This window comes from Sunxiuqinia rutila (genome assembly GCF_050589705.1).
GTDB lineage: Bacteria > Bacteroidota > Bacteroidia > Bacteroidales > Prolixibacteraceae > Sunxiuqinia > Sunxiuqinia rutila.
The window spans coordinates 1-115,343 of record NZ_JBNGOT010000014.1 but is presented as its reverse complement, the minus strand read 5'-3'; the positions used below and the strand labels follow the sequence as shown (position 1 = coordinate 115,343).

Sequence of the window (115,343 nt, the reverse complement as noted above, 5' to 3'; positions counted from 1 at the left end):
TATCCACTGCAATGACGGTAGCTCCCCGAAGATTGGCCCGAACAATGGCTCCGGTTCCAATCATGCCGCAACCAAACACCAGCACGGTATCAATATCGCTTACCCGGGCATTGTCAATGGCATGAAACCCGACCGTTAAGGGCTCAACCAGGGCAAGTTGAATGGAAGACAAGGATACATCCATCAATACTTTTTGCCAGTGTACAACCAGGTATTCGGCCATGGCACCATCGCGCTGCACGCCCAACGTTTGGTTGTATCGACAGGCATTGAAACGTTTCTTTTTACACGCCGAACACTGCCCGCAATTGGTATAAGGAACAACGGTCACGCTTTGGCCGGGTTGAAAGTTTTCCGGCACCCGGCTTCCGGCCTGCTCAATCACAGCGGCTATTTCGTGTCCGGGAATGCGGGGATAGCTAACCATCGGGTTTTTACCCAGATAGGTGCTTAAGTCGGATCCGCAAAAACCGACATAGTTCAGTTTTAATAAAACTTCATCTTCTCCAGGAACCGGCATCGGTCTCTCCACCACGTTCATTGCTCCCGGTTCTGTTATTTCAATTGCTTTCATTTCCTTTTAAATCATTAAAGTTGATATGCCTTCAAGGCATTGTGATAAAAAATCAGATTTTGCTCTTCGCTGCTTAATGTCGACACCTGCCTTTTTACCAGCTGAAGCCACTCGGAATAGTTGGTTGCCACCTGACACACCGGCCAGTCGGAACCAAACATCAAGCGAGCCGGTCCAAAGGCTTCAAGTACGGCATCGAAATAAGGCTGAAGCTGCACTTCGGTCCAATGCTCATAGTCTGCTTCGGTTACCATTCCACTAATTTTGCAGCTTACATTTTCGCGCCTGGCCAATTCTTTCAGTAAGTTTTGCCAAGGCTGTATTTCGTTTGTTTTAATCTTTGGTTTAGCAATATGGTCCACCACAAACTGCTGATCCGGATGCCGGTCAACAAAGCGAATGGTATTGGCTAATTGGTGCTCCAAAATCAGAATATCATACACCAAGCCATATTCTTTTAGTTGTGAAACGCCTTGGTTAAAAGCTTCTCCTAAAATAAACTCAGGATCGGGCTCCCCCTGCACAACATGGCGGACACCTTTCAGCCACCTGTTTCCGCGGTATTGGTCCAGAATGGTCTGAATGTTTTTATTGGCCAAAGGAAGCCAGCCAACCACTCCTTTTATAAATTCATTTTCCGAAGCCAGTTGCAGTAACCAATCCGTTTCTTCCAGACATTGCCTGGCCTGAACGGTTACCACGCCATCAACGCCGGAGTTATGAATGGTGCTTGCCAAGTCTTCCGGCAGAAAGTTTTTTCGTATGGCAGCCATTTCATCATCAATCCAATCGAATTCAACCGGATTGTAATTCCAAAAATGATGGTGAGTATCAATAATCATAGCTTAAATCATTTACAGATAGGCATAGTCCGGATCAATAATTCCTGTCTCTTTTAGTTCCTGCCAAAAAGCCTCGGGTAGCGGCGTGTTTATCACAAGCTTGTTATTCGCCATGCGTTTGGGCTTGCTGGGGTTGAGTGCCACCGCGTTGATTTCAGGAACCGACAAGGCAAATTTCAAGCAGGCATCACCGGGTTGAACCGCGTATTTCTCGCACACCGCAAAAAACTGCTTGCGCCAGGCAAACAAAGGCTGATCGGCTGGGTCATTCGGGTGCAGAATTCGATAGTCAAAATAATCGCCTCCGGTCAAAAATCCGGCATTAAAAATGGCGGAGTTAATGATTGCCACTCCATTAGCATGCAGCTGTTGCATAAAGCCGATAATCTCTTTCGGATGGTGGTAAATGGTGAACTTATTGGCCAACATCACCCAGTCAAATTTCACGTGTTCGTATAGTTCTCTGATAATCAACCAATCTTTTGCCCCCACACCAACCGCTTTCACCAGCCCTTTTTCCTTCAGCTCAAACAGCGCCCGGTAGGCTTCCAAAATATCTTTCAGCCGTTGTTCACGATCGGCACTGTCAGCAGCCGCCATCAGGTATTCATCCGGATCGTGAACCGACACGAACTCCTGCTTATAATGAGGGCCCAGCAATTCGGCTCCTTGCTGCCAGCACGCCAAAATTCCGTCGTAGCTGATTTTTTGCACCGCATCATACTTTAGGTTAGCCCAGGCTCCCGGCTCAAAAGTCGGTTCAGCCGTTTCCAGCGGCACCCGGTACCATCCCAGCTTATTGCTAATCGTGATTTGTTCCGGTTCAATCTTAAGCTTTTCCAACCCCTGCCGAATCACTTCCAGGGCCAATCCGGCCCCATACTTCCCCGCACTGTCAATCATCACTTTTCCATCGCTAACCTTAAACCATTCCTGCATCAGGTTCAGCTTTTCGGTTTCCGACAATTCGCGGTACAGGTTGCCCAGGTAACTGGTTCCATAAATAATAGTCGGGAAGTTGAGCCCGCTTTTATTCTGTTTATTTAGCATGTTAATCTATTTGCTTTGGTTGTCCGTCTATTGCCAAACACGTTTGCTGCGGATTCAACTCATAAATTCGATCCATGAGCACCCATTTTTCATCAGCTGTTGCTTCGGAAGTCGTCAGTTGAAACCGCGACACATAAGCTTCCCATTCGGCTTGACGGGGCTTTTGAGCAAGTTCTTTCATGGCTTGGTCATGGTCAAAATCAGGCACCGTATCCATAATCATAAATAAGCGGTTTTGGAAGATGTAAATTTCCATATCCAAAATGCCGACTTCTTTCATTCCCTGTGTAATTTCGGGCCACGTATTTTCCGGTTTATGAACCTCCCGGTAGGCTTCAATCAGGCTGGGATCATTTTCCAGCAGCAAAGTCTTGCAATAGCGTTTAAACTTCATCGTTTTTTCTTTTTGAATATTTAAAGTTCCGTGATTTTCAGTTCTTAATCAAAACAACCTATGTAAATATCTCTATGCAAAGCTTTGCGACAAGCTTTGCGATTCGTAAAAGATGTTTTGAAACACAAGAAGTCCTTGGGGCGATAGTACCAGAATAGGATAAAAGACTATTTTTGTGTGAGAAGGAAAAACTATGGGCAACAGGCATATTTCATTAAAAGATTTGGCCAGGGAACTAAACGTTTCTATTTCGACTGTTTCGCGTGCGCTGAAAGATCATCCCGATATCAGCACAGCAATGAAGGAGAAAGTGAAAAAGATCGCGCAGGAGCGCCGTTACAGCCCCAACCCCCTTGCCATGGGCCTTCTTAAGCAGGAAACCCGCATGATTGGCGTGATTGTCCCCGATCTGGTTACCCATTTCTATGCCTCCATTATTGCCGGAATTGAAAGTTATGCCAAAGAAAAAGGCTACTTCATTTTATTAGCCAGCTCCAATGAATCGTATGCCAAGGAAAAAGAGTCCATTGAAAATTTACTGCGTGCACGGGTGGAAGGATTCATCGTTTGCCTGAGCCAGGAAACAACAGAAACGGCTCACTTCGAGGATTTGCTTAGGCTGAATATTCCGCTGGTGTTTTTTGATCGTGTTTGCCTTAACGGACAGGTGCCTTCTGTAACTGCCGACAACACGGAAGCTGCCCAAACAATCACCCAGCATTTCTACCAGCAAAGTTGCCGAAGAATTGCTTTTATATCCGGGCCGCAACACCTTAACATTTCCAAAGAACGAATGACCGGTTACCTGGCAGGCTTGGAAGCTTCAAAATTGCCTGTCGTCCCGGAGTTGATTGAAGCATGTGACCTCAGCTCCGACTCGGCCACACAGGCCATGAAACGCTTGCTTGAGCTAAAAAACCCGCCGGACGCAGTTTTCGGAATCAATGACACCGTTGCTTTTGCCGCCATGAAAGAAATTAAGCGCCATGGCCTGCGTATTCCTGACGATATTGCACTAATTGGTTTTACCGATGAGTTTCATTCAACAGTGGTTGATCCTCCCATGACCTCCGTTACGCATCCTACTTTTGAAATGGGCAGAGCTGCGGCGAACTTATTCTTTAGTGCCAAACAAGCTAAAAAAGCACCACAGACGCTTGTTCTAAAAACCCAGTTGGTTGAGCGCGAATCCTCTCAAAAAAACAAGCTAAACTGAGCCTAACATCAGCAAACAGATTCTTCGGAACGTTACCTTTTAGTGCTTCCCTGTAGTCACAGGCATAACGAACCACCCGGAATCAAACGGTTTTTCTATTTTTGCAGTCTCATTTTGACACCCATAATTTTGACAATTCAATTTCAACATATTAATCTGCCGGTAGTAACGATCCTCGATGAAATTCAGGATAAGCTACAAACGAACAATACACTGATTGTAAACGCCCCTCCCGGAGCCGGGAAAAGTACCTTGGTGCCCCTGGCTTTGCTGCAGCAGGCAAAAGCCAGCAATCAGAAAATCATTCTGCTGGAACCTCGTCGTTTGGCCGCAAGAGGCATTGCCGAACGAATGGCTTCTTTACTCAACGAAGAAGTTGGCGAAACCATCGGATATCGCATTCGATTTGAAAACCGGATTAGTTCCAGAACCAGGATTGAGGTTGTCACCGAAGGCATTCTAACAAGAATGCTGCAATCCGACAATTCGTTGGAAGGTGTCGGCACAGTAATCTTCGATGAATTTCACGAGCGAAGTATTCATGCCGACTTGGCCCTCGCCCTTTGCCGGGAAGCACAGCAGGTTTTAAGGCCCGATTTACGAATCGTGATCATGTCGGCCACCTTGAACCTGCCTCAATTATCAAGCTTATTAAAAGCCCCGGTTGTGCAGTGTTCCGGGAAGCTATTTCCGGTTGACACGATTTACACCGGAGAAAACGACATCCGGCTCATTGCGGAGCTAACGGCTCAAACAGTGCTTCGCGCCATCAAAGAAAAAGCAGGTGACGTGCTGGTATTTTTGCCTGGCGAAGGCGAAATCAAAAAATGTGAGCGTTTGCTTCGAAGCGAACGACTAAACATAGAAGTTCACCCGCTTTATGGAGCACTTCCAAAGCAAAAGCAACTGGCCGCAATCTTTCCAAGTCCGCAAGGCAAACGCAAAGTGATTTTGGCCACTTCAATTGCTGAAACCAGCCTCACGATTGAAGGCGTGCAGGTGGTTGTTGATTCGGGCTATGCGCGTATGTCCCGCTTCAACCCCCGAACCGGGTTATCACATCTTGAAACCGTTCAGGTCCCCAAAGATTCGGCCGATCAGCGAGCCGGACGAGCCGGCAGGCTAGGCCCTGGCAGCTGCTACCGCATGTGGACCAAAGCCACCCACGAACAACTTGCAGAACAACGTACACCGGAGATCCTGGAAGCGGATTTAGCCAGTCTGGTTCTGGATTTGGCCCAATGGGGAGTTACCAAACCGGAGCAACTCTGCTGGCTCAATGAACCGCCTCGTGGAACCTTTAAACAAGCCTCGGAATTATTGCATGAGCTGGAAGCTCTCGAGGATGGAAAGATCACTGCTCTGGGCAAGCAATTGCACCGTCTCCCCTGTCATCCTCGTATTGCTCATATGCTAATTATGGCACAGGATGACGGCCATGTTTCGCTGGCGACGGACCTGGCTGCTATTCTGGAAGAACGGGATCCGCTAGGCCGGGAAGCAGGTATTGACATTAACCTTCGCATTGAAGCTCTGCGCAAGCAACGCTCCTCTCAACGCATCAGTAAAAAGATGAAACGGATTGAGAAAGTTGCGGAGTCGTACCGAAACATTATCGGTTGCGAACCAAGTAACGAAATGGTCAATCCCTACGAAACAGGGCTGTTGCTAGTTTATGCCTACCCCGAACGTATTGCATTTGCTCGTCCCGGAAACAATGCGCAGTTTCAGTTATCCAACGGCAACATTGCCATGGCTGGCCATAAAGATGAGCTTGCCCACGAAGCCTGGTTAGCTGTTGCCCATTTGAACGCGCGGGAAGGCATGGGGTCGATCTTTCTGGCATCTCCCCTCAATCCAACAGATTTAGCCCCTTTGGTGAAAGAGCGGGAAGTGATTGCCTGGGACAGCAAGAAAGGAGGATTGATTGCAACAAAAGAACTCCGAATTGGGGGCATTGTTTTACAATCAAAACCACTCCCAAATCCAGATAGCGATCAAGTCTTAACGGTCCTTACAGAAGCCATTTCCAAAGAAGGTAAACACCTGTTAAAATTTAATGAACGCGTTACCCAATGGCAAAACCGGGTGATGAGTTTGCGACACTGGAATCCGGAAGCGCAATGGCCGGATTTTTCAACTGAAAATTTGCTACAAACCAATCCGAATTGGTTAACGCCTTACCTTCAAAATATACGCAAGACAGAAGATCTAAAAAAGATTGATCTCGAAAGTGCCTTGCATTATCATTTAAGCCAAGAGCAACAACAAATGCTTGATAAATTAGCTCCACAAAAACTGCAAGTTCCCAGTGGCTCAACAATCAAGCTGTCTTACCAGTCTAATGGCGAAGCCCCCGTGCTGGCGGTGCGCTTACAGGAAGTATTTGGCATGGAGGATACTCCCAAAGTCAACAACGGGCAAGTCAATGTTTTAATGCACCTGCTTTCCCCGGGATTTAAACCGGTGCAGATTACTTCAGACCTAAGAAGCTTCTGGAACAATGCCTATTTCGAAGTAAAGAAAGAACTTAAACGGCGTTATCCAAAACATGCCTGGCCTGATGATCCCTGGACCGCCGAGGCGCTGCGAGGCGTAAAACGGAGGCAATCGTGACAGGTACAGGAACAGGCAAAGGCGAAGGCACAGGAAAAGGAAAAGAGCGAAGAGGAAAACTACAGCCCCAAAATCTAACGATCGATCATCATGACTAACAATATAAAAATAGTTGCCCCCGGGAAAAACGGACAATTAATTGGAGAAAAGGGAGAATTGGTCACTCCTCCTGCTGGCTGGAGCTTCCTACCAGCGGGCGATGCAGGAGTTACCCGAAAGGTAACAGCACAAGGAAATTATTGGCGTGTTCAGTATAAAAAAGGACGAAAGACCATCTCCAAAGGAGTTTGGGCTCCAGCTGACACGATTGCAATAGCCAAACAGCAGGTTGCCGCCGTAAGAAGCACGGAAGGTTACCAAAAGAAAAGAGCTGCAGATATCCAGCGACGGGTAAAAAAGCAACAGTTGTATGAAGGTGAGTTTTTACAGGCGGTTGTGAACTACTTGAACTTTCATGCGTCTTATGCAACACTTGCCCGGCAAATGGCTCAGGCAATTACCCAACATGCCATCCCGGTGGGAAGTGGCACCGTTGCGCGCACGCAGCTTATTCCTTTGGAAGAAAGAGCGGCCAAAGCAGTTATCGCCTGGATGCGCCACCAAACCACCGCCTACGACAACCTAAAAATAGCGCGTATCAAAGGCGAACGAAGAGCTGTCCGTCGGCAATTAGCCCAGCAATCCGTCCAGCTGCTAAGTCAATACCGAAAGGGCGAAGCAATTCTCCCCAATTGTCCGCTCATGAAAGCCATTCAGAAACAAACAAAATTGAATCATCATGAATAAATTATGCCCATGTGGCTCACAGCAAATGGCAGCTGACTGCTGCTTAGCTATCATTTCAGGAAAACGTCAGGCAGCCACCGCTCAGGAACTGATGCGATCCCGCTACGTTGCATTTACCCAAGCAGACGGAGCCTATCTCATGCGAAGCCACCACCCCAAAACCAGGCCGGTAAAAGAACAAAAAGCCATTGATAACTGGGCCAAATCCGTTCAATGGATGGGCTTACAAATTCTAAACACCCAAGGAGGCCAAGCCGCCGATTCATGCGGCTATGTGGAATTTAAAGCACTCTACCTCGAAAACGGGCAACTGCAACAGATCCACGAGAACTCCTTTTTCAAAAAAGAACAAGGCCAGTGGCTTTATTATTCCGGAGTACATAAGGGGTAAGTGCTACTTCCTTCAACTAGTGGGAATAGCCTACAATTCATAAAACTCGCAAAACCAGCAGAATTAAAGCAACACAGAGTAAAAAGAATCAACTAATTCCTCTTGATTAAAAAAATGATTTTATTTCCCTATGTTTCAGTAAAAGAAGTCAGTTAAATCACGATCAGAACAATTCAAGACGTAAGCAATCCTTCTCTGGCATGCCGGCTGTCTTTCAGTTCGTTTAATCATCAATCTTAACTTCCTGAATCGTTGTGGAATGAAAAAAAGAGGGAAGCAATGCCTCCCTCCCTTAAATACTGTATATAAAATCTATGAAAATTAATAGTTCGGGTTTTGTGTTATTGCAGGAGTAGCATCGATAACACTTTGAGGAATAGGCCATAGATAGTGCTTATTCGCCTGAAAAACTCTTGTTTCAACCTCAATACGGTCATCGGTGAGTGTCAAAGCTCCATTGGCCGGATCTACTGTTCCCAAACGGGCGCCATACACTGTTGCATCCATTACCTCCTCGCCAATTTTCCAGCGGCAGATATCAAACCAACGTAATCCTTCCATGGCTAATTCAACACGACGTTCACGACGAATCAATTCACGCAATGTTGTCTGATTATTGTATACTGCACGGTCTACAGAAGGCATTCCGGCACGGTTCCGAATTTCATCGATCGCATCATAAACGGAATCGTCAATACTGTTGGTTTCAATTTTTGATTCCGCATACATCAACAAAATCTCGGCATAGCGAATAACGATTGCATTCATTCCTGAATCCCAAATATCCGGAAAATCACTTAAATCGTCAACATATTTCCGCGGATTGTACCCAGTTTTTGAGCGCCCATAAGGCGCATAATAATCCCCATTAGGGTCATTTACATCAATCGGGTTAAAATAGGCTCCTTCGTACAATCCACCGGGATAAACGATGCTGGCTTCCAATCGTGGATCGCGATTTTTATACGGCTCATCGGCATTATAAACCGAAGACTCTGCAATTGTTTTTCCATCAACACATTCATAACTATCAACCAACGATTGTGTTGGATTAACCGAGCACCAACCACCTGAAGAGTTCGGGGGCAAAACACCCAAGACCCATGTTGTTCCAATACCTTCATTGTATTGCACATCAAGAATCACTTCACTATTATCCTGGTTCGACAGTTTAAAAATGTTCTTGTATTCAGGCACTAATGAATAGCCCAGATCCATGATCTGCTGACAAGTAGCAGCACATTCGACATATTTTCCTTCAAAAATTTCCATTCTTGCTTTTACCGATAAGGCGGCTCCTTTCGTAATGCGACCAACATCAGGCCCGGAATAAGAAGCAGGAAGATCAGCCGCCGCCGCAGTCAATTCATCTAAAACAAATTTAACAACATCGGCTTTAGGGTTGCGAGGAACGTTGGCCTCTGATGGATTAAGCACTTGAGTTACCAAAGGCACATCACCATAAATTGTTACTTTAACAAAATAATCCCAGGCACGTAAAAAACGCACCTCTGCTGTTAAGCGTTTCCGCAGGCTTTCATCCATCTCTGGACGAGAAATATTTTCAAGGAAACTATTGCAGCGGGTAATCGTGCTGAACCCCATGAAGCTCTGTCCGGCATCGCTAGGAGTTGCATTTCCGCTTGCTTGTACCTGGAATCCCTCCCAGGGGAATGGATTATAGCAATTGTCTGATGCACAATCCATGTAAATTACGTAATACATATCCCACCAGTCGGAATAGCACCCATTGGCCGCAGCAATGGCATCTTTTTCATTATTCCAGAACGATTCATTGGAAATCTGGTCTAATGGATTTTTGTCCATAAAGTCCTGCTCACATGAAAAAAGGAACAGCAGGGCAATTAATAATAAACTATATCTTTTCATAATCCTGAATTTTTAAAATGTTACACTTAAGCCAATCGTATTGGTTTTCACCTGTGGGTAATAAGCCCTGGCACCAGCAGGAGCTTCTGGATCTACGCCTTTACGAAGACCGGTAAAAGTCAGTAAGTTTTGGCCACTGTAGTAAATTCTCACTCTCGACAATCCGGCAGAATTCGTCATCATTTTAGGCAAAGTATAGCCAAACTGCAGGTTCTTCAATCGTAAATAAGAACCATCAACAACCCAAAAAGATGAAGGATAGCTACTGGATGAATTAACATTCCATGAAGAAAGAGGTCGGGGGAAATTCCCGTCTGGATTGGTATCCTTGTCGTAAGAATCACGGAAAACAACAGTAGGTTTATCCGTAAAGCCAGTCAATTTACCTACAAACTCATTCTGGACATAACTCTTCACTTGGGCTGCCCCCTGGAACAGAAGTTGAAGATCCAAGCCTTTCCAAGAGGCAGACAAGGTGGTTCCAAAGGTCCAAGCAGGCATCCAGCTACCTAAAAATTCACGGTCTTCAGCATTAATTTTACCATCGTTGTTTACGTCTTTATATTTAATATCGCCCAAAGCAGCCTGTCCGCGATTGATGACAGCACTATTGTCCAAATCTTCCTGTGTTCTGAATAAGCCTTCAGCAATATAGCCACCAAAGGAGTTAATCGGATAGCCCTCTTGCAAGAAACTATAACCATCCCATATCCGAGCACCATCATTACGAAGGTCAGTAATTTCATTCTTATTATAAGCTGCATTAGCCAGAATATGGAAGTCCCAGTCTCCTTTTTTCAGTTTGTAGCCTAACTGAAACTCAACCCCTTTGTTAGTCACCTCACCCGCATTTTGATAAGGATCAGTTAATCCTGTAGGTGAGGGAACGGGTAATTTCAATAATACATCAGAAGTAATTCGGTTGTAAACGTCGGTAGAAAAAGTTAATTTATTAGAGAAAAGGCCTAAGTCAACACCAATATTGGTGGTGGTTGATTCTTCCCATTTAATGTCCGTATTCACACCATCTTTTAGGGCAACTCCGGAGACAACAGCACCTCCTAATCGGTAATCAGCAGCTGACAATACCGATTGGTAAGGATAATTCCCAATGGATTGATTTCCAAGAATACCCCAACCAGCTCTAATTTTTAAGTCCGACACCACATCTTTTACGTTTTCCATAAATGGCTCGTTAATCGCACGCCATGCTCCGGAAAATGAAGGAAAAGTACCCCAACGATTATCTTTCGAGATGCGGGAACTACCATCTTGACGTACATTCGCCTCTAATAAATATTTATCATTGAAGTTGTATGAAATACGTCCAAAATATGATCTTAAAGAATACTCGTAAGCCGAACCTTCGGCTACCTGACCATCAGCAGACCCAGCGTTAACCTCCCACAGTTCATTATTCAAAAAAGACTTCCGGTAGGAACTGTTCCAATCGGTACGTGAGCTTTCCTGCGAAAAACCTCCCAAAGCCTGAATTGTATGTTTTCCAAACGTCTTTTCATAAGTCACCAAAGTTTGCAAACTAACAGTTTGGTAGTCTGCCCGAATGTCTTTTTGACTGTTTGGCCCCTGGTAAAGCGTTGGCTCACCCGTTTTCCAATTATAGAACTGAATGTCTTTAATGAATTTTTCATCCGAAGTACCAGTGTATTCATAACCCAGGATTTCCTTAATTTTTAATCCTTTGATGGGCTCATAACTTATATTTCCGATACCGCGTGTCTTCCGGTATTTCTCTTCCCGTATAGCACCCAGATCCATCCATGCCAAGGGGTTACCATCGGCAATATAACCATAATCTCCGGTTGAGTATTTGTAAGGGACGAAAGGCGCAATTCGGTTAATTTGCCGAAATATCTGGTACATATCGCCCGTGTATGGGTTTGTTGGTTCAGTCGTATTTCCCTGAGTAAACGACATGTTAAAGTTAACCTCAAATTTATTGATTGTTGTGGTTATGTTTGCCCGTCCGTTGTAACGCTTAAATCCCGCATTATCGATAATTCCTCCTTGATCCAGGTAACCTAATGAAATCAAATAAGTGGTGTTGTCGCTACCTCCACTGATTTGCGCACGGTGACTTTGCTGAAAACCACTTTTCTTATAAAATAAGCCAGCCCAATCGGTGTTCGGATAATTGTCGGGATCACTACCATTCTTGAATTTTTCAATTTCAGCCTCGGTATAAGCAGGCGATTTATTTTCATTAACCAAAGCTTTGTTATACAGCTCGGCATATTCCCAGGAAGGAAGATGTTCAAGAAGTTGTGTTGGTTGTTGCCAGCCAATGTAACCTTCGTATTTCAAGGTTGTTTCTTTGCTATTCCCTTTTTTAGTTGTCACCAAAATCACCCCATTCGAGGCACGTGACCCATAGATTGCTGCTGATGCCGCATCTTTCAAAATAGAAATGGATGCAATATCGCTGGGATCGATGTCATTGATATTTCCAACAACCATTCCATCCACAACATACATGGGGTTCGAATTATTAAGAGTTCCGATACCACGAATTCGGATACCACCAGCATCTTTACCCGGCTGACCGCTGGTTTGAGTAACCGTAGCACCTGGCATTAGTCCTTGTAAGGCTGAGGAAACATTGGTAACAGGTCGGTTCTCCAAGGCATCGGCATTAACTGCAGAAACCGATCCGGTCAGGTTTACTTTCTTCTGGGTACCGTAACCAATCGCCACAACTTCCTCAATGCCAATCGCATCCTCAGCCAGGGCAATATCGATCTGGTTTTTCCCGGCCACTTCTACTTCCTGTGACTTCATTCCAACAAACGAGAAAACCAAGGTAGCTCCGGCAGGCACTTCAGTAAGAGTGTAAAGACCATCAAAGTCAGTAACAATACCAATGGTTGTTCCTTTTACCAAAACTGTAACACCGGGTAAGGGCTGCCCCAAGGCGTCGGTTACTTTTCCAGAGATTGTTTTCTGCTGCTGGAGGTTCGAGCTTGTACTTCCCGGAGTTAAAACAATATGCCGGTCGTTTACAATTACTTGAACATTTTTATCTTCGAATAGCTTATTCAGAATGACATCCAGTTTCTCATTGGTGAAAGAAGCATCCACTTTTTCCTGAACATCAATCAACTCACTATTATACAGAAAATACATTCCGCTCTGATTTTCTATTTCCATCAGAACGTCTTTTATAGTCACATTACTTTTATTCAGCGACAATCTGGTTGACTGCGAATAACTCATGCCTGCAACAACCTGCAAGCTGGTAAAGAGAATTAAAAAAGCTGCATTTCGCATAATTGTAAGAATTTTCCGGTGTGCATTAAAAAATACACCCAAGGGTTTCGTCATTTTTTTCATAAATTTATCCTGTTAATTATTATTAAATAATTTACCCCTGTCGGGTAAATTTTGAAGGGAAGTGTTCGCTGCACTTCCTTTCTTTGTTTTGGGTTTTGTCATAGGCAACGCCTTTATCTTTTGGTTATAATTATTTTAGATTTAGTGACGGTTTTTGCTTCTGGTTTGTATTCAGCCTGTTTATATTCAATGTTAATTGGAGAGGATAATTCCAGGAGGTCGATTACATGCTGCAGTGATTCGTTTTCGAAGGTGGTGGAGAAACGATATGCCTGCAAGTTCTTATCCTGAATAATCACTTCCACACCATACCAACGTTCCAGTTTTGCAGCAAGTTCATCAATCGAACTTTCATCAAAAACCAGCTTATTTTTATGCCATGCAATGTATTTATCAACATGTACATCGGTAATCTTTAACTCGCCAGAACGTTTATTCACCACCACCCGGTTGTTCGGCTTCATCAAGTATTCGCTAGCGATGTTATTGTACTCACTTTCGAGCCGAACGGCTCCTTCTTTCAGCACCACTTCCACAACCTTGTCTTCTTCATAAGACCGAAAGTTAAAGCTGGTTCCCAGAACAGTTACCTTTGCTTCATCCGAAGTAATAACAAACGGTTTTTCCTTGTTTGGGGTAACCTCAAAATAAGCCTCGCCCATCAGTTCTACTTCCCTTTTTTGACCGATGAAAGGAACCGGAAACTTAATGGTACTTTCGGCATTTAACCAAGCATAGGTACCATCAGGCAACTCTACTTTTGTGCGGCAGCCAATGGGGCTGGTCACTTCCTGATGAGCAATTAGCGTACTTTTTATCTCAGGGATTTTTACAAACAAGCTCCACATGGAAACCAACAGGACGGGGAAAAATAATACAGCAGCGATCCGCTGAAGTTGACGAAAAATTAAACGAGAAGTTTTAGGTTGATTTATTCTACCAGAAACATTTCTCCAGGCAGTTGTTACATCAACTTCGTTAATTTGATTGATGATTTTTCCAGCTTCGACAAGCTGCTGCTCTTCGGTTAATGATTCTCTGCTTCTTATGAAATCAGCTATTCTGGCATTGTCGGTATCTTTTATATGCATCTGGCACCAATAGATTAGAAATTAGTTCTGTAAGAATGCAACGCTTTTGTTCTTTCTTACACTAACAATACAATTGCCACAGCAACTACACGTATGCAGATTTCAAAAAAAATTAAGAAAAGGATAAAAAAGATTAAAGATTAATGAATCCCCAAAGAGCCAGGAGTCCAATATATTCTTTCAGTTCAACCTTAAGGATCTTTAAGGCCTTGCTAATTTGAGTTTCAACGGTTCGCTTTGAAATGTTTAACTGCAATGCAATTTCATCATTCTTCAAGCCATTAATCCGGCTCAAAATAAAAACCTCGCGACATCGATCAGGCAACTTATCGATAGCCTTTTGTATTTTATCCTGCAATTCGGAGGCTATATATAAATCCGGGTCGTACAGCAAATGATCATCGGATAACAGCTGAATATTGCGCAGATATCGCTCTTCTACTTTTAAACGCTTCAATACATTGAGGCTACTGTTTTTTACAGAAGAGAACAAATAGGATTTTAAAGAATCAGAAGGTTGCAGGGAGGTGTGTTTCTCCCAAAAGCGAACAAAAAAGTCTTGTACAATTTCTTCAGCCTTTTCGGCATCAGTAACAAACTGACGAGCATAAACCGCTAATCCGGGATAATAAAACCGAAAAAGCTTTTCAAAAGCGAGCTGATCACCCTGAATGAGTTTATCAATCAATACGCCTTCTTCTACTCCATCAATAATTTGCATTGGCACAAAAATAAAAGAAATGAGCTTATCTATACTATTGACATGTTATCTATTTATTGTTTTTATTACCTATCCTACTTCTACCCCAACCTGCAATGCCATTCAAACAGAGAATAAACTTACTCCCGCCGCAACGAATCAACATAAACCTGGTTGTATCTGTCCAATGTATGTTGTTTCCAACGGGGTGTGTTTGTCAAAGAGGTTCTGCTAACTCGTTTTCCCATGCGTGAAACTCGGTTTTGAAGGCATTTCTTTACCCGGTGAAACACCGGACTTACATCCTGAAACCAGAATTGAAAAAGAAGCTAAGGCCAAAACCACTTTATCTGAAAGCATAAGCGCTATTTTTTTAAATCCTTTATTGAAATAACCTGTTATACAAGGTTGTTTAATGCAATAATAAGAACGGAACCAATCAACAAAACAATTCCAAAATTGAGCGTTTTACGGGCTTTATGAGGAGCTCCTATCCATTCTCCCCGGAATATTCCCCAGAGGTTGCCAATGACAATGGATAATGATACCAAAAGCGGCCATCCAACAACCAAGCCTAAATCGCCCAAAACAACAGCGCCATAGCCATAAGCATAGAAACTTCCAATCCACATAGCTGACATGCCCAGGATCAGTCCCCAATTCATCGTTTTATGCTCATTAATAAATGCTTTCAATTCTTTTCCTTTTATAAGAACAAACAAGCAATATCCCATATTCACCAGAGATCCTGCTGTAAAAAACAAAGACCAAATTACATTTCCAGCCATCGCCTGTCCTACGCCATGTTCGACAGCAATTCGGGTAATATCCTGACTAAAAGCAGCTCCCAAATTGGGTAAACACGAAGTAAAACCAGAGATAACAGCCAGAATCAAGCCCGTGGTTGTATAATTCGAGAGTTTCGAACTTTTATCTTTTTGAGAGGAAGCCCTCGCACAATAGTAGATTCCAACAACCGAAACCAAAGCCCCAAAAAGAATTAACAGTCCTTTGAGCTCCAAAAAAATTGAGGATGAAAAAAATAAGGCCGGAACTAAAGTCCCTGTAATGGCATTAATGCCCATAATAATGGGATAGCCAAGTGCCATTCCCAACATATCCATTGCCTTGCCAAAAAGGATAGCTCCAATACCCCATAATAAACCAAATACGGCCACCAGCAACAGTAGTTGAACCGGAACAGCCGCAATAATAGAAGTAATACCATTGATAGTTAGCAGGGCAATTCCCCAATTAACCAACAACATAGCCAATAACGAAAAAGCAAACCAGCTATGTGCCCATTGCCATTTTTTGGTATAAGTCATTGGTAAGAAAAATGATCCTTGCAACACGCCTGCAAGAACAACAATGAGTAATCCGGAAAAGAAATTCATTTTATTTAGTTAGGTTATGTTCTATTAATATACTAAAGATAGAGAGTTGATTCTCTGTTTAAATGGACTATTTTTTCATTTTATGAACTAAATTATCAAAAAAGAATATGTATTCTATTCCTTAACAATATTGTTTCGATTCCCATTCATGAGATGCTGACTACTGAATCAGAAAGATTGCTGCACTCCTTTCGCAATGACGTAAAGTGATAACGGTAAGTAGAAACTACCGATAGACTCCTGCGGGTAGTCCTTGCACATCAAGGGCAATTTGAAAAAGCGAGCCGCTTAAAGGGTATGCTTGCAATTGCTTTTCAGACAAGCCTTCTTTAGCTGTTGAGATAAACAAGGTGTTAAGATCAGCTCCACCAAAAGCGCAGGAAGTTACATGAGGGGCGGGAACATCGATTACCCGCAGTTGTTCCCCCGTATTTGGATTCCACTGAATAACGGCATGACCGCCCCAATGGGCAACCCACAACATTCCCTCCGAATCAATGGTCATACCATCCGGAGCTCCAAGCTCAGCCGGTACATTTATGGCAATCCTACGATTAGACAATTCTCCGGTCGCCTGCGTGAAGTCGTAGGCAAAAATGCACTGTTCAGCGGTGTCAATGAAATACATCGTTTGTCCATCAGAAGCCCAAACAATTCCATTGGAAATCGTTACTTCTGCTTGTTTCACAGTCAAAACCTGCCCATCAAAAACATAGAGATTTCCAGCTCCTTTCACAACTTTCTTGTTCATTGTTCCCACCCAAAAACGACCGGCCGGATCGCATTTCCCATCGTTAAACCGATTCCCTTGCAATTCGTTCGGATAGTTGATCAATTGATGCAAAACACCGTTCGCTGCCATTCCATAAATACCCGTTTCCAATGCCAGCAAAACAGTATACTCGCCAGCGGCAGGAACGACAGTACCAATCATACTTCCCGTTGGGTACGTTTTATTTTCCTTCTTTACCGGATCGTAGCGATGAAGTTTTTCTCCGGTAATATCCACCCAATACAATACCTTTTCAAAGGGGTGCCACACCGTGCCTTCTCCTAAAATTGCCACTGGCGTATTTTCAACAAGCTCGACTTTTTGTCCCATAAGTAAATTCGTAATCAACAATGTTGAGAGTAATAACGAAAGTTTCATAAATGCCGGATGTTACACTTTCAGATGTTCGGATATCCAAACAACCTGATACTTGGAACCTGAAACTCATAAGCTGGATTCCCAAGGTCTATCTCCATCCGCAATTCAGAAATAATAAGTCATCAATTCTAACTATCCTGCATTAACGCCGACCGGCCTCCATCCAAAAGATAGGTTGTACCCGTTGCGAAAGCAGCAAAGTCACTTGCCAGAAAAGCACACCATGCTCCAACTTCTTCTGGGGTACCAAGTTTTCCCGCCGGATGCAAATCAATTGTTCGTTGACGTTCAGCGGCTGCGTCCGGGAACGAGTTAAACCATTTATCGTTTCCGGGAGTATCGATAAATCCAGGAGCTATTCCCACAACCCGAACAGAGGGTCCCCATTCAATTGCCATGGCACGAACCAAACCAGTAAGTGCCGTTTTGGTCACATTGTATGGAAAACAACCAGGAATTGACGAGTAAGCATGATTGGAAGTCATAACGACAAAAACTCCTGAAGAACTTGCTTCTAAATGTTTCCGGCTTGCTTTTGCCAAGCGCCAATGCGAAGCCAGGTTTAGTTCATGATTATAAGTCCAATCTTCTTCGGAGCACTGCGAAGCTCCTTTAAATACGTTTACCCCGGCATTGGAAACCACTAGATCGATCTGCTTAAATTCACGGGCAACACTTTCAACAAAAGAGGCAATCTGCTCTTTTGAGGTGACATCAACCGCTTGGTAAAAAGCTTTCCTCCCAAAAGCTTCAACACTCTTGATAAAATCTTTGACACTATCCTGATCTTCAGATGTCCTTGCACAACCAGCCACATGACAGCCAGCTTCAGCCAGCACTTTTGCGACTCCTGCACCAATACCACTGGAAACACCTGTTACAATAGCTCCTTTATCGGTTAGATTAATCCCTAACATTTTTATTGGTTTTATCTGTTTATATTTTTAAAAGACACTTTTGTTAGAGCCAAGACAATAGATTCTTGGACAACTTCGAACTAACTTAAGGCTTAAAAACTCTGTCAATATACTTTAGTCACTTCGTACTTTCCTATTCCTAAATATAAAAACCTTTTTTAGCGATACGGATACCCGGATGCTTCTCCATTTCTTGCTCAACCAAATCGACACCTAAACCCGGCCGGTCAGATAATACCAGATAACCTTGATCGACCTCAATGGCATGATCAATTACTTCATCTCGCCAAGGGACATCGCAATAAATATACTCCTGCCGGAAGAAATTGGGAACAGCCGCACAAACATGAGCACTTGCCAATGTTGACAGGGGCCCATTGGGGTTATGCGGTGCCAACAACACATTGTAGGTTTCGGCCATGGTAGCCATACGCTTCATTTCCGAAGGGCCACCACAACGGGTAATATCCGGCATAATAACATCCACCACCTGCTTCTCCAGCAGATCCCGAATTCCGTGACGTGTATAATGACGCTCTCCAACACAAATCGACACTTTAGGGTCGATGCGTTCACGTAAAGCTTTTAAGGTATTTGCATTTTCAGGTCCCGCAGGTTCTTCGTACCAGGTAATGTTCAACTGAGCCAATCGTTCAGCCATCGTTACTGCTGTTTTGAAATTAAGCATTGCATGCGTTTCGATCATCAGGTCAGCATCGGGTCCAATCGCTTCGCGAACAGCTTTGCTCACCTCAAAAGCTCGATTTTGTTGCTCTTGACTCAAGCCCAAGTCCGTATTTAGGTCTTCACCATACAAATAGTTGACATGCGCAAAAGGATCAAATTTAACGCCCTTAAAGCCAGAGTCCATAACCTTTCGAGCCTGCATCGCATAGTCCTCAGCATTGTGTCCGCCACCTGTAAACCAGTAGTTGGCGTACAGCCTGATTTTTGTACGAAACGCCCCTCCCAGCAACTCATACATCGGGACTCCCAGTTTCTTTGCTTTCAAATCGAGCAAGGCCATGTCAATACCCGAAATAGCACACATACTTGCACCAAAAGGACCAACCCAATTCAAATCGCGATATAATTTGGTCCAGATAAAGTCAGTCCGCATCGGATCCAAGCCGATAATACGTTTTCCTGCTTCAACTGCAGCAGCTTCGATCATTTGACTTCCGGGCCAGTTTGTCGCTTCGCCAACCCCAGTAATTCCTTCGTCGGTATAAATTTTCAATAAAGTCCAGTTGTACTTTACACCTTCAACCAACCATACTTTAACATCTGTAATCTTCATTCATTCTATCGTTAGCGCCATGATCTTAAAATCCGTCAATCATGGCTATTTCTTATTTATACATTGCCTTACATGATTCCGTATTTGTCCCAAGCTTCAACAGCACTCATCCCTTCCTGAATGGCTTTTAATACCGTTTTCTCCCCTCGAGCCTTTTCCAAAGAGCGCGCAAATACTTCCTTCTCAACCGACTGAGGGACTACACAAACGCCATCAATATCACCAACAATAATATCACCTGGATTGATACGAACCCCGTTCATTTCGATAGACACCCGAAAGTCAATCACTTTACCACGAGGAGCCTGATCCTGAGAATAGGGTCCATAAGAAAACACCGGTAAATCAACATCATAAATCCCCTTGGTATCGCGCGAATAGCCATTGACAACAGCTCCAGTGCCACCACACATTTTGATGCGGGTAAGCATCAGTTCGCCAACTAAAGCATAGGCAGGTGAAGAACCAGAGCAGATATAAACCTCGCCCGGCTTGATATCATCCAAGGCTTCCAACATCAAGCCAAATGGTTTATCCATTAAGGGGTTTTGTGATCCGGGGCTCAATTCTTCAAAACAGTCAGCTTCCAAAACAGTCATCGCCCGTCCAACCAGCAACATCTCCTCTTTCAGCGGTCTGATTTGAGGAGGTAAAAACTGATGCTGAAGTCCCATTTTATCCATAATATCGCCAACTACAGCGGTATAGAGTTCCTTACGGATAAAACCGAAAAGCTCTTTGTCGTCTTTCCAATCGTTTGCAGTCATCTTATTTATTCGTTAGTAATTAATAGTTTTATTTGTCCTCTTAGCTTCTGGCCTCTGGTTAACGGAATATCGTACAAAGCTGCATGAGAACTAAATCCCCGCAGAAACCGTTCTGACCCCGGATTATCGTACCCCGCCACCAGCCAATGAATGTTGCCATTCTCAAGCCAACTACGTACATGCTGGCTACCGTCCGATTTTAGCTGAATGGTACTTGCACCTTTAGCAGCTAAGGCAGCTTGAAATACATTGCGCTTGGTTGAGCGGAAATCGTTACTTCCATAGCGTGTTTGATCCTGATGATAAGCCCAGGAAGGCTTTTTCGAAGGGCCTGCTAATCCACAGCGCTCATCGTTGTAAAAAAGTTTCGCTTCACCTTTCAGCCGTCCAATATGATCTTCGGGGTAAACGGTCCACAGTCCTTTTTTCTCCCAACTCAGGGTATTGAATGTTTCAGGCAATGAAAATGCCACACCCCATTGACGGAAATTCTCATTTTTCAGCATGCTGTAATCGTACGAAACAGCTATGGAGCCATTAGCCTGAACAGAGATCTCCATCGTTCCTGTTGCCTCATCGTATCCTTCAGTCAGAACAATTTTAAGCTGCTTCTCTCCTTCTTCTACGTCCACAGAATGAATGCTACGATTTGATGCAGCGGGTGAATACAGCGTATAATCCGGTGTTTCCTTGGTCATCTGTGTATCGCCTTTATTATTGGCAGAAACCAGCATTAATATTGGCCAATCATTTAACACATCGTGTCCTTTTGAGTCTGAAATACGGAATCCTTCAGGGCCAAACTCAACCTTTAACTTTTTACTTTCAGCAATTTTTTGTTTTCCCTTTCGGCTCCACTGAAAACGATCCTCATTTGTTTTAGCAATCTCCATTTCAGGCATCGAAAAATCAAAAGCATATTCATCAACGGCCACTTTACTGTCTTTGTAAACAGTCAACCTCAATTTCCCTAGTTCCTTGTATGTGAAAGGAAGCGTTGCTTCGACTGATCCGCCAGGCTTTGCCTCAACTCGTAGTTGTCCTTTGGCTTGATTATTACTCCAAGTAATCCGGCATTCATCCAAATTTGAAAAGAAATAGCGATTCTCCAATGTAAGCTTCACGGGCTCATCATTCAGTCCACTTTCAAGTTTGATTTTTACCGGTGAATAGATTTTCTTCATATGCCAATATTCCGGTTTTGGCCTTCTCCAGCCATCGACAGGCCCCCAGGTTCCGTAGCCAACAGCATGTCCTGATGGTAAAAAGAAGGTATCATCAATACCAGCCCATAGTGCGCCACCCAGCACGCCTTTTGCAGCATACATTTTCTCCCACATGTGATACAAAATATCTCCCCAGAAATCGCGAATTCCAGGGTCGGTCATCAGCTCAAATCGGTTGTAGGCATTCAAGTGTACGTATTCATCAAAAGTAATTGGACGCTTGTGGTTGCGATATTTATCGGGACCTCCAGGCCCTGGATAGTGATGATTGGCAAGCTCCAGATATCCGCCATCTCCATCAGGTCCGTATTGACTAAAAATACGAGGTCGTGAAGGATCAGCAGCCTTTACTAAGTCAGCGGCTTCTTTAAAAAGTTCATCAAAATCATACGACTCATTCGCAATTGACCAATGCAAAACCGATGGATGCGACTTATTCAATTCAACCATTTCGAGGATGGGCTGCACGATGGCTTCAAAGTAATTTGAATTATTTACCGGCTTTTTGCCAGCCCAGCAAAATGGGCCTTCCACCTCAACAAACATTCCCAGCTCATCGCATGCATCCAACAATTTTTGATTTGGAGGGTAGTGCGAAGTACGGATGTAATTGACATTTCCTTCTCTAAACAGTTTAACATCCTCAAACCACTGGTTTCCATTCAACGAACGTCCCCGCAAAGGATCAACTTCGTGCCGACAGACACCGCGTAATTTTATCGGATGGTTGTTTACAAAAACCTGGTTCTCGCGAACTTCAATTTGTCGAAAACCAAATCGTCGTGACACTTTTGTTTGTTCTACGCCATCCACAAACAGTGAACAATGCAGCACATAAAGGTTGGGATGTTCCGGATCCCATTTCTGCGGTTTTCGAACATTCACGCTTGTTTCAATCTTTTTTGTTCCTGCTTCCAGCGAAACAGACAGTTGCTTGTCGCCTTCAAAAGCAACGTGGTTTCCAGACAGATCGGTAAGTTCAAACTTTAGAACGGCATCTTTACTTCTGTTGCTTTCATTAGACAACAAAAGCTGGGTTTGAAGAAGAGCATCTTCGTATGTCTCATCAAATGTTGTCCGGACATGCAAGGATGCTACATTCACTTCGGGAAGGGCCATCAAATAAATTGGACGGGAAATACCTCCCAAGGGATGAACCGCATACTTTGAACCAGAGGACAGGCTATCGGCCACACTTTCGCTACGAACAGCCAACGCAATTGTATTATTTCCTTTTTTTACCGCATCGGTAACATCCAACTCAAAAGGGGTAAATCCGCCTAAGTGTCCTCCAACTTTTTTTCCATTCATCCAAATGGTACATTCACTGTAAACAGCTTCACATTTCAGCTTAATACGAGCTTTCTTCCACGATTCAGGAAGCTGAAACTCCCGATAGTAACCGGCATACTTTCCGGCATCTACTTCAAAGCCTTGCATCACCCATTCGCCCGGAACCTCAATATTTTCCCAGTTTGTGCTACCTATATTTTTCCAAAACGAGTCTGCTGGACTTGGATTAAAGTTCCAGGTTCCATTCAGGTCAAGTTGTACCCCATCAATCCCCTTAACTTTTTCGGGAATGGGGCTCCAACGGATCGTTTCCAACTTTTGAGGATCAAAAGTAAGCTGAGCCTGGATGCTTACTGCAAACACCAGGAATATCATTAATAAACTAAGTTTCTTCATTCGTTTTAAGGTTTAAGATTTATTCTTCAAAATTTCCAATCCTTACAAAACAGAGCCTTTGCCTTTGTCTGCGCCTTTCTTACTTTTTCACCAATTGCAGTTTTACGAAGGATTTGATCACACTTCCTTCTTCCAAAGGTTTACGCTCATCATTATAATGCCCGCTAAAAAACATGTCGCCTCCGCCGGTTGAATAACCAGCCACCAAGAAGCTGATGTTTTCATTAGCATCGACAAAAGCTCTGAAAGCCTGTTGGCCATCGCCAACAACCGTTACCCCATAACCATCGGCATTGGATAAAGCAGCCCAGTAAATATTCTCACGCGTTGCTCTAAAATCATTTGTTCCCAACGAAATGGCATCAAAACGCCAATCATTGACAGGCTTTTGCCCAAACGATTCAATTCGGAAAGCTTTGTCGCCAAAAGGCACCGCTTCACCATTCGTACGTCCAATATGATTCTCAGGATACCAACTCCAAAGTCCTTTCCGATACCACTGCAAATTCTTCGAACTTTCAGGAACTGAGAAAACCAATCCCCATTGACGTGGATTCATTTTGATCGTTGCCTTCATCTGGTAATCGACCACCACATCCCCCCCGGCTGTAAACGCGTAGTTAATCTGCCCTTCGGCCATCGTGTAGTTAAGCAAAACTTTAACTTTTACGGTATCGTTTACTTGCTCCCAGCTAACATCCTGTACCTTTTTCCCGGTACAAAGCGAATTATGAAGAGGAATTTCGAGGCTGTGTTCCGTATTGCAAGGGCCTGTTCTTAACTCGAGCATCATCAGTTCGGCTCCGCCATTGAGAACTTTTTCATGATTGATTTGAGCACCATTAATCACTCCTTCTTTCAAGCCAAACTCCCACTCAAATCCGTCTCCGACTATTTGCAGACGATCATCCTCCTGAGACACTGCTAACCGGCGAGCTGACACTTTTTGGAAGGGAAAATCATCGCGTTTTACCTGGCCTATTTCGATAGCACAGGCTTCTACTTCAATATTCTGAGGAGAGACCACACGAACTGTCATAATTTCCCCATCCAACTGCGTGTTTGTGGGCCAAATATCCAAGATGCCTGTTTTTTGTGGAGGTAAATCCATACTTACCGTACCCAACTTATTTCCAACTTGCCAGGAAATACGGCACTCACTCAAGTTTGTAAAATCAAAGCGATTCTCTATTTGAAGACGAATAGGCTGTCCTTTTTCAGGAACTTCAACATGCTGATTATGTATTTTTACCGGAGAATAGCTCTTTTTCATATGATAGTATTCAGGCTTTTCGCGTCGCCAGCCATCAATTGGCCCCCACTCGCCATAACCAACAGCACGTCCGTCAGGCAAATAAAAGACATCGTCAATTCCTGACCAGATAGCACCACCGAGGCATCCCCGGCTTTTATACATACCTTCCCACATTTTTCGGAATCCGCGTCCCCAGGCATCACGCACGCCAGGGTCAGTAACGATTTCTTCCCGGTTATAGGTATTCAGGTGAGCATATTCGCCAAACAATATCGGACGCTTAAAGTCCTCCACCACCTGAGGTCCATTAGGCCCCGGGTAATGCATGTTGGCCACTGGCATTTTCGTACTACCGTAGTTGTTAAATCCGCCGTAAGCCTGATCATGAAAGGTAGCAGGTCGGGTCGGGTCTTGCTGCGCATAAAAGTCGGCTAAGCGCGACCAATTCTCAGTCCACATGGATTCATTAGCCATCGACCAAATCAGAATACTTGGATGATTCCGAAAGAAAGCCAGATCAGCACGAGCAATTTGCTCAAAATAGCGGTACATGGTTGGATCCTTAGGGTCATTTGTTTTCCAATGCTCATTAGCTCCATGGCCCACCCAGCAAATTGGGTTCTCCAGTTCCACATACAAGCCAAGACTATCACACAAAGCGATAAACTCTTCAGCTGGCGGATAATGGGAAGTCCTGATGTAGTTGACATTTCCCTGCTTAAACAATTCAGCATCCTGCTTCCAAAGCTCAGGAGTTAAACTCCTTCCTCGCAATGGATGAACTTCGTGGCGATTCACCCCCTTCATTTTAATCGGAGTTCCGTTCACGAAAAGCTGATTGCCAACGACCTCAATCTGTCGAAAGCCAATTTTCTTCTCGATGGTTTCATTTCCAGCATCAGTTAAAACATCGAGCTCAAGGCGATATAAGTTTGGATGTTCAGCATCCCATTTTTTAGGCTTAGCTACCGAAAATGAAAGGCTGATTGGCAACTCCTTTTCACCATTCGACTTGAATGTTTTACGAGAGTTTGCTAGATCTATTGGCTGCCCATTTGGAGCAAACAGACGAACACTTACCTCAGCACGTTCAGCAGCAACAGCATTTTTTAATGTTGCATTAATTGCTAAATCAGCATGCTCATAATTTTGATCCAAAGGAGTGGTTACAACCAAGTCGGCAAGGTATACTTCAGGAACGACATACAAGTAAATCTTTCGTAGAATTCCTCCCAGTTGATGGGCAGCATATTGCGTTCCCGACATCAAGGTATCAGCCATTGTTTCTGCTGTAACAGCAATTGTCAGGCGATTTTCCTTTCCACGCTTGAGCAAAGAACTAACCTCTTTTTCAAACGCAACCATCGGGCCGGTATGGGAACCTGCACTTTGCCCATTAACAAATAAATCAGCCTTGCTAAAAACGGCATCGCAACGTAAAAAGATCTTGCAGTTTGTCCATGTCTTTGGAACAGCAAAAGATCGGGAATAAACTCCCGCCTTTCCAGGTTCTACCTCAAATCCCTGCATGGTCCATTCTCCAGGGACTTCAATCTGAGGCCATCTTTTTGCTCGATTGCCCACCTCAGCAAGCTTGCCGGAAAAGGAATCATTAAAATTCCATCGCCCGTTCAAGTCAACTTTCACAGGACTTACCGAGGAGTTTCGAGGAACAACAGCTAATTGTCCGTAACCCGACGGAGCAATTAGTAAGAACATGAATAAACAAATTAAAAAGTGTAGATTCTTCATCTCATTCTATATTATTAGTTGTAGTAGTAATCATTTCAATATACTTTTCAAATAGAGATTCGAAGAGAAAGTCTCATAGCCCTTTTTAATGAATGGAAATAAGCCTTTCCTGCACAGTTCAAAATTACACTGTTCAGCTTTAAAGTAGTTGAATCATTTTACCTGTAACTTGAACTATATTTTCAACAGATCAATAAATCCAGTAAATTTGCTTCAATTTGTGATTCGGTATTATCACTAAATGACATTTTATGCAGGCACAATATTTTAAACTGACCAAACAGGTTCATCAATCCATTTCAATTCGGAAAGATACCCGTACTGCCTTTTACGACCATTGGCACTATCACTCTGAATTGGAGCTCGTGTATATTATTCAAGGGGAAGGAACCCGTTTTATTGGTGATGACATATCGCGCTTTGGTAGTGGAGATTTGGTGCTTTTGGGAGTTGGATTACCCCATGTTTGGAAGAGTGATGACAGCTACTTCGACCACAACTCAAAAAAGAAAGTGAGTGCGATTGTACTGCATTTTGGACAAGACTTTTTAGGGCCAGATCTTTGGGAATTGCCTGAGATGGCTCCTATAAAAAAGCTTTTGGAGCTTTCTCCTCGCGGAATCAGTTACCATTTACCCGAGGGACATCCGGTAAAACGGAAGCTCCGAAAAATGATCGACCTGCAGCCTTTTGACCGACTTACACACTTGCTCACAATGCTACACAAACTAGCTCAAGTGGAAAACCATAACATTCTATCAGGTATTCCATTTGCCGATCATTACCAGAAACACCATTCCAAGCGAATTGACAAAATCTATGATTATATCCTCACCAATTTTGAAAAAGAAATTAAACTGGAAGAGCTCGCTCTGCTTGCCAATATGACTCCGGCATCCTTGTGTCGTTTCTTTCGTCAAAAGACACGAAAATCGGTCAGTGAATTTATCAATGAAGTGCGGGTAGGTTTTGCCTGCAAGCTTTTAATTGAAGGGAATCTTTCGATTTCTGAAATTTGTTTCCGATGTGGGTACAATAACCTGTCCTATTTTAATCGGCAATTCAAAAAAATAATCGGGCTAACTCCCGGCAATTATCAAAAAAAGAAAAGTCTGTTTGAGGAAGAAAAACAAGCGTAAGTTTTCCATTCTTAAACAGACTCATGTCCCGTTAGAATTCATCCTAATTCATAACGGAAATCCCTTTGCCGAATAAGCTCAAGGACTATTTCTTCTTTAGTTTCTTTCCTACTTCTTTTAGGATTTGAACACTTTCTTCAGGGACATTACCTTCCCCATCGGGCCCAATGTTTAGCAAGAGATTTCCTCCTCTTTCATTAATTTCCTTGAGCTGGTTATAAACTTTATCAGCGCTTTTCCAGTTATGATCCTCTTTTTTAAATCCCCATGAATCATTCATGGTATAGCATGCCTCCCAGTAGTGATCCAGTACATCTCCAGGATGTTCCTGCTCCGGTGTTCCAAAGTCTCGTTTAAACTGAGCTCGTTTGGCCACTCGGTTATTGATAATGATCGATGGTTTCAACGCACGAATGTATTGGTACAAGTCCTCGCCAGTTTCCATATCCCACCAATTCACCCAATCGCCATCAAACCACAAAATCTCGGTATCATACTTTTCAACCAATTCACGGATTTGATTTTTCATATAAGCGATGTATTCTTGCTTTTTTTCAGGAATCATAGCCACCTGGCCCCAACGATTCCATCCATCTTTTCCTGAATCATTGCGATGTTGCGAAGGGTGATGCCAATCAATAATACTGTAGTACGTTCCGAACTTGATTCCTTGCTTTTTACAGGCATCAGATAGTTCCTGAATCAAATCACGTCCTTTCATGGGAGAACTGGCAATATCAAAATCGGTATACTCAGAATCCCACAAGCAAAAACCTTCATGGTGTTTTGTGGTAATCACCAAGTATTTCATGCCGGCCTTTTTAGCTAAACGTGCTATTTTATCCGCGTCAAAATGCTGTGGATTCCAGGTATCAATTAACCGGGCATACTCTTCCCGTGAAATATCAGCCGATGATTGAATCCATTCGGCATAGCCCTTAACTGTTTTTCCATCATAAATTCCCCCAAGCTGACTGTACAAGCCAAAATGTATGAACATGCCATATTTGGCATTGGTAAACCATTCCATTCGTTTTTGAAAATCAGCATCAGATTCTTCCAGGTAATTCACTTGAGCCCAAAGTTTACCCGATAAAGAACCGAGCACAAGCGCTACAAGGAGTAGTCGTTTTTTCATTTTTGTAGTATTTAAGTTGGTTTAGAAAATCAATCTTTAATTCGTCAACAAAATAGTGAATTGTTATTTCTGGTCACAAAAACACGATAATAAATACGGAAAAACAAGAATTCTTCCTTTACAAATACCGACGACCTCGTCCAATTCCCTCATGCTTAAAACTATTCATTGACTTGCTGTATAAAATCGCTTGGTAATACTCCATATTCCGTTTTAAAACACTTCGTGAAGTAGGACGGATTATTAAATCCTGTCTGAAAAACGACCTCACTAACTGTATACTGTCCTGAAGCCAACATTTGCGCTGCTCGTTTCAATCGCAAAAGACGAATAAAGTGATTAATCGACAAACCTGTCAAAGCCTTGATTTTTCGATACAACTGATCTTGGCTTACCTTCATCTCATCGACTAAACTTTGAACCGTAAAATCAGAATCATTGATATGTGCCTCGATAAGCTCAACAACCTGCTTCATAAATTTTTCATCGACAGATGAAGGAGCAACTTCTGTATTTTTCAGGTCAGAGAGCAAGAAACGCCTCTTGATCAGTTCCCGATGTTCAATTAAAGTACGTACCCGGGTTAACAGTAACTTGCTATTAAAAGGCTTTTCAATATATTCATCAGCCCCACTATCAAATCCCTCAATCCGATCTTCCAATGCATTTTTTGCCGTTAAAAGAATAATCGGGATATGAGAACTATTCAAATTGGATTTTATCTTTTTACACACCATCAAGCCATCCATATCCTCCATCATAATATCACTTATAACCAGATCAGGGTGTTTACGAGCGACCAAGCTCAGACCTTCTTTCCCATTTATTGCCGTATAAACGCGATAGTTCTTCTCCAAAATATCTTTCAGGTAATCAAGAATATCCTGATGATCATCAATAACAACCAAGACCGGCTCTTTTTTAAAGCCATCCTGCTCTATGCTCTCTTGATGTTCAACATTTAAAGAAGATATGGATGTTTGAAAACTATATTCCTCATATTGCCCCTGGACCTTGCCCCGCGGAAATATAAGTGTAAACTGGCTCCCTTTTCCCAAGCTACTTTGTACCTCAACACTCCCTTCATGAAGATCCATATAGCGTTTCACCAGATTTAATCCAATCCCCGTGCCTAGAGACTTTCCCGAAGGTTTCAGTTGATAAAAGCGATTGAAAATATTAGGAATTTCATGCTGAGCCATTCCTTTTCCTGTATCACAGATCCGAATAATCACATTTGTATCATCAGTGCGGCATTCAACAAGAATACTTCCATAGGAAGGTGTAAACTTAATTGCATTCGATAATAGGTTAAACAATATCGATTCCAATTTTTGAGGATCTGCGACCAATATTATAGAGTCTTCCGGACAAACCAAATCAAAATCAATTTTCTTTTGTTTCGCTAACTCATTAAACTGACTATAGACATGGTGCAAAAATACACTCAGATCAGTCTGTTTTAACTCCAGTTTCAAATTATTTGTCTCAGCTTTTCGGAAATCTAGAATTTGATTAATTAATCCCAAAAGCATTCGGGCATTTTTCAACATACGTTGAAGTGTTTGTTCCACCTTATCATTAAACTGTTTGCTTTCCAACATTTCCTCCAAAGGTCCAATAATTAAGGTCAGAGGAGTGCGTAAATCATGTGAAATATTGGTGAAGAAAACAGCCTTTTGTTGATACAACTCATGTTCGCGTTCCTGCTTAATTCGTTCAATTCTCAACTCTTGCCGAATTTTCACACGAATATTGAGCTCACGTATGATCCAATAAATAATACCTACCACAATAATCACATAGATACTCCAAGCCAAATTGGTCCCCCACCATGGTTTTTCTTTAATCAGTACCAAACTTCTCTCGTCTGACCAAAGGTTATACTCATTGGCTGCTTTAACCTTAAACAAATAACGCCCTGGTGGAACATTGGTATATACTGCTTTTGCTGATTTGCCTGGCAAAACATTCCAGATTTCTTCAAACCCCTCAAGCATGTAACTGATTTTCTCTTTCTGTGTTTTCGAAAAAGACAGGATATTCATACGAATTGAAAACGTATGGCTAAAATGAGGAATGATCAAAGTATCGCAATAATTCAGCCGCTTGTCTAAAATCATTTTGTCAGCAAGCTTAATTCCCGGCTTCACCTCTTGATCGAGTATTTTCAAGTCTGATAAAATTATTTTGGGCTCACTCCCCATATTTATTTCATGATCAGGATCAACTTTTAAAACTCCTTCATCGCTGGTTGCTAGCAGCACATTTTCTTTTTTATTGTATACGATGGAATGAAATGCATGATCGGTTAGCATTTCTTCAGAATATCCATTCTCAGGATTCACCTTATAAATTCCATTATAGCTACTCACCCAAAAAGCACCTTGTTGATCAGTTGTCATTCCCGTTGTAATGCATCCACTTAAAATAGTCAGCTTTTTAGCTTTTTGTGCTGCTTCATCATAATACCCCATGCCATTGCGTGATAAAATCCATAACCGTCTGTCGGCGTCCAAAAACAAGGATTCAGGCTTCAGACGTTCTGTTTGGCCGTCAAACCTATCGAAATGAAGTATGGATACTGGCTCCCAAGTCTCAGAGCATTCAACTCGAAATAATCCATTTTGCAAAGAAGCGACCCATATCATATTTTTAATGGAGTCTATTAATATAAAACGAATATCGATCTGTTTTTTGGCTAGAACAATTGGTTCCAGTTGCTGTTTCTCTTTACAAAAACGTTGCAAGCCATTCTTAAAACACCCAATCCATAAGTTCCCATTTGGATCTGGAAGTATTGAATAAATACGATCATCGGCCAACCTAGCCAAAGCTTTTTCCATATGTGGCAAGGCTTCCAGGGTTTGGGCATTGTAGACCTTAACTCCACGCCCCCAGGTTCCAACATACAAATAGTTATTGTCTGACGTCTGATACATGGAAGATATCGACTGGAGTTCCGGACTATATTTTTCCTGCACAAAGCTATTTTCATCCAATCGGTAGCTACATAGTCCATTTCCATGCGTTCCGACCCAATATTCATCATCCGATTTGTTTTGTAAACACCAGATTATGTTCGAGTAAATATCATTCTCATTTTCCTGATCATAAATGAAAGCATAATTCTGCTTTTTCAAATCTAAATGATTAATTCCTCCGAACCAGGTTCCTATCCATAGGTTTTCATCTGAATCAATTAAAGATGAAAGAATATAATCTGAATTAATCCCATTGCGTTTGTTGTTGGAATAATTTATCTGCTGAATTGTTGATTTTTTTTGGGGATTAATCGGTACTTTAAATAAACCATTTCCTTCGGTCCCCACCCACAAATTCAATCCATGTGCTGAGATCGTTCGAACAATACATCGTTCCAGACAAAAAGGCTCATCCAGCGTCATTTCACTATTATAAGACAAGTCCATATAATTGCTCAGACGATAAATTCCCTTTTCTGTTCCCACATACAATACTTTATTTTTCTCAAATAAAGCATAAACACAGGCTATTGACCTTAAGCTTAAAGGCTTATCTACAATAAAATCATTCCCAATCTTGCGAACGCGGTATATTTCGCCTTCATCTGTTCCAAGTAAAATTTCTTTATTCAAAGCTAACAAGGAATTAATCCTGGCTTTTGGTAAATTATCAACCTGTACCAAATTCAGAGGATTTCCTTGTTGAATCGCACAAATGAGTTCTTTCCCGTCAAGACAAAACAATCTTCCATCATCACTTCCAATCCATACCCGGTGTTGCTCATCCATGGTTGCTACCACTGCTGAAAAAAAAGGAAATCCGAAAAACTCTTTCAATGAGATAATCTGTTCTTCAAACTTATTATAGACAAACAATCCTTTCTCAGCTGTACCAATCAATATATATCCGGGAGCAATGGGAGTAACCAAATTAACTTTATTCGTAAACCCATCCGTATTGTATTGGTTGAAAACAGTAAACTTAGTTCCATCAAAAATATTCAAACCAAGATTTGTACAGGCATAAATCAAGCCTTCATCATCCTCGGCCAGATAATCAACATTGTTAAATGACAACCCATCGATCGTTCGATATTGAATAAAACTCAGTTCTTCAGCATATCCAACCGATGGCACCAATACAATAAACCAAAACAATAAAAAAGTTAAGCTCTTTTTATCCATCATGTATTTCGGGGTTTATCTGCTAAAAGTAATACTTTCTACATAGGCAAAATGACTTACACCGAATCTATATTAGAATATTCCGAATTTGTATTAGTCCTCCGAAAAACTACAAAAGTAAGCCCGATTCCTTTGTAACAAGGAGATTGCTCTTCTGATAGCTTTGTGAACGATTATTTTATCTAAAATGAAAAAGCTTATGAAAAATTTTTTACTAACAGTAAGCTGTCTGCTGTTGTTTATTTTATCAGCTAGTGCCCAAAATTTAAAAATACAGGGTACTGTAACCGAGGAGGGCGGCAGTCCTATTCCGGGAGCAAATGTTGTACAAAAAGGAACCACTAACGGAACGATAACCGATTTGGATGGTAATTTCACACTTGAGGTTAATTCTCCTGAAGCAATTCTTCAGCTTTCATTTATTGGGATGAAAACTGAAGAAGTTAAAGCGAGTAGTATTCAAGAGGCTCCTGTTGTTTTAAAAAGTGATGTATTTGGCCTTGAAGAGGTTGTTGCCATTGGATATGGTACAACAAAAAAGAAGGACCTTACAGGCTCCGTTTCCAGTGTAAGGCTCGAAGATTCCCCAATTGCCATTGTCCCTAACATCAATCCCATGCAAGCTCTCCAAGGAACAACTCCTGGACTTAACATTGGGCAGGTCACAAGCGCTGGAGCATCTCCGAGTCTGCTAATTCGCGGACAAAATTCGTTAAATGCCAGCAACAATCCATTGGTTGTCGTTGACGGTGTTATTTTCCATGGAAGTATCAATGAGCTCAGCACAAATGATATTGCTTCTATTGATATTTTAAAAGATGCCAGTGCTGCTGCCATTTATGGTTCTCGTTCCGCAAACGGAGTAATCATTATTACCACAAAAAAAGGAAAGTCGTCCAAACCAACGATTAACCTAAACGTTTATACCGGAATTCAAAACTGGACCACAAAACCAGACATGCGCACTGGTGATGATTTCATTCAATGGAGGCGCGATAACAAGAAAATCAGAGGGGCTGAAGATCTTGATTTGGAAGATATTCTATGGCCTTTGGAGTTGAAAGCTTACCAGGAAGGACATCAGATCAACTGGATGGATGAAATTTCGCAAACCGGTGTCCTGCAAAACTACGAAGCCAGTATTTCAGGAAAAACTGAAAAAACTAATTACTATGTTTCCGGAACATATGTTGACCAGCAGGGAGTTGTTGCCAACGATATTTATGAGAAATATGCAATCACTTCTAAAATAGAGAATACAATCACTGACTGGCTGTCTTTCGGCTTAAATTTCTACTATGCAGCGCGCGATTATTCAGGTAAATCTCCTGGCTTGTACGAAGCAACTTATATGAGTCCCTTTAGCTACAAATATGTTGATGGTTACGAAAATCAATTGCAGCGCTTCCCTTCAGGCAGCACGTCCTTACTTAACCCTTACTGGGGAAACCCCGGTTCTGGAGATATTCGTCTTGCTGATGATATGAATAAGAACTATAGCTTAAGAACAACAGGGTTTGTAGACATTAAGGTTCCCTACATTAAAGGACTAAACTATCGTGTCAATGTCTCAGAAAACAGACTGACGACAAAAACAGCAAATTTTGCACACGAAAACGCCTACATCAATACACTCATTGAAGACGACATTTTAAATCCTTCAAAATTCTTAAATAAAGCAAACGGGTGGAAGAAAATTGAGACAACCAGAAACTGGCTGATCGACAATATTCTCACCTACAATTTCCATGTCAAGGATCACAAGGTTGATATGCTTTTAGGCTATACCCGCGAGCAATACATCCGAGAAAATGTTCGGTATGCAGCCAGCGATTTTGAGGCAACCGGAACAACTGTTTTAGGCTGGAATGGGTTATCATTAGGGAACAGTGAGAAACGAAGCGGTAGTACCGACTACAGGCAGGAAAGCAATGTTGGGTACATCGGGCGGCTAAACTATTCCTTCCGCAACAAGTATCTCCTAACCCTTAATTTCAGACGAGATGGCTTTTCTGGCTTTGCCCCCGGACATAAATTTGGAAATTTTCCGGGAGCCTCAATTGCATGGACAGTTAGCGAAGAAAATTTCATAAAAGATAACTTCCCAATGCTTGACTATGTAAAGCTTCGTGCATCATACGGAAAAAATGGAAATCAAGGTATCGCTCCTTATGCAACTATGGCAAGTGTTAGCACAGGAACAACAATTTTTGGAGACAGCCCTTTCATTTATTCCTATCCATCTGCACTAGCCAACAAAGCACTAACCTGGGAAACAACCTCAGCCTTTAACTTTGGATTAAACTTTTCCATTTTTGATGGTAAATTATCCGGGAGCCTGGACGCCTATAAAAGTCAAACAACCGACCAACTGCTTACCCGATACCTTCCAATCATGACTGGTTACGGCAGCATAACAACCAATCTGGCCCAAGTTGATAATACAGGAATCGAATTTTCGCTAAAATCAACTAACATTGATCAGGATCATTTCAAATGGGAAACCGGATACTCATTCTGGAGAAACAGAAGTGAACTAGTCAGCCTATATGGATTGGATAGTGATGGAGACGGCGTAGAAGACGACGATATTGGTAACGGGTGGTTCATTGGAGAAGAGCTTGGAGCTATCTATGACTATACAGTGGAGGGCATTGTACAGACTGAGGACACAGAATACATCAATCAATTTGGGTTTGCACCTGGCGACTTAAAAATAAGGGATATTAATGGACGTGACGATGAAGGCAACCTGACGGGGCAACCTGACGGAGTTATCAACTCTGCTGATCGTTCAATTATTGGTTATCGTACTCCCGCATTCAACATGAACCTATCCAACACCCTAACTTTCCGAAACTTCCAACTCTATTTCGACATCAACTTTATTGCCGGAGGGAAAAATCGCTACCTGGGAAACAACAAATATGGACTTAACCCAGGACAGATTATGCCGGAAGTTGGAAACTGGCTAAACGATGAATACTGGATGCCGGATAACCAAAGCACTAAAAATCCAAGACCCAATTATGGAAATCCTTTTGGATATGGCTTTTACCAATCAAGAGAGTTCGTTCGCTTACAAAACCTCACGCTAAGCTACACCTGCCCTGAAGAAATAACGAATCTATTAAATGTCAGTACTCTGAAGATATTTGCTAGCGGAAAAAACTTGTTTACACTGACCGATTGGACCGGGCTTGATCCAGAGACCGGTGGAACTATCGGAACTTCAAACCCGGCATTACGCATAATCACCCTAGGAGCAAATCTAAGTTTCTAACCTCAATAAAAGAACAGAATTATGAAGATGAATCAATATACACTAACACTATTGACAGCCATCCTGTTGCTATTTGCCGGCTGTAGTTCAGATGAAGATTTTCTGAACGAAGAAGCCAAGTCATTTCTGACAACAGAGAATGCTTATTTAAATAAGTCTCAGTTTGAAATGGCCATAGGAACGCTGCACCGCAACGTACAAACATTCTACAACGCTGGAGACGGCGAGGGAGACATTTTTCCTTTAGGACTCGGTACTGATGTATGTTTTTCCCCTAGAGATGATCAAAAAGTTTTTAACGACTGGTCTCAAGTTAACGAGTTTGAATCACTATCCAGCCGTTGGTATTCCTGGCAATATGGCATTATTAAAGTAGCCAACACCATTATTGAAGGGGTAGAACGAGAAGAAGTTAAATGGAACGGTGATGAAGAAAAGAATGCGATTGCCGCCGAAGCACGCTTCTTCAGAGCATTTGCCTACCGCAACCTAGCCCACTTGTATGGAGGTGTTCCCCTTGTTGATGCTCCGGTTAATGAACCTAAAGTTGATTTTACAAGGACTCCGCGCGAAACAATATGGCAGTTTGCGAAAACAGATCTGGAATTTGCAAGCACACACCTTCCAATAAAAACGGCAATTCCAGGGCGAATTGTTAGAGCTGCTGCCGATCACTTATTAGCCGAAATCAACATTTGTCTCAAAGATTATGACGGTGCCATTACAGCGGCTTCAAGAGTCATTGATGGTGAAGATGGTGATTATCAGCTTATGACATCGCGCTTCGGAGCCCGTGCTTCTGAAGTAGGGAAAAACGTTTACTGGGATCTATTTCGCATAGGAAACCAGCAATACCAGGAAGGCAACAAGGAAGCCATTTGGGTAGCACAAATGGAATATAACACTCCCGGAGGAACGGTCAACTACGGGCGTCCTTTAATTGAGCGGATCATGCATCCATCGTGGTGGCGTCTTACAAAAGCCGGATACTCGGGTGTTGCTCAGGATAGTACTGGCCGTGGGGTGGCCTTTGTGAGACCAACAAACTACACCAACTATAAAATCTGGAAAAACGCCGCTCAAGATATCCGTAATTCTGAAACTTGTATCAAACGTAAGTTCTATTTTGCTGGAGATGCTGGCGAAGGAGCTAAGCTGGGGTATCAAGCTGGAGACTTAATCCCTGAATCATTTTTAACGAGCCTTGAAGATACCATGCAACTAATCTATCCTGTTTGGTGGAAATTTGGCACTGATAAACACCTTGATGCCAAACCAGACAATGGTTATGTGCGAGATTTCTACGTCATTCGTTTAGCCGAGACTTACTTACTCCGCGCCGAAGCCTACTTTGGAAAAGGAGACAAAGACAAGGCAGCGGCTGATATTAATACAGTAAGAGCGCGTTCTTCGGCAACACTTATAGAAAGTGCAGATGTTACCCTGGACTACATCTTAGATGAGCGAGCTCGTGAACTATTTGGCGAAGAATACCGTACCTTAACACTTTGTCGGTTGAACTTACTTTATGAACGCACCAAAAGTTATGGACATCTGGCTGCACAAAAAACGGTTAGCCCACATAACAACCTATTTCCAATCCCACAATCGGTGATTGATAGAAATACAGGAGCTGTACTTGAACAAAATCCTGGATATTAATCCAGACTACTTTATCATTCTCTAAAAATAAGGAGTCAGCACATCAAAATGCTGGCTCCTTCAATAAACTTCAGACACATAAAAACGACCTGAATCATGGTTAAATTAGCTCGATTCTTTGCTCAAGCAACTACAAGTATCATTATCCTGTGTAGCACGAATGTTCTGCCAAGTATTGCCCAAAATCAATCGTCCGATTTTTTCGCAGAGATTGGAAATAAAATCCAAAATGAACGCTACAAGCTGCTTGAAGAAAAAACACCTCCGGTTTTACCCGATATTTTCCTTCCTTTCGACAGGAACAACAAGAATAAATTTGTTGTCACAACTCCTCAGCGCACTCCGGCACAAGTAAAAGAACAACTTCAGCAAGCTCGCAATACCTACCTCCCATTCATGAAAGAGTTAGCACCCAAAATTACGAGCCATCGAAAAAGAATACCATTGAAGAATTTTCAATGGAGACAGGAAACAGCAGAAGATCAAAAAAATTTTATTGCCACTTTACAGGGGAAAGGAACTTGGGAGCAAGTAACCGTCCCTCATTTTGACGCTCCATATGGAAGAGCCGTCACCTACTACTTTAAAGAACTTAACATTCCTGAAGAAACTCTAAACGGTCAAGAACTTTTCCTATGTTTTAAAGGAGTGGATTACAAAGCCAGTGTTTTTCTGAATGGTGCTTATGTCGGATCACACGAAGGCTTTTTCGCACCATTTGAATTTAATGTTTCCAAATTTGCTCAAGCTGGCAACAATACCTTATTGGTGAAAGTTGAGAATGACTACACAACAACCGGCTTTGTTGCAGCAGGAAAAGAACGCATATTTGGTGATAAAATATACGGAGTTACCGGATTAGGCTATGATAATTTCTACGATGGCGGACACCAGTGTGCTGCCGGTATGGGGATTTATCAGGATTGTTACCTGGAAACACGCAACGCCATCCACATTGATGATGTTTTTGTCCGCCCGCTATATAACGAAAGCATGGCCGAATTAAGGCTTCAAGTCAATAATTATAATGAAAAACGCCTTCCTGTTACGTTTCAAATTTCAGTTTTTGGCCAAAACTTTGAAGCTACCGTACTAAAAGACTCCCTCATTATTCCTTCTGCCCTGCATATCCCAGGTATTGGAGATTTGGAAAAACCAACCGATTGGGAACAAAGCACTATAAAACTAGGTTATGGCGTTAATTATTTCTTTTACAAAATTCCAATGAAAAATTTTCGTTCGTGGAGTAACGAAACTCCTTGGCTTTATCAGGTACAAGTAAAAGTTCTGAACGAAAATCAGCAGGAGACAGACACTTACACACAATCTTTTGGTATGCGTTCATTTAAAATGGATACTGTTTCACGCCCCAAAGGACGACTCTACTTCAACAATGAAAAGATTCGCTTGAGAGGAGCAAATTCCATGGGGTTCCTGCAGCAAGATGTCTACAAAAAAGATTGGGACCAGCTAATTGATGATCTGTTACTTGCCAAGGTTTGCAATATGAACTTTATCCGCTTAACACAACGCCCTGTACAACCCGAAATCTATGAATACGCTGACAAACTAGGAATAATGCTCCAAACAGATTTCCCTACTTTTGGTGGCATTCGTTACAACCAATGGGAAGAATGTGTTCGGCAAAGTGCTGAAATGGAACGCCTGATCCGAAACCATCCCAGCAACATCATGGTTACATACATTAACGAACGCTTCCCCAACGGAGAAGGACATCCTCATCGCAATATGGCTCAACCCGAAGAATACTTTGCCCTTTTTAGAGCAATGGATGAAGCCATTCATAAAGAAAACCCCGATCGTGTTATCAAAAAAAGTGATGGCGACTATGATCCCCCCACTCCAGGATTGCCTGACAACCACTGCTATAATACTTGGTACAACGGGCAAGGTCTGGGAATTGGTAAGCTGGTACGCGGCTACTGGCAGTGGGTAAAGCCCGGCTGGTACTATGGCTGTGGTGAGTTTGGAGCAGAAGCACTTGATCCTGTGAAAACCATGTATAAGTATTATCCGAGAGAATGGTTGCCCAAAAACAAAGCAGACGAGAAAAACTGGACAGCCAACCGCATTTATGCGGCCCAAACCCATAAGTTTCATTACATGTGGTACAATACCCAATATTCCCTGAAAGATTGGGTCGAAGCCAGCCATGACCATCAAGCCTGGGCGCTTGAAACCGTTACCGAAGCCTTCCGTCGCGATACCAACATGGTCACTTTTGCCATGCACCTATTTATCGATGCCTGGCCTGCCGGTTGGATGAAAACTATTATGGATGTTGATCGCAATCCCAAAAAGGGTTTTTTTGCTTACCAGGAAGCATTGAAACCAACCATAGTATCATTACGCGCCGATCGACATCACTTTTGGAGTGGCGAACAAACCAAGTTTGAGACTTGGATATGTCACGATCCGAACACCGTACCTCAGGATTATGTGCTGAAGTATCAACTGGAACACAATGGGCGAGTAATATATTCCGGACAATCCGCCACCGATATCCCGGCAAATAGTTCACGTTTTCAGGGCTATATTTCGTTTAAAACTCCTGTGGTGAACAAACGAACAACATATCAGTTGCGAGCAGCACTTTTTGATAAAAACGGCGAGCTGATTGATGCAGTCGTGAATAATATTGATGTTTTCCCAACCCAAAGCTCATCGGAAAACAAGAAAATTACCGCAATGGGAAACACAACCACACAAGCTCAATACATCTTAGAAACATTGAAAATTGAGAATAACAAAAACTTTTCTTCCTCCGATATTATTCTGATAAATGACTTTCAGTTATTTAGCAATAATAAAGAAGAATTTGAACGGCTTGCCCAATCAGGCAAACGAATTATTCTTTTTGATATTCCTGTTGGGACCCACCAGATTGGAGGAACTGAAGTCATTGTGCAAAACACCTCAATGGGAAGCTACTATTTTGCTTCGCCACAAACTGGTCATCGTTTTACAAAAGATGCCGAGCCCTTCGATTTCAGAATGTGGTATGATGAAGAGGCCGAATACATCATGCCATTCTTAAATAAAATTGTTATTGCTGATAGATGGAATCCCATACTCTCAAGCGGGAATACCAATTGGGTGGAAGACCAAGGAAAAGCAGCGGCAGTAGCAGAACTGAAATTAGGCAAGGGTGAAATTATAATTTGCGAATTGAATTTAAAAAGTAAATTACAAACTAATCCTATTGCGAATAATTTTGCAAAAAAACTATTGTTTCAAAAATAGACCTACTACTATAAAAATAAATGAATCACCGTATAGCTTTGAATTCTTATTCAAGGGTATACGGTTTTAAACAATTCACATTGAACTTATTTCATCGTACGAGATGATTATTAAAACTCTAAATTTACAAAAACAACTAAATACCACTATCATGCGTTTCCCTCACTTACATCTCAAACGAGTAAGCCTCCTAATAACTATCCTTCTAGCGTATTACAGCACAGGGCTTTCTCAATCAACCGAACAACTATTTGTCTCCTCCACTGGTAGCGATCAGTACTCGGGAACCCGAACGAAACCATTTGCATCACTTGAAAAAGCATTAAATATCGTCCAAGCCAATAGAGCAAACGGCGATGAGTCGTTCGTAACCATTCATCTGGAAGGAGGAACCTATCCCATCAATAAAACACTTTCACTTGATGAAAGTTTATCTAATATTGCGATACAAGGACACCCTAATGATCCGGTTTTTTTCACCGGTGGGGCATCTATCCCCATAAAATTCATACAAAAGAATACCGACGATGACGCTCCTGCAAATTACTACACCGTCAAGCTTAAGAAGGCTGGAATCACTAACTATGGGAACTTGCGAAACGTTGGGTTTGCTCGTCCCTATGGAAACGCCTGGGGCGAAATATTTGTCAATAAAAAACCAATGCATTTATCGCGTTGGCCTAACCAAAAAATGATTCCCATGGGGAAAGTACTGGATCAAGGCTCCATTCCTAGAGAAGATGATTTTTCGAATCGTGGAGGGGTAATCAAATACGAAGATTCACGCATAGACAAATGGACTAATGAAAAGGATGCCTGGATGGCCGGATATTTTATGTGGGGTTATGCCGATGATATGGTAAAAATCGCCAACATCAATTCCAAGGGAAATACAATTACTACGGCTTCAGCAACACTTTACGGTTTTGGCTACGATAAGCCTTGGAGACAATGGTACGGCGTGAATCTACTATGCGAGTTGGACGCTCCGGGAGAATACTACATTGATCGGAAAAAAGGAACTCTACATTTTATTTCAGGTGAACAAGCAATAGAATCTCTGGAGTTCTCCATTCTGGAACAACCTTTTTTAATGCTAGAAGCGGCTCAAAATGTAAGTATCTCAGGTATCACTTTTGAGTGCGCGCGTGGTATGGGGATAGCCCTAAGCAATACCAAAAACGTCACTATCGAAAACTGCACCTTCCGTAACTTAGGAAGCCTTGGTATTACCGTAGGAAAAGGCATCAAACCATTTGCTGAGTATCGGCATGAAGGTACAGGAGAAGCACAAGCGGGTATTGTAGGAAGCTTACAGCAACATTTATATGCAAATTCAACTTTCAATCGCGAAGGAGGTAAGAACAACAAAATTATTGGATGCCAGTTTTATAATCTTGGAGCAGGAGGTGTAATTCTCGGAGGTGGCAACCTGCTAACATTAGAAACAGGGAATAACCTCGTCGAAAATTGTTTGTTCCATGATTTAAACCGTATCGAAAAATCCTATCGTCCGGCTGTGTATTTGACAGGAGTGGGTAATGCAGTCCGTCATTGTGAGATATACAATACCCCCAGCATGGCCATCTACCTCATGTTTGGCAATAACAACCTCATTGAATACAACTATCTGCATGATGTATGTCTTGAGGTTGAAGACCAGGGAGCAATTTATTATGGTCGTAATCCTGCAGAACAAGGCAACATTGTTCGATACAATTATTTTGAAAATATCCCGGATCATTTTAATACTTGCGCCGTTTATCACGACGATGGGGCCTGCGGCATGACCGTGTTTGGCAACGTATTCTACCAAGCCGGAAAATGGAATGTTCTTTTAGGAGGCGGTTCTGATAACATCTACCAAAACAATATTTTCATAGGAAATAAAATCGGAATTCATATCGATAACCGATTGCAAAACTGGTCAAAAGGCTTGCTGGATGAAAACGGTTTATTTGAAAAACGGCTGAAGGCTGTGAATTACAAAAATCCGCCTTACAGCACCCAATATCCTCATTTGGTAAACTATTTTGATAATCCTTCTTTGCCGCAACGCAACCTGTTTGAAAACAATGTGTTTGTTAATGTAGAACAATTACTGGATGGCAAAAAAGAATGGCTGGATTATAAGGAAAGCAACTGGGAAACAAATGAGGACCCGGGATTTATTGACATGGGGCAAAAGAATTTTGGGTTAAAAGAAGATGCGCCACTTTTCCTCAAAATAAAGGAATTCAAAAACATTCCTTTCAATAAAATTGGCATCCAATAAAATAACCAATATAATTTTTTTCTTAACATCTTTCATATGTATAAACTAACGGCCTGCCTTTTTTTCTGTATGCTCCTAATACAAACAACAGGTAGAGAGCTGGAAAAACAGCTGAAAAGGTACAATATCAACTGGACTTCCCAGAGTAAAAACAGCAGCGAGTCCATGCCTTTAGGTGGTGGCGATATTGGATGTAATGTATGGGTTGAAAATGGAGACATTCTCTTCTACATTTCCCGATCTGGCGCATTTGATGAAAATAACCAACTGCTAAAATTAGGACGGGGACGCTTACGTTTAGAACCCAATATTTTTACTGATTCCGAGTCCGTTTTTTCTCAAGAACTAAAACTGCATGACGGATACATCCAGATCATTGGTCAAAATGGAAAAGAAAAAGTGACCGTCAATCTGTGGGTTGATGTTTTTAAACCGCACATCAACGTTTCGCTCACAAGTACATCGGAGGTGAAGCTAACAGCTTTTTACGAAAACTGGCGTACCGCAGACCGTCAACTTCCCATGCAAGAGCGAAGTGCCTGCTTTAGCTATTCAGCTTATGAGGGAGATGTGGTTACTTATCGGGATAGCATTCGCTACCATAAGCATGCCGTTCTTTGGCATCACCGGAATTGCTCGGACAAATTACTGATTGACTTTTGCATCAACCAGCAAGGACTTACAGCGGTCAAAGACGAACTGACTAACCCCCAAAAGAATTTAACTTTTGGAGGATTAATGCTTGGAAAAGGTATGATTCCTGCCGGAACCGGATCGGGGAAATACGTAGATACGCCTTTCACGTATTGGTCTCTCACATCAGAAAAGCCAGCTAAAAAACATCAGGTTAAATTTGCACTACATACCGATCAAGCAAACACGATAGCGCAATGGGAAAAAGACCTTCTTTCATCCGACTTGTCATTTAACAATCGATCGGAATGGCAAAAGACAAAATCGTGGTGGCATAACTACTGGGAAAAAAGCTACATCTTTATTAATGCTGATAAAAACGATCCGACCGATCCGGCTTGGCAAGTAGGACGTAACTACCAGTTGTTCCGTTACCAGTTGGGCTGCAATGCCTATGGTGCCTACCCTACCAAATTTAACGGAGGTTTGTTCACCTTTGATCCGGTTTTTGTAACGCTAAACAACCATGGCACCCCCGATTATCGAGCATGGGGAGGAGGTTCGCATACAGCACAAAACCAACGACTAGTTTACTGGCCCATGCTCAAAAGCGGCGATTCTGATATGATGATCCCCCAATTTAATTTTTATAAAAATGGTCTGAAAAATGTAGAAATAGCCACTAATTTATACTGGGGGCACAAAGGATGCGGTTTTTCCGAACACCCTGAAACATTTGGATTGCCTGCCGCATCAACCTGGGGATTCGATTCAGGTGCGCGCAAACGTCCACTCGATACAGAGTCAGGAGTCCTTGCCAACCGGTATGTTTGCCATCATCATGCCAATCAATTGGAGTTTTCATTTATGATACTTGAATATTATCGTTTTACGGGGAAAGATATTTCCGATTATCTTCCTTTTATAAAAAGCTCGCTACGTTTTTTTGACGAACACTACCAGCTTCGCCAGCAACAACGGACGGGTAAAGCCTTGGATGAAAACGGCAAGTTAGTTTTTTATCCCTCTACTGCAACAGAAATGTATAAAATTGCGAAAAACCCTGTTGATGTGATTGCCGGATTAAAAACCACACTTCCCCGTATGCTGGCTATGCCTGACAAATACATCGATGAAGATGAAAAGAAGTATTATCAGGAATACCTAGAACGTTTACCCGAAATTTCATTCGATACAAAAAATAATTACAGGGTAATAAAACCAGCCGAATCATGGGAATATGTGGCCAACATGGAAATTCCTGAATTGTATCCAGTTTTCCCTTATGGTTTATTCAGCATTGAGAACGGGAACACTCAAGTTGCTATAAATACCTATTTTCACGGTGAGTCAAACAAAAAACGAAGCTTTACAGCATGTTGGAGCCAGGTTGGTATTTTCGCATCGCGGATTGGATTGACTGATGAAGCTGCCCATTTAGTGGTCGATAAACTGGCTGACTCCCCAAAGCGTTTTCCTACATTTTGGGGACCAGGACCCGATTGGATTCCCGACACCGACCATGGAGGTGCTGGAATGATCAACTTGCAGGAGATGCTTATTCAAACTATTAACGACAAGATATACCTACTCCCTAGCTGGCCTAAAGATTGGGAAGTAGAATTCAGGCTACATGCGCCCAATAAGGCGATCATAGATTGTCAGGCCAGCAATGGCAAAATTACTGAACTCAAGGTTAGTCCTCAAAAACGCATAAAGGACATCGTTCAACCAAACAACAAATAAAAAAGACCTGCTTAACTTGAAATTGGGCTACCTACAAAATGTAAATATCACAAATTCAGACCATTACTTGAAAAGAAAGCTTTGAGGGCGACAGGTAACAATTGTATTCAAAAGTTTCCTATCGTCTTCAAAGCGCTTCATCGGCATCTTAAAAATTTGCTCCAATAAAGCACCTAACCCTCCTTTTTATCAAAACAAACTTGTACTTCAATAACCACAAAAAGCCAGAGGTCGTATTTTTCCAACTAAACTTATTTTCCTCCGAAATAACTATACGCCAAACTATTGGTTAAAAACCAATTTTGTCCTTAACTTATGGTTTAAATAGCTATAACCTTTGTTTGCTTGGGACTGGACAAATACATATCTCTCCCCGAAAAGGAGTTAATGGAAAAGTTAAATTGCGGGGACGTAAAAACCTTCAATTTACTCTTTCGTTCCTACTACAAGCCTTTGTTCTTTTATGCTTTACGAATCACCCGGGAACACGAAGCCTGCAAAGATATTATTCAGGAAACATTTTCACAGTTTTGGGAAGAGCGCAAAAAAATACCTGTTCGGTACTCCATTAATGCTTACCTGTACCGCATGGTGCGGAACAAAAGTTTAAACTACATTCAGAAACAAAAAAGACAGGCCGAAGGAAACCAGCACTATGCTTACCTGCTCCCCCACCATACTGCTATTACGACCAATCTGGACCATCAAAAATTGCTTCATCTGATTGACCAACAGGTAGAACTTTTTCCCCCACGTCAAAAGCAGGTTTTTCTTCTTAGTCGAAAACAAGGACTGAGCCATAAGGAAATAGCCAGGCAACTGGGGCTCTCTGTCAAAACTGTTGAAACCTTCATTTTCCGGAGTTTAAAGCAACTTAAAGTTCATCTGAAAAAGTTTTCGTAAAAAAAGATGGTTGGCTTGTAAGTGATCTTTCAATTTGAATTGCCTTAGAAGCAGATTACCAAATCAGACTAATTACGATGAAAGCTGAAAATCACTCTGTCCCGTTTTTTCGAACTTCGGTTTCAGCCTTAAGTAAGCCAACATTCCAGCAGTCAGGCGGCTCCGGAGTACTCTCGGTCGTTCGGCCACTGGAAGATTCGGCGCAGGAAACTGACAAAGAATGTGTGGATCGACTTGTGTGCGAAGACCGGGGTGCATTCCGGAAACTATTCGAAAAGTACTACAAAGAGCTCTACGTTTTTGCCCGTCAATATGTGCACTCAAGCGAAACCTGCAAAGATATCCTGCAGGATGTTTTTTCCTACCTCTGGGAAAAGCGCGAGCAACTGGAAATCAATCAGTCGGTTAAAGCTTATCTCTACCGGGCGGTTCATCATCAATGTCTTAATTGCCTGAAGAAGACAAACATGACGCATCGCCATTTAACCAGCTTTCACCTGCAACAACAACAAAGTTTTTTATACCAGCAAAATGCGCATGACCAGCTGCAGGAAAAGGAACTGCAGGAAACAATTCATCAAGCCATGGCGTCCTTGCCCGAGCAATGCCGAAAGATTTTTTTACTGAGCCGCGAGCAAGGCCTGAAGCACAAAGAAATCGCCCGACAGCTTTCCATTTCTCCCAAAACGGTTGAAGTGCAGATTTACCGGGCATTGAAATACCTGAAACAACAATTACCGGTTTCAGCCACGAGAACCAAAAAATAAGAAATACTCAAAAATGAAAACACCTCATAACATCGATCAATTAATTCTGAAGTACCTGGAAGGGTACATCGCTGCCAACGAATGGACAGAACTGGAGAACTGGCTTCAGGAAAGCACTGAAAACCAAGCCTGCCTGGAAGAAATGCAGTCGGTTTGGCTGGCTGCCGAAACCGAATTGCAAATTACCCCAGACGTGCTGGATCAGGAGTGGAAAAAACTGGAAAGGCGAAACTTCTCTTCTCAATCGCCAACGATCAATTGGCTACGGTGGACCAAAATCGCTGCGGTTTTCATTTTGGGAGCCACCCTCTCGTGGGGAATTAGTAACTACCAGATCAACCATTACTTTGCCCAGCTGGAAGAAAGCGTAATCTCAGCCCCGATGGGCGCCAAATCAACCATCTCACTACCTGATGGTTCCACAGTAATTCTGAATGCCGGAAGTGTTTTGAAATATTCGGGGGATTTTGGCAAGGATGACCGGGAAGTATCGCTCGAAGGAGAAGCTTTTTTTGAAGTCGCTCAGGACAAATCCAAACGTTTCCAGGTTCGCACTTCCGACATTACCGTAAAGGCCTATGGCACCAAGTTTAACGTAAAAAGCTATGCCGATGAGCGGACCATTGAAACAACCTTGGTGGAAGGCTCCGTCAGTATTGTTAAAAATAGAACGCAAAAAACCAAGCCCGAAGAACTGTTCTTAAAACCCCACGAGCAACTGGTATTCTATAAAGCAACCAGTCAAACTCAAACCATTGAAACACAAAATCAACCAGCCAGTCAACCGGATACTGTCCGAGAGAAAAAACCAGAGAAAATCCTGATTTCCAAAGGTATTGACCCGAAGCTTTTCACCTCATGGACCGAAGATCGGCTCATTATGAAAAGTGAGCCCATGCAAAAAATGATTGTGAAGATTGAACGGAAATACAATGTCAAGATCCATTTTGAAGATGCTGACCTGAAAGATTTCCGGTTTTCCGGAATAATTGAAAATGAAACCCTTGAGAATGTATTGGCCGCCATCAGCATCGCTTCACCGATCGACTATACCCTGAAGGACAGAGATGTCTGGCTACGCAAAAAAGAAGACCAAAAAAACAACGACTAAACAACACAGAACTGTATGAAAATCAAACCTGACCTTACGACAAAATCCTTGATGTTCGTGTTTCTGACATGGCTGCTGTTGCTGTGCACTCATTCCGTATCTGCTCAAACGAATGACTTGTCAGTCAACCTCACGAACTCAACCATTCAGAATGTCTTTAATGCCATTCAGGAACAAAGTGATTATCGCTTTTTTTACAGCGATGATGTCATTGATCTGGATGCCGTTTATTCCATTTCATTCAGCAAAAAGACCATTCTGGAAGCCCTTGAAATCCTGAAAGCAGAAACCCGGCTTTCGTTTAAAATTGTTGAGAAAAAATTGATTGTCGTCTCCAACGACCAGCTTCCTAACGACTCATTCCTAGTGCAAGGGCGCATTGTGTCGGCCTCGGACAATGAGCCACTTCCCAATGTGAATATTGTTATTCAAGGCACAACCACCGGGCAAATTTGCGATGTGAACGGCAACTATGCCATCGAAGTCCCTTCGAAAGATGCCGTGCTTGAATATTCATTCATTGGATTTAAAAAGCAGCAAGTGCCGGTTAATGGAAGATCAATCATCAATATAAGTCTGGAAGAAGATATTGGTGCCATTGAAGAGGTGGTCGTCACCGCTTTAAATATTGCACGCGACAAGAATTCACTGGGCTACTCGGTGGCCCAAATTCAGGCTTCCGATTTCAACCAGGCCAAAGAGAACAACCCCATCAATTCCTTAGCGGGTAAGGTAGCAGGCTTGCAAATTACCAAATCGCCAACCGGCGTTGATGGTTCGTCACGCATTGTATTGCGAGGAATTACCTCGATGCAGGGAAACAATCGCCCCTTGTTTGTAATTGACGGAATTCCGATGGATGCCGGTTACGGCGGAGCTGGCCGCTGGGGTGGAAAAGATGGCGGTGACGCATTGTCCGACTTAAACCCGGAAAACATTGCTTCCATAAGCGTATTGAAGGGAGCCGGAGCAGCAGCAGCTTATGGTTCGCGCGGGGCCAACGGTGTTATTCTGATTATGACAAAGAAAGGCTTGGAGCGTGATGGCATTGGCATATCCCTTTCCTCCGGTTTCACCTTCGAAAATCCGATGGTTGTTCCTGACCTTCAAAATGAATATGGACAAGGTGCTTTTGGCGTTTACCCCAACATCATTGCCGGCAATCCCTCCTACCCCCTGAAAGATTATCCGTGGATTTGGAGTTATGGCCCCCGAATGGATGGTGAATTGCGTATTGGATGGAATGGTGAAGAAGTTCCGTTCAGCAGTCAGGGTAACTCGTACCGCGATTTTTTCCGGACTGGCACAAGTTTTACCAACACCCTAGCCTTTGATGGAGGCAACGATAAAACCACTTTCCGGGCATCCATTACCAATCAGGACTCCAAAGGAATCATGCCCAACAACGATTTAAGCAGGCAAACCATCAACTTGCGCGGAGCTTCCAAATTTGGTAAAAACATTGATTTAGATAGTAAAATCACCTACATCCGTTCGGTGGTAAACAACCGGCCTTACCTGGCCGAAGACGGAGCCAACATTATTCAAACGCTGGGAATTATGCCACGCAATATCTCCTTGGAATCACTGAAAAATAACATTACGGATGCTGCCGGAAACGAGATGAAGTGGAATACGGATAACACCTTCAGCAATCCCTACTGGATTTTGGATAAGATCAGCAACGAAGATGAAAAACACCGCCTGCAGTCCATGTTCTCTGTCGATTGGAGATTCTCTGAAAAGCTGAAGTTAACGGCGCGTTCCGGTTTCGATTTTTACTCCAAAACAACCAAAGATCAAGAGGCTCCGGGGCGCCCGAACCTGGAAGTTGGCCGAGGTTCCATGAGCCAAAGTATGAGTCAGGGCATGGAGTGGAACACCGATGTAATGGCTACTTACAACCAGGCAGTCGGCGCTTTTAACCTTACGTTGAGTGCCGGAGGAAACTACCGCTACAACCAAGGGAAAAGCCTGTCGCAATGGGGAAGCGTCATGCGTGTACCCGATTTTTACAACATCAAGAATTTCAAGAACTACGGAACCAGCGAGTGGTTTTCTGAAAAAGAAGTGTTTTCGCTTTATGGTCTCGGACAGTTCTCGTTTCAAAACTACCTCTACCTTGATGTGACTTTGCGCAACGACTGGTCGTCTACCCTGCCCCTGCAAAACAATTCCTACCGATACCATTCCGAAAACCTAAGCTTTTTGTTTACCGAAGCCTTTGGCTTGAAATCATCGGTTTTATCTTCGGGCAAAGTGCGAACGTCTTATGCCAAAGTTGGAAATGACACCAGCCCTTACCAGATTAGTCAGTACTACAGTGTTTATCAAACACAAACCGACTTTCCTTTAGGAGGAATTGGTGGCCAGCTTCCCCATTACGACCTGGAGCCGGAAGATACCTACTCGTGGGAAGTTGGAACCAACCTGGGCTTTTTCAACGATCGGCTCAACCTCGATGTCACCTATTACAACAGCCTATCGGTCAACCAGATTATGCCGGTTACCCTTACGCCATCCACCGGATATGCCAGCAAATTTATGAATGCGGGAAAGATCGAAAACACAGGATTTGAAGCCCAGCTGAATGCCAGCCCGGTCGTTTCGGATGGATTGAACTGGGACGTTGTTCTCACCTGGTCAAAAAACAATAGTAAGGTAAAAGAGCTTTACGAAGACATGCAAACACTCCCCCTGGCTGACGAATTTCACATGACCATTGAGGCGCGTCCGGGGCAACCCTACGGTATCATTTACACCACCGACTACAAGCGCGATTCTTTTGGCAATGTGTTGATTGACAAAGATGGCTACACCCAGGCTGGTGAGAAAAAAGCAATGGGAGATATTAACCCCGACTGGATGGGAAGTATTTCGAACAACCTGAGCTATAAGAATCTGAAGTTTAGCTTTTTGATTGATGTACAGATGGGAGGCGATGTGTATTCGTGGGGGAAAGCTTATTATTGCCTATTTGGAACCGGAGCCGAAACGGTGGAAGGACGCGAAGGCTGGTACTCCACTCATGATCCGGCCACTTATTACACCACCCCTCTCCCTGGCGTTGAGCCGCAAGGTTTTATTGAAGAGGGAATTATGGAGTCGACTGGCAAACCCAACACAACGCCCATCGATCCGCAAACTCATTGGTACAATTTGTACAATCAGCAAATTGGTACCGAATGGATTCAGGATGCCACCAACGTACGCTTACGAGAGGTTGTTTTAGGGTATTCCTTGCCGAAAAGGTGGCTGGAACGAACTCCAGTCAGCAATTTAAATTTGTCGCTGGTGGGTCGTAACCTGCTCTTTCTTTACCGGGCTATGGACCATGTTGATCCGGAATCGGGCTACAGCAGCGGAAATACCGGAAACGGAATTGAACACATGTCTCTTCCTTCAACCTCCAGCTATGGATTTAACCTGACCGTCAACTTCTAATAAAAAAACGATGTACACCATGAGAAATAAGAACAGACAAAATCAATGGGTTATAGTGATTGCTTTCCTACTGCTGCTGGCTTCCTGCGACGATCGCTTTGCCGAGATTAATACCAGCCCCAATGACATAACAGATATTCCGAGTGAATACCTTTTTGCCAATGCAGTACGTCAAACATTTTTAAGCAACACCTACCTTCACTTTACCTTCGGTGGTCAATATTCGCACATGTATGTGGGAATTAATGACTCGCGCTACATCGATAGCTATTTCGATCATTTTACAGGAGCCGAATACCGTTATGTTTTCGAAAATATCTACCACGGACCAATACGAAACATCAACCAGGTTATTCTTCTTACTGAAAGTGGAGGCATGCAGGAAAATGCCGTTCAGCATGCCATGGCCCAAATTGTGGCTTCAGTTAGCTTTTTGCGTTTGACCGATGGTTACGGAAGTATACCCTACGAAGAAGGTGGTTACGGACAAAAAGACATCCTCTACCCGGAATACAACAGTGTTGAAGCCATTTACACCAGCCTGATGGATCAGCTGAAAATAAACATGGAACTCCTGAAAACGGCGCAGGCTGAAAACGCCTATCCCGGAGCAGATCCCCTATTTTCCAACGACCTGAGTAAATGGGTTCGTTTTGCCAACTCATTGCGTTTACGAATGGCCATGCGCATCCGTTTTGTCGCGCCACAAGCAGCAGCTCCCATCATTCAGGAATGTTTGAGCCAACCACTGATTGAAGAGAACAGTCAAAATGCCGGCTTAGAAACTCAGGACAGTGATATTGGGGAATTTCAAAACCCACTGTATAGTTCATACAATTACTGGAAATGGAAAATGAGCCAACTGTTGGTTGATCAGCTAAAAGCAACCAACGATCCGCGCCTGGAAGTTTTTGTTGCTCCAAACTCCAATGGCGAATTTGTGGGAATTCCCAACGGCCTTTCCGACAGCTATTTTTCTGAATGGGATTGGGCCGGCACCTCAAATCCGTCGGACATGCTGGTTGGGCGCGGCGCTCCGATCTATTACATGTCGGCTGCCGAAATCTGGTTGTTACGTGCGGAAGCAGCTTTAGCGGGTTTTGTCTCCGGAAATGCGAATGACTACTACCAAACTGGCCTCCGGAAAGCACTGGAGCAATGGCAGGTGTCACCTAGCCAGGCCGATGAATTCCTGACATCAGTTAATGCTACTCTGGCAGGAACCGAAGAACAGCAACTCGAACAGATTTGCACCCAACAATGGCTTGCTTGTTTGCCGGAAACCTACGAGGCCTGGTGCAACCTGCGACGCACCGGCTATCCTAAAATTGCCAAACGGCTTGCCCCGATTTATGAACCCGGCGCAAGCGAGGGGAAACTTCCCAAGCGCTTCCGGTATCCGGCAATAGAAACCAACATCAATCAAGCCAATTACCTAAAAGCAATTGAAGAGCAAGGCCCTGATGAAATCACAACGCCCTTGTGGTGGGATGTCCGTGACTAACTGAGGCCTTCAGACAGAAATAGAAAAGTAACGCATTATCAATAACCTTTAAATGAAATAAAATGAAAAAGCAAATTAGTTTATTATTGGGCCTTTCTGCATTCGTTTGTCTATTGGCGGTTACCTCATGCAAAGACGATCCGGAGCCTCCAAGAGCAGAAATATTTTTTGAGGTGGATGAAAATAATCCCTATTCGATCCAGTTTACTGCAATGACCGAAAATGCAACCAGCTACTCCTGGGATTTTGGCGATCAAGAAGGAGTAAGTGCCCTAAAAGAACCTCAATACACCTATGCCATGTCGGGCGATTACACCGTAAGCCTTAAAGCCATGGGCGAAGGAGGCGAAATTGAAGTAACCAAGCAAATCAGTATTGCGGCCTCCTTATTGGAAATGCTTACCGGCGGACCAGAAGCCAGCAATGGCAAAACCTGGGTACTGAGTAAAACAGCTTCCAACAGCGATGGCGCATTTTCCTTCTCCGGAACAGTTTACCAGGCTGCCCCCAACGATGTACTGACCATGTTTGGAATTGGCGGCGAATATGACAATGAATACACGTTTCACTACGACGGCAAATACTCGGTAGCACCTAAAAACGGTCAGGTTTTAGCCAGCGTCATTCATGCGTATGTGAACAATACAATTGTTGGCGAACCAATTTGGGATTTAGGCCTGGCTGTTGAAACCTTTACAGCACCAACCAACTCAACCTTTACCCTTCACCAGGAAGATCTTTCATTTACTGCCCGCCAGGAAAACCCACAAACACAAACCGTTTCTGACGTTGAAACCATCACTATAAACGATGCCGATTATGTTTCCTTTTCTGAAGATGCCTATTTTGGAATCCTGACCTATGAAACTAAAATTGTTATCCGCGACATTACCTCCGATCGAATGACGGTTTCTATGTTGGTTTCTACTTTAAGTCCAGAAGCTTACCCTGAAGACTTTATGAAACCATCTATCATGTACACCCTTAGTTTCGATGCCAAATAGAGTTGATCGTTCATTGAAGCAGTTGCGAATTACCAGAAAATTGCTAAAATGAGAAATTGTTAAATATTTAAAATCTTTAATAGATGTTACTACGGTATGTCATTGTTTGTTTTATTGCTCTATCCTTTGCTGCCTGCAGTTCCGGAATAAAGCCGGAAAAAAAAGACGGGTTCTTAAAAGTTGACGGACAACATTTTGTTGACTCAAAAGGACGGCAGGTAATTCTTAGCGGAATAAACTTCATCAGTAAAGATCCGAATGAGAATTATATGCCCCCGCAGGGAAAGAAAACCTTTGAGCAATTCAAAAAATGGGGATTCAATTGCATCCGCCTGGGGATTATATGGGATGGACTGGAACCCCGGCCGGGAGAGTACAACGAAGCCTATTTGAAGGAGATTGATAAAAGAATTGATTGGGCGCGCGAGCAGGGACTTTATGTCTTTCTGGACATGCACCAGGATTTATATGGCGCCAAATTTTCAGACGGAGCACCCGATTGGGCCACGCTAGATGAAGGACAGCCTCATCACCAAGGAGCAGTTTGGAGCGATTCTTACCTGATTAGCCCGGCTGTTCAGACAGCTTTTGACAATTTCTGGAACAACTCGCCGGCACCAGATGGCATAGGCGTACAGGATCATTATGCCAACCTGTGGCAATACATTGCCAGGCGCTATGCCGATAATACCACGGTCATTGGTTACGACATCATGAACGAGCCTTTCATGGGATCATCAGCTCAAAAAGTGATGCCCCTGATGCTAGGCGCTTATGCGCAGGTGTTAGCTGAAGAAACCGGACAAATGCCTCCTTCGGCGGAAGAGCTGGAAGCCATGTGGGCAAGTGAAGAATCGAGACTGAAAGCCTTGGAATTCATTGCCTCAAAGGAGAAGTATTCAAAAGTGGTTGATGCGGTTTACGATCTGAGTGCTGATTTTGAAAGGACTCACTTGCAGGCTATGTATCAAAAAGTGGCCGACGCCATTCGTGAGGTTGACACCAATCATATTCTGTTTTTCAACCATAACTATTTTGTGAACACCGGCGTATTAACTGCTTTGGAAGCAACAACACTCCCCGACGGAACCCGCGATCCGCAGGTAGCTTACGCAGCGCATGGCTACGATTTGGTTGTTGATACAAAAGAAGTGGAAAACCCAAGCTATGAACGTGTCGAGTTTATTTTTGAGCGAATCGCTGAAAGTGGCCAACGGATGAACATGCCCGTACTTCTCGGTGAGTGGGGCGCTTTGCATGGCAAATCATCAAAAATGGTTGAAACAGCCCAGCACTTGGTGAGCCTGATCGAAAAGCACAATTTCAGCAATACCTACTGGGCACACTACAGTGACATTGCAGATTATCCTTATTTTCAGAATGCCCTTATCAGACCGTTCCCTCAAGTTATTTCCGGCAATTTAATCGGATATGATTATGACTTTGAAACCGGGAAATTTACCATGCAGTGGGAAGAAGAGGCAGGAGTTCAGGCCCCGACAATCATCTACTTGCCATGGCTCTCATCGCTTAGTGAGGAAATCAGCATCATCCCCGAGTCGGAGAAACTTGAAACAGAGCAGCTCAAAGATTCGGATGCCGGTTGGTTATTGATTCCTCCCTCTGAAAAAGGAGGTCAACGCAGCTTAAGCCTTCAGTTTCTGCTTCAGGATAAAGAAGAATATTTGATTATAGAACAATAAGCTTCATTGAGCTTCTTACAAACAAAAACAGACCGTTTCAATAAGGTATTTGAAACGGTCTGTTTTTGTAATATTCTGTTAAGATTGAACGGCCAGTTTCTTTTTCGAACCAGCCCAGTTCGCTTGCATCTATCGCAGGTCAATCACTTCTACTCCGGGATGATCCTCTGCTTTGAATTCAAAGTCTGAATCTTTTACCGGCACATTGGTTTTCAGGTCTTCCACCAAAACCAGGTAGCTGTTGCCTTCCTTTCCGACCATCTCAGCCTGACGAATTAGCATACGCTGCTTGTCAACCTGGATACGAATCTTGCTGTATTCGATTTCTTCATTTTCCGGAAACAGATCAATAATATACACGGAAACGCCCGCTACAGTTTTCTCTTCAACAAACTGATAGTTAAACCCTTTTTCGTAAATGGTAAATAAAGTAGAAGGATCCATCATCTCATTCATTTCATCATCAGCCTCAGCAACGGTAACCTCTCCGGCATCTTTCATGTAAGTCCAAACTGTTTTACCGTTGTTGAATATCTCCATTCCCAGCTGCAACAACTTTAGGTGAAACTGCTGTCCTTTTAATAAAATCTGTCCTTTATTTTCTTCATGAATTCCTTCGGCTTCATTGTTCATCACATAATTAAATGAGGCACTTATGGATGAATAACTTTGTGTGGTACTGGTTACTTTCTCCAAAATATCTTTGGCTTTCTTATCCTGCTGCGCGAAACCAACACTCCAAAACACCATTACGGTCATTAATACAACTAATCTTTTCATCTTATTATTTAAAAAATTTTTACAAGCTACTCAATAACTGTTCCAAACTATATTCATCCTGAAGGAGTACCTGTCTTGCTTTACTTCCTTCGCTTGGTCCTACAATGCCGGCTGCTTCCAGTTGATCCATGATTCTGCCTGCCCGGTTGTAGCCAATGGAGAACTTACGCTGAATCATGGACGTTGACCCCATTTGATTCATGACAACAACTTTAGCGGCATCATTAAACAATTCATCACGGTTGCTCAGGTCAGTCTCCAAACCTCCACCTTCTTCTTCACCCACATATTCAGGCAGCATAAAGGCAGTCGGGTACCCTTGTTGACTGGCAATATGTTCACACACCCGTTCAACCTCCGGCGTATCAACAAAAGCACACTGCAATCGCGTGATGTTGCTTCCCGTGGCTATCAGCATGTCTCCTTTACCAATCAGCTGGTTGGCACCAGGAGTGTCCAAAATCGTTCTGGAATCGATCATTGAAGCGACCTTAAAGGCAATACGCGTTGGGAAGTTCGCTTTAATTACACCGGTAATAATGTTTGTAGACGGACGCTGTGTCGCAATAATCATGTGAATACCAACAGCACGCGCCAACTGGGCAATCCGGGCAATCGGAAGTTCCACTTCTTTACCGGCGGTCATAATCAAATCGGCAAACTCGTCAACCACCACAACAATGTAAGGCAAGTAGCGATGACCTTTCTCCGGATTTAAACGACGTGCAATAAATTTGGCATTGTATTCCTTGATGTTCCGGGCATGGGCTTTCTTCAGCAAGTCATACCGGTTGTCCATTTCAATATTCACCGAATTCAGCGTGTATTTTACCTTCTGAATGTCTGTAATAATAGCTTCTTCATCATCCGGTAACTTGGCTAAAAAGTGCTTTTCGATGGTTGAGTACAAGCTCATCTCCACTTTCTTCGGGTCAATCAAAACAAACTTGAGTTGAGCCGGGTGTTTTTTGTATAGCAATGAGGTTATGATGGCATTCAAACCGACTGATTTCCCTTGCCCGGTAGCACCAGCCACCAAAATGTGTGGCATCTTGGTCAGGTCAATCAGGAATGTTTCATTTGAAATGGTTTTCCCCATCACAATGGGCAAGTCGGCATTGCTTTCCTGAAACTTTTTGGAGGCAATAATTGAGCGCATCGAAACCACTTCCGGTTGCTGATTAGGCACCTCGATTCCGATGGTTCCACGACCGGGAATAGGCGCAATAATCCGGATTCCGAGGGCTGCCAAACTCAAGGCAATATCGTCTTCCAGGTTTTTAATCTTGGCAATACGAATACCCGGCGCCGGCACAATCTCATATAGGGTAATGGTTGGCCCAATGGTTGCGCGGATTTTTGTAATTTCAATTTTATAATGACGTAGGGTTTCTACAATCTTGTTTTTATTCGTAACCAGTTCATCGTTACTCACCTCGGCATTGCCTGATGAATGATCATCCAGCAAATCGATAGCCGGAAACTGATAGTTGGATAAGTCAAGCGTAGGATCATAATCAGAGGTCGCTTCCTGCTCATAATTTTCATTCGTTTCCTCCTCTACTTTCTCAACCGTCATTTCCAGGTCTTCCTCATCCTCCGCTTCTTGCTTAGGTGCTGCAAGTTGCTCCTTTACATTAGCCTGAATTTTTTGTTTATCAATCGACTCATCCATCACCAGATCCTCACTATCGGGATCGAAAATAGTTTCGATTGTATCGTTTTCATCAATAACTTTTGAAATGCTCTCTTCGGGAATCACTTCCGAAACCGCATCAAAAGACTGTGGCTGTTCCTCATCCTCCAGAATTTCCTTCACTCTTCGCCCGAAGAAATCTTTTACCCAAGGAACAAAGTTTTCAAAAGCAAACAGCATGATCAGGAATAAACTGAAAACTAACAAAAAGAAGGTTCCGACATACCCCACTAACGAACTTAGCCAAACAGCCAAGTAATAGCCATTCAAACCTCCCAAGTACAAAAAGCCTTCAGAATTTACATTCATCAGAATCAGGCCCATAAACAAGGACAACCAGATCATACTGACAAAGGCTAAAAGCATGGTGCGCCAATAGCGGAACAAAGGACGTTTGAAAAACTGGAAAGCCGTTACAACCAGCATAAAGATCAATGCAAAGGAGGCCAATCCAAAGCCTTGATTGATGAGAACATGGCTTAAATAAGCTCCGGTTTTACCGGCCTTGTTTTCCACTTTAATATCGGTATTGGCAAGTAGCTCCCGCCAGGATAAATCCAGTTTGCTGTGATCTGCATGACCTGAGAATAGGAAAGAAATAAAAGCGATTAACAAATACAGTCCGAAAACAAAAAGAAATAAGCCAACAGTATAGTTGAATTTATCACTTTTCAGTAAGGATTTGATTCGCATAAACACACTGTCTTTCTTCTGCACTTGCTTTCTTTTGGTCTTTTTAGCCATAGGTATTTTTCAAAATTCGAACTGCAAAGTTAACGAAATTTAAACAGCTTATCGTGCCCTGAACCGAGCTTAAGTTATCAAAAAAATCAGCTTGAGGATTGATCGTTCTGATAGCCTTTGGTTCCGGCACGAAAAAAGAAACCTCCCCTGCCTGGTTCCGACTAGCGAATTATAATGTAAAAACGTACCCGCATTGACAAATCATCACCAGATCCAGCCCCTTTTCTTCAATCTAACACAATTCAACAATCACCTGCTTTACAACAGATTAAAACCACAAAAAACGAATCATTCCACCATACTAATTTCACCCATATTTTTCTATGTTTGTTTATCTGGCAGGTTTAACTCAAACAAACAACCATGCAAAAATTAGCCGTTATTGCGATGGGAGGCAACGCCTTACTGCGCGACAATGAAGTTGGAACAATTGAAGAACAGGAGCGAAATACCACCGATACACTGGAAAACCTGATTCATTTAATCAACGATGGTTATAACCTGGTCATTACCCATGGCAATGGCCCTCAGGTTGGAAACATCTTAATGCGCAATGCTGCCGGAGAAAGCCTGTACAACATTGCCCCCATGCCCTTGGACGTGTGTGTGGCCGATTCGCAAGGAGGCATTGGCTACATGATTGAACGAATGATGCGCAATGTTTTAAACAAGTTTGGCATCAACAAAAACATCATTTCGGTTATGAGCATGGTAACGGTTGATCCGGCTGATCCGGCTTTTCAAAATCCAACCAAGCGCATTGGCAAAAATTACAACGAAGCCGATGCCAACCGGCTTAGTCAGGAAAAAGGCTGGCAGTTTAAGCCAAGTGCCAAACACCCCGGAGGCTGGCGCCGCGTGGTGCCCTCTCCCACTCCAATTGACATTCTTAACAAAGAAATTATAGCCCGCATGGTTAACGAGGGGAACATTGTAATAACCGCCGGCGGTGGAGGCATTCCCGTTTACCTCGACGAAAAGAAAAATGTGAGAACCGTTGATGCTGTTATCGACAAGGACATGACTTCAGCTTTGCTGGCCTCCAGCATTCATGCTGATGAATTTTACATTTTAACCGATGTTCCTTTTGTGTACAAAGACTTTGGGCTGGACAGCCAAGAAAAACTCGAATTTTTGAACTACACAGATACGCTAAATTATTTAAACAACGGTACCTTTGGCGAAGGAAGCATGGCACCAAAAATAAGGGCCTGCCTGAAATTTATAGAAGAGGGCGGTCAGAAAAGCGTGATTACGGAAGCCACCAAGCTGGCCGATAAATCTTACGGATCAAAAATTACGATGAATTACGATAACCAAACACTTGCAGAATGATACCAAATCTTAAAAACCGCAATTTTTTAAAACTTCTGGACTTTACTCCGGAAGAAATTCACGAGTTGCTGGAACTTGCCGAAAAATTGAAACTGGCCAAATACAATAAAGATGAAGAACAATTGCTGAAAGGAAAAAACATTGCACTCATCTTTGAAAAAACTTCAACGCGCACCCGCTGTGCCTTTGAGGTAGCTGCCTACGATCAGGGAGCACATGTCACCTATATGGGGCCTAGCGGATCGCAAATTGGCTATAAGGAATCGATGAAAGATACCGCCCGTGTATTGGGCCGAATGTACGATGGTATTGAATACCGGGGATTTGGACAGGAAATCGTGGAAGAACTGGGAAAATATGCAGGAGTGCCTGTTTGGAACGGCTTAACCAACGAATTCCACCCCACCCAAATTCTGGCCGATTTTCTGACGATGAAAGAGCATGCCAACAAGCCCCTCAATCAAATTGCATTCTGCTACCTGGGCGATGCCCGAAACAATATGGGAAATTCGCTGATGATTGGTGCGGCCAAAATGGGAATGGATTTCCGGGCTGCTGCCCCTAAAAATTGTCAGCCCACAGCCGAACTGATTGAAACTGCTCAGCAAATAGCCGCTAAAACAGGAGCCAAAATCACCATCACCGACAAGCTGGAAGAAGCCGTGGAAGGATGTGACTTTTTATACACCGATGTTTGGGTTTCGATGGGTGAGCCGCAAGAAGTTTGGGAGGAACGCATCAAACTGCTGTTACCCTACCAGGTCAATGCCCGGGTCATGCAAATGACCAAAAACCCGGAAGTTAAGTTTATGCATTGTCTCCCTGCATTTCACAACTGTGAAACCAAAGTTGGCAAAGAAATTTACGATCAATTTGGAATTGAATCAATGGAAGTGAAGGAGGAAGTTTTCGAAAGTCAAGCCTCTATCGTTTTTGATCAGGCAGAAAACCGAATGCACACGATCAAAGCGGTTATGGTAGCAACTTTAGCTTAAACTAAAAATGAAAAGGGCACTTTTGCGAGTGCCCTTTTTTATTCCGATTACTTATCTGATTTGTCTTTTTCTAATTTAATTCAATCTGATATTTTACGCCAAAAGTAAGCCATCTTCCAGGTTGACGAATATTCCCCAAATCCACATACTTTTGGTCAAATAAATTGGTTGCCGAGGCTGAAACCTGCAACTTGCGGGTTTTCCAGTACACTTTCAGATCCGTTAGCCAGAAGGATTCATAGTCGGCTTCTCCAACATAAATAGCATCTTCAAATTGAGCATAGCTACCATTCCGGTCCTGAAATCGGAAGTTCCATGCCCCCATCAGGTTTTTCCATAATTTATGGTCCACCGAAAATACAAACTTGTGCTTCAGGTTGTCCAAAGCATAATTCGACAAATACTCACTTTGACTTTTATCCAGTTGATTATAGGCATAGTTGGTATTGATCCGCTGAATAAAGAACGGTTGTCCCAGCAATTCCGGAACATTCAAAGCGGCAATGAATTCCAATCCATTACTTTTAATTTCTGTCAGGTTGCGGGTTTCCCATAGAAACTCTTCACTTTCGCGTACCCAATCAATCAAATCTTTTCCAACACGATGATAATAACCAGCCTGTAAATGCAAGTAGCGGTTATTCAACTTCAGTCCACCTTCAATCGTTGTGGATCGCTCGGGTTTTAAATCAGGATTGCCCTTGTTCGTAGGGCCTGCGTAATACAAATCGGTAAAAGTGGGCATGCGCAAGGACTTATTGAATGATCCATACGCTTTCAGCCCATCAGTTAACTGGTAGCTCAAATCCACCCCGGGATAAATGTTCCATTCATAATTCAAGTCCGAAATCCAGTTTGCCATAGCACCACCCGAGGCAGTCAGGTTCCCCAGATAAAAAGTATGTTCTGCAAAGTATGAAACGCTTGTACGTGAATGGGACTTGGTAAATTGCTGCCCCTTTTCTCCCGGAACATCAATCGGTTCTTCCATCGTTTCACCCAACACATTGCTCCAAATATTTTCAGATCGAAACTCAGCGCCAAAAGCAGTTTTGCCCCACTGGCTGGTAAACCAGCTATTGATAGATGCCCCCAGCACATCGGTCATATGATAGTTATGTCCGCTGTACCACGACGCCGGGTTGTCGCGAAACAGTTCGAACCGATCCTGATGCCGTCGCCAGTATAAAGCCGGGGTAAAATGCAATTTCTCTCCGGTTTCAAATTTCAAAGATGCAAAGGTGGTTTTGGTCTGCTCAAACTGATTAGGATAGGCCGGGGTGTAAAAACTGTTGGCTCCAAAAGACTTATTGGAGTGGCCTGCCTGTACATCCAATTTTCCGGCTTCAGCCTGCAAAAGGCCATGGTAAAACACATTATAGCTATCAAAGTCCGTATTGTCAATATAGCCGTCCGAAGCCATATTATTAATAGCAATAAAGTTGCTTAGCTTCCCAACTTGGGCATTGGCCGAAACATTGAGATCGCGAAGCTGGTGCTCGCCATAAGTCAAATCAATAGCAACCTGATCGGCCAGCAATGGTTCGGTAACAATATTGATAGCACCCGAAAAGGCATTGGGACCATAAACCCGGGCAGCGGGTCCTTCCAAAATTTCAATACGTTTGATGCTTTTAAAACTAACCGGTAGGTTAAGGTTGTGATGACCGGTTTGCGGATCGGAAAGATTAATTCCATTGAGAAGAATAAGTGTTTGATCGAAAGAGCCTCCCCTGACGGAAACATCGGCTTGCACGCCATGCGTACCCCGCTGTCGAATGTCAACACTCAAAGCATACTCCAGCAGGTCTTGAATACTGTTGACCGGAGCCGCATCAATCTGATCTTTCTCAATCACGGAAACAATCCGTGCCACCTGTGAATAAGTTACAGGTGCTCTTTGGGCACTGACCTCAATCTCATCAAGGTCATATTCCATGCTCACTTCCAATCGATCAGTTTGGGCAATCGTTTCGTTAATTCCAGCCACCATAAAATAGGTCACAGCCAACACGGCAATGTGCACCTGCTTATTCAGCGCCTGAAACAAGGAATACCTTTGACCTCCCCAACGTTTGAAAACAAGCTTTTCAGCCCATTTGTACTTAAAATTTAAATTTTTCATTGATCTGTATTACTTCTATAAGTAATCGGTAACGGCAAATGTAAAAATATCTTTCCAAAGGCAAAAGCCAGCCAAAAAGGCAATTATCAAAGATCAAATCTAGTCCTGTTGAACCAGATCAAAATTGCCCATCATCTTCCTTTCAATTCTAATCCAGATTTATCATTTACTTGTAGAAAGTCAACCTCAACATGTGGAGCATTCCATACACCACAGCCTCTCCTGTGCATAGACAACAAAAATTCATATTGAACAAAATCATCACATCCGCTGTACGCTTCAGCAGTTCATAGCCAAATCCTGCATCATTTATACTATTTAAGCATGGAACTTGTGGTGTGCAGTCCATAAATAAAAAAGCAGTGAATTGACAACAAAAGAATTAGACAACAGGTGAGTTTTTGTATTGGCAAACAGCAAGGCAATGGAGACAAAAACCATTAATATTTCTTTTTAAAATACAAAAACCAATTTCCTTTTCATAGCCAATCTAAATAAAAATAACTTGTTTAACGACATGCAAAACAACTTAGACAAAACTATGTAAACTTTGTAATTTTACGTTAAGCTTTAATTATCAATGCGTATCGATTTCCTTTATCATGAATAAATAAAATCGAAGAATAAAAGACGTGAGAATCCTTTTCAATACGACAACAGTTATTTATATTTGTTCTAAACAATAATCAATAAAAACACGCTGCCATGACACAAGTTCAATTTAACAACGCATTGCTGGGATTGCAAGACAAGTTGCTTTACTATGCACTTAGCCTGACAGCTGATCAGGAGAAAGCCCAAGATCTTTTACAAGAAACGTTTTTAAAGGCGTTAACCTACCGTGATAAATTTACGCAAAACACCAATTTTAAAGCGTGGATTTACACCATCATGAAGAACACCTTCATTAATAACTATCGGAGAAATGTAAAAGCCAAGAGCACATTTGATGGTGCGAATAACGATTTTCACCTGAAATTTTCAAAAGATAAGATTTATCCTTCACCGGATTCATTTTATAGCTCAAAGGAAATCCTGAAGAACATTAACGCACTTGAGAATGAGTACAAAGTGCCTTTCAAAATGTTTCTTGATGGTTATAAATACAAGGAAATAGCCGACAAATTAAGCCTTCCGTTAGGAACAGTTAAAAGTCGCATTTTCTTTACTCGCAAAAAATTAGAAAAAGCATTGAAGGAATACGCTAACTAGTCGTTAGTTTTCTTTAAGTGATCATACCGGATAAAAAATGGTTCGCAATTGTGGACCATTTTTTTTATTTTAGGGAAAATCCAAACAATGATTTTCAATACAGAAACCGACATGAAACAATTAGCAGTTCATTTAGCCAACGGCTTTGAAGAAACAGAAGCCATTACCATTATTGATGTTTTAAGACGCGCCGGACTTAACGTTCAAACCGTTTCGGTAACGGATAGCAAAACCGTGACAGGGGCTCATCAGGTTCCGATTGTAGCCGATAGCCTTTTTGATGAAGTAGACTACCATGGTATTGATGCCATTCTGTTGCCGGGCGGCATGCCGGGTGCCAAGAACCTGAGTGAACATCAAGGCCTTCGGGAACAAATCCTCCAATTTAATCAAGCAAATAAGGTACTGGGAGCCATTTGTGCTGCTCCGCTTGTATTTGGGGACTTGGGTATTCTGGAAGGCAAAGAAGCAGTTTGCTATCCCGGCTTTGAAAAGGAGTTGCATGGTGCCAGGGTTTTGAAGGAGTCGGTGTGCGTATCCGGACACATTATCACGAGCAGAGGTGTTGGAACAGCACTGCAATTTGCCTTAAAACTGGTTGAAGAATTAGTCGGTAAAGAAAAAGCCGATCAACTGGCACAAGCAATGCTGGTGGAATAATTAAAGTAGAAATGCCTCCCCCTTTAGCTGAATTTGTTTTTAGCCTAATTCAGCTAAAGGACTTTGTTTTTCCCCAGGAATTGAAAAATAGAAACGGGTACCTTCTCCCGGCTTGCTGTCAACCCAGATTGTTCCACCATTTTTTTGAACAAATTCATTACATACAAGTAAACCCAATCCTGAACCATCTTCCTTATTGGTACCTTTTCGCTTGAGTTTCGAATCAATTTGAAATATACTGTTGAGCTCTTCAGCAGACATGCCTACACCATTGTCTTCCACACAAATAATAACACCATGTTCGCTGTTCTTTACATGCGTTTTTACCCATCCATTTTCGTGGGTAAACTTAATGGCGTTGTTCAGCAGGTTACGAAGGATTGCTTCGAGCATCATCGGATCAGCATAAATGGAAACATCTTCCGGAATGTCTGATAATAATCGAATTTTTTTCAGCTCGGCATGGGGCTTAAGCAGGTTCTCAATCTCCCTATAAAGCTCATGGCAATTAAGTTGCTTCGGGCTATACTCCAACACTCCGGCTTGGGAACGAGCCCAATTAAGTAAATTATGCAATAAGCGGAAAATGGAAGTTGTTGATTTGTAGATATCGCCGCTAAATTTAATTCGCTCTTCATCGGAAAACTGGGGATAGTTCCTGTTAAGTACATACGCATATCCCATTACCGTATGAAAAGGATTCTTCAAATCATGCGCAATAATGGAGAAAAGCTTATTCTTGGCTGCATTTAACTTCTCCAGTTCTAGCCGCTGCTCTTCAATTCGATCGTTTTTCCGGCTAAGCAATTCATTCACCCGCTGCTTGCTCAGATAAGCTACTGACAGGAAGAATATTAATCCGACCAATACCAATATCGCTACAATACCGGTAGCACGTAATTCTTTATCTCGCTTTATCTGCAACTGATCAAGCTTTCGAAAAGCATTCAAGCGTTCAATCTCAGCCAGATTTTGTTGAGCCTGGTACTTTTGCTCCAATTCAGCAACCTGGTTTGTCCGCTCTTCACTCAGCAAGCTATCTTTATAGGAACTGTACAACTTAAATGCGTCCAAGGCATCCTGAGGTCGCCCCATATGCTCATATGTCAGCGCCAAGTCATAGTAATTAAGCTGGCGCAAATAATAGCCATGGGAACTAATCAGGTTCAAACTCTCATGAAAAGCCTTAATCGCTTTATCGTAGGCTCCCAATTCGCGATAAACACTCCCTAATCCTTCCAAGGCGAAGGCTTTGTTCCTGGTATCCCCTAATTCTTCAAATACTTCGATGGCTTGTTGGTAGTATTCGAGTGCCCTATGCAGGCTATCGCCTGTATTCACATAGATGTTAGCGATATTATTCAATGCAATGGCTTCCCGCTGCTGACTTCCGTGCTGCTTAAAAAGGTGTAGTGCACGCGCATAATAAACCTTGGCTGAATCATATTGTTCCTGATTGTAATACGAAACACCAAGCCCATTATAGTTTACACCCAAGCTGTATAAATCATCAATTAGCGTATTCACTCTGGCCGCTTGCCGATAGTTCTGAATGGCCTTATCATATTCTCCAATGCGGGAAAAAACCATTCCCAGATTGGAATACACGTGAGCTAAAGTCTCATTTTCTACTGGATCACCATACCGAAAGAAGTTTAACGACTTATAAAAATAATCAACTGCTGAGTTGTATTCTCCGGTAAAATAATGAACCAACCCAATAGAATTGTAGGTTTCAACCAAGTTAACTGAATCCCCTTGCTGACTAAAAATATGCTCTGAAATCTCATAATTAGCCAAGGCCGCATGGTAACGATCAAAATAGTAGTAGCACTCAGCTTTATTAAAATGCGCCAAACCCAACAGCAATGAATCATGCATAGAGCCAGCCAGCCCAATAGCTTCGTCTGCCATGGCTATACTCCGGGCACTATCGTTTGAAGCATACGCAGCTGCCAGTTCAACCAAAACCTTCGCACGATCCACTCCTTCCAAGTCCTGGAGCTTTATTAATAGGCTACCGGTACTATCTTGCCCCTGCGCGACCCCATAGAGCAGGATTACAAAAATATTCAGAATAAATGTTTTCATCTCTCAAAAGCAAGCCATACAAATATGTTGAAATTAAATGAACTTTTACTCAAATAACTTACATAATCCCTCTAAAACCGACACAATTGAAATTTTTCAGCCTGAAGTGATACCCTAAAAAAAGAAAAACACCTTCAGTCAGCTTTGCCTTCCGAAGGTGTTTTTCCAACAGTCTTTTATATTTCTTTTTAAGTTCTCAAGAATATTCTACTTACAACTCGCGAATCTTAATGTTTCGAAACCAGATGGGGTAACCATGATCCTGAAGACCGATGTAGCCTTCGCGGGCAATTCCTTCTGTAAATCCGGGGAAGTTTTTGAACTTACTGTTCTGAACCAATTCATCCCACTCCGGTGTCCACAAGCTGTATGCAACCACCTCCGTTCCATTCATGGTATGCGTTACCTTGCCATCTTTCACTTTAATGACAACCGTATTCCAGCTACCTGCCGGATTTACTGTTTTCGGATCAGCAGGAATCATGTCGTACAATGAACCGGCTAAGTGGCTGGCAATTTTATTATCCGAGGCATTGTCGTTGTCAAGAATTTGCACTTCAGGAGCCGCAAAATAAATAGGTTTTCCCGGCACTTCACGCACATAGTAGAAAATGCCTGAATTTCCCTGGTCACTGGCTTTCCAGTCAATCGACAGCTCGAAGTTCTTAAACTTCTTTTCTCCAAAAAGGATATCGCCGCCGGCACCATGCCCGGGTTGCTTGCCTTCACCAATAAGGACCTTCATCGCGTCGTCCTCCAGGGTCCAGTTAGCCGGCATGGCCTGACCATTGCATTGACGCCAACCGTCAAAGTTTTTCCCATTAAACAACAACACCCAGCCTTCCTTTTTCTCTTTTTTTGTAAGCTTGTTTGCCTTTTGAGCTGAAACAGAAGCTACGCCCAGCGTAAACACAGCCATCATCAGGATGGTCATCCAATTTTGTCTTCTCATGATTTAAATGAATAATGCACAGAATTGTGCCATTAATAATTAGTTATTTAGGTTAATACGGTACCAAATGTAATAAAATGGCCCTGCTAAACCTATTAACTCATCAGAAAAAGAAGTTTTGGTGGAAAATAAAAAGGCCCTCCAGTGGAGAGCCTCTTTGTGTTTATTGTTTATTGTTTGTTCTTTTTAATCCATTCTCTTGCATTAACAAATGCTTCGATCCAGGGAGCAACTTCATCCTTCTTCCGGTCGGCCGGATAGTACGGCCAGTGCCAAGGCTTAAATGCCCGCTCCATATGCGGCATCATCGCCAAATGACGTCCGTCTTTCGAGCAAAGCGATGCCGTGTTATAATCCGAACCATTCGGGTTAGCCGGATAAAAATCATAGCTGTATTTGTAAGGAATGTGGTATTGATCTTCTGTGTAAGGAAGGTTGAACTTACCTTCGCCATGAGCAATCCAAACACCCAGTTTCATTCCTGCCATTGTTTTCAGCATCACTGAATCATTTTCAGCAATTTCAACATTGACAAAAGCCGACTCGAACTTGTCCGACTCGTTGTGCAACATTTTTGGCCTTTGCTCATGCTCAGGGTAAAGTAGTCCCAACTCAACCATCAGCTGGCAACCATTGCAAACTCCCAAGCTCAAAGTATCCTTCCGTTTGTAGAAGTTTTCCAACGCAATTCGGGCTTTTTCGTTGTATTTAAAAGCTCCGGCCCAACCTTTAGCTGATCCTAAAACATCGGAGTTTGAGAAACCACCCACGAATACGATCAGATTCACATCCTCCAGCGTTTCGCGTCCCGCAATCAGGTCAGTCATATGAACATCTTTCACATCCAGACCAGCCAGGTACATCATGTAAGCCATTTCACGATCGCCATTCACCCCTTTTTCACGAATGATAGCTGCCTTCAAGCCGCTTGGCGTACGACGATTCAGGTCGATGCCATAATCCGCTGCTTTTCCGGTGAAGTTTTTGAAATCGTATTTCAGCTCATTCTTCTTGTAGTTTCTGAAACGCTCCAAAGCCAGTTCCTCACCGCTTTGTTTGCGATCCATCAGGTATGAAGTTTTAAACCACAGTTCGCGTAATGAATCAATATCCAGGTCGAACTGAGCCTCGAAGTTTTTCACTGAGAAAGTGCGTTTTCCGGCAGGCTGCCCAATCTTAACAAACTTCACGCCTGCCTCAGCCAATTTCGCTTCAAGGCTTTCTGCATTTGCGGCCTGAATAACAATTCCTGGATTTTCATTAAAGAATACTTTCGCCGTATCCTGCTCTCCCAGACCGGTTAAGTCCAATTGCAAACCAGTTTCGTTATCGCTAAAGCACATTTCCAGCAAGCTGGTAATTAAACCTCCGGAAGCAACATCATGCCCCGCCAAAATCAATTCTTCTTCAATCAAATCCTGAACGGCATTAAATGCTTTCAGGAAGTAAGCCGGATCAGCAACTGTTGGTGCATCCTGCCCCAGTTTGTTGATGATTTGTCCAAAAGCACTTCCTCCTAACACCAACGGAGTAGATGACAGGTCGATGTAATAAAGAGGTTTGCTGGCATCATTCACCGCAACCGGCTCCACCACCTTCTTAACATCAGAAACTTCACCCGAAGCTGAAATAATCACAGTTCCCGGAGAGTAAACGACATCATCCTTGTATTTTTGAGTCATTGACATGGAGTCTTTTCCTGTCGGAATATTGATTCCCATGGCACAGGCAAAATCACTGGCAGCTTTTACAGCTTTGTAGATTCTGGCATTTTCTCCCTGATTTTTGGCAGGCCACATCCAGTTGGCACTCAACGACACGCTTTTCATTTTATCCGGCATAGGCGCCCAGATAATATTCGTCAATGATTCAGCAATAGAAAGGATAGAACCACTTTCAGCATTGATCATTCCGGCTACAGGTGCATGTCCAATGGTCGTCGCAAATCCGCTTTTACCTTGATAATCGAGTGTAATAACACCAACATTATTTAGAGGCAAATGCAATTTCCCCGCTCCCTGTTGCTTGGCAATACGGCCGGTTACTGAACGGTCCACTTTATTGGTCAACCAGTCTTTACAGGCTACGGCTTCCAATTGCAGTACATCTTCAAGGTAAGTTTCAATTTTATCCTGATCGTAAGCCAAATCAGCAAAATTGGCTTTCTCTGTTGTATCGGTCAAAACTGTTTTTGGAGGATTTCCAAACATATAGGCCAACTGCCAGTCAATTGGTTTTTCTCCAGTTTTCGAATTCTCGAAAGTAAACTGCATATCGCCTGTCGTCTCTCCAATTACATACATCGGAGCACGCTCACGGTCGGCAATATTTTTCAACAAGTCTACATGTTTCTCGCTCATCACCAAACCCATGCGTTCTTGCGATTCGTTTCCAATAATTTCCTTCTGCGATAGGGTTGGATCGCCCACCGGCAATTTGCTTGTATCAATTTTACCTCCGGTTTCTTCAACCAACTCCGACAAGCAGTTTAAGTGCCCACCGGCACCGTGGTCATGAATCGAAATAATTGGATTATCGTCAGACTCAGCTAACGCACGGATGGCGTTGTAAGCCCGTTTTTGCATTTCGGGGTTAGCCCGTTGTACGGCATTCAACTCAATGGCATTTTCAAACTCACCAGTAGCTACCGACGAAACGGCACCTCCGCCCATTCCGATGCGGTAGTTGTCACCACCAAGCAATACCACTTTATCTCCAATACCGGGTTTATCTTTCAAGCTGTCTTTCTTGGCACCAAAACCGATACCACCAGCCAGCATGATCACTTTATCGTACCCGTACTTCTTGTAATTTTCAAAGTGCTCGAAAGTTAAGACTGAACCAGTAATCAGCGGTTGTCCGAATTTGTTTCCAAAGTCGCTGGCACCATTCGATGCTTTAATCAAAATTTCTTCTGGTGTTTGGTACAACCAAGGACGCTCTTCCGTTGCTTGTTCCCAATTACGGGCACCTTCGCTACGTGGGTAAGAAGTCATGTAAACGGCAGTACCTGCAATTGGCAAACTTCCTTTTCCTCCGGCAATCCGGTCACGAATTTCACCTCCTGTACCCGTAGCAGCCCCGTTAAAAGGCTCAACCGTGGTTGGGAAGTTATGTGTTTCAGCTTTCAATGAAAGCACTGTTTCAATATCTTTTACTTCGAAAAAATCTGGCTTATCTTGTGTTTTCGGAGCAAATTGCTCAACAACCGGTCCCTGCACAAAGGAGCAGTTATCCTTATAAGCCGAAACAATTTTATTAGGATTTTCTTTGGACGTTTTCTTAATCAGCTGGAAAAGGGACATTTCCTGCTCTTTACCATCAATCACGAAAGTTCCGTTGAAAATCTTATGCCGACAGTGTTCCGAGTTTACTTGCGAAAAGCCAAACACCTCACCATCGGTTAACTTACGTCCCATTTTTACAGCAACCGAATTCAGGTAGTCAATTTCTTCATCACTTAAAGCCAGTCCTTCCTGTTCATTATAAGCGGCTATATCATCAATTTCCAGAATTGGCTCCGGTTTTTTATTGATCGTGAAAATTTCCTGATCCAGATTTTCATAAAGTCGTTTCAGCATGGGGTCATAACCAGCTGATTGGTCAGGAACTTCAACAAACTCTTCCATGCGCACAATACCGTTCAGCCCCATATTCTGAGTTATTTCAACCGCGTTGGTACTCCAGGGGGTTATCATTTCTTTGCGGGGGCCAACAAAAAAACCGGTTAATTTGTCTTGCTCAATCAAGGTCGCCTCGCCAAACAACCAGCTTAGCTTTTGCACGTCTCCATCCGAAAAAGAAACAGTAGTTTGAACAGCAATAATGCTGCTTTGAAAGGTTTTAAAGAATAAAATCATGTTGAATCGGTTAATGATTAAGAGATATGTTATATAACACACCACAAAGATAAAAATTCCTAAAGAAGAAACATTCGAAAGAATCTGAAAACCGATTAATGTGAATAATAAAGTCAATTTATTAACAGTACCGCCACTTTAGAACCTCCAAAATAGTCGCTCAGCAGCCGGTCTGCATCGTTCAGCACCGCTTTGTCAAAGATTCAGTCAATAAGTCAGCTTCAAGTTTAAAGAACGAAAGCGCCGGCTGAGTTTCTCATTTGGAATCTCGCCCTCCGAATACCGAACATTGAATTAAAAGTAAAGGTCTGAATTGTATATACTAAACCGGCCCCGTATTTCAGAAAAATACGGGGCCGGTTTGTTTCTGTAGGAATTTCAACCTACTTCTGGAAAATCCATTGAGGAAGGGGCAATTTTCAAGAATCTGCTTCTTGTAGGAAACTCAAGATAAACCAGATTGAAATGCTCTAAATCCAGGAGTAAAGCCAACTACTCCTTGATCAGTTCCGGGTTGTTGGCAAATTCCCACATATCAAGATAAGAGAGTTTGATGATATCTTCCAGCTTTTGCCAATTAATCAGCTCCACATGATCCGACGCCTGATGATAATCCGTGTGTCCTCCGGTATGGAACCAGAAAATTGGAATATCCCGCTTGGCAAACCCACTGTTATCGCTGCCTCCAACGGGTTTCTCAACCGCGCTAAAATTCACATCCAAGTTTAGCCCGAAGTCTTCAATGTGTTCTTTTGATGTTTCCTTTAAACTCGTGGCTGCTTCGGTATAAATCATAGCCACTTTATTCCCTGGAGCATCGGGAGAACCATTCCTCCCCACCATGTCAAAATTGAGGTAAAGCATCACTTGGTCCATTTCGTCAAAAGCCTCAATAAAATGACGCGATCCGAGCAAACCACGTTCTTCGCCGTCCCACAATGCAAAAATGATCGTGCATTTGGGTTTTACGCCTGATTCGATAAAAGCTTTGGCGATGGTAGTCACCGCAACAACACCTGAACCATTATCGTCGGCACCGTTCCAAATATGACCATTGTGTTTTCCCAGATGATCGTAGTGTGCTCCCACAACCATGATTTTGTTGGGATCTTCACCTTCGATGCGAGCTAAAACATTGCGAAGTCCCAACACCTTGGTTTGCGCATTCACATCGATTTCCAGTTCTCCTTCTACTGCTTGCGAGTTTGTTTTGAGCTTGGCCGCCTTGGCTACTGTCTCTTCCAAAATCGGGCCTTTCTCTCCCAAAATTTCTTCCAACATTTGTTTGGAAATAGAAATTACAGGCAAAGTGTGTTTATCACTCGGAAGCCTCAACTTTTTGTCATAAAAACTATCGGGTTTCATATCGCTTTCCAGCATGGCCTCATTATAACGAAAAGCCGGATTGGCTTTCCAATCGTGCTGCTCATCTTTCTGCGGATCGTACTCCAATATGGCTACAGCACCTTTATCAAATGCGGTTGTGTTTTTTTCCTTACTTCCTATCTTTAGCTTTTTATCGGCAATCAAGCGGGCTGCTTTTGAGTCAGGAGCCCCATCGCCCGGAAGCCCTGCAAGACGAACCACAATTTTGCCCTTCACATCAACACCGCTAAAGTCATTCCGGCCCAATTCTTTGTTGTCAATGCCGTAGCCTATGAAAACAAGCGGTGCTTTTACAACTCGGCTCTGACTGACAAAGGACACCTCAAAATCGGTTTTATAGTGGAAGCCTACTGTTTCATTTTCCCGCACAAGACTTATCGCCTGTGCTTCTGAAGGTTGAACCTCAATTGCGGAAAACTCCTGAAAATATGAAGTTAATTTTTCATCTTTCAGTCCAAGCAGTTTTTGGTAGCGATTGGGAGTCAATGTTTGCTCATCGCCATTGGGTTTTAAAGTATACAGCTTAAATAAACTGGCCAAATAATCACCGGCCAGGTAATTACCAGCTGTTCCAGCTTCGCGCCCTTCCATCCAATCGGATGCTAAAAATTCGAGCTGCGCTTGAATGACATCCCGATTAATGGTTTCCAATCCCTTCTCTTTCCCCGATTCTTGTGCCAACAACGACAAATAGAAAGTGGATGCTAATATTACAGTCAATAAATGTTTCATAGTTCCTCGCTCACTGAAGTTTTAAAAATATTTTCATAACTCACGAATAGATGCGCAAGATAATTAAAAATTATTTTTTCATCTTCCAGCAGAGAAATCCACTTTTCTGCATTCCGATTTATCTCCCCAAACAAACCTTTTACTCTCACATAATCAGCCTCACTAGCTGCATTTACAACAAAATTTCTCCAATCACCACTAAGCAGTATGCCCTCACTTCCACAGCGCAAAAGAAGCAGGCGTTGGGTACTTGGAGAACTTCCTCTCGTTGACCATCTGCCATCCTTTTCCTACTTTTGTCGAAAATTAAGACCATGACTTCCAAATTTGAAAAGTACCACCAACTGCGTAACCAAGTCGACCAACTTTCAGAGCAGCTTTCAAGCTTGCACAAAAGCCACATGGCCTGCAAAAAGGGCTGCGACCTTTGCTGCATGGACTATGATGTGTTTCCCATCGAGTTTGAAGCCATGAAAGAAGCCTTGCAAAACAAGCAGGTTGATGTCCAAAAATCCGTTGATGGAAGCTGTATTTTCTTGAAAGATCATACCTGTCAAATTTATGAGCACCGACCTATTATTTGCCGCACACACGGGCTTCCACTTCTTTTTATGAATGACGACCAATGGGAATTATCAGCCTGCGAGCTAAATTTTACTGAATTTGATGATGAAGAGTTCAATACTGAGAACACCTTTCCACAAGACAAATTCAACAGCAAACTCTTTCTCTTAAATCAGGCTTTCCTGAAAGAAAACGACTTGCCTTACTCCGACTTTGATTTAATCCCAATTCAGAAATTAAAAGGGTAAGCAATCCACCACTACCTGATTTTATCCGGATCCACCACCAAATGCTTGATGGATTTGCCATGGTCGCCGGTGCGCGACGAGTATGAAATGTGCAGTCGGCCGTCCGGTGTCTGAATCAAGGATGGATAGGAATAGCTGCCACTCGACTTGCTGTGTGGCTCATCCTTTTCCAGGTAGGTTTTCCATTTCCAGCTTTGGCCTTCATCGTCCGACAACATCAGCACCACCTGGTAGCGCCCGTCTGAAACATCATTGCCCACAAAGGCCCAACGCCCATCCTGCAGGTTAAGCAGTTCCACGCTGGCCGTATTGGGGATATCCAGCTTTTGGGTGTACGACCAGCTATAGCCATTGTCTTTCGAGACACTTCGGTTTACGCGGGCCGGAGCATCGCCGCTATCGCGCATGTAGGCCACCAAATCGCCATTAGTGCAAAGCGCCAGGGCCGGCTGAATGGGTCCCCGCCCAACAATGGGTTTGGAGGGCTGCCAGGTTTTGCCATCATCATCGGAGAGCGCACAAATCGACAGGTTAAACCCATCCGAATACAAGGGTAGCACCATTCGCCCACTGGGCAAAATCAAGGGTTTGATGCGGCTCATCCAACCAATGCTACGCAAAACGGGGTCGTGGCTTGCTTTTTTGATCTGCTCGTCGTATAAGGGTGCATAACCGGCCCAGCCATGATGCAGTTCCGGCATTTGCTCAAATTGCGCTGCGATTTCTTCAACAAACTCCTCACTCGGCTTCAGCAAAATATTATCCTGCCACTCCCACACCGGAGCTCCCAGCTTATCGTAGTTGGTGCTTGTGCGTGTCCGCAAAATCGATCCTTCCCAGCGGTTACCATTCACCGCAATCCAAACCAAAAACAACTTGTCCTGGCCATTCAAAAACAGCACCGGGTTGCAATCGGGGATGTCCGGCGTGTCTGCCATCAGAAAAGGCTTGCTCCACTGCTTCTTCCCTTGCTCTAGCCGCGCTCCCATGATTCGCACATCGTCGGATTTGCGCTCGCCACTGCCCTGAAACCAACAGATCAGAAGATCGCCATTGGGCAAAGCCACCAAGCTGCTGCTGTGCACGTGTTCTGACTGTTCCGGGAAAATAAGCTCCTCGCTAATTACCGCTTGATACGAATCCTGTGCCTGCAGGCTTGCCACTCCTGCCGTCAGCAGCAAGAAAAATATGATCGCTTGTTTTATCATCCTTGTCAATTTTTAGTTAAAGATAAGATTTAGCTGCTTTTAACGGGCGGCCTGTTCTTTTTCCTGAAACGAACCGGGAAACGAGCATTCCAAAACCTTGTTGCCACTCCACTCCCGAATCCACGTTTTAAACTGGCGCTGGTTTTCCTGCAGCACAATCACCCGACCACCCGCTTTCGGGTCTTCCTCATTGCGCATCACTTTGGTTACTCGCCCATAAGCCAAGGCAATGCCATGGAAAACACCAATGTAATCGTTGATATGATCATGTCCGGTGAAAGTCCCCATCACATCTCCCCCATGAAGCATAGCAGCAAACATGCCCGTATTGATATCGGGGCTGCATTCATCTTCGTTTTTCACCCCAATAGGAGGCGCCAGTTGGTTGTTCCACGCTTGAGTGTATTTTGGCAAGGGAATATGAAAGAAAGCCAGGGCCGGCAAGGGTTGCCCTGCATTAGCCGCCGTATAGTCGCGACTCTTTTGCAAGTACCAGTTGACCTGTGAAAAGTCGAACCAGCCGTAGCCATCCACCTTTGGTTTCAGGGTACTGTAGGCATTCGAGTCCATGCAATAAAGCAAGGCAGCCGTCTTTTGGGTTTGTCCCTTCACGGTTAACACAAAATTGGTGCTTCCCGTCAGCGTGCCTATATCGTGGTTCAGGCAGCCCGGAAACTGCTCCACAAAGTTGGCCAGTTCCTTTCGTGCCATGGCATCCCGGGCATCATGGTTTCCAAACACCACCACCCAGGGAACATCTTCTGCCTCAAAAATGGCAGCCAGCTTTCGATAAATTTCCCGAGGTGCATGCTGACTGGCAATGTCGCCGGTGAGTACCGCCAGCTGCGGCTTCTCTGCCGCCAACACCGAACTGATGACATCAAACACCTGCAAGTTTTTCCCTTCTTCCAAGTTGATGTGCGTATCGGTAAACTGCACCACTTTAAAATCTCCATCTGAAGTAAAATCAAGCGATCTTTTCTGTTGAGCAGTCCCACTCAAAGTCCAGAATACAAGCAACAAAAGGGAATAAACCAATTGTTTCATCTCTTATTTTTTTAGTTTGAATTCATCGGCCAACTGCCCTTCCGAATCAATCGCCTGGTACGAAAGCTCATCGCCATCAATCTTCAGATACTGGTAAAACTGCCCACGCGATTTCTGTACTGCCGCATACGGTTCTTCTCCAATATCGCGGGTTCGCGAGGGAATACCAATGGAAATAATATAGGCCGTACCATCCTTGTAGGAAGACACCACTTCGCCCTGCTTCATTGGCTTGGAGCGCATGTAATAGTGAATATGTCCACCAAACACCAGGTCAACATGGTATTGATCAAACACAGGAACCCAAGCTTCCTGGATGTCGTAATAAGGTTCTTCCCAATTGTAAGGCGGAAAGTGAAACATGGCAATTTTCCAGCTTGCCGTTGTATTTTTTAGCTGCTGCTCAATCCATTCGGTCTGCAACTCGACCGGCGATGTGGCATCCAACATTAAAAACAAGGTGTTTTTGTATTGAAAGGCGTAAGTATGCTCCGGAATAATTCCGGAAGGACCTTTCTCGGGGTAGCTAAACATTTCGCGATACATCCATGCCCCCAAACCGCTCCGATTATCGTGATTGCCAAGAGTGGACATCATGGGCCGCTGACTCATTATACCATCGGTATAGCTCCACAAAGCATCCCATTGGTCGCGGTGCAGGCCATCGCTCACCAAATCGCCAACGATAGAGTAAAACGCAGCATCCGGATGTTTCTCAAAAGCCATGTTCAGCAGCTTGCCCCACTCCTTGGAAAAGTGTGTATCTCCAAACCAAATGAAGGAGAAAGAATCATCCTTCGCCTGGGTGCTAAATGAGTTTTCCTGTTTCCAATCGGCATCATTCGCAAGGCGGTATTCGTAGGTTGTTCCGGGCTTCAGGTTTCGTAGTTGTGCCGTAAAGCGATGACAGTAGCGATCGTTCATCAGCATTAAATCTTCCATCAAAAAAGGAGTAGCATCAACAGTTTTCACCTCGTCGCTTCCCTTTTCCCGATACTCCACCTGACCTGTTTGTACCGAATTGGCTGTTCGCCATTGAATATCCATGGTCGTTGCCGGATCATCGCTCCAGCTGAGCAACAGTTGATCCGGGTTAGCCGAAGACGGATGCTCGGTTGCCCGAAAAGCACCAACAAAGTGCGACTCGGTTCCCCGCCCGCGGATGGTGGTCAGCAGTTTTTGTCCTTGCAAAGCTTCCGGCACCTCTTCTAAAACCAGCTCAGTCCAATCGTGATAGGTAAATGCCCCATCAGCCATCGTTCCCACATACTGATGCTTTGGGAAAAAGTTACTCAGCTCCAATTCGTCGGCAGGATTTTGTGGTCCCACGCTCACCAAGTAGTGCATCCCAAAGTTCTCAAAGCCATTAATCCCCAGGCCAACGTGTCCGGCATCAAAATTCTTTTGCCACACCTCATAACCCGTAATTTCATTTTTTAGCTTCATCGCTGTCTTCTGAAATCCCTGCTCTTCCAACCAAAACGGGACCACCTTCTGCTTGACACTTCGCAGCACCGAAACAACTACCGGCACATTCACATCAAACATCCAATACTTGCTACTTAAAACCTGCAACTCTTGCTCGTTGAATAACTGAAAGGCCTGCTCGTAGGTAATCGCCGCCAACTCTTCCTGGCTCTTCGTTTGATAGAGCTCGGTTACCTTGGCATCAATCACTTCTGCAACAGATGGTATCTCCGGCTTCGGCCCGGCACAACCGGCCCAAATCAACAGCCCAGCCAGCATCACCAAACAACTATTCATCTTTAATTTTTTCATTATTTCCATAAGTCAATCTCTTGGGTATTAGCTCTAATTTTGTTTGAATAATTTCAATTAATATACTTTCGGACGTGACGGCCCCGGGTAGGGTGCAGCACCCTCGGGGTCTCCAACTTCCACATCTAACAGCTTCGGATCGTTGGTTTCCGGCGCTTCAATAAAGCCATGGTAACGCCCCATCCAGTAGTCCCGAACAAAGCCGGTGGGCTCCATAATCCGATGCCCATGGCGTCCTCCGTCCAAAACAACAGCATTGCGGCTTCCCCGAACCACATTCTTTTCGCGGGGAGAAATCGCTTTCAGCCCGCCTTCGTACGACGTGTAGCCTGCTTCAACATGCAAATCATCGCGATGTGAATTCCGAAAGGTATGCTCCGTTGGATCAAGCGTCCATGCCCTCAGGTGCTCCACTGATGCCTGCACATCGCAGTCGTTGCCGGTAATCACACCATAAGCAAAGTTGAACCAGGGAATGTGCTCCATGCGTTTCACCTCCCAGGTACGTTCCAGGCTGCGCAAGTACACCGATCGCAAAACCGGATCTTTCTCATAACGCAACAAGGTGTAGTAGCTGTAAAAAGCCAGTTCATCGTCCCAAGGCGCAAGGTTCTCGGGTGGAAACACATTCTTTTGCCGAATGGTATTGGCCGGATAGCCCCAATCAATCAATTGCTGGTAACCATCAGCAAACTTCTGATTTCCGGTGAGCGCCAAGGCCGTTTGCATAAAAGTCAGCGCCTCCAATCCGTTTACGCCACGATCAACGTATCCATAAGGCCTTAACAAGTATTCCGGATTCCACCGGCCCCAGCGGGTTGGCTTACCATCCATATCGTGCAAGGTCCATCCACAGTCGATGATGTAGTTGGAGATTTTTGCCAGGTGCTCCCGCGCCATTTCTTTTTCTTTTCCATCGGCTACTAAATCGTGAAACAAGGACACCGAATAAAAATGGGCAATGGCCTCATCGCTGGAGGTATCCCCTTTCCAATACCACTTGCCATCGGGAGTTGGATACCACTTGGCAGGCAAGCCACCTGATCCATGTTTTCCCATCTCCCCCTTATCGCCTGTTATTGACCAAATGGAACGCGCAAAAAATCCATCAATGGGTGTTACTTGCTCCAACCAAAGCATGGCTTTAAATGACTCCACCGCTTCCTCCCGGGCCTGTTTATCTCCCGTAACCGCATATTTGTAGCACATAGCAGCCAGGTAAGAAGCCGTATGCGAACCGTCGTTATCGCTGATCTCACGCACCCACTCCCCATTTTCCAAATCAAGTGTATGGATGAAGCCCATTCGTTTATGCCCCCACGCTTCCAGGTGATGCTCATAATAGGCCGCTTTCTTCTGCAAAGTATATGGCTCATAAGAAAGAATTGACAGCCCTCCATTTGTTGCAATAAACACTTGCTGGTTGTCAACAGCCAGGGCATTCACCCGGTTATCCGGAAGCCAGATATCCGCTCCGAAATAATGCCACTCGTCATTCAACATACGCACGGCTCCACGCTCGGTGCCAATCCAAATATCCTGATCAAAGCCTCGCTCCAGGCAGGTTGTATTTTCAACCGGCAAGCCATCTTCTCCCCGAATGGTTTTCAGCGCTGCCCCTTGCAACACCCCCAAACCACGGTCGGTCGCAATAAACAAACGACTACCATAACTCAGAAAGTCACGCGTATTTCGTGAAGGAAGAACACCCCAATCGACAAAGTCATCATTCACTGTTTTGCCATCAAATAAAACGATCCGACCCGGGCGCAAAATATATAAGGTTCCGCTGTACGATTCGATATGATCAATGGGGCCTAAACGCACCGGATCAGCATGAAGCTGCGTGCCATCTTCCATTAACATGGTCATGTTGCTGGTGTAATAACCTCCTTCGGGTTTGGTACTTACAAAGCGATCATTTTCCAATCGGAAAATCTCTTCAGAAGTCGCTGCATGCAAAGCGCCGGCATGCATACACACATCAACAAAAATTTGCTTGTCAATTAATTTCCAGGCTTTCCCCTGGTTGCGATAAATTCCGTGGGAAGTCAGCGCCCAAACGGCCCCACCAGCAGCCTTCAGCCGAACAACCTGCTCGGGAGCCTGAGAGGCAGAAAGAAGTTTTCCATCTTCCACCTGGAAGAGCTGCTTGCCAACTAAGGCATAGCAAGTTCCCTGCGTAGCAGCCACAGCCGTTACCGGCTCATCGGTTGGAATTTTCTGAACCGATTCTTGCAGGAAAACTTCATCTTTTTGAGGCTTCCAAAGTTGCTGATCCACTTGGTAGAGCGGTTGCGCAAGCACGCTTCCAAGCACTCCAACTACCAGTATGCAACCAATAACCCAATTTCGAAAAACAGCTTGTAAATCCATCGTTTGTTCCTTTCAAAAGTTTGTAATTCGTGGTTGTTTGGAAAGAAAGTAAGTGGCGTACCCAAATCGCTGAGCAGTTTAAGTACGCCATCTTATCAAACTAAACCAAAACAACCTTATTCTTTATTGAACCGGCTTCAGCGCCGATCTCGTTAGTGTCTTTATTTCGTTTGAAAATCAAACTTACTTTTGAGGCTCACTGATAACTCCCAGGTAACGGCCAATCCAGTATGGAAGCAGCCAAATATCGCCCGCACTGTATTCGGCATGTCCGCGGCCATTGCTGTCCAGGTCAAACCGGTTAGCATTGTGACGGGACACCCGTAACTCTCCTGCCGGCAACACTTCCCGGATGGTCTGCTTTCTAAAGTTGGGCTCCACAAACTCAATATCCTTGCGATGGCTATTTTGAATGCCCCAATCAATCAGGTCCAGAGGGTATTCTCTCAGGTACCAAATCGCCTCTTCAAAATCGTAGTTATCTTTTCCAACCAAGGCCGTCATGATATTCCAAAGCCCTTCTTTCTCCGGACGCTCATGTTCCCAATGGTCCACAATGGCCTTTTTATAATTCGCCTTCAGCGTGTCGTTGAAAGCGTAACGATAAAGTCCCCAATAACCGCAGTAGTACATTTCATCGTCCGAATGGTTCCAGCCGCTGGATAGCATTTTACTCCAATCGTCGGCATCCTCCGGTGCAGGGCCAATTTCTTTCATCGGCCGCATCAGATTCTCGTAATAACCATGCTCCTCCATCAGTTGAAAGGCGGCTTTCTTGTACTTTTCTTTTTGGGTGAAATGATAGGCGGTTTGCAACATCCCAATGTAGTTACTGGAGTTAATCTTCCGGTCGCCAACCATGATTGGGCGGGCATTCACATATTCTGGATTCCAGCGTCCCCACACCGTCGGCTCACCATTCCAGTCCACCAAATAATGGTCGTGCTTCAAAGCATGCGACATCAAGGTGTCGATCAAAGTAATGGCTTTATTTTTCAAGTCCGGTTCAGCAATCAACTCTGCAATGGCCCCAAAGGCAAAGATGTGTCCAATAGCTTCATCGCTGCTGGTTGTCGATTTCCAGTCCCATTCCGGATCCTCAGCCCTACGCCAAGGTTTATCGTGGTATTTATAGCCCCGGCGCTCGAAAGACCGCGACGGAAAACCGGGAACAGGATTAATGGAGTAAAGCCGCTCCATGGCATCCAACGATTCGCGTACATTTTGCAAAGCTTCGGAAGAACCGGTTACCGCATAGCGAAACACTTCGCCTGCTAAGTACATGGTCGTCCATAAACCATCATTGTCAGAAGTTTGGAGGCTACCACTTGTAACATCTCCATCTGTCATGTTGCTCACCGTTCCGTTAAAGCCATGGCGAATGTGACGTTCCCGAACCTGCTTGTCGTAATACATCGCTTTATCATGCAAGGTCATTTCCTTGCGACAGATTTTCCCCAAGCCTTTGTTGGTCAAAATCAAGATTGAATTCTCCGGCCCATCAGCCAAGTCAATCACTTCATCAGATGGTAGCCAGCGTTTGGACGAGTAGTATCGATAACTGCCATCGTCGTTACGCTTAAATGCACCGCGCGTTGATCCAAACCACAAGGCATCCTTCAGCTTGGCAATGGTCGTAATTTCATTCCAGGGAAGTTTTCGTTTAATGGCACCAGGCTTTCCTGTTTTGGTATCCACTTCGTAATAACCATCATTGGTTCCAACGAGCAATTGATCTCCAGCCACTTCAATACAGGTTATCGAAGCATCATCCAGAATGGTCGTCAACCTTTTTTGAGCTGGATTAAAAGTTGACACCGTATGCTGTCCTAAAATCCAATACAGCTTATTCAATGCATCGTAGCGAATGGCGCGCACTTCATCTTCAGCAACGCCCGACCATCGCAGCTGGTCCCAGTCCAGCAACTGCAAGTTCTTCCCATCTGAGATCAGGAAAGTAAAATCATCATCAACTGCAAAGTAACGCACTTCAGGGATCTGATGGCGACGGTATAATTTCCCAGCCCAAGCGTTACTCAACACAGCCTTGTCATCCAAATAGACCAGCTGCTTTTGATGACTCATCAAATCCTTCAGTCCTTTATCCGATGTTGGCAAATACTGCACATCCTTCACCAGTTCGCCGGGAAAAAGAAATTGGCCGGCTTTTGGTCGCAACAAACCATGCGAAGAAAGCACCTGCACATAGCCATTGCGATCAGCAGCCACCCGCTGAAGCTCAACCCGGTCGTTGTTAAAATTGTATTTGATACTGTATTCTTGAATAAAAGGGGTATCCTGAATTTGAACTTGGTTGCTCTTTCGCTGTCCTATGGAAGACAAGGAAAGCATTAGCCCCAAGATAAAGATACCCGATTGGAGAAGTCGTTTACTGTTCATTTCTATTGGTTTAAGTTCTGTTTAAGTTACACTATATTTATTACTGATTTTCTATCGGTTTTAATTTTCACTCAACGCTGCATCAAGCTTTTCCAGGTCTAACTGTAGCGTAAATATTTGTAAAAAACTGGTTGAGGTATCCGATTCACTATTGTCTACTTCCATATTATAAGCGGCTAGCTGGCCATTGTTGGACACCACCAACTGGCTGCGTTGTTTGGAATCGTCCGTAAGCCAGAAGGCTTTCCCAAAATGTGGCCCTTGTTGGACATAAGAGGCAAGTAGATTCCCATCAACCAGACAAAAAATCCAATTGCCGGAAGGATGCCAGCGTAAATCCGACGCATCCGACCGAAAGCTGCTAACCTGCAGAGGTAGCAATTCTTTCTGCGTGGCTTGATCACTCCCCTCAGCCGCGATAATCCACAATTGATTAATTCCCGATTTATCTTTTGCCAAGTATGCAATGTAGCGGCCATCTGCCGATCCGCGCACAATACCGGAGCCCCCACCGGCATGTGTCAACCGACGAATGGAAACCCCTTCAGGCGGTTCCGGGAAATGGATTGCATCACCGGAATAGGCCGTTGTAATCACAACATTTTCGGGGACATCAGCCACAAATAAATCCTGCTGATAATCACGACCATTTTCGGCTCTTACCTTCCCCACAAAAGCCCGCATGGTACCTTTTCGACCAAGCCAGGAATCCCCAAAAGCCCGTTCAATTTCACCAGCCTTTGATTTCCCTTTTTGTGCAGGTTTTAGCAACACCGCAAAGTAATGCGAAGCTCCTTTGGGAGCCTTCAAGTTTGGCTCCATGTAACCAATGGTCCGATCATACTCCGGGCACAAAAAATCATCGTAGGTAAATCCAATTCGCAAGCCATCCTTCGAATATTCATGCCGATGCGTTCCTCCCCGATGGGCCCCGGAGATTGTTGGCCGATCGGTAGCAACTGCTCGCTTATCGAGCCATTGAAAGTGGCCCGCTCCATCAGCACTGACCTCGGCTCCATTCCGATTACGAATGCCGTAATAGCCACGCTCCTCAACCTCATTCAACATCGGTCCATGAATGAAAGCCACCTTATTTTCACTGGGGTGCCATGATACTGCCGCAACCCCCGGAGCAGCCTGCACTCCGGTAACGGATTCCGGCATCCAAAGCACCGTTTCCTTACCAGTTGCCAGCTCTATTTTTTCGATGGATTGACAATTAGCCAAGTCGCTATTAAAGACGGTTCCGCGCGTATCGTAGCATAAGAAACGATCATCCGGAGAGAAATTATCGTTGTTATCCAAGGCATGATTTTTTTCGGAGAAGGAAAGTTGCTGTTCGCTCATGAGTCGTCGATTCTTATTTGTTTGGATTGAAGTTTTTGAAGTACAGCCAATCACGGTGACTGCCAGCACAAAGAGTAGGCAAAAAACAAGGGGGCGATATTTCAGATTTGCGGCATTCATCAATGTGTTTATACCAATTCTTTTATAGCTTAATTTACTCGGAATAAGCGATGGGCTCTCCATTCCTGTCCAAACATATCCTTGGTTCGAACGGTAAGTTTATAAACTCCCGAGGTCAAATTATCGGGAAGCTTCCCTTCCCACATATGCGTTGAAACGCTCGGATAATCCATCGGATAACCAAGTACATCTTCTAATTTATGATCCCCTTTCTCCAGTTCCAGGTAAGGGTTTAACAGATGTACTTGTAAGCTTTGCGGGTCAATTTGATCCTTTTTTTCTAAGTTGAACCACGATCCTTGTCCATTCACTTGCATTTCGACAACTGATTTTTCCGATCCGGCAAATACATTCACCACAACCACTTGCTCGCCAGTTTTGGCTGCATCAATTTGCTCTGGCAAGTAGATATTCATCTGGTAATCCGCCGGACGCCTTGCTGCTTTAAATCGAATTTTGTAGCTATTTTCATCGAAGCTCACAATCGAGTACCCATTGGGGGCTCCGTCATTCATCGTTGCATGAGGTATTCCGAGTTCGTCCTTCAAACCACACCACCAGCTACCACAAACCGTTGCATTCACCAAGTGGTGATGGGCTTCAGCCCCCTGCCATCCCTGGCCAGCATCCAAAAATAAATGAGCTTGCTCATGCGCATGTCCGGAAATGGAGAAGGTATGCTTTCGATCCTGAATCAGTTCCAGCATAGCCTCCTTATTATCACATTCAATGATAGGAGCATGCATCATTAAAACCACCAGTTTATCTGCGGGAACAGCTCGCAAATAGCTTTTGGCAAAAGCAATCTGCTCGCTTGTAAAGTGTGGAGAATAACGGCCATCATCACCATAAAAAATATTGTTCAAGGCAATAAAAACCACCTGCCCGTATTCGAAAGCATAGGTACTTGGCCCAAAGAAGCGCTCAAATGTATCATCCCGCTCTTGATTTGATTTAGCCTGACGGTCGTTGTCATGATTCCCAAAAATATTGTACCACGGAATTCCGATATGACCAATGTATTGACTGATGCTATCCATCAAAAGCGGATCATCGGCAACCAAGTCTCCAAGGCTAACTCCAAAGCGAGCCTCCGTTGCCAGACATTCCTCCACCACATCATGGGCAATGTACTCCACCTCCTTCATGCCACGAGCCTGCGGATCGCCCCAGAAAAGCACGTCAAACTGCTGCGGTTCATCATTCCGTTGCAATGGAAAGTTCAGCTTGCTTTTGTTTTTTGCAGCCTGCTCAACATCATCAAATAAGAAATAATGTTTTGGCAGTTGATTGCTTTTAACCCCAACCTGATAGCCAGCTGGTTTGACCACGAAGATTGCCTCTTCATTTCGAACAGGCAATTTCCAATAACCATCAGCATCGGTTTGAATGACTTCCAAACCATTGGAGACAGAAACCCCCTTCACGCCAGGTTCTCCGGAATCCAATTGGCCATTCTTGTTTTGATCGAGATAGACAAATCCATCCGAAAATGATTTTGCCTGTGCAATCCCCAGCGAACTCGCCAGCAAGCATCCCAAGATTAATATACGTCGAATTATCATTGATTAGTTTTAACATCCCCTGAAACTAAGCAGCTTGGCTAAGTACCGGAGACTTCGGTCGTTATACATTGAATCAGCGGAGGTGCATGGCGCCCCCGCTGATCATTTATAGTTGGTTGTAGAACCTTAATAAGGTTTGTTAGTTCCTTGTAGCAGCCAGAACTTTGACCATGCGCTATCTTCACCATCGGTCGCGGTATAATCCGTTTCCTGAAGGTTTTGAATAGCAGCATCGTAGTTCACATTATTCCGGTCTTTTTCGCTTGCACCATATTGAAAACGCAAAGGCATGGCTTCACGAACCCCCTTCTTGCCAACTGTTAGCTGGGGCAATCCTGTCCGGCGCCAGTCGCACCATGCTTCATGAGCAACAGTCCAGTTGGCGATCCATTTTTGCTCCATAATTTGCTCTATTGAGCCGTCAAAAGCAACACCAGCAACCGTCACATAATCATTGTAAGCATTCCCTACTTCCCAAGTATTCAGCGAAGCTTTTATACCTTTTTCATACCAACTTTGCTGATCGCCAACGTTCCAGCCTTTTTGAGCAGCTTCAGCTAAAATGAAACAGACTTCAGCATACGACATTAAGCGAGCTTTTAGCAAGTCACCTTCGGCCTCCATATAAATATCATCCAGAGCAGAGTTGTGTACATTCGGACCTCCCTGAATAGGATTTGGATTTAAGTTCCAGCCCGAGCCATCTCCAGTTGTCGAAGCAATAGGCAAACCGACATAAACCATCGTATCAACCAATACTTTACCAGCTTCGGCATCATCAACCCACGTATCCGGAGCATACAAAACCATGTTGTTTTCTGCCATGTAAGTAGGATTTAAATACCTAACTCCATCCACAACAACATCGTCTTCGTAGTCCTCTGAAACCTTTATTTGCATCTTCACTGGGTTGAACCAAACATCCAAACGCGGATCTTCCAGCCCTACCAAGACATCGCGGAAACCAGCACAAAGCTGAATCCGATTAAAGTTGCTGGCTGAAGCGTCGTAGGTGACATTTGCTGGCCACGAATCAGCGTTGGAAGAACCAACATAGCTCATCATGGCATCCTCTTCAAATGAAGCAAAAACCGGATAGCTGGAAGCATTACTCATGATCTCCTCAATTCCTTGCTTGGCATAGTCCGGGAGTTTTTCAGAAAGTCGCATGTAATACCTCAACATCAACGAATTGGCAAATTTTCGCCACAATTCGGGATTCCCACTGTAAAGAATATCGGCATTCGGCTGAATTCCTTTGTAGGCCCCAGCTGGCTTCGACAAAAGCGTATTGGCTTCTTTTAGTTCTTCAATGATTCCTTTGTAAATTGTTTCCTGCGAATCAAAAGTCGGAAACAAATCCCCCTGACCACCGTCGGGGGCATTCAAGGCATTGGCATAGGGAGCATCACCCCAGGAATCAACAATATAACCATAATTAAACGCGCGCATCACCAAAGCAACTCCTTGCTGAAACTCCATCCCTTCTTCCATCGATCGTTCATAAAGGTGCTTCGCATTACGCAAGTTCGCATACCAAGTATCCCAACCTCGTTCTTTGTTCCAATCATATTTATTAAGCTCACTTCCCCAGCCACTCTTTTGCACATACTGCATGGTTCCAGCTACCCAGCCTTCATAATTATCCTGCAAGTAAGGATGAGCCGTTTGAGAAATAACTGTTGGAACAACCAAGTTGGGTTGGACAAGATCCGGGTCAACCCCATTCGGGTCGATATTCAGCTCTGTCAGATGGTCTTCGCACGATGCCAAAGCAAGGATTGCAAATACCAACAATATCTTGTGAAATGAATTTATTCTTTTCATGTTTTTCTGTTTTATCCGTTAAAAACTCACGTTCAACTTAAGACCAACAGGAATTGTCCAAGGACTAACATTGTATCGTTCAATTCCTTGTTTAAATTGAATACCACTCCCTTGTACGCCTGATTCAGCCTGGAAAGCTGTTTCCGGATCAATATTAATTCCAGCTTTCGTCCATAGAATTAAGTTCCGGCTATAAACTGAAACAGAAGCATTCTGAATTCCAAGCGACTTTAGAGGAGGAAGTTGGTAGGTCAGTGAAATCTCCCGAAGTTTTACGAAGTCAGCGTCGAATGTTGCATTGCGGGTATAATCCCAACCATAAAAATCCTGATAGCGGATCAGAGGCGTACCTTCATCACCCAAATGCTCTTTAACCATGACAAACTTCCCATTGTCATCATAATAGCCTTCAACACCAGGCATAAACACTCCATCATTTAGGGTGATGCCATTCTCCGTATGTGGAAAACCTCCAGTGTCCGAAGTTGGCCCTCCAACAAGGACAAAGAACATTCCGTCAGGCGACAAATATTCATCGGCATGATCTTTCAAATATTGAGCAATTTCGGAGCCATTCATATCATTCAACTTAAGGGTGCGATCCATCCAGCGCTGCGTGTGTAAATCAGACTCTCCATAACGGAAGGTTTGCGAAACAAACTGCCCTCCTTTACGCCAGTCCAAACTTGCACTCAACGTCCATTTTTTATAAGAAACTGAAGTTTGCATGCCCAAGGTAAAATCCGGGTTAAAGTTTCCAATTACAGGAGCTACACGCTTACCATCGGCATCTTGTAAAGTACTATTACTATCATCCCAGCCTTCATCATCAATGATTGGCCAGCCATAGTAGGGAGAGCCTGGATCATCAACACGAGTCATCGCGCGGTCAATGATTTGTCCGATTTCATCGCCAACCCAAGTATAGGCTCCTCCTTTGGCATCACTCCAAAGCCTGATGTAGTCGAAGCCTTCCGCCAATTCTTCAATTCTTGTTCGGTTTTTAGAGAACACAAAATTCACATCCCAGTTCCAGTTCTCAGTGGCTATTGGTACCCCTCCTAATGAAAGTTCAATCCCTTTACTGGAGATCAGGCCTGCATTGATTTGCTTGCCGGTATAGCCTGATGAAGGAGGCAGTGCAATGCTCAAAATCTGGTTTTCATTTTCAGCTTCATAATAGGTACCATCCATTCTTAGTCTGCTGTTGAAGAATGCCAAATCAGCTCCAATCTCCCAACTGGTTTGAATCTCCGGTTTTAGATCCGGTAATAATAAAGTACCCGAAGTCCCCAGGCGAGGTTGATTATCCCAAGCCCCCATGTTTTGCATGGTAGCCATTAAGCGATATGGGTCTGTGTCGTTACCAACCATAGCCCAGCCACCACGCAGTTTAGCCAAAGACACCTTGCTTCCCATGTCGAATACATTATTCAACAACAAGCTCAAGGAGGCTGAAGGATAAAAATAAGAGCGATTATCAGCCGGTAAAGTACTAGACCAGTCGTTTCGAGCGGTTAAATCCAGATAGACGGCATCTTTATATCCTAATGAAGTCAAAGCATACAAACTATAAATTGCTTTTTCGCTCCAGCTTGAACCATATTCAATATTATCCGGAGCAATGTTACTTAACGAATACAGACCGGGGACAATTAAGCCGCTCCCCCGCGCTTTTGTTCTGGCCAGGTTGTTCTCGGCATATTGATACATGTAGTTACCCCCGGCCGAAGCTGAAAGACTAAAATCTTCAAAGGTCTTATTGTAGGCTAATAAAAAATCTCCATTCTGCTCTCTCCGAGCCATATTGAAAATACCATAGGCCCCGTTTGCATCCCGCGTGTAACTAAGGGCAATTTTACTCTCGCGTCTTTCATGAAACTGATCATGCGTATATCGTCCCATTAATGATAACTCAGGCGTGATTTGCCAGTCGATCTTTGCATTCCCAAATACCCGGTCTCGGCTGAAACCGTTATTCACTTCATTCGCTAAGAAATAGGGGTTGTTGATTCGGTCCACTTTTTCATACGATCCATCTGGTCTCAGATCCAACGTATAAGGACCATTCTGTTGAATTCCTTCCAAGCCTGGCTCCCAATAGTTTTTCAAATCGTTAATGTCAATATGTGAGTTGATATCGTATAAAGCCTGGAGAGGGTTTGCTCCTCGGTTTCCAACAGATGGTCGGTTATCGGCCCCTGAGTTGGTAAAATTAATGCTCGAGCTAACCGTGAGGTTATCGACCAACTTCAACGAAGAGTTCAGGCTAATTGAGTTTCGGTGCAAATCACTGTTTGGAATGATTCCTCGGTTCTGCATGCTTTCAAATGATACCCGATAGTTTAGCCGATCTGTTGCATCAGTGAGCGAAACCCCATTGGTCGATGTAATACCGGTTCTGAAAAAATCTTTAAAATTATCGGGATGAGAAACCAACTCAGTTGCTTCAACTTCCCCATTCGCATTGAAATAAGGCCATTGATAAGCCATCATTCCTTTGTCCATCTCAGGTCCAACCCAATAGGAATCACCGACGGGAACCACGTAATAAGGCAATCCATTATTGGGGCGGTTATCTTGAGTATAGGGGCGTTGTCCATTCGCAAAGCGTGTGTGTTTTTCGATATACTTATAGGGTTTTTCGACAACGGTATTTGACGTAACCGTAATGCCAAGCCCTTTGGATTCCTTTCCGGACTTTGTGGTAATAATCACCACTCCATTCCCAGCCCGCGAACCGTACAAAGCAGCAGCACTTGGGCCTTTCAATACCGAAACACTTTCGATGTTTTCAGAACTTAAATCAGAAATGGCATTACCATAGTCCGGATTATTTTCGCGACCAACAGATGTAATATTATTCAACGTATTGTTCATCGGTACTCCATCAACCACAAAAAGCGGCTGGTTGTCACTTGTTAATGACGAAGCCCCTCGAATAACCATACTTACTGATGACCCAGCACCACCAGTAGAACTAATAGCAACCCCGGAAACCTTCCCGGAGAGTGAATTCAAGACATTTTCCTGAGCCACTTTTTGCAATGACTCCCCATCAACTTCAGCAACAGAGTATCCCAACGACTTTTTCTGACGAGAAATGCCAAGAGCAGTTACCACGACTTCATCAACCCCAATTGTTGATGACTTTAAGACAACGTCCACTACAGACCGTCCGTTGACTGGAACATTTTGCGTTTCCATACCAACAAAAGAGAACACCAATGTAACATTGGAGTTTGGCAGTTGTAGGTTGTAGTTACCATCAAAATTGGTCACTACCCCATTGTTTGTACCCTCAATCACGATAGATACTCCGGGCAAAGGCTCACCATCGTCACCCGTTACGGTACCGCTTACCCGATTTTGAGCTGTAGCAGCAACACAAAACAGAGCAAATAGTGCAACCAGAAGTGTCTGCAAAATTCTTTTTTTCATAGATCGTTTTTTTGATTTAATTAAAATCATGGATCATAATCTTATCATCCACTCTTACAAAGTTTTATAAACGATCAAGCAATTGCTTCTGGAATTTTACTCTAAATACATTAAATTTTAACCCACATGTTTTACAACAGTGTAAAAAACAATTACTACAGGTTAAAATAATTTCACCTTTAAATTAAAACTACATCATCTCGTATCGACGATGCATTAACATTTAGATAAATCACGAAGATGAAAATCAATCGTGAATTCATGAGAATCCATCATGCAGCATAACCGAAAACCAAGTCATTAAAAGAAAAAAGAAGATTAAGATACTGAGGTACCCTATCTGCATTCAGGAGTAGCTTAAGCCTCCACGTTTTATGAAAATGTTAAATGGACTACTTCTTTCTGTAAGTAAAAACCAAATGACAAGCAAGTTAACCGGGTAGAGCCTTGGCTTAAATGGAAGAGTGCCCAGCAGTAATCCGAACATTAAAAAGCTGTACAACATATAACGTAGAACTCTATCCCTTTATTAAAAACATAATATACATACAAATTATATTGATTTCTATCCGCCTATTTTCAAAATAGAGTTAACAAAGAAATAGGCAGATTTCTCTGTCTATTTCTTCAATCAAATCTTAATCAATGCAAAATCACTGTTCCTTTTCTAATAAGGTTTATTGGTATCCTGTAATAACCATGTTTTTGAATAACTATGATCATTTGACTGATTAGAAGGAACAAAACCGGTTTTTTCCAGTTTTGAAACCGCTTCTTCATACTTTTCCACATACTGTGGATCTGCAAATGGTTCCGGATAGGCAAGCCTTAATGGCAATGCGGGGCCAAATGCAGGATTTGCTGCAGGTTCGAAGTCCGGGTACCCAGTTCTTCTCCAGTCAAACCACGACTCGGCCTGTAACCAAAGCGCAATCCATTTTTGTGTCATAATAAGTTCGTGCTTATTCGTAATAGAAGAACTGCTGTAGCTAACCGTTGGCTGGCTGTAGAATACATCAAAATCAAATCCCTGGGCTTCTGACAATATTTTGTACTGATTCATGGAAGCCCTGATGCCATTCTTGTAATGGTCTTCAACATTCGATACACCATAATCCCCCAACAAGGCAGCTTCGGCCAGTATAAATTCCACCTCGGCATATGTGATCAGCGAAGGATTAACAAAGTCGTTACTATTCTCAAAATAGATGGGTGTTAAATAGGAAATATAAGCACTTCTTTCATCCGGATAGTCCCTAATGCCATCGCCCCGGTTGTAATTTCCCAAAAATTCCAGGTTGTCGTATCCGATAGGTAATCCCACATAAACCGACGTATCAAGGCTGGTATCATCGGTTGGGAAAATTGTCATTTGATAAGTATCTCCAAAAATATCGGTGTAATTAACCGTTGTTTCTTCGCTAGCATTAAAATCCCATTTTCTTTCCACCGGATTCACCCAGCGTTGAAGCCTCGGATCGTTTCTTGCCTTCAAGTAGTCGACCAATGGTTTTCCGGGCTTAAACGCATAAGGTTTATTAGATGATCTTACCGGTCCTCCAACGGCCGAATTCTCGTCTGACAACCCCAAAAGTACCAACGTTGCATTGTCGGCGTTGCTTCCAAACACCTTGGTGGCAGCGTCCTTAAATTCGCTAACAGTATTGATGCTGAGCTCCTCTTTTTTGTTGTGCAACCTCAAACAATACCTCAGCCGAAGCGAGTTGGCAAACTTGATCCATTTATCCCGATCACCACCATAAAGAAGATCGGACGATGGCAAAACACTTAATTTTGAATCCAATCCTTCCAGTAATCCGGAAGCTGTTTTTAGATCGGTCAAAACTCCTTCGTAAACATCCTTTTGGGCATCGAACTTTGGAAATAGCACGCTGGTGCTGGCTTGCAATGCCTCCGAATAAGGACAATCGCCAAAAAGGTCAGCCATCAGACCAAAAGTGAAGGACTTCATAATCAATGAGGCAGCCATAAAGAACTGGTTGTTTTCCTTTTCTCCCAGCTCATACATCAACTGATTGGTTCTCAAAATGTCGTAATAGGCATTCCAGGAACCTTTTCCCCACTGATAACAGTTTTGATTCGCGGCATTGAATTCCGTCCCCCGTTGTGTGTACTGCAGCGTACCGGCAATATCGGTATGTTCGTTCATCAGCCCGTAAAACTGCATACTTGTTTTTGAGATAACATACGATAGCAGATAATTGGGCGAAACTTCTTCGGCATTATTAGGACTCACGTTCATTTCATCAAAATCGTCGTAGCAAGATTGAAGAAACTGTCCTAAAAATATAATTGCTAAAATCAGACTTATTTTTTTCATGACAAGTAATTAAAATTCAACATTAAGTTTAATACCAAACGAGCGGGTCCAAGGCGTTACGTTGTAATATTCAGCCCCTTGCGTCCAAGAACTACCGCTTGAAGCAAAAGCAAGTTCCGGGTCAACGGGTATTTTTGCTTTTGTCCACGTAAACACATTCTGAGCCATTAAAGACAGAGATACATTGCTCAGGTTCGCCTTACTTACCAATTGCTGAGGCAGCCTGTATGTTACGGACAATTCCCTTAATTTTAAGTAAGTAGCACTGTAAACATTGTTTCCCCCATAATACCTGGTTGCATATTTATTGGCATCGAAAGGAGTCATCCATACCGTTCCTTCGCCTCCTAAGTTTTCAATGTATCCTCCCTGTCCGTCTTCCCGCACACCGGGAATAAAACTCGCATCTTCTACATATACTGTTTCTCCTGTATTTTTATCAATGTATGACCTTGAAGCCTGTGTGGCCGGATCGGCCCATGGGAACCCGCCATAATCACCGGTACGTCCTCCAACCCAAAGGTTAAAGTATTTTTCAGGATTATCTTTGATTTGTTGAACAATATCCTTGTTCCCGTCGTAGCCAACACCCGAGAATGTTTCCTCCAGCCAACCGTTGTTTCTGAAAAATTCCATTGATCTGGAGTAGAATTCACCTCCGTATCTAAAATCGAAATTGGCATAAACACTAAAATTCTTGTATTTGATAACCGGCTGTATACCCATCAAAAACTTATGATTGAAGTTCCCTACTTTTTCGATGCTCTCTTCCCGATTATCTAATTGTGCCCTTCCATTTGCGGCAATAATTGGATAGCCGTAATATTCTGAACTTTCATCTTCGACAGTTAAATATGGGTAGGCATATATATTCCCAATGTCGTCTCCCACATAACTTCTTAGCCTTACCTGCCCTACTGAACCAAACTGGTAGAACGAGATACCTTCCGCTAATTCAACGATTTTGGTCCGGTTCCGGGTCAGTGTTAATCCCAGATCAACGGCAAAATCCCGTTTTCTCACCAAACTTGAATTTAAGGAGATATCCCATCCCCGGCCCCGAACAAGCCCGGCATTAATCTGTTTGGCAGTTGCTCCCGACTCGGTAGGTGTTGAGATACTGAGCACTTGGTTTTTATTATCCACTACATAATAAGTTGCATCCAGGTTGATCCTGCTATCAAAAAGAGCCAAATCCAAACCAATCTCTTTGGAGGTTGCAATTTCGGGCTTCAACTCAGGGTTTCTCAAAGTTCCGGGCATGTACATCCGTTTGGCGTCGCCCCAATCGCTGGCAGTGGCATAATATTGTGCCAATGCATAAGCTCCCACATCGTTACCAACCTGTGCGTAGCCCGATCTTAGTTTCATCAGATCGATCCACGAAGGCAATTCTATCATTTCATTGATCAGCAAACTCAAAGAAGCGGACGGATAGAAATACGACCGGTTATCTTTTGGCAGGGTACTCGACCAGTCGTTTCTTGCCGTCAGATCGAGGTAAACCAAGTTCTGATAGCCCAAAGAAACAGAGCCATATACACTGTTCACCGCCTTTTCGCCCCAGTAACTATTGTACGAAACCGTTCCGGGAACGCCGTTTGAAATGGTAAACAAGCCCGGTAATACGAGCTGAGATGCCTCGTTCGAAATAGCATCGTTGTAATCATAACGAAGATTTCCCCCTAGATTTGCAGTAAGGCTCAATCCATCCATAATATTTTTGCTGTAAGAAAACATGGCTTCCCAGTTCTCCTCCTTTATCAAAGTCTTCTCGATGGAATATGCTCCCCTGCCGTTATCATAATCACTCCAGGCAACCCTTGCTTCGTTTCGCTGGTTTATCACATTGGTAAGATACCTGCCCATGAAATTGAAATCTTTAAAAATCTCCCAATCCACCTGAAGTTTTGCCATCGTTTGATTACGCTTAAACCCTGTCAGGTTTTCGTAAACGTTGAAATACGGGTTGTTTTGTTTGGGTTTACTTTTCCGCTGCTGGATGTTTTCCTGCCCTTCCAACCAGTAATCCTTCAAATCAAGTATATTCACCTGGACGCCCATTTCGAGAACCGACCGGGATGGGTCCCGTCTCCCCGTTCCAATGTTTTGCCGGTTATCCGACCCTGCTTCCGAAATATTAACGGCTGCACTTACTTTCAGATTATCGGTCAGGTTGTAAGCTCCGTTGATCCCAATCGTTTTCCTGGCGTAATCGGTATTGGGCAAAATGCCTTCGTTGATCATATTACCGAAAGAAACACGGAAATTTGCCTTGTCGTATTTGCCTTCAAACGAAACATTGTTCGACTGGCTGAATCCGTTCCGGTAAAAATCCTGCTGCCTGTTGGGATACGCTACCAACGGCTGCAACGATGTTCCGTCATTATCCAGCAACGACTTGTCCCATTGGTAGGAATCCGGGTATGTTCCGTCAAGAATGGCACCCCACGATTCATTTTCCTGTTCCCCTAAATTATGGGAACCGGCTTTGCCCGATGCAAACATCGATTGAAAAGGAACAAAGTGATACGGATTGTCGAGAACATACGATGTATTAAAAGAAACTCCTATTCCTTTTTTAACACCCTTCCCCGATTTTGTGGTAATAAGCACCACTCCGTTTCCGGCCCGGGAACCATATAAAGCCGCAGCACTGGGGCCCTTCAGAATCGACATGGACTCAATGTCCTCGGTATTAACGTCAGAAATGGCATTACCCATGTCTGCATCCTTGTAGTTATTATCAATTCCGTTGCCTACCGGCACACCATCGATTACAAAAAGAGGCTGATTTTTGGTGTTTAATGAACTGGCTCCCCGGATCACCATGTTTACTGATGAGCCCGCAAGCCCGTACATTTGGGACACCTGAACACCTGCAGCTTTCCCCGCAACGGCATTCAACACACTTCCCATGGGCGTTTCATTCAGGTCGCTTCCGCTGACCTCGCCCACAGAATATCCCAGCGATTTCTTCTCCCGTGTGATACCAAGAGCAGTTACCACCACTTCGTCAACACCTATTGTTGATGACTGCAAGACAACGTCCACCACTGACCGTCCATCAACCGGGACATTTTGCGTTTCCATACCAACAAAAGAAAATACCAATGTAACATTAGTGTTTGGAAGTTGTAGGTTGTAGTTACCATCAAAATCGGTCACTACTCCATTTTTTGTACCCTCAATCACGATAGATACCCCGGGCAAAGGTTCACTATCATCACCTTTTACTGTACCACTCACCCGATTTTGGGCTGTAGCAGCAACACAAAACAGTGCAAATAGTGCAACCAGAAGTGTCTGCGAAATTCTTTTTTTCATAGATAGTTTTTTGATTTAATTAGAATCATGGATTATAATCTCAACATCCACTCTTACAAAGTTTTATAAACGATCAGGCAATTGCTTCTGGAATTTTATTCTAAACACATTAAATTTTAACCCACATGTTTTATAACAGTGTAAAAAACAATTATTACAGGTTAAAATAATTTCACTTTCAAATTGAAACTACATCATCATACATCGATGATGTATTAACTTTTAGATAAATTAAGAGAATAAAAATCGGTCGTGAGCTCCTCGTAATCCATCATGCAATAAAACCGAAAACCACGCCATTAAAAGAATCAAGAAGAATAAGATACTAAGATACACTATCTGCATTCGAGAATAGCTTAAGCGATCAAGCTTTACGGCAATGTTAAATGGATCTTTGCTTTTTGACAATAATAAGCAAATTAACTGGGTAGAGCCACTGATTAAAAGGGAGTGTCCCTTTGAGCAATCCGGATACTAAGAAGCTGCACAACATATAAAGTAGAAAGAAAATAGCAAAAACCAGCCGGCTTTTCCCCTGCATCAAACGATCAGGACTTTCAAAAGCATATTTACCAACGACCAAGGTAACAAAAAAAAGCTCACTGCTGCAATCTCAGAGCTACACCAAGCAAGTGACTCGTTATGCGCTCCTAACTGTAGACGGGCAATTAACTGTTCAGGTTGGATCGATTCACGAAAAACAATCACCGGAATAACCATAATGAATTGTTTATTCATCTTTTAGTACTTCTGGTGAAAATTCCTTTAAAATCACTAGTTGAGCAACTCCGTTTGACCATCCACTTTCCTAAGTTGAAATGATCGAACAATTCTCCATTAGCGGTATAAGCTTCAAAATTGAGTTCTCCGGGTCCAATTGTAATTTTCTGAAACAACTGCACCTTACTCCCTTTTCGTTTCATCCAGTCCTTATCTCCTACCTCATACATCTTCGGCCCACTTACCGACACGACATAAACCGGCTGATGAAGAGGATTTGAGCTATCCGAGGCCATCCCTCTGCCATACGAATGATCATGTCCGGAAAGGACCAAATCAACCCCATACTTTTCAATCAAAGGCTGAAAGTGTTTTCTTAAAGAAGCATTGTCGCGCGATGCTTTTGGAGAATAAAACGGCAAATGGGTCGTCAGAATAATCCATTCGCTTTCCGTATTGGCCAGAACAGAATCCAGCCAAGCAACTTGCGACTGCATCTCCCAACCGTTCTCATCGTCCAGTTCGTCGCCTGCAGCAGAATCAATTGAGATTAAGCGTAAGTTTTTGTAATCGATGAAAAAGCACGTTTCTTCCAAACCTTTGGGGCCATTTTTTGGTAACTCAAACTGTGCTCTCCAATGTGGATCCAAATTCCGATCATCATAGTCATGGTTTCCCGGAGTCATTAACTGGGGCGTACTTGAGAAGATAAACCGCCCAGCCTCAAACCACTCCTGCCACTCCCGATCTTTGCCTGCACGGTTTATCAAGTCACCGGCATAAAGCATAAAAGCAGACTCGGGTACTTGCTGATAAGCTTTTCTTACCACCCGCGACCATTGCGATTTCAGGCTTGTTTGCGGATCCCCAAAATACAGGAAAGAGAAGGCTTCCTGATCTTCTGCAGGAAGAGAAAACTCCAACCATTCACTATAATTTGTTCCATCGCCAACCCGGTAAATATAGCTTTTCCCTGGAGCTAAGTCCTTCAGCGTACAACTATGCTGTTTGGCATGAATAGCTGGTTCATTCGAATAAGTATAAACAAGCTGTTGCGTGTTGGCCACGACTTGACGGGTATTCTCCGAGGCCACAGGTCCCTGCGGTGACAGCTGCCATTCACAAATACCTTTTTCAACCAAGGTATCCGTTCGCCAGCTGACAGCGACCGAATTTGTTCCCGTAGCCGTCAAATTTAGAATAATTCGATCAGGACTTGAAGATGCAGCATTTGATTGCGCAATCAAACAGTTACTTCCAACAAATAAAAATCCTGTGACTAAACACACTGCGCTTTTAACGAATGAATTCATGAGTCTTCTTATTTTAATCCGATTCCTAATTTAGCTAGAAGAGGCTTTCTTTATAGATCTCTTGCTTCTGCCCTTTACAATAAACTTTCAACATTTCGAAGAAGAAGCAAACACCTTAAAAATAAATCAAATACCCTGCTGTCACTTCACGAATTTTTGGCAAAACAAATGGAATATTAACTCATTAATTCCCTTCTGGTAACGAAGTAAAAATAACCTTTGCACTAGGCAGGCTAAACACAAAACATCATCATCGTTTGAAGTAAGGATAAGCCGCAGGCATCTGTTTTCCGGTGGTAGTCATTGTGGTGGTTACCGTCACACTTGGCCTTTGCCAATAATATAAAACACCAGTTTCGGTGCCCACCAACAAATCAGGAACTCCATCGCGATTAAAGTCAGTGACCACAGGGCCATCCGTATGGCCCATCAAGGTACGCGAAATCACCCGCCCCATGTATTGCAAAACCATTTTCCCATTTTTCATTCCCAGGTTCTTCATCCAGTCTACTGCTGGTTTTGATGAAAAGACTAGATCTTCCAATCCATCACCATCCCAATCAGCAAAAGTTATTTTTAACCGGCCATGACTAGATCCTGTTCGCTGATTTAGCAAGATTGGCGATCCATCCGAGAAAACAAAATTCCGCTGAGGATGCCCCAAGCGTAATTCATCTCCCACTTTTTGACGCGGATAAACCACCAAATAACCTTCGTAATCCAACATCACCAAATCATTGAGGCCATCTTGATTAAAATCCATGATAAAAGGAGATGTCCGCCAAGGAGCCAGCAATTCATTCCCTTCAGAAACTCCTGGTGTCCAAGCTGGCTTTTGAGGCTCTCCTTCCCATTCAACGTAGAGCGGCTGTGGTTTTGACAGCTCCGGCTTTTCCCTGGTACCTTTATTTTTCAGCCAAACCAAATTACCATTGTGTTCATTCACCAAGATATCGGGCACCCCATCGTGATCCCAATCCCCAACATCAATGGTTGTATATCCCCAGTGCGGATCCTCTGTATTGGGCAACACTTCCGTCGGAATAATCCGAATAGGAACTCCATCAATTTCGAGGACTTTAGGAGCATCCCAGACAGGAATATCTCCCCCAAGATTTTTCACAAAATAGATGTTTCCAACTCCATTTCCGCTCAAAATATCATCCAATCCATCGCCATCCCAATCAAAAACACGAGGAGCAGCCAAAGCCCCTAAATCAACGAACAAAGCTTCCTGCTGCAAAAAGACTGGGGGCAAAAACTCAGGAATTCCATGGTTCACCTTCCCGGTATTTTTCAGAAAAGAGACTTTCCCATCTTCATCACCTGCTAAAATATCGACAAAACCATCCCGATTAAAATCAACTGCCTTCAGTTTCGTTGCATTCCCATAATGAGAGACAAATTGAATGAGCTCTCCCTGATAGCGCAATTTCTGCCCTTCATGGAATTCATGTACTTGCGGAGTGCCCGCATTCTGAAAATAGACAATATTGGCAAAAGGGCTGATGGCCAGGTAATCCAAATCACCATCATTATCATAGTCTGCCAAAGGAACTTCCAGGTACAAATCATTTCCGAGGGGTTTGCCCAATGACGTCTTTAGTTGCTCCGGTTCCTCATAAGTAGGATCTTGATTGCTCCCTGTATTTTTAAAGAAAAGTAAGAAATCGCCTTGTTTACTTGACAAGCCACAAACCAAATCGAACAAAGAGTCATGATCAAAATCGATCATCTTCCAGGTATTGTAATTTGTGCCAGGCATATAGCCCCGTGCTTTCAAAGGCATATCCCTTTTCTTCCAGAATACATTTTGTGGGACATCTTCATAAATCAACAACTGATCATTAACCCGATCCGGCGTTAACACATGGACATGCCCATTCACCTCTGACACTTCGAAGAATTTTCCATCGTAGCCTAAACGAAATCGCTCGGAAGAAACCTGTTCGCCAGCCCGAAACACAGGATAATCAACGTTTCCGCTAATGTTTTCAAAATAAAATACCCCAACCTCAACGTAACTACCAGACGCTGATACTAACAAGTCTAAGTCTCCATCACCATCAAAGTCCATGGGCATAGGCACCGACTTAAAACCAACATCCAAATCCACCAATAAATCAGAGTGTCGATACGCCAACTTTTGAATTCCCCGGCTATCATCCGTGTTGTTCCCAGCATCCAAGGCCTCAGACTTACAGGCTCCCAGGATTCCAATCATGCCAGCCAAACTAAGGTTGATGAGAAGTCGAACATGCTTTCTCATAACAGAAAGTAAATAATTCATAGGTCTCCAAGTTTTGGTTAAAACAGATCCTTCCAATGCTTTACGCTACAAGTAAAGCTCCAGCAAACCTTTAACTTGTTAAGAATCTGCTTATCAATCGCAACAAAAGGAAAAACTCGTCTATCAAAATAAGTTGATTTACCTGAATCAAAATTCCTTAATCTTATTCAATTCACATTAAATATTAACTCAGTCAACGTATTAGCAAAATCAACCTGGATCGAACAATATTTAATGCAAGGAGAACAAATTTCCATATGTTTTTCATTCAGGTCCTCCTTAAATTTACTAAACAGATTGAAATACTTTAGTTTAAGTGTTGTATCTTAAATAACAAAATAGCTGCTTTGATAAGCTATTGACTGATTAAAGGAAAGACCTCAAGCCATCCGTCCATAAAGAAAGATCCTTTGATCACGAATATCGTTCCAGTTCTTTGACAACAGACCAACCGACCTAAAATCAACTGATAACCAACAGAATGAAGACTTACTTACCTGAATATTAATCTTAGCTTTCTTTACTATGAAAAAATTATTCCTCTTTCTGTTCTTTTTTAGCACGATTGGATTTCTATTTCTTTCATCTTGTAAAGAAGATGAATCACGTCCTACCTTTCCTGTTTCAGCCGACATCTTTTACAGTATTGATGGGAAGCAGGTAGCTTTCACAGGCCTGACTCACAGTGCCTCAAACTGGCTTTGGGATTTTGGTGACGGGAACACAAGTACCGAGCAAAATCCGGTTTATATTTATGAAAATGGTGGCTATTACACCGCCACTCTTACCGCAACTGACTCCGACGGCCAAACAGCAATTTCGGAGGTGAATCTGGCCGTTGCTTTAACGCCTTACGTATTACTAACCGGTGGCCCAACAGCTTCCAACGGAAAAACATGGAAACTAACGGCAGCTCACCCTGCCGAAGATCGCCTGGCCAATGCTGACGCCTCTTTCTCCGTCGCTTCCGGTGCACCGGAAACCCTTCCACAAGGGGCTTTCGATTTGTATTTAAACATGGGAGAAGTTTACGACGACACCTATACCTTCTTTTTTGATGGCAGCTATGCCCACGATGTAAAAAGTGATGGAGCGGCTTTTAGTGGCTTGGTGTTTCAATACGTGACCACCGGAGGCGAAGGAATCGTTAATGCGGGCGGCGCTGACTTCGGACTATGCACCGGGAAATACACCCCAGAGACCGATGCGACATTCACCTATGTTGAAAACGAAAACTTTGTCGTTCCCTCTGTTTATGGTGCTGACGGAACAATCACCTTTGAGGATGTGAGCACGCTGGACTTCTCGGGAACCGAATTTATCGGTCTTATGGACTTCCAACGAAAAGTCATTCTTAACAAGATCAGCGACAACTCCATGCAACTTGTCATGTTTATGGCCGCCTCACCTGATCATCTACCGATGAATACGCATGCCCTGGTGCTCACTTTTGTTGTGGTCAATTAATGGCTCTCTTCATCATTGTTTCCAAAATCAGAACACATTCAATTGAAAAACTATGAATAATACATATTCTTTATCGCATAGCATTCCAAAGACCTTGCAATTCCTCTGGCTCATCATTCCCGTTCTTTTAACCTTTGAGTTACAAGCACAAACTGCGACGGAGCACATCGTGTCGGGAACCGTTACTTCTGCCAGCGATGGGCAGGCGCTACCCGGGGTAACCGTTGCAGTAAAAGGCACAGCCATAGGAACAGTCACGAATCTTGATGGGCATTATTCCCTCGTATTGCCACAGCCCAACGCAACACTCAACTTTTCGTTCATCGGCTTCACCCCAAAAGAAGTTGAAGTTAATGGACAAAAACAGATCAACCTAAGTTTAGAAGAAAACGTTGAAGCCTTGGAAGAAGTTGTGGTTACTGCTTTAGGGATAAAACGTGCTGAAAAATCGCTAGGCTTTAGCGTCGGACAAGTTGAAGGTGATGACTTGACTCGCGTTGCTCAGGAAAACGTTTTAAACTCCATGGCGGGGAAAGTGTCCGGAGTCACCATCAGCTCTACCGGAGGCGCCGGTTCAACTGTCAGTATGGTTATTCGCGGAGCCAGCTCGATGAGTACCGATAACCAACCTCTGTTTGTTGTTGATGGCGTTCCTATGGCCAGCACCGTTAACAATGTGGGTGGATTTGGATCTGATAACCGGGTCGATTATGGAAATGCCATTGCCGACCTTGATCCGGAAAGCATTGAAAACGTATCCATACTGAAAGGCCCCAGTGCAGCAGCACTATACGGCACAAGAGCCGGAAACGGCGTAGTGCTCATAACGACCAAAAAAGCCAAAGCCGACCAAGGCATGACTGTCCGGGTTACGTCCAATACCGTTTTTGATATTCCTTCCCGCTTTCTCAATGTGCAATCTCAATTCTCAACAGGCTTTTTCTCCTTTCGACCTGAAGATGTTGGTGGAGGAATTTTACCAGAGATAACGGCTGGTGATGCAACTGCTTCCGGCCCGGAAAATGACAAAGGCTACTGGGCTGTGCAATGGGATGCCCCCTTGGATGCCAACGGCGTTCCCATCCCTACGGAAGTCATTTCTTACCCCAATAATGTTCGTGATTTCATTAACGATTATGCCTTCACAACAACCAATAGTGCCGCAATTTCCAACAGTAGCGGGGCTTCAAACTATCGTTTGGGAATTACAAATATGACGCACAGTGGGCTGGTCCCGAATTCAGACCTGAATAAAAACAGTATTAGTTTGGCCGCCTCCTCCAAAGTTCGTGATAATTTTACGGTCAGCACCGACATCAACTTCACCAACAGTTGGGCAGACAACCGGCCTGCTTCAAACCGTGGAGCCAACCCCATGCAATGGGCCTACATGCACCCAGCCAATATCGACATTCATAAGTTGAAAGATTATGGTTCAGGGGAGAATGTCAAACGGGTTTCCGGCAACCATGAAAATCCTTATTTTTTGGCTCATGAAGTCAACAATAGCTTCAACCGCTACCGGATTTATGGGAACTTGGTAGCCACTTGGGAGATCAATTCGAAACTGAGCCTCATGGCGCGCTACACTCTCAACAAAACCGATGAGGTTCGGGAGTCCAAAATAGCACCGGGTTATTTGAAGGAACCCAATAATGGAGCTTATGGAATTGGCAATGGAAATAGCCTGGAGCGCAACACCGATGTGTTGGCAACTTACAAAGATGACTGGGAAGACTTTTCATTGACAGCTTCTGCCGGAGGCAATGTTCTGTATTCAAAATCATCCGTCATTTCCAACTCACCCAAGCCGGGTTCAGGCTTGAATGTTCCTAATCTTTACACCGTCAATAACATCAATTCAGGAGCACTAAATTATTCAAACAGCCGGGCAGAAAAAGCCATCAACAGTGTTTATGCCATGGCTAACCTGGGCTGGAAAGACCGTATCTTTATTGATCTGACAGCACGAAACGACTGGTCTAGCACCTTACCCGGTGAAAACAGATCCTACTTCTACCCTTCTGCCTCAATGAGCATCATGCTTAACGAATTAGTGGACTTGGGTCCTAATGTCAATCTCTTGAAACTAAGAGGCGGATGGGCACAAGTCGGAAACGACACCTCTCCTTACAGCTTATACGCCACTTATTCCAATCAAGGGCAATGGGGTGATGCCATCGCATTAGCCAAACCAAGCGGGCTACTAAGTCCTCAACTACTCCCGGAACTGGCCACCTCCCTGGAGTTTGGAACCGATATCAGGCTCTTCTCCAACCGCCTGCGCCTTGAGGGAACTTACTATACCGTTGATAACGAAAACCAGATTTTGGGTATTCCCTTGGCAGCATCCACCGGGGCAAGCAGCATCCGTATCAATGCTGGCTTACTACAAAGCAAAGGCTGGGAGCTCTTGATCGGAGGAACTCCTATTCAGAACAATGACTGGACCTGGGACTTAAACCTCAACTTCACAACCAATGAAACGCGTATTCTGGAGTTAGCCGAAGATTTGGACTTTGTTGAATTTTGGGATAATGCACGCGTAAAGAACATTGGCTACGTAAAAAATGATGCCTTGGGACACGATGGTTTGGTGGGCAACCTCTACTCGCGCAAGGTGCAACGAGTAACCGATGAAAGCTCGCCTTACTACGGCTTTCCAATTCTGGGAAGTGGACTGGATGCTGAATGGATGGGAGAAGAGGCCTACTCGAAAGTGGGAAATTACAACCCCGATTTCATTATGGGCTTGCAAACCAGTTTTCGCTACAAGAACCTCTCGCTAAACATGACCTTCGATTGGCGTTCCGGCGGGCAATATGTATCGCAAACCTACCGCTACCTCTCCGAGAACGTGATCACACAAACCTGGCTCGACGAGCTGGTTCACCCGGGAGAATTGGGCGGAGCTGCCAGCGAGGAACTTAAAGCCTGGGTTTTGGAGCATAAAGATGAACTTTTACTAAGCGACCGTTTGCGCCCAGTTGGAGGCCCCACGCCGGAATACGGAGGGTTTCCTGAGAACTTTAGTGGCGTAACTGTGTACGATGCCACCTTTGCCCCTGGAGTTATGGGCCATTACGATGAAAATGGCAAGTTCGTTTTGGAGCAGGAAAACCTGGGGAATGAAGGAACAGTCTTTCTCCCATACGTGGTTAGCTATCCGTGGGACATTGGGCAAGCCAACTTGTTTGATGCCGACTATGTGAAACTTCGCGAAATCTCACTGAACTATCAGGTGCCTGACCGGCTTAGCCGAAAGCTGGGCATGCAGGATGTCAACCTAAGCTTGTATAGCCGCAACATCATTTTATGGACCAAAGACTCAAAACTTGGAGTTGATCCGGAACGCGCCTATCAAGCCGAAGGAAACGGGCGATTCTCGCAGGGCGTTGAACGTTACAATGCAGATCCTTGGATTGTACCTATTGGTTTCAAATTGAGTTTCACCTTATAAAATCAATCAACAATGAAAATTAGATATACCATCAATAAATACTTCATAGCACTCACCGCATTCATCTTTTTGCTGGCCATTTCCTGTAAAGATTTAGGAGAACTCAACGTCAATCCCAACGGTGTTGATCCGGAGAATGCCGATCTGAACCTCTTGCTTCCAACCATGATCACCGGAGTTGGCAAAACGGTTGTCAGCCTAGGATTTGGTCATATAGCAGGCGTCATGCAACACACCCAGCACGATGGCTGGTCAAGCGGACACAACGACTACGATTGGGATAACGCCAGCCACAGTTGGTCCGGCTACTATGGCATTTTGCGCAATACCGACGAATTTCAGAAAAAAGCAGAAGCCGGGAACTACGAGTTCCACCAAGGCGTAGCACTTGTGATAAAAGCGTACACCTTTGGCTTAATTGCCGACCTGTGGGGAGATGCTCCATACACCGAAGCGCTCCAGGCTGAATCCGGAACTGAATATTTTAAACCCATATTCGATGACCAACGGGATATTTACCTAGGGCTATTGGCCGATTTGGAAACTGCCAACAGCTTACTTTCCAAGGACAATGAGGCATACCTCAATGTCAATGCCACACAGGATATTTTGTATGAAGGCGATGCCAGCAAATGGCGTCAACTAGCCAATTCGCTGGCTTTACGCTACTACATGCGTCTGTCAGCCAAGGAACCCAGTATTGCTGAAGAAGGCATTAAGCGTATTGCTTCCGATCCATCAAGCTATCCCTTGATTTTAAAAGCTGAAGATGATGCTACCGTAGGCTACATTGGGCAATCTCCCGCCGACTCGTGGCCCAGTAATATGGTGTTTGATCCCGATCCCAGTGGAGACTATATGCGGGTGAAGTTGTGCGCCACGCTTGTTGACGCGATGCAGGAACTCAATGACCCTCGCTTGGGAGTTTGGACCAATAAGGTCGCCATTCCGCTTGAACTTGTTGAAGGCGAAGGAGTGGATCAGATCGTGGATGGCAAACGGCAAATTTCGCAAGACATTGTTGATGCCTATGAATCAGCCTGGCAGGTAGGTGTTGATTTTGACCAGGACTTTGTGGGCATCCCCCCCTCTGTTTTTGCGGCCTCACAATATAATTTGAATCCCAATCTGGACCAGGGGGTGTTCAATCCGCATGCTTCACAGCTCAACGACCGGTATATGGAAACCCACGGCAATCTGCTTCAGATGCGTCTACTATCTGCTGCCGAGGTTCACTTCCTTCTGGCTGAGGCCAGCTTGCATGGTTGGGCTCCCGGAACTGCCGAAGGACACTTTGCCGCAGGCATCCAACAATCATTCAATGCCTGGGGTGTTGGAGCTGAATCTGACACCTACATTGAAGCGCTGAACTTTGATGGACTGGAAAGCATCATTCAGCAAAAATGGATTGCCAGTTGGACTGCTGCTGCCGAAGCGTGGTTCGATTATCGAAGAACAGGTTATCCTAATCTGCAAACCGGGGAATCAGCTAAACGAGCCGCCCTGCCCCTGCGCTTTTACTATCATTTTGATGATGAAATTTCGAAGAATACAACCAATGCAGAGGCAGCCATCTCCAAGCTGGAACCAACACAATACAAAGGAAATGATGTGAGCAACAACAGTGCCTGGTCGAAAACCTGGCTTTTGCAGGGCACCAACAAACCCTATTAATTCTGATTTTAGACTTCAATAAAAACAACCACCATGAAATGTAAACAGCTAAAACAAATCTTCTTTTCGCTACTTTTTAGCCTGACAATGACCGTTTCCCTGTATTCCGGGAACAATGGAGCAGTCACTCCGGAGACGGCATTAAATGCCTATCTGAATAACGATGATACTTCTTTCAAATGGGAAGTTCACGACCAAACTCAGGCAGAAGGGCTGACTGCTTACCGACTAATTCTCACTTCGCAAACCTGGCGCAACATTCCGTGGCAACACGAGCTCATTGTCCTTGTTCCAAAGGAGCTCAATTACCACGATGCCCTGCTTTTTATTACCGGGGGAAGTGTTAAAGAAGGCTATCCCAACCTGCACAAGTGGGACGACAAACTTATCCAGTCGATGGGGCAAGTGGCAACCACCAATCAAGCCATTGTCGCCATTATTTGGCAGGTTCCCAACCAGCCGCTGTACGACGATTTAACGGAGGACGCCTTAATTTCCTTCACCTTGCATAATTACCAGAACGACCAGGATTTTACCTGGCCCCTTCTGTTTCCAATGACCAAAAGTGCCATCAAAGCAATGGATGCCATTCAGGAGTTTTCCAGGCAACAACTGAGTTTTGGAGTCGAACAATTTGTTGTTTCCGGTGCCTCCAAGCGCGGATGGACCACCTGGCTTACCGGAGCCAGTGACCAACGCGTCAAGGCCATTGGGCCCATGGTTATTGACGTGCTGAATATGCCGGTCAATGTCGATTACCACAAGGTTGCCTGGGGTGACTACAGCATCCAAATTGAGGACTACGTCCGCCTGGGTATCGCTCAGCAGGTAAACACACCGGGAGGTTCAGACCTGGTTAATATGATTGATCCTTACGCCTATCGGAAAAACCTGAGCATTCCGAAAATGCTGTTTATTGGTACCAACGACGAATACTGGCCGGTTGATGCAGTTAAAAACTACATCGACAGTATTCCCGGGCAAAATATGATTTGCTACACCCCCAATGCCGGGCATGGGCTGGGCGACAAAAAAACAGCCTTGACCACGCTCAGCGCTTTCTTTGGGATGGCGGCCCGCAATCAGCCTTATCCGACAAACGACTACAGCATTTCATCCACCGCGCAAGGAGCTTCGCTTAAAGTACAGGCCAATGCGGATTTATTGGAAGAAGTCATTCTTTGGACGACCTCCTCCAGCGACCGCGATTTTCGTGATGAGCAATGGAGCAGCAGCAGCCTCGGGCAAAAAGCCAGATCAGAAATTCAACTCGACATTCCCTTCCCCGAGACGGGTTACAAAGCCTTTTATGTCGATCTGAAATACAAGGCGCCCTATGGGGGAAGCTATACCCAAAGCACGCGCATGTTTGTAACCGATAACAAAGCACTTTTACTCCAACGAGGTCAATAGTTTTCTAAAACTCCCAACACCTGCAGTTCGATGGTGATGGGAGTTAAATTTTAATTTCTGAAAGATGAGACAGTTCTTCTTCCTTTTTAGCCTTTTGCTTTTTTTGCTACCGCCCCTGCAGGCCCAAACATTTAAGGCCGGAGCAGCATTACGCGTAATTACCCCCAAAAAGTTACTCCCCATTTCCGGCGGGATGGGTACACCACAGGCTGCAAAAGGCTTTCAGGGAGATTTGTACGTTCGTGCCCTTGTGTTTGAAAAAGGCACAACACGCCTGGCCATTGTAAGTATTGACAACCTGGGATGGCCGGCTTACCTGGGAAACCGCTCACGACAACTCATTCAGGGCATTGCGCCAGAACATGTTTTAATTGGTGTTACCCATACGCACAGCGCACCGGATGCCTATGCTTTCCCTGATAAAAACGGACAAAGCTCAGCCGACCTTGATTACCTCAATTGGTGCGTGCAGCAGGTTGCTGCCGCCGTTCAGGAAGCGATCCAAGAGCTGGAACCTGCCAGTTTAAAAGTGGCCGTTGGCAAAGCTCATGGACAAATTGCCTACAACTACTACGCACCCAAGCTGTATGATCCCCGCTGTGGCGTTATTCAGGCCATTGCCACAACAGGAGAAAAGTCGGGAAAGCCCATCACAACGCTGATTAACTATGCGATTCATCCGGAAATACTTGGCCCCGACCGCCAGTTGATCAGCCCCGATTTGTGTGGACCGCTTTACGAACGGATTGAGTCAAAAGGTGGAGGAATGGCTATCTTTATGAATAGTGCCCAAGGAGGAATGGTAACTGCCGACAACCGTCGGGAAAACGGGCAAGAGGCCAACAACTGGGAGGAGTGCATCCGGATTGGACACCTGCTGGCCGATGAGGCTCTCCGCATCCTCACTCCTGCCCTGGTTCAGGAAAATCCAGATTTGTTTATCACCTCCCGAAGCATTACACTGCCCGTTGATTCTGAAGCCATGCAATACGTTTTTCAGCATTCGCCCCTGGCAACCAACACCAATCGAACCGACTTTTCGTTTATTGACACTCAAGTCAACCTGCTTAATCTCGGAACAGCTCAGGCCATTACCATTCCTGGCGAAGCTTTGCCCAACATCGGCTATTACCTCAAACGTCATTTAAAAACCAAACACCCTTTCCTATTTGGCCTTACCAATGATGCTTTTGGTTACATCCTCACCAAGGAGGATTTCAATAGTTTTGAGCGCTACAATTACATCTCACGAACATCGTTGGGTGAAATGACCGGTGAAATCTACGAGCAAAATGCCTTGCAACTTATTCAGGAAAGCCCTCCCGCAGCGAAGTTCTAAGGCAAAGGAACAGGCGAAGGCGAAGAAAAGGAATAACGACACAATTTTCAAATCTTCGATCTTTACACCCCTTGCTGCCGAGAGATTGCATCAGGTTGCAGCGAGCTTGAAGAAAAACAGGACCATGCTCAAAAAGAGAATCCGCTACTCCTCTGATGAACGTGAAACCAACTATCTCGTAGAAAATTGAAAGAACAGTCTTTAATTTAAATCCGAGACCCGATGAAATCAGAGGAACTGAGGAAAATTCAAGCCCCGATCAAAGAGAAATACCGGGAACAGCCTACGGCGGCAATCATCACCCTGCAAGCAAGTGGAGAAATTGGAGCAGGCATTTCCTGCAAAGTAGCCACAGGAAAAACACTGGTTGAAGCTGGTCTACACCCGGCTACGGGGGGCAACGGCATGCTCGCCTGCTCCGGAGATTTGCTTTTGGAAGCCTTGGTAGCTTGTGCCGGAGTTACACTTCGGGCGGTATCAACAGCTTTGGAAATTCCGATCGAGCAAGGCAAGGTGATCGCCGAGGGCGACATGGATTTCAGAGGAACCTTAGGCGTAGCGAAAGACGTGCCGGTAGGCTTCAAAGCAATTCGACTTTCTTTTGAGTTGGCTTGCAATGCAAGTCCTGATCAACTCGCTGCAATTACCAAACTAACAGAACGATACTGCGTGGTTTATCAAACGCTCACCAAGGGAGTCCCCATTGCAACAAGCTATGTCACGCATTAATCCAGAAGAAGTTCCCAGCCTTAACCGAGCGATTGCATCGCTTGGTTAAGGCTGGCTGGAAATGCCACACCATTGGAAGCGTAGGGTTAGCAAAAGCTACTTATCTCAGTTCAATAACAATTTCTCAATTTCTTCTTTAGTTGTATTTCTGAGAATCACTTTCTTATTTTTATCAAGAACAAGATAAAAAGGAACTGATTCATATCCCTTAAAGCCATAATCCACCATTGCTATGCTATCTATTAACAGCGAAGGCTGAGGAATTTTAAGTTGCTTGGTCGCTTTTTCCCAGCTAGATTTATTGTTATCAATACTGATAAAAATAAATTGAGCTTTATCTCTAAATTTTTCAGCTAATTCAATCATCTCGGGAATTTCCTGTCTACAAGGACCACACCAACTTGCCCAAAAATCAAGTACTACATAGTCTTTCGTAAAGTCTGAAAGTGAATATAACCTACCGTTATTATTCAATAGTTGAAACTCAGGTGCCATTTTCCCTTCAGCAATTCCACTCGCATTAAATGCAGACAACTTTTGCCTTAAAATATTTTTTGATTTATCTGAATAATCTCCCAAAAGAAATTCTTCTGTAATTTCATTAAATTTTTCCTTTTCAATAGGAAGGTCAATTCCCAAAATAAGGTTCTCTGTCAGGAAATATTCCAAAACTTTCCCACTCAATTCAGCTTTAGCGATATAATACTTTTCGATATAGTCATTTTTATAATCAGCACCTGTGCTCCATATCTTTTTTAAATATAAATAGTTGATGTAATTGTCTATAAAATCATGATAGTGCTGAATATTATTCGCTTGATTATTTTGAATTTGAAAGGACTTTAGAAAATCGAAGTAATTAGTTTCTTCCTTAATTAGTTTTGATGCATATCTTCTTGCGTAATATATTTTCTCGTTTGCAGCGCAGTATCGAATATCGTTCTCTAAGTATGTAATAAAACGGTCATCAAGCTTGTTTTTGTTTTTATTGAGAAAAGATTCTTTAGCTGTAGCAACAGAATCAACTTGTGAAGAAAATTGCTCAGGAGGCAAACGATAGTCTAAGTTTGAGGTAAAAAATGCCGAAAATTTCTTCTGATATTCATGCAAAATCGAATTATGACTTTTATTCTCTTGCAAAAAATAAACGGTATTGTCTAACTTGATGTCAATGGATAAATCTTCACCTGGTTCTAAATAGAGCTTAATTCCATTTTTTCCAAGAATCAAAATAGCCTCAGTTGGCTGGTTAATTGGATATATAATTGAGAACTTTTGGGTACTATCAATCTCAATCTGTTGGATTGAATTTTCATCCATTGAATACTGTTCTTGCGGAAAGAATAAAATTTTATCAATATCTGGAGAATCTACTTTCCCAGATATGTTAATGGTTGACCAGTTGTCGACTTCTGTTTTACATCCAAATAAAACAAGAATAATTACAATTAGAAGTTGATTTCTCATTCTTTACAATTTTGGCTGACTTCTAATAATCTTATGCATTGATGTTATTTCAATGCTAAGTTCAGTTATAAAAGTCGTCCATAGATATTTAATGATTCTCTCGCTTGCATGGTGTGCTTGAGGGAAAATTTTTATACGATAGCAAGCGTTTGCAAAGGGGGTATCTGAGGGGCTGTTTTTTCATGCGGGGTTGGTTTCTTAGTTAGCGAATTAGTTTCCATAAAAATAAGTATTTATTGTTTCGAAAAGACATTTCGCCCAAAGGATTTCAGAAATCGGCAATTGGACTGATGCGCGATTAAAAAATCACGTCCCCCGAAATCATCTCTTTGGGATTTCGATTTTGGAATTTGAAATTATAAACCCCCGACCCATCACCCAATAAGGCCGGGGTTTCTCATTCAGGATGGTTCAGTAATTCCAAGCATTTCAAGAAATTGCGGACGCCCCTGCAAGGCAATGCGGGCAATCGCTCTAAAATCGGAATACCAATCCTGCAAGACATCTACGGCTTTGTCACGGGCTTTGGTGGCATCCTGCGCTTCACCGGACTCCTGCTTTAAACGGGCTAACTGGTCTTCCACAGCCAGCACCAGGTCCATGCCAGCCTGTAACTTTTCTGCCGTAACACCAAACTCACTTATTTTAGCCATAGCCGGTTCATCAGCCATCAGGTTGGTGTAAAACAGCCGTGCCTGGCTGATCCAACCGGAATAGCTTTGTTTGCGCCTGCCATTAAGCTGAAGCTTAGTCCACATACCTGCATCATTTTTAAAAGCAATGCGGGCAATTTTTACGTAGTTCATGTATGTATGATGAGCTTCCGAACGTTTTAGTCGTAGCTCATCGCTGGCACCATCTTCTTCACCGGCTTCTTTAACCTGCTTTGCCTGCAGTCAGTTTCTCGGGCGTATAACCCAACAAACTCATCAGTCCGGCAACTTCGGGGTGACTTAAGGCATTGTTGATGCCTAAGTCAGCCTTCAGTAATAATTCATCAATCTCTTTGTTCATAATGCATACATATATTTAGTTAGTGGGTGATCAAATTAATTTTAATCACTCTTCACACACAAACATCTTACTTACACAGCTAAAACGATCAGTATCCGCTTGGTTCTTGATCATTACCTGCCGGGGTAATGTTCATTAAACTGTGTCAATTGTATTTTTTGCTATTAGAGTTTTAGTTTGCATCGTTCTCCAAATTTGAT

The 115,343-nt window shown here is 43.6% G+C and carries 69 protein-coding genes (1 of these 69 running past the window's edge); 28 read left to right on the top strand and 41 right to left on the bottom strand.

Translation table 11 applies throughout. The annotated features are described in order from the left end of the window. The 4 genes in view from ACRD6K_RS16205 to ACRD6K_RS16190 are tightly spaced (at most 14 nt apart) and all read right to left on the bottom strand, a layout consistent with a single transcriptional unit that may run on beyond the window. On the bottom strand, positions 1-574 hold the 5' portion of the coding sequence (locus ACRD6K_RS16205) for a zinc-binding alcohol dehydrogenase family protein (protein WP_430974116.1). The gene continues 443 nt to the left of window position 1, outside the view; only the first 574 of its 1,017 coding nucleotides appear in the window; the start codon lies at positions 572-574; the stop codon falls past the left edge of the window. A 14-nt stretch (positions 575-588) separates the two neighbouring features. Next, a complete protein-coding gene (locus tag ACRD6K_RS16200; RefSeq protein WP_430974115.1) occupies positions 589-1,416 on the bottom strand; it encodes an amidohydrolase family protein in 828 nt (275 codons plus the stop codon). A 12-nt stretch (positions 1,417-1,428) separates the two neighbouring features. Continuing rightward, complete coding sequence (locus tag ACRD6K_RS16195) at positions 1,429-2,466, bottom strand: aldo/keto reductase (protein ID WP_299580466.1); 1,038 nt, start codon at positions 2,464-2,466, stop codon at positions 1,429-1,431. 1 nt (position 2,467) lies between these two features. After that, positions 2,468-2,860, bottom strand: coding sequence for an L-rhamnose mutarotase (locus tag ACRD6K_RS16190; protein WP_299580469.1), 393 nt, complete (start codon positions 2,858-2,860; stop codon positions 2,468-2,470). Positions 2,861-3,053: 193 nt separating this feature from the next. Between ACRD6K_RS16190 and ACRD6K_RS16185 the strand changes: the two genes are divergently transcribed. From ACRD6K_RS16185 to ACRD6K_RS16170, 4 genes are all read left to right on the top strand, one after another. Beyond that, complete coding sequence (locus tag ACRD6K_RS16185; RefSeq protein ID WP_430974114.1) at positions 3,054-4,076, top strand: LacI family DNA-binding transcriptional regulator; 1,023 nt, start codon at positions 3,054-3,056, stop codon at positions 4,074-4,076. A gap of 129 nt (positions 4,077-4,205) precedes the next feature. After that, positions 4,206-6,692 (top strand): ATP-dependent helicase HrpB, encoded by a 2,487-nt coding sequence (gene hrpB, locus ACRD6K_RS16180; protein ID WP_430974113.1) that lies wholly within the window; start codon positions 4,206-4,208, stop codon positions 6,690-6,692. 90 nt (positions 6,693-6,782) lie between these two features. Then, on the top strand, positions 6,783-7,478 hold the full coding sequence (locus tag ACRD6K_RS16175; protein WP_430974112.1) for a DUF2293 domain-containing protein: 696 nt from the start codon (positions 6,783-6,785) through the stop codon (positions 7,476-7,478). After that, the gene (locus ACRD6K_RS16170) at positions 7,471-7,869 is read left to right on the top strand and encodes a YchJ family protein (protein WP_430974111.1); all 399 of its coding nucleotides are present in this window, start codon (positions 7,471-7,473) and stop codon (positions 7,867-7,869) included. Before ACRD6K_RS16175 ends, ACRD6K_RS16170 begins: the two co-directional genes overlap by 8 nt. A 321-nt stretch (positions 7,870-8,190) precedes the next feature. Here the strand turns inward: ACRD6K_RS16170 and ACRD6K_RS16165 are convergent, their stop codons facing one another. The 11 genes from ACRD6K_RS16165 to ACRD6K_RS16115 form a co-directional block, all read right to left on the bottom strand. After that, positions 8,191-9,759, bottom strand: a complete 1,569-nt coding sequence (locus ACRD6K_RS16165; protein WP_430974110.1) for a RagB/SusD family nutrient uptake outer membrane protein — start codon at positions 9,757-9,759, stop codon at positions 8,191-8,193. A gap of 12 nt (positions 9,760-9,771) precedes the next feature. Further along, a complete protein-coding gene (locus ACRD6K_RS16160; RefSeq protein ID WP_430974109.1) occupies positions 9,772-13,110 on the bottom strand; it encodes a SusC/RagA family TonB-linked outer membrane protein in 3,339 nt (1,112 codons plus the stop codon). A gap of 113 nt (positions 13,111-13,223) precedes the next feature. Beyond that, entirely contained in the window at positions 13,224-14,201 is a 978-nt protein-coding gene (locus ACRD6K_RS16155; RefSeq protein WP_430974108.1) for a FecR family protein, read from the bottom strand. 133 nt (positions 14,202-14,334) lie between these two features. Continuing rightward, positions 14,335-14,922: an RNA polymerase sigma-70 factor gene (locus ACRD6K_RS16150; protein WP_299580494.1), complete on the bottom strand. Its 588-nt coding sequence runs from the start codon at positions 14,920-14,922 to the stop codon at positions 14,335-14,337. Between the two features lie 377 nt (positions 14,923-15,299). Continuing rightward, positions 15,300-16,298, bottom strand: a complete 999-nt coding sequence (locus ACRD6K_RS16145) for an L-rhamnose/proton symporter RhaT (protein WP_430974107.1) — start codon at positions 16,296-16,298, stop codon at positions 15,300-15,302. 226 nt (positions 16,299-16,524) lie between these two features. Further along, positions 16,525-17,400, bottom strand: a complete 876-nt coding sequence (locus ACRD6K_RS16140) for an SMP-30/gluconolactonase/LRE family protein (protein ID WP_299580509.1) — start codon at positions 17,398-17,400, stop codon at positions 16,525-16,527. Between the two features lie 176 nt (positions 17,401-17,576). Next, complete coding sequence (locus ACRD6K_RS16135) at positions 17,577-18,365, bottom strand: SDR family NAD(P)-dependent oxidoreductase (RefSeq protein WP_430974106.1); 789 nt, start codon at positions 18,363-18,365, stop codon at positions 17,577-17,579. 139 nt (positions 18,366-18,504) lie between these two features. Beyond that, positions 18,505-19,665 (bottom strand): mandelate racemase/muconate lactonizing enzyme family protein, encoded by a 1,161-nt coding sequence (locus ACRD6K_RS16130; RefSeq protein WP_430974105.1) that lies wholly within the window; start codon positions 19,663-19,665, stop codon positions 18,505-18,507. 68 nt (positions 19,666-19,733) lie between these two features. Beyond that, complete coding sequence (locus tag ACRD6K_RS16125; protein ID WP_430974104.1) at positions 19,734-20,432, bottom strand: RraA family protein; 699 nt, start codon at positions 20,430-20,432, stop codon at positions 19,734-19,736. A 5-nt stretch (positions 20,433-20,437) separates the two neighbouring features. Then, positions 20,438-23,347 (bottom strand): glycoside hydrolase family 2 protein, encoded by a 2,910-nt coding sequence (locus tag ACRD6K_RS16120; protein ID WP_430974103.1) that lies wholly within the window; start codon positions 23,345-23,347, stop codon positions 20,438-20,440. A 79-nt stretch (positions 23,348-23,426) separates the two neighbouring features. After that, positions 23,427-26,321: a glycoside hydrolase family 2 protein gene (locus tag ACRD6K_RS16115; protein WP_430974102.1), complete on the bottom strand. Its 2,895-nt coding sequence runs from the start codon at positions 26,319-26,321 to the stop codon at positions 23,427-23,429. 284 nt (positions 26,322-26,605) lie between these two features. Here ACRD6K_RS16115 and ACRD6K_RS16110 point away from each other — a divergent pair, with 284 nt between their 5' ends. Then, complete coding sequence (locus ACRD6K_RS16110) at positions 26,606-27,493, top strand: AraC family transcriptional regulator (protein WP_430974101.1); 888 nt, start codon at positions 26,606-26,608, stop codon at positions 27,491-27,493. 85 nt (positions 27,494-27,578) lie between these two features. Here ACRD6K_RS16110 and ACRD6K_RS16105 read toward each other — a convergent pair whose 3' ends face one another. Then, positions 27,579-28,631 carry an alpha-L-fucosidase gene (locus ACRD6K_RS16105; protein WP_430974100.1) on the bottom strand — a complete coding sequence of 351 codons (1,053 nt, stop codon included), beginning with the start codon at positions 28,629-28,631 and terminating at the stop codon, positions 27,579-27,581. Positions 28,632-28,792: 161 nt separating this feature from the next. Beyond that, entirely contained in the window at positions 28,793-32,803 is a 4,011-nt protein-coding gene (locus ACRD6K_RS16100; protein WP_430974099.1) for a hybrid sensor histidine kinase/response regulator transcription factor, read from the bottom strand. Between the two features lie 196 nt (positions 32,804-32,999). On the opposite strand from ACRD6K_RS16100, the gene ACRD6K_RS16095 reads away from it, so the two are divergent. From ACRD6K_RS16095 to ACRD6K_RS16040, 12 genes are all read left to right on the top strand, one after another. Further along, positions 33,000-36,083 carry a SusC/RagA family TonB-linked outer membrane protein gene (locus ACRD6K_RS16095; protein WP_430974098.1) on the top strand — a complete coding sequence of 1,028 codons (3,084 nt, stop codon included), beginning with the start codon at positions 33,000-33,002 and terminating at the stop codon, positions 36,081-36,083. Positions 36,084-36,104: 21 nt separating this feature from the next. Continuing rightward, positions 36,105-37,745, top strand: a complete 1,641-nt coding sequence (locus ACRD6K_RS16090) for a RagB/SusD family nutrient uptake outer membrane protein (protein ID WP_430974097.1) — start codon at positions 36,105-36,107, stop codon at positions 37,743-37,745. Positions 37,746-37,841: 96 nt separating this feature from the next. Further along, positions 37,842-41,009, top strand: coding sequence for a glycoside hydrolase family 2 protein (locus ACRD6K_RS16085; protein ID WP_430974096.1), 3,168 nt, complete (start codon positions 37,842-37,844; stop codon positions 41,007-41,009). Between the two features lie 151 nt (positions 41,010-41,160). Further along, entirely contained in the window at positions 41,161-43,284 is a 2,124-nt protein-coding gene (locus ACRD6K_RS16080) for a right-handed parallel beta-helix repeat-containing protein (RefSeq protein ID WP_430974095.1), read from the top strand. A 36-nt stretch (positions 43,285-43,320) separates the two neighbouring features. After that, entirely contained in the window at positions 43,321-45,663 is a 2,343-nt protein-coding gene (locus tag ACRD6K_RS16075; protein ID WP_430974094.1) for a DUF5703 domain-containing protein, read from the top strand. A 387-nt stretch (positions 45,664-46,050) separates the two neighbouring features. Continuing rightward, positions 46,051-46,566, top strand: coding sequence for an RNA polymerase sigma-70 factor (locus tag ACRD6K_RS16070; RefSeq protein WP_430974093.1), 516 nt, complete (start codon positions 46,051-46,053; stop codon positions 46,564-46,566). 77 nt (positions 46,567-46,643) lie between these two features. Beyond that, entirely contained in the window at positions 46,644-47,333 is a 690-nt protein-coding gene (locus ACRD6K_RS16065; protein WP_430974092.1) for an RNA polymerase sigma-70 factor, read from the top strand. 13 nt (positions 47,334-47,346) lie between these two features. Beyond that, a complete protein-coding gene (locus ACRD6K_RS16060) occupies positions 47,347-48,444 on the top strand; it encodes a FecR family protein (protein WP_430974091.1) in 1,098 nt (365 codons plus the stop codon). Positions 48,445-48,459: 15 nt separating this feature from the next. Then, complete coding sequence (locus ACRD6K_RS16055; RefSeq protein WP_430974090.1) at positions 48,460-51,888, top strand: SusC/RagA family TonB-linked outer membrane protein; 3,429 nt, start codon at positions 48,460-48,462, stop codon at positions 51,886-51,888. A gap of 19 nt (positions 51,889-51,907) precedes the next feature. Continuing rightward, a complete protein-coding gene (locus tag ACRD6K_RS16050) occupies positions 51,908-53,392 on the top strand; it encodes a SusD/RagB family nutrient-binding outer membrane lipoprotein (RefSeq protein WP_430974089.1) in 1,485 nt (494 codons plus the stop codon). Between the two features lie 62 nt (positions 53,393-53,454). Then, positions 53,455-54,396, top strand: a complete 942-nt coding sequence (locus ACRD6K_RS16045; RefSeq protein ID WP_430974088.1) for a PKD domain-containing protein — start codon at positions 53,455-53,457, stop codon at positions 54,394-54,396. A gap of 83 nt (positions 54,397-54,479) precedes the next feature. Further along, entirely contained in the window at positions 54,480-56,099 is a 1,620-nt protein-coding gene (locus ACRD6K_RS16040) for a cellulase family glycosylhydrolase (RefSeq protein ID WP_430974087.1), read from the top strand. Positions 56,100-56,228: 129 nt separating this feature from the next. Here ACRD6K_RS16040 and lolA1 read toward each other — a convergent pair whose 3' ends face one another. Both lolA1 and ACRD6K_RS16030 read right to left on the bottom strand, forming a co-directional pair. Continuing rightward, entirely contained in the window at positions 56,229-56,879 is a 651-nt protein-coding gene (gene lolA1, locus ACRD6K_RS16035) for an outer membrane lipoprotein periplasmic chaperone LolA1 (RefSeq protein WP_430974086.1), read from the bottom strand. Between the two features lie 19 nt (positions 56,880-56,898). Continuing rightward, entirely contained in the window at positions 56,899-59,319 is a 2,421-nt protein-coding gene (locus ACRD6K_RS16030; RefSeq protein WP_430974085.1) for a DNA translocase FtsK, read from the bottom strand. 363 nt (positions 59,320-59,682) lie between these two features. On the opposite strand from ACRD6K_RS16030, the gene ACRD6K_RS16025 reads away from it, so the two are divergent. Together ACRD6K_RS16025 and argF are read left to right on the top strand one after the other, a co-directional pair. Then, a complete protein-coding gene (locus tag ACRD6K_RS16025) occupies positions 59,683-60,654 on the top strand; it encodes a carbamate kinase (RefSeq protein ID WP_430974084.1) in 972 nt (323 codons plus the stop codon). Then, entirely contained in the window at positions 60,651-61,649 is a 999-nt protein-coding gene (gene argF / locus ACRD6K_RS16020; protein WP_430974083.1) for an ornithine carbamoyltransferase, read from the top strand. Before ACRD6K_RS16025 ends, argF begins: the two co-directional genes overlap by 4 nt. Before the next feature lie 70 nt (positions 61,650-61,719). Here argF and ACRD6K_RS16015 read toward each other — a convergent pair whose 3' ends face one another. Continuing rightward, entirely contained in the window at positions 61,720-63,774 is a 2,055-nt protein-coding gene (locus ACRD6K_RS16015) for a TonB-dependent receptor plug domain-containing protein (protein WP_430974082.1), read from the bottom strand. A gap of 705 nt (positions 63,775-64,479) precedes the next feature. On the opposite strand from ACRD6K_RS16015, the gene ACRD6K_RS16010 reads away from it, so the two are divergent. Together ACRD6K_RS16010 and ACRD6K_RS16005 are read left to right on the top strand one after the other, a co-directional pair. Further along, positions 64,480-64,986: an RNA polymerase sigma factor gene (locus ACRD6K_RS16010; protein WP_299580570.1), complete on the top strand. Its 507-nt coding sequence runs from the start codon at positions 64,480-64,482 to the stop codon at positions 64,984-64,986. Positions 64,987-65,097: 111 nt separating this feature from the next. Further along, entirely contained in the window at positions 65,098-65,646 is a 549-nt protein-coding gene (locus ACRD6K_RS16005) for a DJ-1 family glyoxalase III (RefSeq protein WP_430974081.1), read from the top strand. Between the two features lie 39 nt (positions 65,647-65,685). Here ACRD6K_RS16005 and ACRD6K_RS16000 read toward each other — a convergent pair whose 3' ends face one another. The 4 genes from ACRD6K_RS16000 to ACRD6K_RS15985 form a co-directional block, all read right to left on the bottom strand. Continuing rightward, a complete protein-coding gene (locus ACRD6K_RS16000; RefSeq protein ID WP_430974080.1) occupies positions 65,686-67,737 on the bottom strand; it encodes a tetratricopeptide repeat-containing sensor histidine kinase in 2,052 nt (683 codons plus the stop codon). Between the two features lie 211 nt (positions 67,738-67,948). Continuing rightward, complete coding sequence (locus tag ACRD6K_RS15995) at positions 67,949-68,689, bottom strand: 3-keto-disaccharide hydrolase (RefSeq protein ID WP_430974079.1); 741 nt, start codon at positions 68,687-68,689, stop codon at positions 67,949-67,951. 170 nt (positions 68,690-68,859) lie between these two features. Continuing rightward, positions 68,860-72,549 carry a phosphoribosylformylglycinamidine synthase gene (gene purL, locus ACRD6K_RS15990; protein ID WP_430974078.1) on the bottom strand — a complete coding sequence of 1,230 codons (3,690 nt, stop codon included), beginning with the start codon at positions 72,547-72,549 and terminating at the stop codon, positions 68,860-68,862. Between the two features lie 492 nt (positions 72,550-73,041). Then, positions 73,042-74,667: a M20/M25/M40 family metallo-hydrolase gene (locus ACRD6K_RS15985; protein WP_430974077.1), complete on the bottom strand. Its 1,626-nt coding sequence runs from the start codon at positions 74,665-74,667 to the stop codon at positions 73,042-73,044. A 314-nt stretch (positions 74,668-74,981) separates the two neighbouring features. On the opposite strand from ACRD6K_RS15985, the gene ACRD6K_RS15980 reads away from it, so the two are divergent. Continuing rightward, positions 74,982-75,479 carry a YkgJ family cysteine cluster protein gene (locus ACRD6K_RS15980; RefSeq protein ID WP_299580588.1) on the top strand — a complete coding sequence of 166 codons (498 nt, stop codon included), beginning with the start codon at positions 74,982-74,984 and terminating at the stop codon, positions 75,477-75,479. Between the two features lie 11 nt (positions 75,480-75,490). Here the strand turns inward: ACRD6K_RS15980 and ACRD6K_RS15975 are convergent, their stop codons facing one another. The 14 genes from ACRD6K_RS15975 to ACRD6K_RS15910 all read right to left on the bottom strand — a co-directional run bounded on the left by ACRD6K_RS15975 (position 75,491) and on the right by ACRD6K_RS15910 (position 102,580). Continuing rightward, positions 75,491-76,687 carry a sialidase family protein gene (locus tag ACRD6K_RS15975; RefSeq protein ID WP_430974076.1) on the bottom strand — a complete coding sequence of 399 codons (1,197 nt, stop codon included), beginning with the start codon at positions 76,685-76,687 and terminating at the stop codon, positions 75,491-75,493. Positions 76,688-76,726: 39 nt separating this feature from the next. Next, complete coding sequence (locus ACRD6K_RS15970; protein WP_430974075.1) at positions 76,727-77,734, bottom strand: metallophosphoesterase family protein; 1,008 nt, start codon at positions 77,732-77,734, stop codon at positions 76,727-76,729. A 3-nt stretch (positions 77,735-77,737) separates the two neighbouring features. Beyond that, positions 77,738-79,513: a purple acid phosphatase family protein gene (locus tag ACRD6K_RS15965; RefSeq protein WP_430974074.1), complete on the bottom strand. Its 1,776-nt coding sequence runs from the start codon at positions 79,511-79,513 to the stop codon at positions 77,738-77,740. Positions 79,514-79,570: 57 nt separating this feature from the next. Continuing rightward, on the bottom strand, positions 79,571-81,889 hold the full coding sequence (locus tag ACRD6K_RS15960; RefSeq protein ID WP_430974073.1) for a ligand-binding sensor domain-containing protein: 2,319 nt from the start codon (positions 81,887-81,889) through the stop codon (positions 79,571-79,573). Between the two features lie 183 nt (positions 81,890-82,072). Then, entirely contained in the window at positions 82,073-84,289 is a 2,217-nt protein-coding gene (locus tag ACRD6K_RS15955) for a ligand-binding sensor domain-containing protein (RefSeq protein WP_430974072.1), read from the bottom strand. Positions 84,290-84,349: 60 nt separating this feature from the next. Continuing rightward, on the bottom strand, positions 84,350-85,636 hold the full coding sequence (locus ACRD6K_RS15950; protein WP_430974070.1) for a DUF3748 domain-containing protein: 1,287 nt from the start codon (positions 85,634-85,636) through the stop codon (positions 84,350-84,352). Positions 85,637-85,785: 149 nt separating this feature from the next. Beyond that, a complete protein-coding gene (locus ACRD6K_RS15945) occupies positions 85,786-87,321 on the bottom strand; it encodes a calcineurin-like phosphoesterase C-terminal domain-containing protein (protein WP_430974069.1) in 1,536 nt (511 codons plus the stop codon). A 126-nt stretch (positions 87,322-87,447) separates the two neighbouring features. Beyond that, complete coding sequence (locus ACRD6K_RS15940; protein WP_430974068.1) at positions 87,448-89,148, bottom strand: SusD/RagB family nutrient-binding outer membrane lipoprotein; 1,701 nt, start codon at positions 89,146-89,148, stop codon at positions 87,448-87,450. An 18-nt stretch (positions 89,149-89,166) separates the two neighbouring features. Then, positions 89,167-92,589 (bottom strand): SusC/RagA family TonB-linked outer membrane protein, encoded by a 3,423-nt coding sequence (locus ACRD6K_RS15935; protein ID WP_430974067.1) that lies wholly within the window; start codon positions 92,587-92,589, stop codon positions 89,167-89,169. Between the two features lie 667 nt (positions 92,590-93,256). Continuing rightward, a complete protein-coding gene (locus ACRD6K_RS15930) occupies positions 93,257-94,930 on the bottom strand; it encodes a SusD/RagB family nutrient-binding outer membrane lipoprotein (protein WP_430974066.1) in 1,674 nt (557 codons plus the stop codon). A gap of 9 nt (positions 94,931-94,939) precedes the next feature. Then, positions 94,940-98,257 (bottom strand): SusC/RagA family TonB-linked outer membrane protein, encoded by a 3,318-nt coding sequence (locus ACRD6K_RS15925; RefSeq protein ID WP_430974065.1) that lies wholly within the window; start codon positions 98,255-98,257, stop codon positions 94,940-94,942. Between the two features lie 540 nt (positions 98,258-98,797). Further along, positions 98,798-98,995, bottom strand: coding sequence for a hypothetical protein (locus ACRD6K_RS15920; protein WP_430974064.1), 198 nt, complete (start codon positions 98,993-98,995; stop codon positions 98,798-98,800). Continuing rightward, positions 98,992-100,290 (bottom strand): purple acid phosphatase family protein, encoded by a 1,299-nt coding sequence (locus tag ACRD6K_RS15915; RefSeq protein ID WP_430974063.1) that lies wholly within the window; start codon positions 100,288-100,290, stop codon positions 98,992-98,994. Before ACRD6K_RS15915 ends, ACRD6K_RS15920 begins: the two co-directional genes overlap by 4 nt. A gap of 250 nt (positions 100,291-100,540) precedes the next feature. Next, entirely contained in the window at positions 100,541-102,580 is a 2,040-nt protein-coding gene (locus ACRD6K_RS15910) for an FG-GAP repeat domain-containing protein (RefSeq protein WP_430974062.1), read from the bottom strand. A 525-nt stretch (positions 102,581-103,105) separates the two neighbouring features. On the opposite strand from ACRD6K_RS15910, the gene ACRD6K_RS15905 reads away from it, so the two are divergent. The 6 genes from ACRD6K_RS15905 to ACRD6K_RS15880 all read left to right on the top strand — a co-directional run bounded on the left by ACRD6K_RS15905 (position 103,106) and on the right by ACRD6K_RS15880 (position 112,662). Continuing rightward, positions 103,106-104,047, top strand: a complete 942-nt coding sequence (locus ACRD6K_RS15905; RefSeq protein ID WP_430974061.1) for a PKD domain-containing protein — start codon at positions 103,106-103,108, stop codon at positions 104,045-104,047. A gap of 52 nt (positions 104,048-104,099) precedes the next feature. Then, complete coding sequence (locus ACRD6K_RS15900; RefSeq protein WP_430974060.1) at positions 104,100-107,507, top strand: SusC/RagA family TonB-linked outer membrane protein; 3,408 nt, start codon at positions 104,100-104,102, stop codon at positions 107,505-107,507. Between the two features lie 12 nt (positions 107,508-107,519). After that, positions 107,520-109,181, top strand: coding sequence for a SusD/RagB family nutrient-binding outer membrane lipoprotein (locus ACRD6K_RS15895; protein ID WP_430974059.1), 1,662 nt, complete (start codon positions 107,520-107,522; stop codon positions 109,179-109,181). Between the two features lie 33 nt (positions 109,182-109,214). Next, complete coding sequence (locus ACRD6K_RS15890; RefSeq protein WP_430974058.1) at positions 109,215-110,594, top strand: PhoPQ-activated pathogenicity-related family protein; 1,380 nt, start codon at positions 109,215-109,217, stop codon at positions 110,592-110,594. Positions 110,595-110,658: 64 nt separating this feature from the next. Next, the gene (locus ACRD6K_RS15885; protein WP_430974057.1) at positions 110,659-111,933 is read left to right on the top strand and encodes a hypothetical protein; all 1,275 of its coding nucleotides are present in this window, start codon (positions 110,659-110,661) and stop codon (positions 111,931-111,933) included. Positions 111,934-112,155: 222 nt separating this feature from the next. Beyond that, entirely contained in the window at positions 112,156-112,662 is a 507-nt protein-coding gene (locus tag ACRD6K_RS15880) for an OsmC family protein (protein ID WP_430974056.1), read from the top strand. A 105-nt stretch (positions 112,663-112,767) separates the two neighbouring features. Here the strand turns inward: ACRD6K_RS15880 and ACRD6K_RS15875 are convergent, their stop codons facing one another. The 3 genes from ACRD6K_RS15875 to ACRD6K_RS15865 all read right to left on the bottom strand — a co-directional run bounded on the left by ACRD6K_RS15875 (position 112,768) and on the right by ACRD6K_RS15865 (position 115,143). Continuing rightward, a complete protein-coding gene (locus ACRD6K_RS15875; RefSeq protein WP_430974055.1) occupies positions 112,768-114,129 on the bottom strand; it encodes a TlpA family protein disulfide reductase in 1,362 nt (453 codons plus the stop codon). Between the two features lie 401 nt (positions 114,130-114,530). Next, positions 114,531-115,025 (bottom strand): PQLLE family protein, encoded by a 495-nt coding sequence (locus ACRD6K_RS15870; RefSeq protein ID WP_488621824.1) that lies wholly within the window; start codon positions 115,023-115,025, stop codon positions 114,531-114,533. After that, a complete protein-coding gene (locus ACRD6K_RS15865; protein WP_430974053.1) occupies positions 115,006-115,143 on the bottom strand; it encodes a hypothetical protein in 138 nt (45 codons plus the stop codon). The genes ACRD6K_RS15870 and ACRD6K_RS15865 overlap by 20 nt, the downstream gene beginning before the upstream one ends. Between the last annotated feature and the right edge of the window lie 200 nt (positions 115,144-115,343).

Coding starts and splice junctions, on each gene's coding strand:
- ACRD6K_RS16160 (WP_430974109.1), bottom strand. CDS start 13,110: ATGAAAAAAATGACGAAACCCTTGGGTGTATTTTTTAATGCACACCGG.
- ACRD6K_RS16105 (WP_430974100.1), bottom strand. CDS start 28,631: ATGAAAAAACGACTACTCCTTGTAGCGCTTGTGCTCGGTTCTTTATCG.
- ACRD6K_RS16110 (WP_430974101.1), top strand. CDS start 26,606: ATGCAGGCACAATATTTTAAACTGACCAAACAGGTTCATCAATCCATT.
- ACRD6K_RS16015 (WP_430974082.1), bottom strand. CDS start 63,774: ATGAAAAATTTAAATTTTAAGTACAAATGGGCTGAAAAGCTTGTTTTC.
- ACRD6K_RS15965 (WP_430974074.1), bottom strand. CDS start 79,513: ATGAAAAAATTAAAGATGAATAGTTGTTTGGTGATGCTGGCTGGGCTG.
- ACRD6K_RS16190 (WP_299580469.1), bottom strand. CDS start 2,860: ATGAAGTTTAAACGCTATTGCAAGACTTTGCTGCTGGAAAATGATCCC.
- ACRD6K_RS15995 (WP_430974079.1), bottom strand. CDS start 68,689: ATGAGAAGACAAAATTGGATGACCATCCTGATGATGGCTGTGTTTACG.
- ACRD6K_RS15935 (WP_430974067.1), bottom strand. CDS start 92,589: ATGAAAAAAAGAATTTTGCAGACACTTCTGGTTGCACTATTTGCTCTG.
- ACRD6K_RS15875 (WP_430974055.1), bottom strand. CDS start 114,129: ATGAGAAATCAACTTCTAATTGTAATTATTCTTGTTTTATTTGGATGT.
- ACRD6K_RS15900 (WP_430974060.1), top strand. CDS start 104,100: ATGAATAATACATATTCTTTATCGCATAGCATTCCAAAGACCTTGCAA.
- ACRD6K_RS16000 (WP_430974080.1), bottom strand. CDS start 67,737: ATGAAAACATTTATTCTGAATATTTTTGTAATCCTGCTCTATGGGGTC.
- purL (WP_430974078.1), bottom strand. CDS start 72,549: ATGATTTTATTCTTTAAAACCTTTCAAAGCAGCATTATTGCTGTTCAA.
- ACRD6K_RS16115 (WP_430974102.1), bottom strand. CDS start 26,321: ATGTTCTTACTAATTGCTCCGTCGGGTTACGGACAATTAGCTGTTGTT.
- ACRD6K_RS16060 (WP_430974091.1), top strand. CDS start 47,347: ATGAAAACACCTCATAACATCGATCAATTAATTCTGAAGTACCTGGAA.
- ACRD6K_RS15885 (WP_430974057.1), top strand. CDS start 110,659: ATGAGACAGTTCTTCTTCCTTTTTAGCCTTTTGCTTTTTTTGCTACCG.
- ACRD6K_RS16125 (WP_430974104.1), bottom strand. CDS start 20,432: ATGACTGCAAACGATTGGAAAGACGACAAAGAGCTTTTCGGTTTTATC.
- argF (WP_430974083.1), top strand. CDS start 60,651: ATGATACCAAATCTTAAAAACCGCAATTTTTTAAAACTTCTGGACTTT.
- ACRD6K_RS16010 (WP_299580570.1), top strand. CDS start 64,480: ATGACACAAGTTCAATTTAACAACGCATTGCTGGGATTGCAAGACAAG.
- ACRD6K_RS15905 (WP_430974061.1), top strand. CDS start 103,106: ATGAAAAAATTATTCCTCTTTCTGTTCTTTTTTAGCACGATTGGATTT.
- ACRD6K_RS16095 (WP_430974098.1), top strand. CDS start 33,000: ATGAAAAATTTTTTACTAACAGTAAGCTGTCTGCTGTTGTTTATTTTA.
- ACRD6K_RS16080 (WP_430974095.1), top strand. CDS start 41,161: ATGCGTTTCCCTCACTTACATCTCAAACGAGTAAGCCTCCTAATAACT.
- ACRD6K_RS16135 (WP_430974106.1), bottom strand. CDS start 18,365: ATGTTAGGGATTAATCTAACCGATAAAGGAGCTATTGTAACAGGTGTT.
- ACRD6K_RS16040 (WP_430974087.1), top strand. CDS start 54,480: ATGTTACTACGGTATGTCATTGTTTGTTTTATTGCTCTATCCTTTGCT.
- ACRD6K_RS16090 (WP_430974097.1), top strand. CDS start 36,105: ATGAAGATGAATCAATATACACTAACACTATTGACAGCCATCCTGTTG.
- lolA1 (WP_430974086.1), bottom strand. CDS start 56,879: ATGAAAAGATTAGTTGTATTAATGACCGTAATGGTGTTTTGGAGTGTT.
- ACRD6K_RS15925 (WP_430974065.1), bottom strand. CDS start 98,257: ATGAAAAAAAGAATTTCGCAGACACTTCTGGTTGCACTATTTGCACTG.
- ACRD6K_RS15890 (WP_430974058.1), top strand. CDS start 109,215: ATGAAATGTAAACAGCTAAAACAAATCTTCTTTTCGCTACTTTTTAGC.
- ACRD6K_RS16140 (WP_299580509.1), bottom strand. CDS start 17,400: ATGGGACAAAAAGTCGAGCTTGTTGAAAATACGCCAGTGGCAATTTTA.
- ACRD6K_RS16050 (WP_430974089.1), top strand. CDS start 51,908: ATGAGAAATAAGAACAGACAAAATCAATGGGTTATAGTGATTGCTTTC.
- ACRD6K_RS15985 (WP_430974077.1), bottom strand. CDS start 74,667: ATGAAACATTTATTGACTGTAATATTAGCATCCACTTTCTATTTGTCG.
- ACRD6K_RS16065 (WP_430974092.1), top strand. CDS start 46,644: ATGAAAGCTGAAAATCACTCTGTCCCGTTTTTTCGAACTTCGGTTTCA.
- ACRD6K_RS16055 (WP_430974090.1), top strand. CDS start 48,460: ATGAAAATCAAACCTGACCTTACGACAAAATCCTTGATGTTCGTGTTT.
- ACRD6K_RS16150 (WP_299580494.1), bottom strand. CDS start 14,922: ATGCAAATTATTGATGGAGTAGAAGAAGGCGTATTGATTGATAAACTC.
- ACRD6K_RS15950 (WP_430974070.1), bottom strand. CDS start 85,636: ATGAGCGAACAGCAACTTTCCTTCTCCGAAAAAAATCATGCCTTGGAT.
- ACRD6K_RS16100 (WP_430974099.1), bottom strand. CDS start 32,803: ATGATGGATAAAAAGAGCTTAACTTTTTTATTGTTTTGGTTTATTGTA.
- ACRD6K_RS16085 (WP_430974096.1), top strand. CDS start 37,842: ATGGTTAAATTAGCTCGATTCTTTGCTCAAGCAACTACAAGTATCATT.
- ACRD6K_RS16170 (WP_430974111.1), top strand. CDS start 7,471: ATGAATAAATTATGCCCATGTGGCTCACAGCAAATGGCAGCTGACTGC.
- ACRD6K_RS16120 (WP_430974103.1), bottom strand. CDS start 23,347: ATGAAGAAACTTAGTTTATTAATGATATTCCTGGTGTTTGCAGTAAGC.
- ACRD6K_RS15915 (WP_430974063.1), bottom strand. CDS start 100,290: ATGAATTCATTCGTTAAAAGCGCAGTGTGTTTAGTCACAGGATTTTTA.
- ACRD6K_RS15920 (WP_430974064.1), bottom strand. CDS start 98,995: ATGAATAAACAATTCATTATGGTTATTCCGGTGATTGTTTTTCGTGAA.
- ACRD6K_RS15940 (WP_430974068.1), bottom strand. CDS start 89,148: ATGAAAAGAATAAATTCATTTCACAAGATATTGTTGGTATTTGCAATC.
- ACRD6K_RS15975 (WP_430974076.1), bottom strand. CDS start 76,687: ATGATAAAACAAGCGATCATATTTTTCTTGCTGCTGACGGCAGGAGTG.
- ACRD6K_RS15865 (WP_430974053.1), bottom strand. CDS start 115,143: ATGAACAAAGAGATTGATGAATTATTACTGAAGGCTGACTTAGGCATC.
- ACRD6K_RS16005 (WP_430974081.1), top strand. CDS start 65,098: ATGAAACAATTAGCAGTTCATTTAGCCAACGGCTTTGAAGAAACAGAA.
- ACRD6K_RS16175 (WP_430974112.1), top strand. CDS start 6,783: ATGACTAACAATATAAAAATAGTTGCCCCCGGGAAAAACGGACAATTA.
- ACRD6K_RS15945 (WP_430974069.1), bottom strand. CDS start 87,321: ATGATAATTCGACGTATATTAATCTTGGGATGCTTGCTGGCGAGTTCG.
- ACRD6K_RS16185 (WP_430974114.1), top strand. CDS start 3,054: ATGGGCAACAGGCATATTTCATTAAAAGATTTGGCCAGGGAACTAAAC.
- ACRD6K_RS16200 (WP_430974115.1), bottom strand. CDS start 1,416: ATGATTATTGATACTCACCATCATTTTTGGAATTACAATCCGGTTGAA.
- ACRD6K_RS15930 (WP_430974066.1), bottom strand. CDS start 94,930: ATGAAAAAAATAAGTCTGATTTTAGCAATTATATTTTTAGGACAGTTT.
- ACRD6K_RS16165 (WP_430974110.1), bottom strand. CDS start 9,759: ATGAAAAGATATAGTTTATTATTAATTGCCCTGCTGTTCCTTTTTTCA.
- ACRD6K_RS16195 (WP_299580466.1), bottom strand. CDS start 2,466: ATGCTAAATAAACAGAATAAAAGCGGGCTCAACTTCCCGACTATTATT.
- ACRD6K_RS16070 (WP_430974093.1), top strand. CDS start 46,051: ATGGAAAAGTTAAATTGCGGGGACGTAAAAACCTTCAATTTACTCTTT.
- ACRD6K_RS16025 (WP_430974084.1), top strand. CDS start 59,683: ATGCAAAAATTAGCCGTTATTGCGATGGGAGGCAACGCCTTACTGCGC.
- ACRD6K_RS16155 (WP_430974108.1), bottom strand. CDS start 14,201: ATGCATATAAAAGATACCGACAATGCCAGAATAGCTGATTTCATAAGA.
- ACRD6K_RS15880 (WP_430974056.1), top strand. CDS start 112,156: ATGAAATCAGAGGAACTGAGGAAAATTCAAGCCCCGATCAAAGAGAAA.
- ACRD6K_RS15980 (WP_299580588.1), top strand. CDS start 74,982: ATGACTTCCAAATTTGAAAAGTACCACCAACTGCGTAACCAAGTCGAC.
- ACRD6K_RS16045 (WP_430974088.1), top strand. CDS start 53,455: ATGAAAAAGCAAATTAGTTTATTATTGGGCCTTTCTGCATTCGTTTGT.
- ACRD6K_RS16030 (WP_430974085.1), bottom strand. CDS start 59,319: ATGGCTAAAAAGACCAAAAGAAAGCAAGTGCAGAAGAAAGACAGTGTG.
- ACRD6K_RS15970 (WP_430974075.1), bottom strand. CDS start 77,734: ATGAAACAATTGGTTTATTCCCTTTTGTTGCTTGTATTCTGGACTTTG.
- ACRD6K_RS16075 (WP_430974094.1), top strand. CDS start 43,321: ATGTATAAACTAACGGCCTGCCTTTTTTTCTGTATGCTCCTAATACAA.
- ACRD6K_RS15910 (WP_430974062.1), bottom strand. CDS start 102,580: ATGAATTATTTACTTTCTGTTATGAGAAAGCATGTTCGACTTCTCATC.
- ACRD6K_RS15955 (WP_430974072.1), bottom strand. CDS start 84,289: ATGAACAGTAAACGACTTCTCCAATCGGGTATCTTTATCTTGGGGCTA.
- ACRD6K_RS15895 (WP_430974059.1), top strand. CDS start 107,520: ATGAAAATTAGATATACCATCAATAAATACTTCATAGCACTCACCGCA.
- ACRD6K_RS15960 (WP_430974073.1), bottom strand. CDS start 81,889: ATGGATTTACAAGCTGTTTTTCGAAATTGGGTTATTGGTTGCATACTG.
- ACRD6K_RS16145 (WP_430974107.1), bottom strand. CDS start 16,298: ATGAATTTCTTTTCCGGATTACTCATTGTTGTTCTTGCAGGCGTGTTG.
- ACRD6K_RS16130 (WP_430974105.1), bottom strand. CDS start 19,665: ATGAAGATTACAGATGTTAAAGTATGGTTGGTTGAAGGTGTAAAGTAC.